This window comes from Aeribacillus sp. FSL K6-2848 (assembly GCF_038004325.1).
Lineage (GTDB): Bacteria > Bacillota > Bacilli > Bacillales > Aeribacillaceae > Aeribacillus > Aeribacillus composti.
In genome coordinates, this window is record NZ_JBBOQQ010000001.1 from 3,249,009 (window position 1) to 3,364,351 (window position 115,343).

The 115,343-nt window shown below is 38.4% G+C and carries 103 protein-coding genes, 6 pseudogenes and 1 other annotated feature (2 of these 110 cut by a window edge); of the genes and pseudogenes, 44 read left to right on the plus strand and 65 right to left on the minus strand.

The features are described from left to right. From NSS70_RS15685 to NSS70_RS15710, 6 genes and pseudogenes are all read left to right on the plus strand, one after another. A pseudogene (locus tag NSS70_RS15685) lies at positions 1-428 on the plus strand (IS21 family transposase) (its annotated part extends 36 nt beyond the left edge of the window); the annotation flags it as partial. Positions 429-688: 260 nt separating this feature from the next. Then, on the plus strand, positions 689-2,062 hold the full coding sequence (locus NSS70_RS15690) for an IS1380-like element ISGsp2 family transposase (protein WP_340882445.1): 1,374 nt from the start codon (positions 689-691) through the stop codon (positions 2,060-2,062). Positions 2,063-2,280: 218 nt separating this feature from the next. Then, positions 2,281-3,240, plus strand: coding sequence for a S8 family peptidase (locus NSS70_RS15695; protein ID WP_340854686.1), 960 nt, complete (start codon positions 2,281-2,283; stop codon positions 3,238-3,240). Between the two features lie 18 nt (positions 3,241-3,258). Then, on the plus strand, positions 3,259-4,074 hold the full coding sequence (locus tag NSS70_RS15700; RefSeq protein ID WP_157727991.1) for an SAR2788 family putative toxin: 816 nt from the start codon (positions 3,259-3,261) through the stop codon (positions 4,072-4,074). Next, positions 4,074-4,520, plus strand: coding sequence for a hypothetical protein (locus tag NSS70_RS15705; RefSeq protein ID WP_094245995.1), 447 nt, complete (start codon positions 4,074-4,076; stop codon positions 4,518-4,520). Before NSS70_RS15700 ends, NSS70_RS15705 begins: the two co-directional genes overlap by 1 nt. Positions 4,521-4,809: 289 nt before the next feature. Continuing rightward, complete coding sequence (locus tag NSS70_RS15710) at positions 4,810-5,760, plus strand: IS110 family transposase (protein ID WP_340881926.1); 951 nt, start codon at positions 4,810-4,812, stop codon at positions 5,758-5,760. A gap of 73 nt (positions 5,761-5,833) precedes the next feature. Here the strand turns inward: NSS70_RS15710 and NSS70_RS15715 are convergent, their stop codons facing one another. After that, positions 5,834-7,444 (minus strand): IS1634 family transposase, encoded by a 1,611-nt coding sequence (locus NSS70_RS15715; protein ID WP_339192846.1) that lies wholly within the window; start codon positions 7,442-7,444, stop codon positions 5,834-5,836. Between the two features lie 151 nt (positions 7,445-7,595). On the opposite strand from NSS70_RS15715, the pseudogene NSS70_RS15720 reads away from it, so the two are divergent. Further along, positions 7,596-8,012 (plus strand): annotated as a pseudogene (locus NSS70_RS15720) (IS3 family transposase); the annotation flags it as partial. Positions 8,013-8,264: 252 nt separating this feature from the next. On the opposite strand, the gene NSS70_RS15725 reads toward NSS70_RS15720, so the two are convergent. Beyond that, on the minus strand, positions 8,265-8,546 hold the full coding sequence (locus tag NSS70_RS15725; protein WP_339193224.1) for a transposase: 282 nt from the start codon (positions 8,544-8,546) through the stop codon (positions 8,265-8,267). Between the two features lie 140 nt (positions 8,547-8,686). Here NSS70_RS15725 and NSS70_RS15730 point away from each other — a divergent pair, with 140 nt between their 5' ends. Beyond that, a complete protein-coding gene (locus NSS70_RS15730) occupies positions 8,687-9,427 on the plus strand; it encodes a hypothetical protein (protein ID WP_339197072.1) in 741 nt (246 codons plus the stop codon). Beyond that, positions 9,424-10,176, plus strand: coding sequence for an IS21-like element helper ATPase IstB (istB, locus tag NSS70_RS15735; protein WP_339197075.1), 753 nt, complete (start codon positions 9,424-9,426; stop codon positions 10,174-10,176). The genes NSS70_RS15730 and istB overlap by 4 nt, the downstream gene beginning before the upstream one ends. A 37-nt stretch (positions 10,177-10,213) precedes the next feature. Here istB and NSS70_RS15740 read toward each other — a convergent pair. From NSS70_RS15740 to NSS70_RS15770, 7 genes and pseudogenes are all read right to left on the minus strand, one after another. Next, positions 10,214-11,020 (minus strand): annotated as a pseudogene (locus NSS70_RS15740) (RHS repeat domain-containing protein); the annotation flags it as partial. Positions 11,021-11,067: 47 nt separating this feature from the next. Further along, complete coding sequence (locus tag NSS70_RS15745) at positions 11,068-11,436, minus strand: hypothetical protein (RefSeq protein ID WP_340881929.1); 369 nt, start codon at positions 11,434-11,436, stop codon at positions 11,068-11,070. 126 nt (positions 11,437-11,562) lie between these two features. Next, positions 11,563-11,799, minus strand: coding sequence for a hypothetical protein (locus NSS70_RS15750; RefSeq protein WP_066246758.1), 237 nt, complete (start codon positions 11,797-11,799; stop codon positions 11,563-11,565). 105 nt (positions 11,800-11,904) lie between these two features. Beyond that, a complete protein-coding gene (locus NSS70_RS15755) occupies positions 11,905-13,266 on the minus strand; it encodes an IS4 family transposase (protein ID WP_087960047.1) in 1,362 nt (453 codons plus the stop codon). A 448-nt stretch (positions 13,267-13,714) separates the two neighbouring features. Further along, positions 13,715-14,991, minus strand: a pseudogene (locus NSS70_RS15760) (IS110 family transposase). Positions 14,992-15,180: 189 nt separating this feature from the next. Continuing rightward, positions 15,181-15,474, minus strand: a complete 294-nt coding sequence (locus tag NSS70_RS15765; protein ID WP_339197078.1) for a hypothetical protein — start codon at positions 15,472-15,474, stop codon at positions 15,181-15,183. Positions 15,475-16,007: 533 nt separating this feature from the next. Then, positions 16,008-16,403, minus strand: coding sequence for a stage II sporulation protein M (locus NSS70_RS15770; protein ID WP_340881932.1), 396 nt, complete (start codon positions 16,401-16,403; stop codon positions 16,008-16,010). 15 nt (positions 16,404-16,418) lie between these two features. On the opposite strand from NSS70_RS15770, the gene NSS70_RS15775 reads away from it, so the two are divergent. Then, positions 16,419-17,792: an IS1380-like element ISGsp2 family transposase gene (locus NSS70_RS15775; RefSeq protein WP_044899598.1), complete on the plus strand. Its 1,374-nt coding sequence runs from the start codon at positions 16,419-16,421 to the stop codon at positions 17,790-17,792. Positions 17,793-18,224: 432 nt separating this feature from the next. On the opposite strand, the gene NSS70_RS15780 is transcribed toward NSS70_RS15775, so the two are convergent. Beyond that, positions 18,225-18,896, minus strand: coding sequence for an ABC transporter ATP-binding protein (locus NSS70_RS15780; protein WP_327856387.1), 672 nt, complete (start codon positions 18,894-18,896; stop codon positions 18,225-18,227). Between the two features lie 3 nt (positions 18,897-18,899). Beyond that, the gene (locus tag NSS70_RS15785; RefSeq protein ID WP_327856388.1) at positions 18,900-20,189 is read right to left on the minus strand and encodes a sugar transporter; all 1,290 of its coding nucleotides are present in this window, start codon (positions 20,187-20,189) and stop codon (positions 18,900-18,902) included. A 382-nt stretch (positions 20,190-20,571) separates the two neighbouring features. Between NSS70_RS15785 and NSS70_RS15790 the strand changes: the two genes are divergently transcribed. Beyond that, a complete protein-coding gene (locus NSS70_RS15790; RefSeq protein WP_339196453.1) occupies positions 20,572-21,450 on the plus strand; it encodes an IS982 family transposase in 879 nt (292 codons plus the stop codon). Here the strand turns inward: NSS70_RS15790 and NSS70_RS15795 are convergent. The 4 genes and pseudogenes from NSS70_RS15795 to NSS70_RS15810 all read right to left on the minus strand — a co-directional run bounded on the left by NSS70_RS15795 (position 21,414) and on the right by NSS70_RS15810 (position 25,640). After that, on the minus strand, positions 21,414-21,902 hold the full coding sequence (locus tag NSS70_RS15795) for a hypothetical protein (protein ID WP_340881934.1): 489 nt from the start codon (positions 21,900-21,902) through the stop codon (positions 21,414-21,416). The genes NSS70_RS15790 and NSS70_RS15795 overlap by 37 nt on opposite strands. A 62-nt stretch (positions 21,903-21,964) precedes the next feature. Continuing rightward, entirely contained in the window at positions 21,965-22,192 is a 228-nt protein-coding gene (locus tag NSS70_RS15800; protein ID WP_339197087.1) for a hypothetical protein, read from the minus strand. Positions 22,193-22,515: 323 nt separating this feature from the next. After that, positions 22,516-23,709: pseudogene (locus NSS70_RS15805) on the minus strand (ISL3 family transposase). Positions 23,710-24,389: 680 nt separating this feature from the next. Then, positions 24,390-25,640, minus strand: coding sequence for an IS4 family transposase (locus tag NSS70_RS15810; protein WP_339192832.1), 1,251 nt, complete (start codon positions 25,638-25,640; stop codon positions 24,390-24,392). Between the two features lie 198 nt (positions 25,641-25,838). On the opposite strand from NSS70_RS15810, the gene NSS70_RS15815 reads away from it, so the two are divergent. Further along, entirely contained in the window at positions 25,839-27,008 is a 1,170-nt protein-coding gene (locus NSS70_RS15815) for an ISL3 family transposase (RefSeq protein WP_021292746.1), read from the plus strand. A gap of 703 nt (positions 27,009-27,711) precedes the next feature. Here NSS70_RS15815 and tyrS read toward each other — a convergent pair. After that, entirely contained in the window at positions 27,712-28,974 is a 1,263-nt protein-coding gene (gene tyrS, locus NSS70_RS15820) for a tyrosine--tRNA ligase (RefSeq protein WP_066248876.1), read from the minus strand. A gap of 48 nt (positions 28,975-29,022) precedes the next feature. Next, positions 29,023-29,239: a binding site (T-box leader), on the minus strand. Positions 29,240-29,367: 128 nt separating this feature from the next. Between tyrS and NSS70_RS15825 the strand changes: the two genes are divergently transcribed. Continuing rightward, positions 29,368-32,157, plus strand: coding sequence for a transglycosylase domain-containing protein (locus tag NSS70_RS15825; protein ID WP_340881937.1), 2,790 nt, complete (start codon positions 29,368-29,370; stop codon positions 32,155-32,157). A 128-nt stretch (positions 32,158-32,285) separates the two neighbouring features. Here the strand turns inward: NSS70_RS15825 and NSS70_RS15830 are convergent, their stop codons facing one another. Both NSS70_RS15830 and acsA read right to left on the minus strand, forming a co-directional pair. After that, entirely contained in the window at positions 32,286-32,732 is a 447-nt protein-coding gene (locus NSS70_RS15830; protein ID WP_339197097.1) for a GNAT family N-acetyltransferase, read from the minus strand. A gap of 746 nt (positions 32,733-33,478) precedes the next feature. After that, entirely contained in the window at positions 33,479-35,194 is a 1,716-nt protein-coding gene (gene acsA, locus NSS70_RS15835; protein WP_339197100.1) for an acetate--CoA ligase, read from the minus strand. Positions 35,195-35,353: 159 nt separating this feature from the next. Between acsA and NSS70_RS15840 the strand changes: the two genes are divergently transcribed. The 3 genes from NSS70_RS15840 to NSS70_RS15850 are packed head-to-tail and all read left to right on the plus strand — an operon-like array spanning position 35,354 to position 37,860. Then, the gene (locus NSS70_RS15840; RefSeq protein ID WP_066248879.1) at positions 35,354-35,986 is read left to right on the plus strand and encodes a GNAT family N-acetyltransferase; all 633 of its coding nucleotides are present in this window, start codon (positions 35,354-35,356) and stop codon (positions 35,984-35,986) included. Positions 35,987-36,020: 34 nt separating this feature from the next. Beyond that, positions 36,021-36,662: an acetoin utilization AcuB family protein gene (locus NSS70_RS15845; RefSeq protein ID WP_063387339.1), complete on the plus strand. Its 642-nt coding sequence runs from the start codon at positions 36,021-36,023 to the stop codon at positions 36,660-36,662. A gap of 1 nt (position 36,663) precedes the next feature. After that, positions 36,664-37,860 carry an acetoin utilization protein AcuC gene (locus NSS70_RS15850; protein ID WP_063387338.1) on the plus strand — a complete coding sequence of 399 codons (1,197 nt, stop codon included), beginning with the start codon at positions 36,664-36,666 and terminating at the stop codon, positions 37,858-37,860. A 35-nt stretch (positions 37,861-37,895) separates the two neighbouring features. On the opposite strand, the gene ccpA is transcribed toward NSS70_RS15850, so the two are convergent. From ccpA to NSS70_RS15865, 3 genes are all read right to left on the minus strand, one after another. Further along, entirely contained in the window at positions 37,896-38,900 is a 1,005-nt protein-coding gene (gene ccpA, locus NSS70_RS15855; RefSeq protein WP_339197105.1) for a catabolite control protein A, read from the minus strand. Positions 38,901-39,140: 240 nt separating this feature from the next. Then, the gene (locus NSS70_RS15860) at positions 39,141-40,217 is read right to left on the minus strand and encodes a bifunctional 3-deoxy-7-phosphoheptulonate synthase/chorismate mutase (protein ID WP_063387336.1); all 1,077 of its coding nucleotides are present in this window, start codon (positions 40,215-40,217) and stop codon (positions 39,141-39,143) included. A gap of 439 nt (positions 40,218-40,656) precedes the next feature. Next, a complete protein-coding gene (locus NSS70_RS15865; protein ID WP_339211605.1) occupies positions 40,657-42,030 on the minus strand; it encodes an IS1380 family transposase in 1,374 nt (457 codons plus the stop codon). Positions 42,031-42,045: 15 nt separating this feature from the next. Between NSS70_RS15865 and NSS70_RS15870 the strand changes: the two genes are divergently transcribed. The 3 genes from NSS70_RS15870 to NSS70_RS15880 all read left to right on the plus strand — a co-directional run bounded on the left by NSS70_RS15870 (position 42,046) and on the right by NSS70_RS15880 (position 45,076). Beyond that, positions 42,046-42,978, plus strand: a complete 933-nt coding sequence (locus tag NSS70_RS15870) for a S8 family peptidase (protein WP_339197107.1) — start codon at positions 42,046-42,048, stop codon at positions 42,976-42,978. A gap of 30 nt (positions 42,979-43,008) precedes the next feature. Continuing rightward, positions 43,009-44,541, plus strand: coding sequence for a hypothetical protein (locus NSS70_RS15875; protein ID WP_339197109.1), 1,533 nt, complete (start codon positions 43,009-43,011; stop codon positions 44,539-44,541). Positions 44,542-44,662: 121 nt separating this feature from the next. Continuing rightward, the gene (locus tag NSS70_RS15880; protein ID WP_339197112.1) at positions 44,663-45,076 is read left to right on the plus strand and encodes a DUF4304 domain-containing protein; all 414 of its coding nucleotides are present in this window, start codon (positions 44,663-44,665) and stop codon (positions 45,074-45,076) included. Between the two features lie 45 nt (positions 45,077-45,121). Here the strand turns inward: NSS70_RS15880 and NSS70_RS15885 are convergent. Next, positions 45,122-45,673 (minus strand): annotated as a pseudogene (locus tag NSS70_RS15885) (DDE-type integrase/transposase/recombinase); the annotation flags it as partial. A gap of 40 nt (positions 45,674-45,713) precedes the next feature. Then, positions 45,714-46,879 (minus strand): IS3 family transposase gene (locus NSS70_RS15890; protein WP_339197115.1). Its coding sequence is split into 2 segments (ribosomal slippage): positions 45,714-46,603 and positions 46,603-46,879, totalling 1,167 coding nucleotides; the frame shifts between segments, so codons are not numbered across the junction. A gap of 327 nt (positions 46,880-47,206) precedes the next feature. On the opposite strand from NSS70_RS15890, the gene NSS70_RS15895 reads away from it, so the two are divergent. Continuing rightward, a protein-coding gene (locus tag NSS70_RS15895; protein ID WP_445290586.1) for an IS3 family transposase occupies positions 47,207-48,353 on the plus strand; the annotation gives its coding sequence in 2 pieces (ribosomal slippage) (positions 47,207-47,478 and positions 47,477-48,353; 1,149 coding nt in all). A gap of 173 nt (positions 48,354-48,526) precedes the next feature. Here the strand turns inward: NSS70_RS15895 and NSS70_RS15900 are convergent. Then, positions 48,527-49,141 (minus strand): hypothetical protein, encoded by a 615-nt coding sequence (locus NSS70_RS15900; protein WP_339197122.1) that lies wholly within the window; start codon positions 49,139-49,141, stop codon positions 48,527-48,529. A gap of 150 nt (positions 49,142-49,291) precedes the next feature. Here NSS70_RS15900 and NSS70_RS20905 point away from each other — a divergent pair, with 150 nt between their 5' ends. Both NSS70_RS20905 and NSS70_RS15905 read left to right on the plus strand, forming a co-directional pair. Continuing rightward, positions 49,292-49,540: a transposase gene (locus NSS70_RS20905; protein ID WP_445290587.1), complete on the plus strand. Its 249-nt coding sequence runs from the start codon at positions 49,292-49,294 to the stop codon at positions 49,538-49,540. Then, positions 49,536-49,649 (plus strand): transposase, encoded by a 114-nt coding sequence (locus NSS70_RS15905; protein ID WP_445290601.1) that lies wholly within the window; start codon positions 49,536-49,538, stop codon positions 49,647-49,649. The genes NSS70_RS20905 and NSS70_RS15905 overlap by 5 nt, the downstream gene beginning before the upstream one ends. A gap of 272 nt (positions 49,650-49,921) precedes the next feature. Here the strand turns inward: NSS70_RS15905 and NSS70_RS15910 are convergent, their stop codons facing one another. From NSS70_RS15910 to NSS70_RS15920, 3 genes are all read right to left on the minus strand, one after another. After that, positions 49,922-51,295, minus strand: a complete 1,374-nt coding sequence (locus tag NSS70_RS15910) for an IS1380-like element ISGsp2 family transposase (RefSeq protein WP_339195758.1) — start codon at positions 51,293-51,295, stop codon at positions 49,922-49,924. A 346-nt stretch (positions 51,296-51,641) separates the two neighbouring features. Further along, positions 51,642-52,085 (minus strand): YtxH domain-containing protein, encoded by a 444-nt coding sequence (locus tag NSS70_RS15915; RefSeq protein WP_063387335.1) that lies wholly within the window; start codon positions 52,083-52,085, stop codon positions 51,642-51,644. A gap of 32 nt (positions 52,086-52,117) precedes the next feature. Beyond that, positions 52,118-52,549: a DUF948 domain-containing protein gene (locus tag NSS70_RS15920; protein ID WP_063387334.1), complete on the minus strand. Its 432-nt coding sequence runs from the start codon at positions 52,547-52,549 to the stop codon at positions 52,118-52,120. A 197-nt stretch (positions 52,550-52,746) separates the two neighbouring features. On the opposite strand from NSS70_RS15920, the gene NSS70_RS15925 reads away from it, so the two are divergent. Beyond that, on the plus strand, positions 52,747-53,862 hold the full coding sequence (locus NSS70_RS15925) for an aminopeptidase (RefSeq protein ID WP_066248885.1): 1,116 nt from the start codon (positions 52,747-52,749) through the stop codon (positions 53,860-53,862). A 699-nt stretch (positions 53,863-54,561) separates the two neighbouring features. Here NSS70_RS15925 and murC read toward each other — a convergent pair. The 10 genes from murC to NSS70_RS15975 all read right to left on the minus strand — a co-directional run bounded on the left by murC (position 54,562) and on the right by NSS70_RS15975 (position 65,356). Continuing rightward, entirely contained in the window at positions 54,562-55,860 is a 1,299-nt protein-coding gene (gene murC, locus NSS70_RS15930; RefSeq protein ID WP_063387332.1) for a UDP-N-acetylmuramate--L-alanine ligase, read from the minus strand. A 203-nt stretch (positions 55,861-56,063) separates the two neighbouring features. After that, entirely contained in the window at positions 56,064-58,448 is a 2,385-nt protein-coding gene (locus NSS70_RS15935) for a DNA translocase FtsK (protein WP_339197129.1), read from the minus strand. 153 nt (positions 58,449-58,601) lie between these two features. After that, complete coding sequence (locus NSS70_RS15940) at positions 58,602-59,861, minus strand: M48 family metallopeptidase (protein WP_066248889.1); 1,260 nt, start codon at positions 59,859-59,861, stop codon at positions 58,602-58,604. A gap of 83 nt (positions 59,862-59,944) precedes the next feature. Further along, positions 59,945-60,250, minus strand: a complete 306-nt coding sequence (locus NSS70_RS15945; protein WP_066248892.1) for an AzlD domain-containing protein — start codon at positions 60,248-60,250, stop codon at positions 59,945-59,947. Beyond that, positions 60,243-60,962: an AzlC family ABC transporter permease gene (locus tag NSS70_RS15950; protein ID WP_094244637.1), complete on the minus strand. Its 720-nt coding sequence runs from the start codon at positions 60,960-60,962 to the stop codon at positions 60,243-60,245. Before NSS70_RS15950 ends, NSS70_RS15945 begins: the two co-directional genes overlap by 8 nt. Before the next feature lie 18 nt (positions 60,963-60,980). Then, complete coding sequence (locus NSS70_RS15955; RefSeq protein ID WP_339197133.1) at positions 60,981-61,538, minus strand: helix-turn-helix domain-containing protein; 558 nt, start codon at positions 61,536-61,538, stop codon at positions 60,981-60,983. A gap of 105 nt (positions 61,539-61,643) precedes the next feature. Continuing rightward, complete coding sequence (locus NSS70_RS15960) at positions 61,644-62,432, minus strand: ABC transporter ATP-binding protein (protein ID WP_063387326.1); 789 nt, start codon at positions 62,430-62,432, stop codon at positions 61,644-61,646. After that, entirely contained in the window at positions 62,407-63,375 is a 969-nt protein-coding gene (locus NSS70_RS15965; protein ID WP_094244634.1) for an ABC transporter permease, read from the minus strand. The genes NSS70_RS15960 and NSS70_RS15965 overlap by 26 nt, the downstream gene beginning before the upstream one ends. A gap of 17 nt (positions 63,376-63,392) precedes the next feature. Then, positions 63,393-64,355 (minus strand): ABC transporter substrate-binding protein, encoded by a 963-nt coding sequence (locus tag NSS70_RS15970; RefSeq protein ID WP_063387481.1) that lies wholly within the window; start codon positions 64,353-64,355, stop codon positions 63,393-63,395. Between the two features lie 263 nt (positions 64,356-64,618). Next, the gene (locus tag NSS70_RS15975) at positions 64,619-65,356 is read right to left on the minus strand and encodes an MBL fold metallo-hydrolase (RefSeq protein ID WP_063387324.1); all 738 of its coding nucleotides are present in this window, start codon (positions 65,354-65,356) and stop codon (positions 64,619-64,621) included. Between the two features lie 103 nt (positions 65,357-65,459). Between NSS70_RS15975 and yhfH the strand changes: the two genes are divergently transcribed. After that, complete coding sequence (yhfH, locus tag NSS70_RS15980) at positions 65,460-65,591, plus strand: protein YhfH (RefSeq protein WP_065095529.1); 132 nt, start codon at positions 65,460-65,462, stop codon at positions 65,589-65,591. Between the two features lie 61 nt (positions 65,592-65,652). Here the strand turns inward: yhfH and NSS70_RS15985 are convergent, their stop codons facing one another. From NSS70_RS15985 to NSS70_RS16005, 5 genes are all read right to left on the minus strand, one after another. Next, positions 65,653-66,666, minus strand: a complete 1,014-nt coding sequence (locus NSS70_RS15985) for a LacI family DNA-binding transcriptional regulator (RefSeq protein ID WP_063387323.1) — start codon at positions 66,664-66,666, stop codon at positions 65,653-65,655. A 277-nt stretch (positions 66,667-66,943) separates the two neighbouring features. Further along, on the minus strand, positions 66,944-68,362 hold the full coding sequence (gene hemY / locus NSS70_RS15990) for a protoporphyrinogen oxidase (RefSeq protein ID WP_094244633.1): 1,419 nt from the start codon (positions 68,360-68,362) through the stop codon (positions 66,944-66,946). A 12-nt stretch (positions 68,363-68,374) separates the two neighbouring features. Next, positions 68,375-69,313, minus strand: coding sequence for a ferrochelatase (gene hemH, locus NSS70_RS15995; protein ID WP_340881945.1), 939 nt, complete (start codon positions 69,311-69,313; stop codon positions 68,375-68,377). Between the two features lie 41 nt (positions 69,314-69,354). After that, positions 69,355-70,395: a uroporphyrinogen decarboxylase gene (gene hemE, locus NSS70_RS16000; RefSeq protein ID WP_340881947.1), complete on the minus strand. Its 1,041-nt coding sequence runs from the start codon at positions 70,393-70,395 to the stop codon at positions 69,355-69,357. A 127-nt stretch (positions 70,396-70,522) separates the two neighbouring features. Then, complete coding sequence (locus tag NSS70_RS16005; protein WP_340882551.1) at positions 70,523-72,631, minus strand: transglycosylase domain-containing protein; 2,109 nt, start codon at positions 72,629-72,631, stop codon at positions 70,523-70,525. Between the two features lie 133 nt (positions 72,632-72,764). On the opposite strand from NSS70_RS16005, the gene NSS70_RS16010 reads away from it, so the two are divergent. From NSS70_RS16010 to NSS70_RS16045, 8 genes are all read left to right on the plus strand, one after another. Continuing rightward, the gene (locus NSS70_RS16010) at positions 72,765-73,271 is read left to right on the plus strand and encodes an antibiotic biosynthesis monooxygenase family protein (protein WP_339197141.1); all 507 of its coding nucleotides are present in this window, start codon (positions 72,765-72,767) and stop codon (positions 73,269-73,271) included. A gap of 111 nt (positions 73,272-73,382) precedes the next feature. After that, on the plus strand, positions 73,383-74,132 hold the full coding sequence (locus NSS70_RS16015; protein ID WP_339197144.1) for an ABC transporter ATP-binding protein: 750 nt from the start codon (positions 73,383-73,385) through the stop codon (positions 74,130-74,132). After that, entirely contained in the window at positions 74,116-75,327 is a 1,212-nt protein-coding gene (locus NSS70_RS16020; RefSeq protein WP_066248913.1) for an ABC transporter permease, read from the plus strand. Before NSS70_RS16015 ends, NSS70_RS16020 begins: the two co-directional genes overlap by 17 nt. Before the next feature lie 665 nt (positions 75,328-75,992). Further along, on the plus strand, positions 75,993-76,415 hold the full coding sequence (locus tag NSS70_RS16025; RefSeq protein ID WP_063387316.1) for an HIT family protein: 423 nt from the start codon (positions 75,993-75,995) through the stop codon (positions 76,413-76,415). A gap of 130 nt (positions 76,416-76,545) precedes the next feature. Continuing rightward, the gene (gene serC, locus NSS70_RS16030; protein ID WP_063387315.1) at positions 76,546-77,625 is read left to right on the plus strand and encodes a 3-phosphoserine/phosphohydroxythreonine transaminase; all 1,080 of its coding nucleotides are present in this window, start codon (positions 76,546-76,548) and stop codon (positions 77,623-77,625) included. Between the two features lie 82 nt (positions 77,626-77,707). Beyond that, complete coding sequence (locus NSS70_RS16035) at positions 77,708-78,235, plus strand: tryptophan transporter (RefSeq protein WP_063387314.1); 528 nt, start codon at positions 77,708-77,710, stop codon at positions 78,233-78,235. A gap of 319 nt (positions 78,236-78,554) precedes the next feature. After that, on the plus strand, positions 78,555-78,920 hold the full coding sequence (locus NSS70_RS16040) for a hypothetical protein (protein WP_063387312.1): 366 nt from the start codon (positions 78,555-78,557) through the stop codon (positions 78,918-78,920). A 295-nt stretch (positions 78,921-79,215) separates the two neighbouring features. Continuing rightward, entirely contained in the window at positions 79,216-79,818 is a 603-nt protein-coding gene (locus tag NSS70_RS16045) for an HTH-type transcriptional regulator Hpr (protein ID WP_066248920.1), read from the plus strand. Here NSS70_RS16045 and NSS70_RS16050 read toward each other — a convergent pair. Further along, on the minus strand, positions 79,802-80,140 hold the full coding sequence (locus NSS70_RS16050) for a DUF1878 family protein (protein ID WP_063387310.1): 339 nt from the start codon (positions 80,138-80,140) through the stop codon (positions 79,802-79,804). The genes NSS70_RS16045 and NSS70_RS16050 overlap by 17 nt on opposite strands. 123 nt (positions 80,141-80,263) lie before the next feature. Here NSS70_RS16050 and NSS70_RS16055 point away from each other — a divergent pair, with 123 nt between their 5' ends. Then, positions 80,264-80,443 carry a hypothetical protein gene (locus NSS70_RS16055; RefSeq protein ID WP_066248923.1) on the plus strand — a complete coding sequence of 60 codons (180 nt, stop codon included), beginning with the start codon at positions 80,264-80,266 and terminating at the stop codon, positions 80,441-80,443. A gap of 63 nt (positions 80,444-80,506) precedes the next feature. Here the strand turns inward: NSS70_RS16055 and NSS70_RS16060 are convergent, their stop codons facing one another. Then, positions 80,507-80,593: a YjcZ family sporulation protein gene (locus NSS70_RS16060; RefSeq protein WP_063387309.1), complete on the minus strand. Its 87-nt coding sequence runs from the start codon at positions 80,591-80,593 to the stop codon at positions 80,507-80,509. 209 nt (positions 80,594-80,802) lie between these two features. Here NSS70_RS16060 and NSS70_RS16065 point away from each other — a divergent pair, with 209 nt between their 5' ends. Then, positions 80,803-81,639 carry a peptidylprolyl isomerase gene (locus NSS70_RS16065; protein WP_066248925.1) on the plus strand — a complete coding sequence of 279 codons (837 nt, stop codon included), beginning with the start codon at positions 80,803-80,805 and terminating at the stop codon, positions 81,637-81,639. Positions 81,640-81,911: 272 nt separating this feature from the next. Here NSS70_RS16065 and NSS70_RS16070 read toward each other — a convergent pair whose 3' ends face one another. From NSS70_RS16070 to NSS70_RS16085, 4 genes are all read right to left on the minus strand, one after another. Next, complete coding sequence (locus NSS70_RS16070; RefSeq protein WP_063387307.1) at positions 81,912-82,106, minus strand: sporulation YhaL family protein; 195 nt, start codon at positions 82,104-82,106, stop codon at positions 81,912-81,914. 69 nt (positions 82,107-82,175) lie between these two features. Beyond that, complete coding sequence (yhaM, locus tag NSS70_RS16075) at positions 82,176-83,120, minus strand: 3'-5' exoribonuclease YhaM (RefSeq protein ID WP_066248928.1); 945 nt, start codon at positions 83,118-83,120, stop codon at positions 82,176-82,178. An 80-nt stretch (positions 83,121-83,200) separates the two neighbouring features. Further along, a complete protein-coding gene (locus NSS70_RS16080) occupies positions 83,201-86,179 on the minus strand; it encodes an ATP-binding protein (protein WP_339197151.1) in 2,979 nt (992 codons plus the stop codon). A gap of 13 nt (positions 86,180-86,192) precedes the next feature. Then, positions 86,193-87,431 (minus strand): metallophosphoesterase family protein, encoded by a 1,239-nt coding sequence (locus tag NSS70_RS16085; RefSeq protein ID WP_339197153.1) that lies wholly within the window; start codon positions 87,429-87,431, stop codon positions 86,193-86,195. Positions 87,432-87,610: 179 nt separating this feature from the next. Here NSS70_RS16085 and NSS70_RS16090 point away from each other — a divergent pair, with 179 nt between their 5' ends. Further along, complete coding sequence (locus NSS70_RS16090) at positions 87,611-87,796, plus strand: YhzD family protein (RefSeq protein ID WP_339193242.1); 186 nt, start codon at positions 87,611-87,613, stop codon at positions 87,794-87,796. A 760-nt stretch (positions 87,797-88,556) separates the two neighbouring features. Here the strand turns inward: NSS70_RS16090 and NSS70_RS16095 are convergent. The 10 genes from NSS70_RS16095 to NSS70_RS16140 all read right to left on the minus strand — a co-directional run bounded on the left by NSS70_RS16095 (position 88,557) and on the right by NSS70_RS16140 (position 99,025). Continuing rightward, positions 88,557-90,050: a coproporphyrinogen III oxidase gene (locus tag NSS70_RS16095; protein ID WP_130158840.1), complete on the minus strand. Its 1,494-nt coding sequence runs from the start codon at positions 90,048-90,050 to the stop codon at positions 88,557-88,559. Between the two features lie 97 nt (positions 90,051-90,147). Next, complete coding sequence (locus tag NSS70_RS16100) at positions 90,148-91,011, minus strand: Cof-type HAD-IIB family hydrolase (protein ID WP_094244621.1); 864 nt, start codon at positions 91,009-91,011, stop codon at positions 90,148-90,150. Positions 91,012-91,106: 95 nt separating this feature from the next. After that, positions 91,107-92,336, minus strand: a complete 1,230-nt coding sequence (locus NSS70_RS16105; RefSeq protein ID WP_340881952.1) for an ROK family transcriptional regulator — start codon at positions 92,334-92,336, stop codon at positions 91,107-91,109. 176 nt (positions 92,337-92,512) lie between these two features. After that, a complete protein-coding gene (locus tag NSS70_RS16110; protein WP_063387297.1) occupies positions 92,513-92,929 on the minus strand; it encodes a GreA/GreB family elongation factor in 417 nt (138 codons plus the stop codon). 183 nt (positions 92,930-93,112) lie between these two features. Next, entirely contained in the window at positions 93,113-93,460 is a 348-nt protein-coding gene (locus tag NSS70_RS16115) for a YlbF family regulator (protein WP_094244619.1), read from the minus strand. Between the two features lie 122 nt (positions 93,461-93,582). Further along, a complete protein-coding gene (locus tag NSS70_RS16120) occupies positions 93,583-94,785 on the minus strand; it encodes a Ger(x)C family spore germination protein (protein WP_340881955.1) in 1,203 nt (400 codons plus the stop codon). Next, positions 94,782-95,891 (minus strand): GerAB/ArcD/ProY family transporter, encoded by a 1,110-nt coding sequence (locus NSS70_RS16125; protein ID WP_339193246.1) that lies wholly within the window; start codon positions 95,889-95,891, stop codon positions 94,782-94,784. The genes NSS70_RS16120 and NSS70_RS16125 overlap by 4 nt, the downstream gene beginning before the upstream one ends. A gap of 15 nt (positions 95,892-95,906) precedes the next feature. Next, positions 95,907-96,140: a hypothetical protein gene (locus tag NSS70_RS16130; protein ID WP_066248956.1), complete on the minus strand. Its 234-nt coding sequence runs from the start codon at positions 96,138-96,140 to the stop codon at positions 95,907-95,909. Positions 96,141-96,164: 24 nt separating this feature from the next. Further along, on the minus strand, positions 96,165-97,790 hold the full coding sequence (locus tag NSS70_RS16135; RefSeq protein WP_340881958.1) for a spore germination protein: 1,626 nt from the start codon (positions 97,788-97,790) through the stop codon (positions 96,165-96,167). Between the two features lie 107 nt (positions 97,791-97,897). Then, positions 97,898-99,025: a DUF445 domain-containing protein gene (locus NSS70_RS16140; protein WP_340881960.1), complete on the minus strand. Its 1,128-nt coding sequence runs from the start codon at positions 99,023-99,025 to the stop codon at positions 97,898-97,900. A gap of 120 nt (positions 99,026-99,145) precedes the next feature. On the opposite strand from NSS70_RS16140, the gene NSS70_RS16145 reads away from it, so the two are divergent. The 5 genes from NSS70_RS16145 (at position 99,146) to NSS70_RS16165 (ending at position 104,363) form a co-directional block, all read left to right on the plus strand. Further along, a complete protein-coding gene (locus NSS70_RS16145; protein WP_082829491.1) occupies positions 99,146-100,507 on the plus strand; it encodes a YheC/YheD family endospore coat-associated protein in 1,362 nt (453 codons plus the stop codon). 53 nt (positions 100,508-100,560) lie between these two features. Continuing rightward, positions 100,561-101,670, plus strand: coding sequence for a YheC/YheD family endospore coat-associated protein (locus NSS70_RS16150; protein WP_094244613.1), 1,110 nt, complete (start codon positions 100,561-100,563; stop codon positions 101,668-101,670). Continuing rightward, the gene (locus NSS70_RS16155; RefSeq protein WP_339193250.1) at positions 101,654-103,006 is read left to right on the plus strand and encodes a YheC/YheD family endospore coat-associated protein; all 1,353 of its coding nucleotides are present in this window, start codon (positions 101,654-101,656) and stop codon (positions 103,004-103,006) included. Before NSS70_RS16150 ends, NSS70_RS16155 begins: the two co-directional genes overlap by 17 nt. Beyond that, positions 102,996-104,039: a YheC/YheD family endospore coat-associated protein gene (locus tag NSS70_RS16160; protein ID WP_340881962.1), complete on the plus strand. Its 1,044-nt coding sequence runs from the start codon at positions 102,996-102,998 to the stop codon at positions 104,037-104,039. Before NSS70_RS16155 ends, NSS70_RS16160 begins: the two co-directional genes overlap by 11 nt. 126 nt (positions 104,040-104,165) lie before the next feature. Beyond that, a complete protein-coding gene (locus NSS70_RS16165; RefSeq protein WP_063387287.1) occupies positions 104,166-104,363 on the plus strand; it encodes a hypothetical protein in 198 nt (65 codons plus the stop codon). Between the two features lie 84 nt (positions 104,364-104,447). On the opposite strand, the gene NSS70_RS16170 is transcribed toward NSS70_RS16165, so the two are convergent. Beyond that, positions 104,448-104,693, minus strand: coding sequence for a hypothetical protein (locus tag NSS70_RS16170; protein ID WP_144597080.1), 246 nt, complete (start codon positions 104,691-104,693; stop codon positions 104,448-104,450). A 250-nt stretch (positions 104,694-104,943) separates the two neighbouring features. Between NSS70_RS16170 and NSS70_RS16175 the strand changes: the two genes are divergently transcribed. Continuing rightward, positions 104,944-105,159: an alpha/beta-type small acid-soluble spore protein gene (locus NSS70_RS16175; protein ID WP_063387285.1), complete on the plus strand. Its 216-nt coding sequence runs from the start codon at positions 104,944-104,946 to the stop codon at positions 105,157-105,159. 75 nt (positions 105,160-105,234) lie between these two features. Further along, positions 105,235-105,441 (plus strand): DUF1657 domain-containing protein, encoded by a 207-nt coding sequence (locus NSS70_RS16180; RefSeq protein WP_063387284.1) that lies wholly within the window; start codon positions 105,235-105,237, stop codon positions 105,439-105,441. Between the two features lie 614 nt (positions 105,442-106,055). Here NSS70_RS16180 and NSS70_RS16185 read toward each other — a convergent pair. Then, positions 106,056-107,417 (minus strand): IS4 family transposase, encoded by a 1,362-nt coding sequence (locus NSS70_RS16185; protein ID WP_094245809.1) that lies wholly within the window; start codon positions 107,415-107,417, stop codon positions 106,056-106,058. A 257-nt stretch (positions 107,418-107,674) separates the two neighbouring features. Between NSS70_RS16185 and NSS70_RS16190 the strand changes: the two genes are divergently transcribed. Further along, the gene (locus NSS70_RS16190) at positions 107,675-108,964 is read left to right on the plus strand and encodes a globin-coupled sensor protein (protein ID WP_130158449.1); all 1,290 of its coding nucleotides are present in this window, start codon (positions 107,675-107,677) and stop codon (positions 108,962-108,964) included. A gap of 373 nt (positions 108,965-109,337) precedes the next feature. Here the strand turns inward: NSS70_RS16190 and NSS70_RS16195 are convergent, their stop codons facing one another. From NSS70_RS16195 to NSS70_RS16215, 5 genes are all read right to left on the minus strand, one after another. Then, positions 109,338-110,042 carry an ABC transporter ATP-binding protein gene (locus NSS70_RS16195; RefSeq protein ID WP_094244608.1) on the minus strand — a complete coding sequence of 235 codons (705 nt, stop codon included), beginning with the start codon at positions 110,040-110,042 and terminating at the stop codon, positions 109,338-109,340. Beyond that, a complete protein-coding gene (locus NSS70_RS16200; protein WP_339193252.1) occupies positions 110,035-110,790 on the minus strand; it encodes an ABC transporter ATP-binding protein in 756 nt (251 codons plus the stop codon). Before NSS70_RS16200 ends, NSS70_RS16195 begins: the two co-directional genes overlap by 8 nt. Next, on the minus strand, positions 110,787-111,779 hold the full coding sequence (locus NSS70_RS16205; protein WP_339193253.1) for a branched-chain amino acid ABC transporter permease: 993 nt from the start codon (positions 111,777-111,779) through the stop codon (positions 110,787-110,789). The genes NSS70_RS16200 and NSS70_RS16205 overlap by 4 nt, the downstream gene beginning before the upstream one ends. Next, positions 111,780-112,640: a branched-chain amino acid ABC transporter permease gene (locus NSS70_RS16210; protein WP_063387478.1), complete on the minus strand. Its 861-nt coding sequence runs from the start codon at positions 112,638-112,640 to the stop codon at positions 111,780-111,782. It lies immediately after the preceding gene. 89 nt (positions 112,641-112,729) lie between these two features. Beyond that, positions 112,730-113,941 carry an ABC transporter substrate-binding protein gene (locus tag NSS70_RS16215; protein WP_339193254.1) on the minus strand — a complete coding sequence of 404 codons (1,212 nt, stop codon included), beginning with the start codon at positions 113,939-113,941 and terminating at the stop codon, positions 112,730-112,732. A gap of 560 nt (positions 113,942-114,501) precedes the next feature. On the opposite strand from NSS70_RS16215, the gene NSS70_RS16220 reads away from it, so the two are divergent. After that, positions 114,502-115,343, plus strand: partial view of an IS701 family transposase gene (locus tag NSS70_RS16220; RefSeq protein WP_063388773.1) — the 5' portion only. It continues 340 nt past the right edge of the window; only the first 842 of its 1,182 coding nucleotides appear in the window; the start codon lies at positions 114,502-114,504; its stop codon lies beyond the right edge, outside the window.

A 115,343-nucleotide genomic window follows, 5' to 3' on the forward strand; every position in this document is an offset into this window, starting at 1 on the left:
ATTAAGAGTCTTGAAGACTTACCAAAATGAAAACAACTAATGGAGCATTTGAAGATGAAAATGAATAAAAGTCAATTAGCTAGAGATCTAGGTGTAGATCGTAGAACCGTTGATAAATATTTAAATGGATTTTTTCCGAAACGTACACGAAAGAAGCCTTCCAAAATTTATGAATATTGTGAAATCATTGCGGCACTACTTTCGGAAGATGCGAAGCAGAAGTTTTATTATCGTCGTGTACTATGGCAGTATTTAAAGGATCATCATGGACTGGATTGTGCAGCATCGATGTTCCGAGCGTATATTGCGAAAACGCCCGAATTAATGCTTACTTTCAAGAGGATAAACAGATTCCTTCTCCTAAAGGCACAGCACGTTTTGAAATGCCTATAGGAAAACAAGCACAATTGGATTGGAAAGAGAGTATTCCTTGCTTTCGCTTGGTGGCCTCTTCATCCAGATAATGGTTCCACCATTATCTGGATGAAGAGGTTGTTTTTTCTCCCACAATAATTTACTCATACTATAATAATACCTTTCAAGATAAGAGGATATTAAATTTTACTACTAAAATAGTATTTACTTTTTATTACCTGAATCCGTGACAAAACATCTTTACAATGGTCGCAAACCGTTGATACGATAAGGGAAAACGACGTTGACGATTCTTCATCAAGTAGGTGATGTGATGAAAGATTTCCCGATTCGGTTTGTATTGACAGATGAAGCGATTACCCCAAGTGCTGGGCTTGCTCTCGTTGGCTACTTACTCCATCGAACGAAACTGGATAAACGGGTAAACGCACTTCGGCTTCCAACGGTTCGTCGAGAAGTGCACATTTCCCATAGCGATGTCATTCGCTCGATGATTGGCTTGCTTGCCACAGGAAAAACGGATTTCGATCATATCGAAGCGTATCGTCAGGACGATATCTTTTCGGCATCGATGGGGATTCAGCACGTGCCTTCCTCTCCAACCTTGCGACAACGACTCGATCAGCTCGCTTGTCTTCCGATGACCGAAACGATTCTTTGGGAGGAGTCCATACGTCTGTTGATTCAACGACATGCCACTTTGTCCCCTTGTTGGACCAAAGGAAAGACGACATGGCTTCCCCTTGATATAGATGGTTCCCCATTTGACAACTCCGATACGAAAAAAGAAGGAGTCAGTCGAACGTATAAAGGATTTGACGGTTTTACACCGTTGTTTGCGTATGCAGGGAAGGAAGGGTATCTCGTTCATGCCGAGTTGCGTCCAGGGAAACAACATGTGCAAGACAACATGCCCTCGTTTTTAGTCACCGCTATCCGTCGAGCTCGTCAACTGACTTCATCTCGTCTGCTTGTTCGCATGGATGCAGGAAACGATGCAGAAGCGAATGTGCACGTATGCCTAAAGGAAGACGTGGACTTTGTCATCAAGCGAAACTTACGCCGAGAATCGAAAGCGCTTTGGTTCCGGATCGCTTCGCAAAAGGGCAAACGTGTCGATGATGGACAAAGCGAAGGAGTACAAACCTATGAGCTATGCCTTCCACAGAAGGCAGCGATCGATGGAAACACGTATACGTACGTTCAAGTCACCCAAGTGACGGAACGGACGATGGAACGCAATGGACAGCTGATGCTCGTTCCTGATTATGAAGTGGAAAGCTATTGGGTGCGGCTCAAAGGATACGAGCATGTTCGAATGAGCGATGTGCTCGCGTTGTATCATGACCATGCGACATGCGAACAGTTTCATAGCGAACTGAAGAGCGACTTAGATTTAGAGCGGCTTCCATCTGGGAAGATGAAAACGAATGCGCTCGTGTTGGTCATGGGAGCCTTCGTTTACAATCTTCTTCGTCTGATTGGACAAGATCTATTAAGCGATCCGAGACATCCGTTGCACCACAAAGTGAAACGCCGCCGCATCAAGACGATTATTCAGACGGTGATCACGATGGCAGGGCGACTCGTCCGTCGATCACGACAGATCTGGATGAAACTGACGCGAAGGAGTGGCTATAGCGAGCCCCTACTGAACGTCTATCAGAAATGGAGAGAGGCAAGATAACGAACGAATGTTCGGGCACTGATGTCCAACGTCACTCCCTGTGCTTTTTTGTCTATTTTTTTGGTTCGTATACCTAAAAAAGAGATTTGTTCCATTTTCGGAAATAGAGATGACATAGGTCATAAGCATAAAAGGGGTTTTATGGATTATCAATCCATCAAAATTACAACAAAATCAAAGTCGATTTCAATTCATCACGGATTCAGGTATTACTTATATTGTATTATTTTTCTATCAATGGAGGTGATAATATTTGTAATATAATTAAATGTTTACCTATTTTTTTAATTATTTCCATACTCTTAAGCTGTTCAAATCAATCAGTTAATTCTAATATTGAAAATTATTCAAAAGAGGACGATGGTACATGGGGTTTTAGAACTGTTTTCTCAAAAAATATTACTAAAACAAAATTTAAACAAAACAATGTAAAAGTTGCAGTTTTAGATAGTGGGATAAATAAAAGCCATCCTGCTCTAAAAGGAAGAATTGTTGAGTCATACAATGCTTTAAATCCAAATGAAGATGTAATAGATGACTATGGTGATCTTGGACATGGTACTGCAATTGCAGGAATATTAGTTGCAAAGGAAATAAAAGATGGTATTACAGGAATTTCTCCGACTATTAAATTGTATGATGTTAAGGTTTTAAATGAAGAAGGAAAAAGTGATGTAGAAACAGTAGTTCGTGGTATTGAATGGTGTATAAAGAAGGAAGTAGATATAATTAACATCAGCTTTGGATTTGAAGTTAACCACGAAGAATTAGAACAAATAATTCAAAAAGCATTAAATAAAGGTATTATTATTGTCGCTTCATCTGGTAACACTTTAGGGTTACGGGTAGATTATCCAGCGAAATATGATGGAGTAATATCGGTAACTGCTTTAAAACCTAATCTTCAACGATCTAGTATTTCAGGTAAGGGAAAAATCGAATATGCAGCACCAGGAATTAATATTTTAACTACAGATTCAAAAGGAGGATATAGTGAATTTAAAGGAACTTCTTTTGCAACAGCTTTTGTAAGTGGAACTATTGCGACTCTAATTAGTAATACAGAAGAAAAAATTACTAACAAAAATTTAAAAACTTTTCTGAAGCCTTATGTAAAAGATTTAGGTAAAAAAGGGTTTGATGAAGAGTATGGATACGGTTTAGTTCAAATAAAATAAAGAAAGAGGGTAATGTTTTTGAAAAAACACATTATTAGGTTAATAATATTAACGATGTTTTGTTCTATATTACCAAATTTTAATAACATTTATGCAGAATCAAACTATCAATCTAATATTACTGAAATAAATACTGAAGAAATAGAACAAGAATTAGCAGAAGATTTTGGAACAGATGTTGCTGAACAGCTAGATATGGAAGCTGAAATTATTAATAATGAATCAATAATAGTTAATACAGAGATTGAAACAGAAGATATTTCTGTTTCAACAAATGTTGAATATAGTACTGATGATGAAGTTATTACTGTAGATGGAACTTATGAGGAAAATGGAGAAACTATTGTTCAAAGCTTTGATGTAGTAGTACATCACGTAGAGGGTGAAGAGTTTACTGCTACTTTTATTGATCAAGAAACTGGTGAAATATATGATATGAATACTATAGAAGCGCAAGCGTCTGCTTGGCCAGTGGTAATAATAGCTGCTGTTGCAAGATATGGAGTTAACTATGCCATAAAAAAATTCGGAAAAAAAGCAGTAACCAATGTGGTAAAGAGACATAGTTACGGAAAAGTATTGTCTTCTGTCTCAAAATTAGATAAAAATAAAATTAATCACATTATGCAACCAAAACACAACTGGCATAAGGTAACGAAAAACAACTGGAATGAGGTTTCAAAAGTAATTTCACATGTGATGCGCTATGGGAAAGAATCTTCGTATAAGTCTGTAAGAAAGAAAACTTTAAAAATGAATGGCCATACTGTTACTGTTACCTTTACACGAATTCGTGGGCAAATAAAAATAAGTGATGCGTGGGTGAATAAGTAATGATAAAAAATTTAGATAGTCTTATACTTTCGAATAATTTTGAAGATGCCAAAAGATTAGTTGAATCAATAGATTTTAAGACATTTTCTGAAGAAATTCTTTATAATGCGTATAATAATTGTAGTATTATTTATTATAGTTTCTTAAATTACTTATTAATTGAAAATGAGACTAGTAAAATACATGACCTTGCATTCTCCCTATTAGTAAATCCATTAAGCCATTTGGAAGGTGCATATAATTCAGCACTATATCATGCATTGAGATCTGTTGAGTTAACAAATAGAAAAGATGTGGGAAGTTTAGAAAATTTACTATTTTTAAATACCATACCAGATAAACTTATTAGTGACGAAGAAGCAATTAAAATTTGTAAGGAAATTTTAAAGCTCGATAATAAAAATGAATTGGCTAAAGAATCCCTAAGTGAATTATTACAAAATTAAGGAATATTTTTAAAAATTTATTTTATGGACTTCTACTTTTAAAACATACTAACATTAGTAGTACAGACCTAGGCCAAGGTTTGTGCTACTATTTTTTTATAGTAGAAGTGAAGGAAGGTCGAACAGCCCCTGGGACCAAATAGAGTCCGTATTAAAAACAGACCAACTTCACATCCTTATTTGAATCAGTTTAGTATGTTGGGTCCGAAGAGACCGTGTATAAGAAAATGGAATCAATAAGGCAATGTGAAGAACTTCTATGTTTGGCTAAAAAGGAGAGGCAGAAAATATGAAACACGTAGTGGCATTTGATGTCAGTATGGGGAAAAGTACAATGGTCATTTATGACCGTTATCGTCAATGCGAATATGAGGGTGAAATAACCCATAACCGCTACTCTTTCGAGAAATTAAACGAAACCCTTATATCTTTAACACAAAAAGATGCACAGGCACCTGATATTGTCTTTGAAGCAACAGGCGTATATTCAAAACCACTAGAACGATTCTTAGGTGATCAAGGTTATATGTATTATCGAGTTAACCCACTCGAAGCGAATATTCAAATGGCTTCAATGAGGAGACAAAAAACAGATAAAAGCGACGCTCATGAACTTGCGAAAACTCACTTTAGAGTTGAACGTGAACAAACTTATCAAGAAGGGGAATATTATAAACAAATGCGTGCAATGACGAGATATTATGATGAATTAAGTAGTGAAATGACGCATTTATATAGTCGTTTACATGCGATTCTACAATTGAGTTTTCCCGAGTTAGAAAAGCTATTCAGTAAACGTTCTGCTTTATTTTTGAATGTCGTTCAATTATACCCTCATCCGGATCATGTGTTAGTTTGTTCAAAAACAGTGATTCGTAATCGTTTAAAAGCCAACACAAGAAAAAACTTATCATTGGCACGTGCTGAAGAAAAAGGGATCGCTTTAATCGAAGCAGCAAAAGAAGCGTATCCAGCAATTTCAAAAGATGATATTCGCTGTGAACAAGTGCGGGATTATGCCAAACGGATTGCAGACTTGAAGGAGAAAAGAGATCAACTTGTCCAAAAGATGGTTAAATTATCGAAAGATAAACAAGAGTATCAGATTTTAATTTCATTTCCAGGAATCGGAGAAACGACTGCAGTTCGTTTAATTGGAGAACTAGGAGATATTCAACGATTCAAAAACCATAAACAACTGAATGCTTACGTCGGTATTGATATCATGACTCAAGTTTGACAGAGTACACTAAAGAAAAGCCCGAAAATACTGGTGTTTTGGACTTTACCCACAACACGTACCACTACACTTGTTAGTGGCACGTGTTTTTTTCTAATACTCTAGGAGGCGCTTGTGTGACAAGTGCTTCAAATGCTAGATTTGCTTGACCTTGTAATTCTGTACGAACGATTTGCTCTTCACCATTCACGCGTATTTTCGAGGCCTTCATCTGGCTTACATCATGCAAAATATCCTTTACACTTGTTTGGCATCCTATTTCTTTTAGCTTATAGGCCAAAAAGGATTCCATGACAAGCGCAAGGAAACAAACCATGATATGGCCTCGAATACGAGATTCCACTCGATGGTACATCGGGCGAAGTTCTAGATTCGACTTCAGGTTACGAAAGGCTTGTTCCACTCTCCACAACTCTTTATAGGCAAGTGCTGCCTCTTCATCCGTTAATGACGAGTTGGTCCGAATGGCGTACTTTCCGTCAAACTTTTCGTCATTGGATACCTTCTCTTCATCAATTTTGGCCGATGCTTTTTCTATCGTTAAAAACTTGGAATACGCACGGTTTTTGACGAGTCCAGATGGACCGAGTTCATCAAGCTTCGATTGAAGGTTTTCTAACACGACTTGACGACTCGCTCGATCACGTTCTTCAGCGTCCGGATTGTAACAGAGTACATACGTTTCGCCATCGATTTTCTTTGACTTCACTTTTAGATTCGGGAGAACCTTCTTATATGGCCCACGGATGGATAATAGCTCTTGGGCTTTCTTCGACTTTCGTAATTTGACACCCACAATATATTCCATGCCCAGTTCACGAATTTGATCTAAGTTGGCTTCACTAACCATTCCGCGGTCTCCCACTAGAATGACTTTCTGAATAGGATAGCGCTTCTTCAGGTCTCCAACCACCATGCCAAATGTCTTCGTATCATGCATGTTTCCAGGGAAGACTTGATGCCCAATCGGAATCCCTGTTTTGGTCATTAATAAGCCAATCACGACTTGTTTTCGATCTCCACGATGATCTTTGGAGTAACCATAGTGAGCCAGCAGTTCGTCTGCTTCCTCTCCTTCGAAATAGGTGCTTGTCGTGTCGTAAAACACGATATCTACTTCTAATGAGGTTAAATCGGTTAAATGTCCATAAAGTTGTTCCTCAATTTTTTCTTTTTGTTCACTTAAGAAGTCTAATGCACGATAGTAGTGATGGAGTTGAATGTCTGAAAGACCTTCTGCATAAATCGTGTCGATCCATTGTTTGAAGATATAATGCTTACTATTGGGATCCATGAGACGGTTTAACACCATGGCAAAAATGGCTTCGTCATACTGAGAAGCAGCCTCGGAATCATCCATGATTTTACGTAATAGCCGACCAAGCCCTAACTTTTCCCATACCTTTCGGAACAGATAAACCGGCCCAAACTCTTTTGTCCAAAGCACGGAGACAGAAGAGGAAGAGCCTTGCCCGTGAATTCGGTCAAAGTAACGCTCTGAAAATTTGGCTAATCCCTCGATTATGTTATCGACAGAGCCATTCTCTAATAAATGTTCTAACCTCCCTAGATTACAAAGCGTTTGTTGCCGAACTTTATTGTCTACACGAAATGTACGACATATTTGTAGATATTGACGAACAGAACCATTTTTATTTTTTTGCTTATTAATTCGAATATACATAGCACTAATAGTATAACATATATTACATATTATTGGATATACAAAAGTTATCCACATAACACTACATAATGATTATATTTTCGATAAAAAAAGTGGATAACTATTGGTATAATCACCTTTAGTTATCCACATGTAGTGAAATGGTGTCAAACTTGAGTCAAGGAAAATAGTCGGCTGGCATATAGACTGTTCCATGAAAAAGGAGCTAGTGTTAAGTGCTTTAAAGCAAGCCTATCAGCGTCAACAACCACAGGGTTCTATCCTCCATCATTCTGATCGAGGGAGTCAATATGCTTCAAATGACTATCAAGCTAAGCTAATGGAATACGGAATGAAATGTAGCATGAGCCGCAAAGGAAATTGTTATGACAACGCTTGTATTGAATCATTTCATGGGGTTATAAAAAAAGAACTAATCTATCAGACTCGTTATAAAACAAGGGAGGAAGCAAAAAAGAGCATATTTGAGTATATAGAAATATTTTACAATAATAAACGTATTCACTCCGCAACAGAGTATTTTTCGCCATCTGAATACGAACGTATGTACTATAAAAAGGGAGCTTAATGAACATATTAATAGAATAGTTAGACCCGAAAATTTACCTTTTAAAAATAATTAGGACAACGTCGTAATTATTTTTAAAAGGCCACCAAGCGATAGCGCGGTAGCTGCGAAAAAAATCTATAAATTTTTGTGTCTACTTTATTGACCTAATATCAGTACTTCTCGGCACGCCAAGGACCGTACACATGGTTTTAAGGTCATAATGGTGTTTGGCTCTTATCTCGTCAATCATGGATATAACAGTGGTTTGATCTACTTCTTTGCGAATATGGCCATAGCTTTTTTTAAGATTTCGTTTTCCTCTTTCAGCCGGTGCAATTCTTTTTGCAGGTTCAGAAATTCTTCCGGGGTAAAAGAGCCCCCGTCATCCAGCTTAACCGGTTTTTGTTTTCTGATCCATTTGTAGATTGTCGTTTCAGACAGGCCATATTCGCTGCAGATCTGTTTTACTGGTGTTCCAGTTTGATAAAGCTCAACCACCATTTCCTTAAATTCAGCATGATAACTTTTACGTTTTTCGCTTGTGTTACCCATATCAGGACACATCCCTTCGTTAATATTATATTTCACTAAAGGGTGTCCATGAAACTATACTAGCATCAAAAAGGACAAAAAATGAAGAAGCACAATTAACTGATGAATTTGTTCAATTTCAGAATTATTATGGCTTTGATGTGCAGGTATGCAATCCAAGAAGTGGCCATGAAAAAGGAAATGTTGAGAATAAAGTTGGATATATACGCTATAACTTTTTTACTTCAGCTCCAATAATGGACAGCTATGAGGGTTTAACTGATCAATTATTTCATAAATTAGAGGCGGACAGAAATAGAATTCATTATGCCAAAAACGTACGTATTGAGGACTTATGGCAGGAAGAACAGGATTATCTTCTAGCCTTACCAGAAAAACCCTATCCTGTATTTAAAGAGCATCTTGTGAAAGTAAACAAATATAATGAAGTGAAAGTGGATCAGACGTTGGTTCATGTTCCTAAGGGTGGCAACTATAGTCCATTACAAATGATAGTAACATGGGATCAATTAAAGATTGTTTCACCTAATGGGGAGATATTATTGGATGACTATCGGCCATATATGAAAAAGCGAAAAGCATTACCATGGCTTTCAATAATTAAAACATGGATTCATAAACCAAGGGTTGTAGAATATTCGCGCTATAATAAGTATTTACCGGGAAGAATTAAAGAATTTTTGTTGGTAGATAATTTAATTATTCGACGAAAACGATTAGAAGCTCTAGCTAGTTTATTAGTTTCTCATGACATGAAGAAGATTAATGAAGAGTTCTATGAATTAATTGCACAGGATAAGCTACCTAGTGATAATAATCCTTATGAAGTGGACTGGAGTAAATACGATTCATTAGCTCCTAGAGAGGAGGCTGTCAATTGAAACAGGACATTAAAGAATTGTGTAAGTCATTGAGGTTAGCTTATGTTGCGGATGTATACGAGCAAATACCGTTTGAAACTCCGAAACAATTCTTATATGGGCTACTTAAGGAGGAAATAAGATTAAGAGAAAAAGCGAGAGCAATCCGCTTGATAAAAAAGGCGAAGTTCTTAGATAAAAAGAGTTTACATGATTACGAGTGGACCGAACAACATCGGTTCCCTCCTCACTTAACCAAAGAGGATTTGTGTAGCCTACAATTTATTGAGAATCGAGAAAATGTAGTTTTAGTTGGTTCACCCGGGACAGGGAAGACTCATTTAGCCACAGGACTAGGGAAAAAAGCTTGTGAACTAGGTTATGAGGTTCGTTTTTACCGTGTTGCCCACCTAGTTGAGGAATTAGAGCAAGCTTTACGTAACAACCGTTTATCAGCATTTAGAAAACGGATGGAGAAGGTTGATTTGGTCATTTTAGATGAAATGGGATACTTACCATTTAGTAAAGAAGGAGCTGAATTATTATTCCAAATCATATCGGAGTTTTATGAACAGAAAAGCGTAATTATTACATCTAACTTAGAATTTAGTCAATGGAACCGGATCTTTACAGATTCTCGATTAACAGCAGCGTTAGTGGACAGGCTAATTCATCACGCCCATATCATCTCTTTTCATGGCGAGAGCTATAGACTGTCCCACGCATTGTCGAAAAGGAATGAAATGGGTGGCAAACCTCTGCATTTTTAATTGCATTTCTCTGCACTTTTCTATTGCAAAATACATTCTATAGATCTATATTTCCTTTTACCTTTATTATTTTTAGTAGAATAAAGAACTCCCCAATATCCTTTACCCGAATCGTTTGCCCCTTTATCCGTCCTATTTTGTGAATTTTAAAGCCTGTTTTCTTTATCTTTTGAAATATGTCTTTAAATAATTTAGCCCTGTGCCCATCCGGATCGACCAGCATCACCGGGTTGTTATTTGCGTACGTATAACCGTTTTGTATGAGGATATCATCGTCATCCCCCGGGTCGGGATCTAAAGATAAGAACACGCCATGCGTTGGGTGGTAGTATCGGGCGATCAAGTAGTATAGACCCGTTTCTCGGTCATATTGGTATCCCGCATATCGGTATGGGTTTTCGTCGGCCAAGGAGCCGGATTGGGAAAGAATATTTCCCCATGTATCGTATTGATAGCGCACGGCAATGTTTCCTTGCGCATTGGTTAAAGTGATGACATCGCCATGCGCGTTGTAGTGGTAGAAGTAGGTGGCACTACCTTTTTTCATCGCCAACAGCTGGCCGTTTTCTCCGTATATATACGATCTTACCACATTTCCGCTCGCGTCGGTTTCATATAAGACGTTGAGGCTGTCGCCTTGGTAGTGGTAGTTCGTCACAACGCCACCCACGGTCTTTTGAATGCGGCGGCCGTCTTCGTCGTATTTGTAGGTAACAAACGGCGTGCTTTCGCCTTTTCGAGTGATAGCGACAAGCTGATCGGCTTCGTTCCATTCATATTGGTACTCACCGTCTTTGGTCCGGTTGCCCTTCGCATCGTACGTGATCGTTTCCCGGTCGGTGAAATAAAAACCTTGAAAGGCGCATAGCCAATCAAGTTTTTTTAACATTTTTAATCGCTATACTTGGTTATCCAATCCATAATGTCTTGATCTACATGTAGGTATTCATCCGGATCATCTTTTAAATCAACTCCGGAAACAATTTGTAAAAGTTCCCAAACAGTTTCATCTGATATATTTGGCTCATCCTGCATGACATATTCTGAAACCCAATCTGCTGTTTCCTCTCTTGTTAGCTTTCCTTGTAAAATCATTTTCAGTTTATCAACCACTTCCTCTTTTGTTGGTTGTCTCATTTTTTCACCACTTTCCAATATAGTTCCCATTCTTATCAAAACGATAGTGAACCTTGGCACCACCAGTAAATTTAGTATCAGGTCTAACCTGTCTAATTCTACCATTATGATCCACAGTCTCATGCCACGTTCTCTTTCGACACATACCTATTACCCTAATTGAAAAACCTCAAGAGAATTTGTCTTCTAAGGATTATTCACGATTATAAATCGTAAATCTGAGAAATTTCACCTTTTAAACAGACATACTTACATAAAACACCTTCCAATTTCGTCTATTAATCTCTCTAATTTTATCCCCAGCTCATTTGGTTCATCATCATTTAATCCTTTTTCCAAAAACTCTTCATTTACAATATCTCTCAATTCGTTACCTAAAGTTTCATTTATATTAATTTCATTATTTAAAACCCACAGAAGGTCGGGTCTACGGGATTCCAAGCATTCTCTTAATAAAAGTAACATATCTGCGCTTAGCTTTAACATTTACTTCCTCCCTCTATAAATGTTGATATATCAACGGTTGTAGCCGTTTCAGGGGTGTCAAAAAAATATTTTTCGACAAAGTTTCTAACATTATTTCTTAAATACTCAACTTTCGCACACAGAAATATTTAAGCATTGCTTGATATAATTAGGTATAGTGGCCAACCATTTATTCATTTGATTTTTAAAGATGTCCATGTTCAAAGAAACCTCGGCTTCCGCCAAAGTTTGGAAAAGGTCAATAAGTGATTGAAGGGCAGTAATAAAATCTATGTCTTTTACATCTTCGCAAAGGATGTAAAAAAGGTTGCCAATCGTCTTAGGATCCTCCTCTTTTCGCATTTGCCAAGCAATGAGAATATATCGTGTAAAAACAATGGTTGTATGGCTAATTAACATGTCGTAGGAACGTCCCTGGAATTCTTTCTCTAAATTTAAAAGGGATTTATTGCATTTGAAGAAGACTTCAATGTCCCAACGCATGCCGTAAATACGAATGATCTCTTCATTTTCTAATGTTGTATCTGTGCTGAGAATGGCAAGCCATTCGCTCCGTTTATTACGGTTTCGTACAAATAGAATTTTTACTGGAATTCCATTGTCTAAAGTAGCATAAACGGATCCGCGAATGTCTTTTTTACCCATGTGAGGTTTTGCCAATTTGTAAAGTTGATTCAGTGTGAAACGTTCACCATTGTAAACGTATCGCTGCTTTAATTGCTTCACCAAGCCAATGACAAATAACCCTTTGTTCGTAATCTTCTCAATTAAAGGCGCTTGTGTAAACCAGGAATCCATGAGAACATAGTCAGCTATAATCCCTTTTTCAAGCGCATGATCAAGTAAAGCTGAAGCCACGTCCGGTTTTGATTTCAGAGCTTCCTGGCGACGCTTATAGCCAGATGTTCGTTTATCAATATTGGTATTGATTTCTTGCAGGCGATTTTCCTTTTTCGGTGAACTTAGAAGAGCAAAATCAACGGGAATAAAAGTAAAACTATCGGTCCAGCCAAGGGTAAGCATTTGAAACCCTTTCAAGTACTGATGGGTAGAGTGATCAAAAACCTTAGCCAACAGTTCAACCGACTTACTACGGTTTCTTGAAAAGACAGAATCATCAATCACAAAAGCTGTGACACGATCTTTTGAAGTTAATGGTTGAAGCAGACGGATCATTTCACTGCTTAATGAAAGCAGAAACTTTCTCCAATGATAGGTTGGTGTATTTAAAAAGCGATAGACTGTATCCTTTCCGGGCAGATCCTGAGATCGTTTACTCATAAAAGCACGAAACCAGTTCTTATATTGGAAGACTAAAAGAAAAATCAGTTTGAAAACAGTAAGACAAGAATACCCGGAAAGTTTCGTAATATTCGCTTTTCTTAAATGATATCCAATATTTAATTCGGAAAATCCTTGTTTAATTTCTTTTGGTAATTGCGCAAAGTAGTCTTTATTCGTTATCATAGTGGTGACACCTTTCTTTTGGATTTGGTTTCGTCACCAATATTTTACCAAAAGAATAGGTGTCTTTCTTTATGTTTTAAAAAATGTCAAATGATAATTTTGTACTTCCCAAAACCATTTACATCAAGCATTTAAACAAGATTTTGGACTGCGAAAGCTGAGTTAAATATGTGTATATCTTACATTGACTGGGTACGCTTCGCGGCCACTACTGGTTAAATTTGGTTGTAGTGGGGGAAGCGTATGGGATGCACCGTGGATCTCTGCATCGCTGATGATGACGAACCCTCCCATGTCTCTGGGCATCCTTGTGCCTACATTCCTTCGTTCGGTCTAGTCATCAGGCAGAGGCTGGCGAAGCTCCTTTAGGGACTCAAGGTCGAATGGATGATATCGCGCCAGCTTCTCCGTGTCATCCTTGTTGTCTAGAGAATCGAGACTATAGGCATCAAGCAGCCGTTTCGAGGCCAAAGATGTCCTGCATCATTCGCTTCGCATCGAACGCTTGGTGCTTCGTACATACAGCGTGCAATACCTTCAATAATTTTCCGCATAACACCACAATCGATTGCTTCTTCCGCAACGGATTATCAGGACGTGTCGTGTAATAGTCGTGCAGCTGCCGAAACGCTTCGTTGTGGCGGATCATCGGCATCATCACGCGGAGAGGAGGGCGCGCAACCGCCTTCTTCCACGCTTGGAGATCCGTTTTTGCCCTTTGTGTTGGCCGGAGGAATGTTCCCGCAGCGTCAGGCCCGCTAATTTGATAAGCTGCCGCGGATCCTGATAATGGGAGAAACTCCCGATCTCTGATAACAATTCTACGATGGTCGCATCGCCTAAGCCCGGAACGGTCTTCAACCATTCGTACTCGACCGATGTCTGTACGAGTTCGATCAGCTGCTCTGTCAGTGCCTCGATTTCTTCTTCCAGTTGGCGGTACCGGCGGACAAGCGTGGCAATTTCGATACGGGCCATCTGTTGTCCTTCCGTTACGCCAATGGAGTGTTGGGCCAATTCCATCAACTTCTTCGCTTTCGGCTTTTGTGGCGATTGTAATCCCTCACTTTGCCGGTAAAGGGCCAGCACCTCTTCCAGCTCTTTTCCTGCCAGATCACTCGGAAATGGCGTATATTCCAGCACCGCGAGCGCCATTTTCCCAAATGACGGGAAGACTTGGGAAAACTCCGGAAAATATCGATCAAGCCAGCGAATCATTTGATTTCGAATCGCTCCCTGTTCTTCCACCAATTTGGAGCGAAATGTCGCTCCCACGCGCAGCTCCGCCTCCATCCCTTTCAGAATACGCGGATAGCTGAATCGGCCGTCTTTCACTAACCGGGCAATGACGAGCGCGTCTTTCGCATCATGCTTGGTTGGAAGGTTATCGTCCAGCTCTTTGGATCGCTTCACGTGCATCGGGTTTGTCATGACGAGAGGGATGCCTTTCTCATCAAGAAAATAGGCGAGATTCAGCCAATAATGTCCTGTTGGCTCGATGCCAACGATCACCTCGGTTTTTCCAAATTCCTTCATGGCTTCCACGATGCACTGGTACAACCATTCCAATCCTTCTCTCGATTGCAGAACGGGAAACGGCTTTTTTAACACCCTCCCTCGCTCATCCACAAAGCAGGCATAATGTTTTTTCTTTGCGATATCCATCCCAACAACCAGCGTTTGATCGGTGACTTGATTAATCTTCTTGTTTGAGATAGAATTCATGTATAGTCCTCCTTGGTATCCAAATTAGGGGTCAATTCGGTTGATTGACACCCCCGAATCATACCAAGAGGGCTTTTTTTATTCAAGTCCCCGAAAAAACTTCTAACAGGAATGCTCCTTATACCTTTTGAACCCTTTGCGTAAGTAGTAATTATTTTTCCGTTCTTATTTAGAACTACAACCGCATTCTTACCCACATATTTCGTTCTTCCTCCTGACTGTTGAACCACTTTTTTTTGGGTTTCTAGTTGCATCTAGAATAGCTTTAGGAGCCACTCCTCTACCACCATCTCTTTGCATAGCCTGTTCTAAACCATGTTTAGTATATCCTGTTATTTTTCCAGCTACAGCCTTTCTAGTAACTTTAGCAAAATTTAGAGCCCGTCTAGCTTTATACACCCTATACGCAATTTTGGCACCTTTAAACGCCGCACCGCCAACCAGTCCCACGCCAACGGCAAAGGAACAATATTTGGTTAACAATAACGTTCTTCAAACATTCGTTGAAGGGCTTCATGCGCTTCGGCAAATCCTCGTAACTTTTTTGGCAATCGCTGTTTGAGTCCAGCCTTTCTGATACAACTCTCGAATCATAAAAAACTCCCCAATCTTCAGCATCGTTTCTCCCCTCATCCAAGATGTCGTTTTGAAACGATTATCTGTCATTTTTGGGGAATTTTAAACCGCTGTTATTGGGGATTTTATCACCGTTGATGACATACTACAAATGCAAAGGTTCAAAAGATATAAGGAAGTTAATGTTAAAACTGGGTGCAGACATGTTGCTAAATGGGTTTTCCCTGTGCCGAGGAGCAGGCAGGATGACATTCTCGCAATTGCCAATGAAGCACAGGCTGCACAGTTCCCTAGCATCCAACTGAGGAGCCAGATGGATCTTCTCATTCCACTAAAATATTCTTGGTTTAGGAAAGTCGCGCCACCTTTGCCTCTTCCCTCAATACCAGTTGCTTGCATATGAAGGTTCATACGAAATCTTTGATGTTACCAATGCCAATTTAATGATGGTAAAGATGATTTATATTACTTTTATCGACTAATAACGGAGATAAATATGTTTCCAACAGTGCGGCAATTAATAAAAGCAATACATCTATGATCAAAAGTATAAAAAGATTTTTTCCCAAACTGATAAATGACTTCCTACCAAATTCCTTTTTTTTTATCATATTAAAAATGTTTACAGTAACATATAAACCTATTGATGCCGTAAAAAACATATTTATAACTTCGATTATTCCATGCCCGGCGAAAAAGGAATATGCTGTTTTTAAGCTAGTTTTTTCTACCAAGCTATGGAAAATAAATCCTAACCTGAATCCGTGACAAAACATCTTTACAATGGTCGCAAACCGTTGATACGATAAGGGAAAACGACGTTGACGATTCTTCATCAAGTAGGTGATGTGATGAAAGATTTCCCGATTCGGTTTGTATTGACAGATGAAGCGATTACCCCAAGTGCTGGGCTTGCTCTCGTTGGCTACTTACTCCATCGAACGAAACTGGATAAACGGGTAAACGCACTTCGGCTTCCAACGGTTCGTCGAGAAGTGCACATTTCCCATAGCGATGTCATTCGCTCGATGATTGGCTTGCTTGCCACAGGAAAAACGGATTTCGATCATATCGAAGCGTATCGTCAGGACGATATCTTTTCGGCATCGATGGGGATTCAGCACGTGCCTTCCTCTCCAACCTTGCGACAACGACTCGATCAGCTCGCTTGTCTTCCGATGACCGAAACGATTCTTTGGGAGGAGTCCATACGTCTGTTGATTCAACGACATGCCACTTTGTCCCCTTGTTGGACCAAAGGAAAGACGACATGGCTTCCCCTTGATATAGATGGTTCCCCATTTGACAACTCCGATACGAAAAAAGAAGGAGTCAGTCGAACGTATAAAGGATTTGACGGTTTTACACCGTTGTTTGCGTATGCAGGGAAGGAAGGGTATCTCGTTCATGCCGAGTTGCGTCCAGGGAAACAACATGTGCAAGACAACATGCCCTCGTTTTTAGTCACCGCTATCCGTCGAGCTCGTCAACTGACTTCATCTCGTCTGCTTGTTCGCATGGATGCAGGAAACGATGCAGAAGCGAATGTGCACGTATGCCTAAAGGAAGACGTGGACTTTGTCATCAAGCGAAACTTACGCCGAGAATCGAAAGCGCTTTGGTTCCAGATCGCTTCGCAAAAGGGCAAACGTGTCGATGATGGACAAAGCGAAGGAGTACAAACCTATGAGCTATGCCTTCCACAGAAGGCAGCGATCGATGGAAACACGTATACGTACGTTCAAGTCACCCAAGTGACGGAACGGACGATGGAACGCAATGGACAGCTGATGCTCGTTCCTGATTATGAAGTGGAAAGCTATTGGGTGCGGCTCAAAGGATACGAGCATGTTCGAATGAGCGATGTGCTCGCGTTGTATCATGACCATGCGACATGCGAACAGTTTCATAGCGAACTGAAGAGCGACTTAGATTTAGAGCGGCTTCCATCTGGGAAGATGAAAACGAATGCGCTCGTGTTGGTCATGGGAGCCTTCGTTTACAATCTTCTTCGTCTGATTGGACAAGATCTATTAAGCGATCCGAGACATCCGTTGCACCACAAAGTGAAACGCCGCCGCATCAAGACGATTATTCAGACGGTGATCACGATGGCAGGGCGACTCGTCCGTCGATCACGACAGATCTGGATGAAACTGACGCGAAGGAGTGGCTATAGCGAGCCCCTACTGAACGTCTATCAGAAATGGAGAGAGGCAAGATAACGAACGAATGTTCGGGCACTGATGTCCAACGTCACTCCCTGTGCTTTTTTGTCTATTTTTTTGGTTCGTATACCTAAAAAAGAGATTTGTTCCATTTTCGGAAATAGAGATGACATAGGTCATAAGCATAAAAAGGGTTTTATGGATTATCAATCCATCAAAATTACAACAAAATCAAAGTCGATTTCAATTCATCACGGATTCAGGCCTAAATAAAAAAACTGCTGGAAGAGAAAAATCAAAGAAAACAATCCGAAACTAATGATTGAGAAAAAAATGGTATGAATATGTATTTCAAAGTTCGTAAAAAAAATCGTTTTAAAAGAAGGATGCAAGTCCGGGTTAAACTGCTCATTAGGTAATAACAAAAAACCTAAAAAGAAAAATATGATTCCCGTTAACGAACTAACTAAAAAACAAATACTAAATATTTTAAATTTCACGGGTACCACTCTCTAATACCACCTTATCAAACAGATCATCTCTTCTTAACCTTATCGTTTTATTTGAAAAATCAGATAAATATATGTCTGTTGAATGAGTTGCATAAATTAAAATTGCTTTGTTTTGAACGACGTAATTCTTCAAAAAATCGAGAATGACTTTTCTAGAACGAACATCTAAATTTACAAAAGGTTCATCAAGCAGAATCAAATCAGGCGAAGAAAGAAGTGCAAGTATTAATGACAGTTTTTGTCTTGTACCCAATGATAGTTCCCGTGTTAGTGTATCTTTATATTTATGGAGCCCAATTTCTTCCATGAGAGCACCAAGAGTCTCGTCTAATCTTTTTTTATTCAAGAAGGACAAGATCATATCTATAGTTTCGGAAGGAGTTAAATATTCATATAAAAAAGGTGTATTACCAATTAATGAAACTCCTTCCATATACTTTTTGAAATTGTCCTTTAATGAAATTCCATTTAACTTGATGTCACCCTCGAATTTGGTCATTCCGCCAATGGTATTCAGTAAAGTTGATTTACCGATACCATTTTCACCCAGTAATTCCACAATACTTTTTTTATCAATTTTCAAATTTATACCATCAAAAATATAAGCTGAATCTCCATATCTTTTCTTAATGTTTATTAACTCAAGCATTTTTTACCTCTCTTTAAGAAAGTTATAAAATAATAAAAAAATAGAGTATATAAAAAAGCAAATGATTATATGATAGACACTTCCTGATTTTATCGAATAAATAGCGACAGCACTGCTAATAATTAAAGGAAATCCAATTATAAACAGATCTTCTATTGGATTGAAAAAATAAATAAAAAAATTGTCTTTGATTTCTTCTAATGATAATTTTTTAAATCGAAAGACTCTTTTTGTAATGATCTGTATTGTGCTGAAGTAGATAACGGTTGAACATAATCCAATGATGGCAGTAACGGACGAAAATCCGTAAAGTACGAGTAAACCAAGATAATAGCTGAGCAGGATAACAAAGAGTTTTCTGGAAAGAAATTTAGAAAGTAAATTCTCATAGTATTTTTTCTTATCAAACTTCTTTATATAATAGTAATCACTTAAATTTGAGTTATTTAACATCTTTGAACTATTTATGATTCCCTGGGATATAAAACTGATCATCACGCTTTCAACTGCTAAATAAACAGTTAGGATAATAAACTTATGAACACCAAAATGATAAGTTATAAACCATATTATAAATGGTAAAATTGCTGCGAATAGATAAATATAAAATATATATAAATAGTAGGTTCTATTTTGAACGGACCGGGACAAAGCAATCAGGTACTTATCTAATTGCGAATCATATTGATATCTTATGAAATGTTCTTTCCGCTTCATATCGTTTGGACCGTGAAAAAATAAAAATAAAATCTGATGATTACTCCAATAGAATTTTAAAAGAATTGTAAGAATGGCAGCAATGATTCCGAAAACCTCATATAAAAAGATTATTACGTAGCTAACATTCATTTTTTCCATATAAATAAAGATAAAAATGCAGTAAAAAAGAATGCTTGTTCCAAATGTTAATGCCAATCTTTCCAGGATTAGCAACTTGAATTTATTTTTTCGGGCTTTATACATCCATTCGGAAACATTTTCCATTTCCTGAGGATCATAATCATCATTATTGATATCTGTGGACCAAAGGCTAAAAATTAAATAGATTGTTGCGACATACAAAGGATTTATAAAAGGTTCTAAATAGGAATGAAAATAATAAATGAGCGAGTAAACAAAAATTGGTGCTATTTTTGAAATAAAATTAATAACCTGATTTATTTTGTATAATACAGACAGCAATATTTTTTTATCTGCTTCAGAAAACTCATTGAAAATAGATCTGTAGAAAATCTCTATATTGGAAATTGCTTTTCTTTTTTTTATTAAACGTTTATATTTGAAATACTTCATCTGTCCTCAATTCCCTAACATTTTCCCGATGATTCTTATCAATGTGATAACGCCTACCAATAAAAAAATAACTGAAATGGCGAATACGACCATCATCTTCAACTTAAAATATTTTTCCATATTCTTTTACACCTTTCCCAAATTATTGAAAAAATGTAGCATTTATCAATGTATGTATAATAAGTGGCACACCATACAATACCGAAAATATAAGAACCCCTAATTTGATTTTTACGATGTTCGATATAGACTTATCAATAATCGAAAAATATATATATATACCTGTGGTGCTAGATAAAGATCACAGGATATAAAAATAGCCCTTGCATGGAAAATTCCTTTAAAATGAAAGTGCTACCAAACATTTAAAAGGAGAAGTCCCATGCAAGAGCACTTTCATTTTACAACAGACGAAGCGAAAATTCAAAAACAATATGCAGCGATTTTGTTCTTTGTATCTGGACAATTGTCTTTGATTCAGATGTATTTACAACGCCGAAATCACCATTTGTTGAAGCAAGAAGATGAAGTCATCATCGCCGTCCATGTTCTTGGAAAGTTGTTAGGTTTTACATCCGAACGAGCTTGGCACCGATTTGTGATCGGAAACTTATTTTCGAAAGATTTATTTCCTGAACGTTCTCGATATAACCGCCGTTGTCGAAATCTTGGCTTTGCCGTCAAATGGATACGATATCAACTAGCCAAACGTGGGCAACATCACGCTTATGCGGTAGTGGATAGCTTACCTATTGAACTCTGCCACCACGCACGAATGTATCGCGTCAAACGGTTTCAAGGAATCGCAGATATCGGGTATTGTGCATCCAAAAAGATGGCTTACTATGGGTTTAAGCTTCATCTCCAGATCACTGACCAAGCGCTTCCGATGGGATATGTCGTCACCGAAGCATCCTGTCACGACCGGACAGCTGCGGAAACCGTGATGGCCCAACTTCCTCATCCGTATACACTTGGTGACAAAGGATATGTGAGCCAAGACTTGCAAAAGAAGCTGTATGATGAATACAAGATCACTTTTTGGACGCCCGTTCGGAAAAACCAGAAAATCCATCAATCGAAAGCATGGAAACGATGGATGAAACGAAAACGCAAAATCGTCGAAACCGCGTTCTCGGTTTTAGTGGATTCATTTCGGATCACGAAAATTCGCGCCAATTCGATCTCTGGATTTGAAACGGCGCTTGATGCCATTTTGTTGGCCTATTCGCTCGTTGTTCTTGGGCTAGTTGAGCGTTGACGCTCAACTAGCACCATGGGTATATATATATAAACTGCCAACAATATTTGTGAGACTGGCGACCAGATCAGCCATGGAATGTTTTGCATATCATTAAGACCGATAGCCTTAATAATAGTCATATTTAATAGTGTTGAAAAGATATTCGCTAAAAGGATTGGAAACATATAGTTGCTAAATTTTAATTTCTTTTTAGTCATGAAATTTGCTACAAAAGTAACAAATAGTGTTTCCATTATTACAACTGTTATACCCGCTATCAATTGCACCGAAGTTATAAAGACAATAACAAATGATTCGGTAAATAAAGGTAAGTTTTTTTGGATGTCGTTAAATTGTTCAATGATCCCAAATTGCCTGATTGAAAAAAAAGTATTGGCAACCAATATCAGAGACAATAGAAAAAAAGAAAGCGTATTGATTAATCCTTGACGTTTTAATATAAGCAACATATTTATCCCCTTCATATAAAGAAGTTAGTGCCCCACACACTACCTTCTTTACTATATTTCTATTAAAGTGCTTTTGCTGCTGCTCTTTTACCCGATCTGGATAGTGCCAAAATTGTAGCACGATAAGACCAAACTGCTGCTGATGCAGCAGCTCCAAGTCCAGTTAGAGTCAGTAATAATGATGCGTAAGAAATCCAATCCAAATAATCCAGAATAACCCCTGCAGTGCTTAAACTAACACCTGTAAGTTGTCTAATCAAAACTTTTTCCATTATATTCAATTCATTCATTATTCATTAATCTATAAATTATGTGGAGGCACTCAAAAATAAGATTCGGATCCGCTCAATTATATAAAATAGTTGAGCAGACCTAACGCAAATATAATGACATAAAGCAAGTCAGATTAATTACATTAATAAAATGTCTCATCACCATATTCTGTGATGTTCACACAATTCCGGAAATAAGTTAGCGAGATTGATACTCAATCTAGAGTAGCTCCTTCGTCAGCTTGCAGACCACTAAGTGGGTAGAATGGAAGAGGTCAAGCGCTTTCCTTGACGGATTCCATTCTACCAACTACAATGCGGAAAGCTGATGAAGGGCATGGTTAAGCAACCTGATTTTTATAAGTTTTACCTGTACATTCCAAAAATACACGTAGCCGAAATCTTTCAAGGTTTCTGAAGCCAAAAGCACGTCTTTTGATGTTCTTACTCTTATGGTTTGTACCTTCAATCCGGCCATTCGTAAAAGGGATAAGAAAATATTGTAAAATTTGTGCCTTCCAATTTTCTATCGTCTTGGCTACTTGATGAAATGAAGGAAATGGGCTGCTCCATGCGAGTTGAATCTATTCTTCTAAGAGTGAATCAGCTGTATCATAGTCATTCACTTGGTATATTTTTCTAAATAGTTCTTTTAGAAAATAGGCATATGACAATTCTGAATGCTCTTTGAGCATCTCGTCTAATTGTTGTTTTTCATTAGCCGTTAACTTTTCAGAACCTTTCAAGAGTTTAAACCGTCCCTTTTTTAGTCCAGGAGTTTTCTTTCTAACTTGGTCAAGTGCATGTGTCACCTTTTGCACCACATGATATTTATCAATGACGATACAGGCCTCTGGGAATATAGATTTAACAGCTTTATGGAAGGGATCCCACATATCCATAACAACGGTATGAACGCATTTATCAGACAGAATCTTCTTGGCAAGTAAGATCTGAGTTGAACGATAACTCCGTTGATGTTCCATACCAAGCACACTCCCGGATTGGGTATCCATAAGAACTGTTTCATATCGGTGACCCTTTCGGACAGCGATCTCATCAAGGCTAAGGATTAATTCATTGTCTTCTAAAACACTTTCAAGAGTTTCTAAATGCTCCTTCTCTTTTTCTTTAGCAACGGAATAAAATATTCTCTCAACGGTTGTATAAGGTATTTTTTCCTTTCGACTCACTTCTTGGATAGTAGAGCCAATGCACATTTCGTACAGATATTCTCTGTACCGATTGGTCTGATGCTTATTAGGACGGATACATTCAAATGTTTGTGAAAATCCCTCATTACAGTTGTGACAACGGTATCTATACACTCTGACAAATAAGAAAAGGGGCTTACCTAATACGGACAAGTCACGAACCTTTCTTGTCCGCCAGTCATGGGCATGACTAGAAAAAAAACCGCAGTAAGAACAGCGTTCTTCTGTAGTATTTTTCTCAACATGTAACAAACTGCAATCTTCAAGAAACACTTGTTTAACAACTTCAAATTCTGGCAAATCTAGTGATACGGAAAACACTTTAGAACCTCCTGTTATGTTAAGTGACGCTAACATTATTGCCAGGAATTCGTGAGTGTTTTCCTTATTTTTTGGGTTAAATCACAAAATGTGGTGATGAATCAATAAAATTAACTTATACAGTTGTTTGCTAGAATGCTATAGTATTACACTTACAAATCAGAATTACACAATTTATTTATTAAATATTCCATCATAGCACTTTCAAAAATAATTATAATTGTTTTTCCAAATATGTCAATATTTTTATTAAATAGCAGATAATGTATAAAGGTTTGTGTAAAGCATTTTGCTAGACCAAAAGAAAAAGATAGGTATTCTCTGATTTGGCCAAAACACATTCCAAAATTAAATATGGACACAAAATCATAAGGTGACATTTACAGATCGTTTACATCATTTCGGATGGATTGTAACTTTATTTTGAAAAAGAAAACGAAACACTGTTTATGTTTATATGGAAAGTAAATAAAGTTTCGTATCTTCTTCATAAATGTTGATGAAATAGAAATTTATCGATTTTCAGTAGCGTTGCATAAAAAAATTTAATGTTTGTCAAGCTCAATAAAAATTCCAGTTATTTCATGTAACTGAATATTCAGACATACAATCTTTCTAAGCAAGCTTAAAAGGACAATGACGTCTTAATCGGCAGTCCATTTCCACAATTTGGTAATATATTACAGAAACATTGGATCATAAACTAAATCGTCTAGGTGTTCCACCTCCCCTTCTTCAAATTGGTACACGATGGTTTCAAAATCTTTTTCCCAATGGTATTTTTTCCGACCGTTGGACGTTCGAATTGGCTTTTTAAAAAGGGAGCGAACAAAACAGTCAAAACCTTTAAAAAGCAGATTCTGTAAAGTTCGCTTGATCTCTAATAAAGGACCATCGTGATTCACTTTTAATTGGAGCATGGCCTGTAAGCAATAGGTGATTAGGGCGATCCAAATTTGATTGTAAACGGCATTTTGACTTTTTCCATAAAATCTTTTTATCTTAAGGTGCTGTTTCATCCATTTAAAGAAGGTCTCTATCTTCCAGCGATATCGGTATAAATCTGCAATCTCTTCCGCAGAAAGATCAAAGCAATTGGTTATGATGATCACGGGATTCCCTTCGCTGTCGACCGTTTCGATCAATCGGAGAGGATGAGTCATTTTGGTATGATTACGGTCATTTCCTAAAATGACAATCTGATCCCTATAAATCAAACGTTCTGGATTGGGAATCCGTTCCGATAAAACTTCAATCTCTGCGTTCTTTTTAAGCCGGGTAATGAATCGCACCCCTTCTCGGCATAAGCGGTCGAACTGTTTGTAATCGACATACCCTCGATCAAACAAGTAAATCGCATTTGGATCGATTTCAATGAGTTCGTCCATCTGTGTGCGATCGGCATGTTTCGCGGGTAAGATAATCCCTTGATCCGGAACAGTGATATCCTTCGTTACAACAACCTTTAAATGGAGTCGAACACCAGCCTTTGTCTTACGAAAAGTTGCCCATGGATATTGGCTCAAACTCATGCTCATCGTGGTAGAATCAATGACCAGAAGACGACCAATGTTTCGGATGATCGGGGCATTTTTCATTTGCCCTTGGATCTTTAAGACCAGATATTTAAATACTTTTTCAAACAGTTGAGGGGATAATTGGCCTAATTTGCGAGAAAGTTGCGAAGTACTAATTGCATCAAATTCCAGATATGTCTGCAACTCTTCCTTGTCTTTCAAATGTTTGGCCAATTTTGTTAAGCTTTCCAATTCGTTTAACTGAGCGATGATACAAAGTTGTAAAAACTTATACGCCGTTAATTTTTTAATGTATTTGTCAACGTCAATCACATTAATTAGTTTTGAAAAAGTTATTGGATCGATCTCTTTAAATAGTTCATTTATTGTGGATTCTGTGGTATTCTTATCCATAATGGTTTCTCCTTATTCTTAGGATTTGGATAGGACTGCCAATCCTAATTATAAGGAGTTTTTTTATATCCAAAAAGATGGCTCTTCACCACAAAATGTACTTGACAATCAGGTTGTTTTCTGATCAAGGGTACAAAAAATGCGAAATTTCCTGTATGGTAAAGGTGACCAAACCATCAACCATGGAGGAAATTTCGCATGCAATCTCAGTTTATCAAAGATTTGATCACTTTACCAGGCTTTCTTATTCATGGAGAACGAAAAGAGGGAGAACGATGGATTTTTGAACTTTCCCTCCCTCCTCATTGTCCGATCTGCCCGACTTGCTTCGGACGGACAACCAAAATATCATCGAAACGAAAACAATGGATTCATGGCTATACCAATACGGTCGGTTTATTTTGGATTGAACTTCCCATAGAAAGACGGCGTTGCCAAGCCTGTTTTCTGACGTTCACCGTTTCTTATCCGGGACTTCCGTCTCACAGTATCGCGACGGAATCGTTTCAACATTGGGTCGCCCAGTTATGCATCGGAAAAACGATTCAAGAAGTCGCTCGCTTGTTACAACTCGCCTATACGACAGTAGAACGCTGGTTTTATCAATATGCCCCGGCTCTTTTACCAACATCGAATCCTACAGTAGTATGTGTGGATGAATTCGCTTTCCGAAAGGGACATGATTACGGAGTAGCGGTGATGGATACACAGACTCGGAATGTCCTTTCCATTGCTTCTGGAAAAAATGAAGAAGCCATTGTGGAGGCGCTTCAACCCGTCGCCTCCAAAGTGAAGTATGTTGTCAGCGACTTGGCTCCTGCCATGAGAAAAGCCATTGAAAAGGTATGTCCAAAAGCCATCCATGTTCTTGACCACTTCCATGTGATTCAGTTATTCACCGATGCACTGGAACGTTGTCGCAAATACCTTGCCAAAGGCGGAACCAAACATGGAAGCGTTCGCCGCGTGTGCCGATTGTTAAGCCAACGTCCAGAAAAATTAACAGAAGAAGAGAGACAGGAAGTTCGACAATGGTGCCAAGAAAGTGCTTATTTACGTGATGTCTATCAAGCACTTCAACATTTCCGTTACGTATCCAAAAGCCAAACAAGAAAGCAAGCCGAAACTCGTTTGACCCAATGGTTTGACCGGTACCTTTTTAGCGACTGTGCCGCCGTACGCAGTATTGCCAAGGCACTCATCACCCGAAGAGACGCAGTGCTTTCTTGCATCGTTTTTTCTTACTCAAATGGTCCAATGGAAGGAATCAACAACAAAATAAAATTGATCAAAAGGCGAGGATATGGGTATCGAAATATCCAGCGTTTTACTTTGCGTGTCCGTCTAGAGACCTCTATCACATTTTAACGTAAAAATCAAGTACATCTTTTGGTGATGAACCAAAAAGATGAAATTTAACATAAAATTGGGCTTGACAAATTAAAATTAACTTAATGCAATGCTACTGATCGATTTTAGATTTAGAGAAATTTCCTCAAATGGCTTCCCCTTCTTTTTCCTTATATGGATCGGCTCAAAATAAATCTTTTTGGTAAATGTGCCATCACCATTGTAAAAAACTTTTGTATTCTCTGTCCGTTCCTCAATGATTTCCCCTCGTTTAAGGTTAATTTTAGGGGTCGGGACTTTTGACGGTAAATGACTTTCAGTAGAGTTGTTGTCTTTAGAATGAATGGTTTCTGCGAAAACGTCTAAAGGAACGGATGAGAAAAATAACAGATTCACAATTGCCCATATCAACCATTTTTAAACGACTAATTTTCATATAATTCCTCCTTTTCAATAATTTGTTAAATTGATTGTACTTTATAAAAGCTAGATTTAGGTACATTTTTTGACATACAAAATTCTGTATTTTTCGACAAATTTCGCTTCTTTTGTACGAAAAACCCCCCTTCAATGAATAAATTAATCCATTCAATTGAAGGGGGGATGCTTTTGACCTATTTAATAGAATACGGGTATGAGCGGTGGTCGTTTAGAATCACTCGCCCGTATATTTTCCAATTGATTTTAATAGGCCCCTGAAAGTGTGAGCAGAGGCTTATGATTATTTGAAATGAATTAAGAAATATTTCTTTTTGCCCCGGCGGATCACAGCAAATTGACCTTCGATGGTGTCTTTTTCAGACACAATATAATCAAGCTCCTGCACCCGTTCGCCGTTAATGTAAATCGCACCGTTTCCGATGTCTTCTCTTGCCTGCCGTTTCGATGGAGAAATTTTCGCCTGAACCAATAAATCGACTAATCCGATTTCATTTTCGGTCGTTTCATACGAAGGCACATCTTTAAAGCCTTGTTTTATTTCTTCTGCTGTTAAAGCTTTTATATTGCCGCTGAACAGCGCTTCGGAAATTTTGACTGCCTGTTTGAGTGCTTCTTCGCCATGGACAAGTTTTGTCACTTCTTCCGCTAACGCTTTTTGCGCAGACCGTTTTTCAGGAGCATTTTTCACTTCTTCTGCCAATTGTTCAATTTCTTCTTTTGATAAGAAAGTAAAATATTTTAAATATTTGATGACATCCCGGTCATCGGTATTGATCCAAAATTGATAAAATTCGTAAGGCGATGTTTTTTCTTTATCGAGCCAGATGGCTCCTCCTTCCGTTTTGCCGAATTTTGTGCCGTCGGCTTTCGTGACGAGCTGGAGTGTAAGACCGTATGCTTTCGCATTTTCTTCCGTTTTTCGAATTAGTTCAAGTCCTGACGTAATATTTCCCCATTGGTCGCTTCCGCCGATTTGCAAGCGGCAATCATAGGTTTGGTACAGCTTTAAAAAATCGTACGATTGCAAAATCATGTAGCTGAATTCCGTAAAGGAAATGCCCGTTTCAATTCTTGACTGCACGGTTTCTTTCGCCAGCATATAGTTTATGCCAAAGCTTTTGCCGATATCGCGCAAAAATGTGATGACATCCAATGGCCCGATCCAATCGTAGTTGTTGGCCAAAATGGCCGGATTCCCTTCTTTTTCAAAATCCAAAAAACGGGAAAGCTGTTCCTTAATGCGTTCTGACCACTGCTTCACCGTTTCTTTTTCATTTAATGTTCTTTCCTGTTTTTTTCCGCTTGGATCGCCGATCAAGCCTGTTGCGCCGCCAACAAGAGCAATCGGTTGATGACCTGCCTCTTGAAATCTTTTTAACGTTAAAATCGGCAGCAAATGCCCGATATGAAGGCTGTCTGCCGTCGGGTCAAAACCGCAGTACAGCTTCACCTGTTCCTCTGACAACAATTTATCTAACCCTTCTTCATCCGTTACTTGATTAATGAGTCCGCGATATTTTAAATCTTCTAGCAAAGCATTCATCAAACCCACTCCTTTTCAAATTTTATCCAAATAAAAAACGCCCCTTCATGAAGGGACGTATAATTACGCGGTACCACCCTGCTTAAGAACATTTGCATGTTCTTCACTCATTCTGATAACGGCTAAAAACCGTCCTTTGCTACTTCACTTTCACAAAGAATGCTCATGGAGGTAATTCACAAAGCATTTATGTGCTGATTCGCACCGGCCATCAGCTCTCTGAAACAGGGAAATGCCTGCTACTTTCTCCAATCAACGCTCAAGTATTTTTTTCATTAATAAACATTTTTAGCATAATTGACATCCTTTGTCAACTAAGATTAGAACAGAGGGCGTCAACCGGAGAAAAAAATATGCTATAATAAACTAGATTTTGTAGAGGGATGATGAAAAATGGAGAAATGGTACGAATTTTTTAGGAAGGTAAGCTCCTTTTATCATAAGCACCAGCAAAAAATGGTCATTGCCTATAACGTAACATGGAACTTATTTCTTTTACTATTGGTTATCGGTTTAATAGGCTTCTCCTTTATCGGAGGATTAGGAGCTGGTTATTTTGCATCGCTTGTAAAAGATGAGCCGATCCGTTCCGAAAAAGAATTGGAAAAAGACATTTACGATTATTCTGAAACAACGAAAGTGTACTTTGCAGACAATGTCTATTTAGGGAAAATTCGCACAGATCTTGAACGTGAAAAAATCAAAATTGATCAAATTTCCGAGCATTTAAAACATGCAATTGTTGCAGTGGAGGACGAATATTTTTACGAGCATAAAGGGATTGTCCCAAAGGCGATCATGCGGGCGATTTTCCAGGAGTTCTCAAACTCTTCTGTCAGAACCGGCGGAAGCACCCTCACACAGCAATTAATTAAAAACCAAATATTGACCAACGAAGTGTCATTTGAAAGAAAAGCAAAAGAAATCCTGCTAGCATTGAGATTAGAAAAATATTTTACGAAAGATCAAATATTAGAAGCCTATTTAAATGTATCATCATTTGGACGAAACAGCTCCGGAAGAAACATTGCAGGCGTGCAGGCTGCGGCGCAGGGGATTTTTGGCATAGATGCGAAAGACTTATCGATACCGCAGGCAGCTTTTATCGCTGGTCTCCCTCAAAATCCTTTTGCTTATACACCGTTCACAAAGGACGGAGAAGTAAAAGAAGATTTACAGCCTGGTATAAACCGAATGAAAACCGTCCTAAGAAAAATGTTTGCAGAAGGATATATTACAAAAAAAGAATATGAAGAAGCACTTAAGTTTGATTTAAAGGCTCATTTAGCCAAAAAGAAAAAACCTGATATTGAGCAATATCCTTGGATTATATACGAAGTTGAAAAAAGAGTGAAGGATATACTGGCTGAGCAGCTGGCGAAAAAAGACGGTCACAAGCTGGAGGATCTCCGAAAAAATAATAAAGAGCTGTTTAATCGATACATGGCGCTGGCCGATCAAGACATGAGACAAAACGGCTACAACATTCATACGACCATTAACAAGAAAATTTATGACAAAATGCAAGAGGTTGTCAAAAACTACGAGTATTACGGAAGTCCAAAGCTTGAAAAGAAAAAAGATCCTGAAACAGGCAAGACCGTAACCATCGAGGAACCGGTTGAAGTCGGCGCTGTTTTAATCGAAAACAAAACTGGAAAAATAATCTCCTTTGTTGGCGGCCGTGATCATAACAGGGAGCAGACAAACCATGCTACAAGAGCATTAAGACCAAACGGTTCAACAATGAAACCGCTCGCTGTCTATGCACCCGCGATGGAAATGGGCATCGTCCAGCCGGGAACTGTTGTGGCAGATCTTCCATTTTCAATCGGGAAATATCAGCCGAAAAACTATGGAGGCGGCTATCACGGATTAACAAGTATTCGAACAGCATTGAAACATTCATATAACATTCCGGCGGTAAAAACCTATGCAAAAATTATTTCGCAAAATCCGGTATCCTATTTAGAAAAAATGGGATTTAGTTCACTTGCTCAAGAAGATTACAGTTCATTCTCCCTCGCTCTTGGGGCAATGACTTACGGAGTAACCGTGGAGGAAAACGTAAACGCCTTCGCAACATTTGCCAATAACGGTGAATTTGTCGACGCCTACATGATTGAAAAAATTGAAACACAAGACGGAAAAGTTATATATCAACATAACAGCAAGAAAGAGAAGGTCTTTTCCCCTCAAACAGCCTATTTAATGATTGATATGATGCGGGATGTCATTCAAAGCGGAACGGCTTCCTCTTTAAAAAGGTATCTATCATTTCAATCTGATTGGGCTGGAAAAACAGGAACTGGGCAGGATTATCGGGATGCATGGTTTGTTGCTGTAAATCCTAATGTATCCTTCGGCACATGGATCGGTTATGACACGCCGAAAAGGCTGGAAACGACCTACAAAGGTTTGACCTACAGCAATAGAAATATATTGCTTTGGGCAAAATTAATGAACGCCGCATACAGCGTCAAACCTGACTTAATAGATCCTAACACTTCCTTTAAAATGCCTAAAGGAATTGTTTCAAGATCGTATTGCGCCCTCTCTGGGGATCTGCCTTCTGAATTATGTAAGAAAGCTGGACTCGTTCAAACTGACTTGTATAACGCTAAATTTCTGCCGAATAAAGTGGATAAAAGCTTGGCGTACGGCAAATTTGTTTTAGTAGACAACGTAGCCTATCAAGTGCCGGCAAATGCACCGGCTGAATTCGTCCAGGAAGGGCCTCTGCTGAAAAAAGAAGTATTGAATAATCTTGGGATTTCAGACGTGTCCCAATTGACTAAACTTCTTCCTAGCGGAGCTAATTTAGAGGCTTTGACGTTGACCGGCAATAGGGTTCTTCAGGATAATGGCAAAGCTCCTTCTAAAGTGCCCGCTGTAAAGCTTAGCGGAACAACATTATCCTGGAGCAAAAGCGGTGAATATGATGTTATCGGGTACAGGGTTTATGCAGCTCCATCTAATTCAAATAGTTTCAAAAAAATTGCCAGTATACCTGCAAAAAATAACTTAAGCATCTCAGTCGGAAAATCTCCTGCCTCCTATTACGTCGTTGCAGTTGATGTGGCAGGAAAAGCGTCTCCTCCTTCAGCCATTGTAAAAACGGCGCAATCTGGAAAAACAGAGCCGCAGCAAAAACCGAAGCAGACGGCAAATGCAAGACAATAGGCGAATGGAAAAGATGCATTAAACGATCAATAAAGTAGACGAAACAGAAAAAACAGCCCAGCAAAACTTGCTTTCACCCAATAAATATTTAAAAAGGACCGCACGTGGTCCTTTTTATCTTTTACTGGCTAGTGTGACGGCAGCTTTTTTAAGAAAACATAGCTTACTTTATTGTATCGCATTTTTTCTTCATAGAAGCGGTGTGCGTCAACGCGCTGCAAGCCGGAAGATAAAGAAACAATATTATAGCCATTTTCTACAGCATATTGATGAACATACGTTAAAAGCTTTTCACCGTATCCTTTTGATCGTTCTTCAGGCAATGTCACTAAATCACAAACCCAAATGAAACGCCCGTAGTATAAAGTGATCATTGGCATAAATCCGATGATGGCAACCATTTTATTATGATCGTAAAGAGCAACTAATTGATATCCTTTCTTTTGTTTAGCTTCAAGCACCAATTCAAGAAATGATTGTTCATCAAGATGAGTCCGCAAATGTTTCATCACTGAAAATCCTTCTAAAATTTCCTCTTTCGTTCGCAATTCTTTCAATAAAAGGGATGATTCCATAAGCTTCTCTCCTATTTCCAATTTTAGCGTTTATTTTATCAATCTATTATTAATGCCAATCGAGTAGGAGGGAGCGATTAACTCCCGTCCTCTCACACCACCGTACGTACGGTTCCGTATACGGCGGTTCAATTAAGATAATTGACGCAAGTCTTTATAACTTCCGTGAATAGCTGTTCTCTTTATGCCAGTGGTCACTCCTCCCTCCAAGGGGTCTCCCACGGGATTCACCGCTTCCTCCCTCAAGTGAGGTACTACGTTTTCTGTGTTCATCATGACTCACTGAATGCCAAGGGCTATTCTCTCTTAATTGTTCGGTCCTTCTTAGTTGTTCTAGACCAACTAATACTATGACCTCTGCTGACTTCTGACGGTTCAGCTACTTATCACTAAGTAGGTTATGAAGAGTACTTCACATATCCGCCAGACCTCCCCGGGTAAGTACATGCACTTTCACACCATCTATCCGCCTCATTTACTCGATATGACCTTCGACAGAAAGAGCTTTGTTTTGTTATGCAAACTCACTCAATCATACCTAGCCTTATATGAGGTTCGTGTTCCTCGGACCGGTGTTTTGCCTCCAGCTTCCTTCAGATTCCGCGTCACCACGGACACCCTTGCTCTTGGCTAACCTCTACTTCTGTCTTCGGGGTTCGGGACTTACACCCTATAGTTCATGTACATGCCGGGCGCACATAACAAAGCCGCAAGCCTATTTACTAGACTTACGGCTTCTATTATTTTTAATCTTCCAACGTCGACAAGTCACCTGTTGGCAAGTTAAGCTCCCATGCTTTCAACACGCGGCGCATAATTTTCCCGCTTCGAGTTTTCGGCAGTTTTTCGCAAAATTCTATTTCCCGTGGCGCTGCATGTGCTGCCAGCCCTTTTTTAACAAACTGGCGAATATCCTCTTTCAAATCTTCTGATGCTTCATAGCCGCTGCGCAATGCAACGAACGCTTTAATAATTTCTCCTCGAACAGGGTCCGGCTTGCCGATAACTCCAGCTTCCGCTACGGCAGGATGTTCAACAAGCTTGCTTTCTACTTCGAACGGTCCGACCCGTTCGCCGGAAGTCATAATGACGTCATCAACCCGTCCCTGGAACCAAAAATATCCATCTTCATCCATATAAGCGGAGTCTCCAGATACATACCAGTCGCCGATAAAATAAGATTCATATTTTTCAGGATTATTCCAAATTGCTTGCATCATGGAAGGCCAGCCTTTTTTAATTGCTAGATTCCCCATTCGGTTTGGAGGCAATTCATTTCCATGATCGTCAATAATTGCTGCTTTTACGCCGGGGATCGGCTTGCCCATTGATCCAGGCCGTATATCCATACACGGATAGTTGCAAATAAGATGCCCGCCTGTTTCCGTCATCCACCAAGTATCATGAATGCGCTTATTAAATACTTTCATTCCCCAGCGAATAACTTCAGGATTTAAAGGTTCTCCGACACTTAAAATATGGCGCAGAGAGCTTAAATTATATTTTTTCACCAATTCGTCTCCTGCACTCATCAGCATCCGAAACGCTGTTGGAGCGCTGTACCAGACAGTGACACCGTATTTTTCGATTGTTTCATACCAATAATCAGGGCTGAATCTGCCTCCAACAATAACATTTGTAACACCTAGGAGCCACGGACCAAAAATACCGTAAACTGTTCCGGTCACCCATCCAGGGTCTGCCGTACACCAATAAATATCTTCTTCCTTCAAGTCAAGAACCCATTTTGCTGTTTGATAATGCTGAATCATCGCATTATGGACATGGAGAACGCCTTTCGGTTTTCCTGTTGATCCGGAAGTATAATGCAAAAGAAGTCCGTCTCTCCGATCCACCCATTCAATTTCCAAATTTTTGCTTGCATTTTCAAAATGAGCAAAGAAATCGATTATTTTTCCTTCTTCTTTTACATCTTCTCCAACAACCACCACATGTTTGAGCGCAGGCAATTCATCAATTGGAACTCTTGGCAGCAGCTCTTTTGTTGTTACAATCACTTTTGCTTCACTATCTTCCAAACGATCCTTTACCGCGCTCTCCATAAACGCTTCAAATAAAGGACCTACAATAGCTCCCAGTTTAATTGCGCCCAAAATGACAAAATAAAGCTCTGGACTTCTAGGCATAAATACGAAAACCCGATCACCTTTTTGAAGGTCGGTATGCTGTTTTAAAACATTCGCAGCTTTATTGGAGAGCTCTTTCATCTCTTCAAACGTATACTTTTCGTCACGATTCGCATCGCGATAATAAAGTGCGACTTTATTTTTTTTGGCCCCATCTGCATGACGGTCAATCGCCTCATAAGCCGCATTGATTTTCCCAGTTTTACTCCATGAAAAATTCTCCTCTACTTCTTTCCAGTCAAAGCTTGCATATGCTTCCTCATAGTTTGCTAAGTTGTGGTTTCCTTTTATTGCTGGTAGCGCTTCCACTTTCATCGAAGTACCCCCCTAAAAATTAGTATATTTGTTTATCATTATATAACTTTTTATTCCATTTCGCAATTTTGTAAAAATTTTTTACAAAACAAATCCGATTATGTTCGACAATTCCTGTATAATATGAATAGGTTATTAGATTGGTAGGCGGTGTAATGAATGGAACATAAAAAAACATATCATGCCAAAGAAATTGAAACTCCAAATGGAACGGTGATTGTCGAAGGGCCAATTCCCCCCGATAAACTGGCAGGCTATAAATTTCATGAGGATTTAACAGCTTTCCGTCCTGCACCAAGGCAGCACAAAGCGCTTGTAGAAATTGCCAAGCTTCCTGAAGGACGGATTATTATTGCCAGAAAAGACGAAACAATCATCGGGTATGTTACATTTTTATACCCTGATCCTCTAGAACGATGGTCTGAAGGAAAGATGGAAAATTTAATTGAGCTAGGAGCCATTGAAGTGATTCCAGAATTTCGCGGATGTGAAATTGGAAAAAATTTATTGATTGTTTCGATGATGGATGATGCAATGGAAGATTACATCATTATTACAACGGAATATTATTGGCATTGGGATTTAAAGGGAACTGGCTTAAATGTTTGGGAGTATAGAAAAATGATGGAAAAAATGATGAATGCAGGCGGTCTTGAATGGTATGCAACAGATGATCCAGAAATTTGCTCTCATCCCGCAAACTGTTTAATGGTTCGTATTGGAAAAAGAGTAGATAACGAATCGATTCAGAAATTCGACCAATTAAGGTTTACAAACAGATTTTTGTATTAATCGCCATGCTATTCTTGGAAAGGGGATGGATAACATGATTATTGAAAAAATCATGCAAAAAAACGTACTCACGCTTTCTCCGGATCACTCGATCCAAGATGCTTTAAACTTAATTAAAAAAGCTAGAATCAAGCATATTCCGATCATCAGCGAAGAGAATACCCTTATTGGCATTATATCAGACAGAGATATTCGCGATGCTGCTCCCTCTATATTAAGTAAAAATGAAAAATTGGATGCGCTTTTAAACAAGCCAGTTAAAAACATTATGAAAACCGATGTCATAACCGGACACCCTCTTGATTTTGTTGAAGATGCTGCTACGATTTTTTATGAGCATAAAATCAGCTGCCTCCCCATTACTACAAATGGCAAGCTTGTCGGAATTATTACCAAAACAGATGTTTTGAATACGTTTGTAAAGTTGACTGGAGCCCATCAGCCCAGCTCCCGAATTGAAGTAAGAGTTCCCAATATAACCGGAATGCTTTCAGAAGTCGCAACAGTATTTCATAAAGGAAAAGTAAACATTTCCAGCGTTTTTGTGTATCCGGAAGAAAACGAAAAATTCAAAACACTAGTTTTTCGGGTGCAGACGATGAATCCAATGGGGCTTATTACTGAGCTTGAGAAAAAAGGTTATACCGTTGTATGGCCTCATATGATGGGGGAATAACATGAAAGACAGCGTGTTTATTTATTCCCCTTTATTTTTAAATTATAAATTTAGTAATAAGCACCCATTCAACCAGCTGCGAGTAGAATTAACAGTTGATTTGCTAAAAAAATTGAAAGCGCTTGAAGATGATGAAATAGTTGAACCAAGATTTGCAACAGATGAGGAGCTGGAGCTTATTCATGATGCCGGCTATATTCGTGCAGTAAAACAGGCAGGGGAAGGAAAGCTGTCTGAGCATGAAGCTTTAAACTACGGACTTGGTACGGAAGATACACCTATTTTTCAAAACATGCATCAGGCCAGTTCTCTTATTGTTGGCGCGACATTAACAGCAGTTGATCATGTCATGATGGAAAAATCGAAGCATGCTTTAAATTTAGGCGGAGGTCTTCATCACGGCTTCAGGGGGAAAGCGTCTGGATTTTGTATATATAATGACAGCGCAGTGGCGATTAAATATATTATCGAAAAATATGGGGCAAGGGTGCTGTACATTGACACGGATGCGCATCACGGAGATGGTGTTCAATGGTCGTTTTATGATGAGCCAAACGTTTGCACACTATCTATTCATGAAACTGGGCGATATTTATTTCCTGGGACAGGAACAGTTCATGAGCGGGGACAAGGTTCTGGATACGGTTTTGCCTTTAATATTCCGTTAGATGCATTTACCGAAGATGAATCATGGCTAAAAGTTTACAAAGAGGCCGTTACAGAAGTTGCAGAGTACTTTAAGCCTGATGTCATCGTCACTCAAAACGGAGCTGATGCCCACTATTTTGATCCACTAACTCATCTTCACGCCAGCATCAATATTTACCGGGAAATTCCGAAGCTTGCACATGAAATTGCCCATAGCTACTGCGATGGAAAATGGATAGCTGTCGGCGGAGGAGGCTACGATATTTGGCGGGTTGTTCCAAGAGCTTGGTCGCTCATTTGGCTGGAGATGAAAAATTTAAGCTGCAAAGCACAAGGGGCTCTTCCGAAAGAATGGCTGGAAAAATGGCAGGAGAAATCTCCCGTTGAATTAATCCCAACATGGGAAGATCCCGATCCGTTATATCAACCGATTCCAAGGAAAAAAGAAATTGAAGAAAAAAACAATCACACTCTTGAATTGGCTCTGCAATTCATCCGGCAGCAAAGGGAATATAATGCAAAAAAAAATGTTAACGGCCAAACTTTTTAAAAAAGCTTGGCCGTTTTTTCTTCAGCTTAAAAAGATTATGATTTTGTCGATTGCCGAATTTCAATACGATGCGGGAGTTCAACAATATGATTATCTACTTCCTCTTTGTTTATCAATTTTGTTAACAGGCGCATCGCAACCGCACCGATATCGTAAGACGGTTGGACAACGGTTGTTAATCGCGGACGAACCATAGTCGCCAAACGAGTATTGTCAAAGCCGATGACATCAAAATCTTTCGGAATTTCATAGCCTTTATCTTGAGCGGCATGAATCACGCCCAATGCCATTTCGTCCGTTCCAACAAAGATTGCAGTCGGTTTTGGCGACAGCTCCAACACTTTGTCAAATGCTTCAATCCCGGATTCGTAGGAATAATCTCCTTCTACTACAAATTGTTCATCGTATTTGATCCCTGCCTCTTCAAGTGCACGTATGTATCCTTTAAGTTTTTTCACTTTATTCACAGGCTCTTCCATCGGCCCGGATACATAGGCAATATGTTTGTGTCCTTTATCGATTAAAAACTTAACCGCATCATAGGCTGCCTGTTCATAATTGATATTAACAGAAGGCAGTTCATTGTTCTCATCAAAAGTTGATGCAAGCACAATAGGAACCGGTGAACGTTTAAATTCTTCCACATGCTCCTCTGTAATATTGCCGCTCATAAATACAATTCCATCCACTTGTTTCCCTAAAAGGGTGTTAAGCAAATGCAATTCTTTTTCTTTATTTTGGTCAGAATTGCTTAAAATAATATTATATTTATACATCGTTGCGATGTCTTCAATCCCGCGAGCCAATTCTGAATAAAATGTGCTTGATACATCCGGTATAACAACACCTACAGTCGTCGTTTTTTTGCTAGCCAGCCCTCTTGCGACAGCATTTGGCCGATAGCCGAGACGCTCAATCGCTTCCAATACTTTCTTTCTAGTTGTCGGCTTTACATTCGGGTTGCCGTTTACAACTCGTGAAACTGTCGCCATTGAAACGTTCGCTTCACGTGCAACATCATATATCGTCACATTATTCATGATCAACACTCCTCATCTAAATGATCTATATCAAATAAATAACAGTCTCTTCCGTATAACTCTTATCATACGATACAAAGCATTCGTCCGCAATGTGCTTGGCGTGTTTTCTTATATTTTTACCTTTTTCGTTAAAAAAATATGTTCATTAAAGTATATCCTTCATTAAATAATGTAAACGATCTACGCAAAAAAAGGAACCTTAAAAGGCTCCTTTTTTAAAAAATAGACGATATTCAATTAGGCATTTACTTTCGCTAATGGTCTTAATTCAGAAATAAACTGATTGAATTGCTCAATATTCATTTGCTGCGCAGAATCTGACAAAGCTACTTCCGGATCCGGATGAACTTCAGCCATAATACCGTCTGCCCCAATAGCAAGAGCAGCTTTTGCAGCAGGAATTAGAAGGTCTTTCCGGCCTGTTGAATGAGTGACATCAACTAATACAGGCAAATGTGTTTCCTGTTTTAAAATCGGAACTGCTGTAATGTCCAGCGTGTTTCTTGTAGCGCGTTCATACGTGCGAATTCCGCGTTCACAAAGAATGATTTGATCGTTACCTCGAGAAATAATGTATTCCGCAGCATTCATAAATTCTGATAACGTTGCAGAAAGACCGCGTTTTAACAATACAGGCTTGCGAACAGATCCTGCTGCTTTTAACAATTCAAAGTTTTGCATGTTCCGTGCCCCGATTTGGATGACATCGATGTAATCAAGGGCCACATCAATATCTTGAGGCGACACAATTTCACTAATAACTGCCATATCAAACTCATCAGCAATTCTTTTTAAAATTTTTAAGCCTTCAATGCCTAAACCTTGGAAATCATATGGTGATGTTCTAGGTTTAAATGCACCGCCTCTTAGCAGCTTCAAGCCTTGTTTCTTCGCTGCTTCCGCAACAGCAGCTACTTGCTCATAGCTTTCTACCGCACAAGGACCGACAACAAAGTATTGGCTGCCATCCCCGATTTTTTCGCCTTTGACGTCAACGATTGTATTCTCTTTCTTTTTCTTTCTTGATACTAACAATGCTTTTCGATGATCGTCCTCTTGAAGCTCTAATGCCGCTTTAAATATTTCCTTAAAAATATGCTGTAAAGTGGAATCTTCAAATGGACCATTATTATGTTCTTTTATTAAATCGAGCATTTTTCGTTCACGGACAGGATCATATCGGTTAACTCCTTGCGCTTCTTTCGCTTTCCCAATTTCTTGAACAAGCTTGCCTCGCTCGTTAATTAATTTTAAAATTTGCAAATTGATTTCATCAACCCGTTCCCTAAGCGCTTCTAATTCTGTATTGCTCATTTTTTCCACCCTTTCACATCCGTCAAAATTTTAAGCATTTGATTTTAATTAGGGTTTATTATAAACCATATTCCTTGAAATGTCACTAAAAATTTCTTTATCGATTAAACGCTTTTAAGCGGTAAAGTGTTTATTTTTTTCAAAATATTTTCTTTAGTTCTTCACAAGTCATTTCCCAAAGATCATCATGCCAGATAAAATTATTATACAATATTTGGGGGATTTATGTTTACCTGAATCCGTGATGAATTGAAATCGACTTTGATTTTGTTGTAATTTTGATGGATTGATAATCCATAAAACCCCTTTTATGCTTATGACCTATGTCATCTCTATTTCCGAAAATGGAACAAATCTCTTTTTTAGGTATACGAACCAAAAAAATAGACAAAAAAGCACAGGGAGTGACGTTGGACATCAGTTCCCGAACATTCGTTCGTTATCTTACCTCTCTCCATTTCTGATAGACGTTCAGTAGGGGCTCGCTATAGCCACTCCTTCGCGTCAGTTTCATCCAGATCTGTCGTGATCGACGGACGAGTCGCCCTGCCATCGTGATCACCGTCTGAATAATCGTCTTGATGCGGCGGCGTTTCACTTTGTGGTGCAACGGATGTCTCGGATCGCTTAATAGATCTTGTCCAATCAGACGAAGAAGATTGTAAACGAAGGCTCCCATGACCAACACGAGCGCATTCGTTTTCATCTTCCCAGATGGAAGCCGCTCTAAATCTAAGTCGCTCTTCAGTTCGCTATGAAACTGTTCGCATGTCGCATGGTCATGATACAACGCGAGCACATCGCTCATTCGAACATGCTCGTATCCTTTGAGCCGCACCCAATAGCTTTCCACTTCATAATCAGGAACGAGCATCAGCTGTCCATTGCGTTCCATCGTCCGTTCCGTCACTTGGGTGACTTGAACGTACGTATACGTGTTTCCATCGATCGCTGCCTTCTGTGGAAGGCATAGCTCATAGGTTTGTACTCCTTCGCTTTGTCCATCATCGACACGTTTGCCCTTTTGCGAAGCGATCTGGAACCAAAGCGCTGTCGATTCTCGGCGTAAGTTTCGCTTGATGACAAAGTCCACGTCTTCCTTTAGGCATACGTGCACATTCGCTTCTGCATCGTTTCCTGCATCCATGCGAACAAGCAGACGAGATGAAGTCAGTTGACGAGCTCGACGGATAGCGGTGACTAAAAACGAGGGCATGTTGTCTTGCACATGTTGTTTCCCTGGACGCAACTCGGCATGAACGAGATACCCTTCCTTCCCTGCATACGCAAACAACGGTGTAAAACCGTCAAATCCTTTATACGTTCGACTGACTCCTTCTTTTTTCGTATCGGAGTTGTCAAATGGGGAACCATCTATATCAAGGGGAAGCCATGTCGTCTTTCCTTTGGTCCAACAAGGGGACAAAGTGGCATGTCGTTGAATCAACAGACGTATGGACTCCTCCCAAAGAATCGTTTCGGTCATCGGAAGACAAGCGAGCTGATCGAGTCGTTGTCGCAAGGTTGGAGAGGAAGGCACGTGCTGAATCCCCATCGATGCCGAAAAGATATCGTCCTGACGATACGCTTCGATATGATCGAAATCCGTTTTTCCTGTGGCAAGCAAGCCAATCATCGAGCGAATGACATCGCTATGGGAAATGTGCACTTCTCGACGAACCGTTGGAAGCCGAAGTGCGTTTACCCGTTTATCCAGTTTCGTTCGATGGAGTAAGTAGCCAACGAGAGCAAGCCCAGCACTTGGGGTAATCGCTTCATCTGTCAATACAAACCGAATCGGGAAATCTTTCATCACATCACCTACTTGATGAAGAATCGTCAACGTCGTTTTCCCTTATCGTATCAACGGTTTGCGACCATTGTAAAGATGTTTTGTCACGGATTCAGGTATTTATTTATAATTATTCTTACCACCTTTGTATTTTTTCCGATATTTAGTTCTGAAAAAAGTAAAAATTATTACCAAGTTGATGAAATCATTAAAAGTACTAATAAAGAAATAAATCGCATAATAAAGATTGCTATTATCGACTCTGGTATAAATTTAAATGATGAACTAAAAGATAAAGTAGTTAAAAGTTACAATACAATTAATGAATCTAGTATTACTAATGATGAATTTAATCACGGAACACCTGTTGCAGGTATTATTGCTGGAAATAAAATTGGCGTAAATCCAAATGTCCATTTATATGACATCCAATTTATAGGAGTGGATGGGACCGGACAGTTGGAGCATCTAGTTAAAGGGATTGAGTGGGCAATCGAGGAAGATGTAGACATTATAAATTTAAGTTTTGGTTTTCAGAAATCAAGTGCTGCTTTAGAAGACGTTATAAAAAAGGCGAATAGAAACAACATCATTGTTATAGCTGCTGCAGGTAATACATATGGATTTGGTGTTGATTATCCTGCAAAATATTCAAATGTTTTATCTATTGGATCATTAAATGAAGATTTATCAAAAGCATATTTTTCTGGAGAGGGAAAAATAGACTTCGTCACTTTAGGTACTGATTTAAAATCAATAAATAATAAAGGAGCCTATGATTATTTTGACGGAACATCATTTTCTGCAGCCTATTTTACCGGTATGATTTCTCTAATTATTTCTAAATTATCCGATAAGGAAGCCGCTTATCAATTTATAAATGATGAATTAAAAAAATATGCATATGATTTAGGGGCCGATGGAAGAGACAATAAATATGGGTATGGCTTAATCCTAATAAAAAATTAAGTACGATAAAAAATACGAGGGGATTTGAAAATGAAAAAGTTTTTAAGTCTACTAATTATAATTGTTTTACTAATATCTAACTTCTCTGGTGTAGCTAATATCGTTTACGCTGAATCAGCAAACAACTATAATGAGTCTCAAGGTACTGAACTACAAAATCAACTACTAGATTTTTTTACATCTGAAGAGTTTAAAGATTCAATTGCTAATACTACTGATTTATCCAAGGAAATTTTGGATAATAGCGATGTTCTAAATGTAATAAGTGAAGATTCTAATCTAGTTGAAGAAGTCTTATCAAATGAAACTATTATTGATACAATTGTAGAGGAACCTAGCTTAATAAATAAGATCCTTGAAAACGAAAACGTTGTAAATACAATTGTGAACGATTCTAATTTAGTAAACGAAGTATTACAAAATGATGAAAGCATCAATAATATCCTCACTGAAGACGAGTCAAGCTTAAGCGTTATTACCGAGGACATTGCAATTGGCAAAGAAGTTTTAAAAGCTGAAGAAGTTTCTAGTACAATTGCCGAAGATCCTATTTTAGTAAACGAAATATTTGATAATGAGAGTATAGTAAATACTATTGCAGAAGAACCATATCTAGTTACCGAAGTTTTAACAAACGATAGTGTTGTACAAAATATCTTAGAAGACGATAAGTTAATAGATACAATTTCTTCTAATGAAAATACTGTAAATACATTGCTTGATAACAAAGAATTAGTAGATAGTCTTTTAAATGAGAGAGAAATCGTAGAAGAAATAAAATCAGACTTGATTAATGGTTACACTAGTGTATTAGAAGACACATTAGGAAGTAATGCTAGTAATATAAATCCTACGATCCAAGATCTAAATAGTGATGGAATTGAACTTCAATTAAATATTGATACCGATGAATATGATGCAGAATTAATACTTGATTCATCTTTAAACGGTAATAATATTACAGTTAGTTCTAAATTGGATTATGGAAACGGAATAGAAGAAACATATTATGATGTAAGAATACTTAAAAATACAGAGGAAGAATTTAAAGTTCTTTTAGTAGATAAACAGACTGGTGAAGAAATAACTATTTCTGAAGATGATGCCCAGGCTTCAGTAGTAGCTGTAATTGTAAGAATAATTGGTGGGGGAATTAAATTTTTCTCTAAACAAACAGGGAAACAAGTAACTAAATCCGCTGCAAAAAGTGCTAAGAAATCATTTAGTAGTGGTAAAGCTGGAGAAAAGTATTTAGAAACTTTAGTAAAAGTCAAAGGTACTCAAGTTTATAAAAAAACTAGTCTAGGTGGTAGATACATAGACGTACTCGATACTTCCGGTATTGCTCATGAATCCAAGGTAGGTTATGTTACATTAACTAAAACAATTAAAAAACAGATTGATAAAGACTACTTATTAATTAAAGATAAATCCGTAAAGGATGTTAAGGGAGCTCAATGGCATTTCTTTAGAAGTGATAAGACAGGGAAAATAGGTGCTAGTAAGGCTGTAAAAGATTATTTGAAATCTAAAGGAATTTCCTATAAAATTCATGATAAATAATTATAAATTTTTTTGTTAATAAAAAAGGGATTCCTAAAAACAACTTTTACCAACTACTAAGGAATCCCTCTATTAAAAAGACATTTGAATAATATAATGAAAATGGAGGGAAATCATTAACATGACTACAAACGCCCGTCAAAATATGACTAATTCAATAAAAAATATTGTTGTTCCATATTTACGAGAACATGGCTTTAAAGGGTCGTTTCCTCACTTTAGAAGGCAAAATGAAGATAATATTGACCTCATTACTTTTCAATTTAATCGTCATGGTGGATCTTTTGTAGTAGAATTAGCTGTTTGTCCAGCTGATGGAGTTACAACCAGTTGGGGAGAAAAAATACCTCCTAATAAAGTAACGGCACATGATGTAAATGACCGATATAGGCTTAGTGAAAATTTAAATGACCCAGATGCCCAATGGTTTGACTATGAAACTGCAAAGAATCAAGAAGATTACGATATAGTCGCAACAAAAGTCAAAAACTTACTACATGTCTCAGATCCTAATTGGATAAAAAGTCTATTTTAGATTCCCCTATTACTGTAAATTAGCACACTATTTTAGAACCACTTTCAGCTCTTGAAGCGACGTAGCCGGTTTCATCTCCAACAACGGGGAAAACCGAGTTTGCACCGTCTAAAAAATCACTCGATTTTCCCCTTTGCTCTGTGGATCATATGGCTTCGTATGAATGAGCGTGATCCCTAATTCTGCGCAAGCATATTGTAGTGTCTCCGATCGATAAATTTTGCCGTTGTCCGAATAAATTCGTTTCGGCTTCCCGTACCGAAGCAGCGCTTCTTTGGTCACGATCCGCAACCCGTCAAATTTTTCGGAAGAGAAAAACTGGGCGTACGGTACGACCCACGAGCAGTCATCGATGTAGGCAATCAAAAATGTTTTTTGCGCTTTTCCGTTCTCTCGTATCATTGGACCATGGGACAAATCCCCTTGCCATAACTCATTGACTCGATCGTACGCAAACCGTTTTCGTTCAGGAATCGGTAAAATTTCTTTCCCCACGAGGTTGTATTTTTTGCACAATCGATATATAGTAAACTAAGATACAAGTTGTTTTTCGATTTCCCCCTGCTCAATAAGGTGTTGGTAAAACACCGTCACGGGGCATGGACTGACCCACCTATTTGAGACACAGAAAAAACACTTATGCTGCCTGTTTCCTGAACTCAATAGGAGACAGGTAGTTTAATTTGGCCTGAATTCGAATTTGATTATAATAATAGATGTCATTCTGAACCATTTGTTTTACAATAGAGTTAGTGAGATTTTGTTTTTCTTGTGAATAGAATGTTTCAGCCTTTAATGAAGAATGAAACGATTCTATTACGGCATGATCATGGCAGTTTCCTTTACGGGACATGCTCGTGGTAATGCCTTTTTCTTTGGCTAAATGTTGAAAAGCATAAGACGTATAGACCGCCCCTTGATCGCTATGGAATAACACTTGTTTTGGTTGTCGCTCGTTTACGGCCATTTCTAGTGTCTTTAACACTAGCTGAACATCCTGTCGGTCGCTGATTTGATAGGCAATAATCTCATGATTGTATAAATCCATAATGGTTGACAAGTAAAGCATCGAAGTACCAAACGGCAAATAAGTGATATCCGTTACCCACTTTTCATTTGGTTGAGAAGCCGTAAAATCACGGTTTAAACGATTCGGTACGATGATTTTACTTTCTCCATTGATCCAATTTTGACGTTTTTTCTTCACACGGCATTGAAGATTCCGTTTTTGCATGATTTTTTGTACGGTTTTGCGATTCAACTTGATTCCATATTTAAGCCGTAGGACTTCTCTTACCTTGCGATGACCATAACGATAATGATTCTTTACACAAATTTCTTGAATCAACCGTTCTAACTCTGATTCCATCATGAACTCTTCCCATTTCTTTTCCCATCGATAATATGTCGATCTTGGAATTCCTAAACAAGAACAGATAAGGGTAACAGGATATCTGTCTTTTAACTCTCTTACAACTTGGACCACTACTTCTGGCACCATCTTCTCTCGAGTTCCTTGTACTTTTTTAGGATTTCCAATTGTGCTTCTAGCTGACGGTTTTGCATTTTGAGCTGCTCCATTTCATTTAATTCCTGTGCCCCTTTCCCCCATACATATTGCTTCCCTACAGGCTGAGAAAACCGATGAGTTTCACCATGTTTATACCATCTCATCCATGTCTTGATCTGCGTCTTATTTTTAATCCCTAACGTCTCCATAATTTCTCGGTTGGTATACCTTGCTCGTTTCATCTCGATAGCTTTCCACTTGATCTCCTCTGGATAATGAACTCTTGTCCCCATAAGACAAACACCTCCACAAATCGAAGTAAGTTACATTCGATTCAGGAGGTATTTTTTCCTTGTCCCATTTTACTGGGTCACTTCAGTATCGTGCCAGGTTTCTATATTCGCTACTCATGGTTCCATTGGCTTTTTGCTCTGCGCCTCTTTATCAATGTTGCGACTTGATGCTTGATACTCTGCTTTCCTTTTTATGATCTCGCATGTATACAAGGAATAACGAACTTGCAAACCATGTAATTAAACCAAAAATAAAACTTCCCCACCAATTATAATGCTCCCATAAGGTGAGACACATGAGCGTGATAAATAAGTTATAATGATACCATGAAAAAAAGAAACCGATATACCGCAGAATTTAAAGCTAAGGTGGTTCTTGAGGTGTTGCGTGAAGAGCAAACCGTCAATGAAATAGCCGCCAAATATGAATTAAGCCCAGTCATGGTCAGTCGTTGGAAAGCAGAATTTCTAGAACGATCCTCGATGGTCTTTGAAAAAGGCTCAAGCGAAGTGGATAAAATCCGTAAAGAATATGAGGCCAAACAAGAAAATTTAGAGAAATTGGTAGGTCAGTTAACGGTTGAAGTTGACTGGCTGAAAAAAAAATCTGGGCTCAAATAAGTCTGTTGACGAACGAAAGGCTATGGTCGAATTCAATCACCCATCGATCAGCATCAAGCGTCAGGCACAGTTATTAGGTATTCATCGTACTAGCGTGTATCGCCAATCAAAGGGGCAAACAGAAAGCTCAGAAAACATCATGCTCATGCACGAAATGGATATGCTTTATACAGCTCATCCCTACTTTGGCTACAGGCGCATGACTGCGAAACTTCGTGAGAAAGGATTTGATGTGAATCGTAAACGCGTACGCCGTCTCATGCGCCTTATGGGTATACAAGCTATTTACCCAAAACCCAACCTTAGTAAGAGGCTACATGCCAAGTACTGCCGACCTTACCTGCTCCGTGGATTGGAGATCACCCATCCGAACCATGTGTGGGGAGTGGATATCACCTACCTTCGTATGGGACGGGGCTTTATGTATCTGTTTACCATCATCGACTGGTTCAGCCGCAAAGTGATCGATTACGAGTTATCTAGTACGCTGGAGAAAGGATTTGTCATCAACTGTCTTAAACGGGCATTGCGTCATGGTAAGCCGGCCATCATCAATAGTGACCAGGGCAGCCATTTTACAAACGCTGACTATCTCGGGCTGTTGAAAGAGTATGGCATCCAGGTATCAATGGATGGCAAAGGACGAGCAACAGACAATAGTCGTACGGAACGATTCTTTAGAGCTTTAAAGTATGAATGTATCTATCTCAATGAATTCGAGAATCCTAAAGAGTTGCGAAAAGGCATTCGACGCTATGTTACGTTCTATAATACAGACCGACCTCACCAATCCTTGGACTATTTGACGCCAGCAACAGTGTACAAGCAACCTAAGATGGTTCAAGCATCCTAACCATCGAACGTGATGAGAGGCTTTATATGGAGAGACGGGCATGATAGGCTGTTTTAGCCATGCGATGTTATCTGTCCATCGCTCCAGCGCAAAAAATTGTGCCCGTAGAGGCTCCATGTCAAGCCTTTATCGCACACGCACCACATTCATAGCGAAAGGAGAGAATGGATAACTTAAATATTATCAATTTGTGTCTTGACAAAGGGGTGCATTACACTTATCCTTTTAGGTACTCCCCCAACCTGTTTAAAAAGAAGATTGAGACCATGTAAGAAGCATTCTTGATTTTCAGCTGGTAACGGTACTGCAAATCCAGCATTACTATGAGGAAACGTCATAACTAAAGCATGAATATCCACAATTTCTCCATCTTGTACAGCTTCCATTACTCCAAAGTCTACTTGAGCTTCACCCGGAGGGTGTTCTAATCTTTCATACCCTTTATCCTTTTCTTCTTGGTGAGTATTCATCCATTCAGAGATAAAGTAACAAACAGTACGATAAGAACCTTGGAAACCCATTTCCTTTAGTTCTTCAAATATTTGTTTCTTTGTTCTTCTTAATTTTTTCCTTAACTTTAAATCCTCAAACAGCCAATCTGAAACAATTACTCCCCACTTTTCCTCATACATCATCCCTTTCTTTTTAAATGATTTCTGTTTAGGGAGTTGATCTTCATCCGCATACTTCTTAGCTGTTCGCCAATTAATTCCCATTGTTCTTTGTATTTCTGAAATAGATAAACCTTTGTTATTTCTTAAATGTTTGATACAATTAATATCAGACATTGCTAGCATCCTTTCTTACCTCCACTACCAATTGCTTGACACAATTACTGTAGTGGGACTTGGGGTGACTGGCAAGTCTTTTTTTGTTTATGCACAAAAATTTAGTGCAGGACTCTGCATTTTTCCTTTGCAAAGCTCTGCACTTTTATTTTGCCATACACACTCCACTATCTCATTGATTTAGATTCTGAATTAAAAGCGTCCTATGAGCTATATCAATACGTGCAACATTGCATCAAAACCAAAGACTTTGAGCTCCTAAAGAAAACATTAGAGAATAAACAAAATATCGTTTCCAGCTATATGAAAATCGCCATCAAGACAATCAACAAATACATCAATTACGTCGAGAATACGCTAAAGTACGATTATAACAACGGCATTTTAGAAGGGGATTAATAACAAAATCAAAGTGATTAAACGCATTTCTTTCGGTTATCGATCCTTCTATCACTTTAGAAACCGAATATTCATTACCCAAAACTTAGCGAAAATAAAAACAGCTTAGGGGAACCTCGAATTTCCCCTAAGCCATCCGATTACATATTACCAAATAATGTCACTAAAATTTATTCCCTGAATCCGTGATGAATTGAAATCGACTTTGATTTTGTTGTAATTTTGATGGATTGATAATCCATAAACCCCTTTTATGCTTATGACCTATGTCATCTCTATTTCCGAAAATGGAACAAATCTCTGTTTTAGGTATACGAACCAAAAAATAGACAAAAAAGCACAGGGAGTGACGTTGGACATCAGTTCCCGAACATTCGTTCGTTATCTTACCTCTCTCCATTTCTGATAGACGTTCAGTAGGGGCTCGCTATAGCCACTCCTTCGCGTCAGTTTCATCCAGATCTGTCGTGATCGACGGACGAGTCGCCCTGCCATCGTGATCACCGTCTGAATAATCGTCTTGATGCGGCGGCGTTTCACTTTGTGGTGCAACGGATGTCTCGGATCGCTTAATAGATCTTGTCCAATCAGACGAAGAAGATTGTAAACGAAGGCTCCCATGACCAACACGAGCGCATTCGTTTTCATCTTCCCAGATGGAAGCCGCTCTAAATCTAAGTCGCTCTTCAGTTCGCTATGAAACTGTTCGCATGTCGCATGGTCATGATACAACGCGAGCACATCGCTCATTCGAACATGCTCGTATCCTTTGAGCCGCACCCAATAGCTTTCCACTTCATAATCAGGAACGAGCATCAGCTGTCCATTGCGTTCCATCGTCCGTTCCGTCACTTGGGTGACTTGAACGTACGTATACGTGTTTCCATCGATCGCTGCCTTCTGTGGAAGGCATAGCTCATAGGTTTGTACTCCTTCGCTTTGTCCATCATCGACACGTTTGCCCTTTTGCGAAGCGATCTGGAACCAAAGCGCTTTCGATTCTCGGCGTAAGTTTCGCTTGATGACAAAGTCCACGTCTTCCTTTAGGCATACGTGCACATTCGCTTCTGCATCGTTTCCTGCATCCATGCGAACAAGCAGACGAGATGAAGTCAGTTGACGAGCTCGACGGATAGCGGTGACTAAAAACGAGGGCATGTTGTCTTGCACATGTTGTTTCCCTGGACGCAACTCGGCATGAACGAGATACCCTTCCTTCCCTGCATACGCAAACAACGGTGTAAAACCGTCAAATCCTTTATACGTTCGACTGACTCCTTCTTTTTTCGTATCGGAGTTGTCAAATGGGGAACCATCTATATCAAGGGGAAGCCATGTCGTCTTTCCTTTGGTCCAACAAGGGGACAAAGTGGCATGTCGTTGAATCAACAGACGTATGGACTCCTCCCAAAGAATCGTTTCGGTCATCGGAAGACAAGCGAGCTGATCGAGTCGTTGTCGCAAGGTTGGAGAGGAAGGCACGTGCTGAATCCCCATCGATGCCGAAAAGATATCGTCCTGACGATACGCTTCGATATGATCGAAATCCGTTTTTCCTGTGGCAAGCAAGCCAATCATCGAGCGAATGACATCGCTATGGGAAATGTGCACTTCTCGACGAACCGTTGGAAGCCGAAGTGCGTTTACCCGTTTATCCAGTTTCGTTCGATGGAGTAAGTAGCCAACGAGAGCAAGCCCAGCACTTGGGGTAATCGCTTCATCTGTCAATACAAACCGAATCGGGAAATCTTTCATCACATCACCTACTTGATGAAGAATCGTCAACGTCGTTTTCCCTTATCGTATCAACGGTTTGCGACCATTGTAAAGATGTTTTGTCACGGATTCAGGGTTTATTTTATGTTATGTTTCAGTTATGGAATCGGACAATTCTTGTACATGTAAACTAAATGATTAGGGCTTTGGCAATCAGCAGCAAAAGCTTAAAATTCTTGAAAACCTTGCCGGCTGATGGACTTGTAACACTGTTTGAAAAATATTCCCCATGAAAATTTTCACGCTCTTTTCCTCTATTCGCTGCCTATTTTCCTGTAAACGAAAATCATCGGCTTGTTTGCCGATGATGATTGTCTTGCCAAACCTATGACTTTGTTTCTTTATTGTTTTCGCTTTGAAGCTCTTCATCTGAGGCTTGTGAAGTGTCAGTCAAATTTTCTGTTTTCTGACTTTGTTCGTCGTCAAGCTCGGTGTCAGCGGAATCTGAAGGATTTTCTTTTTCAGAAATTTCATTTTCATTGCTTCGTTCCTTTATTTTTTTTACCAAGCCCTCAGACTGCTCTTGGATTTTCTGTTGAATATTTTGTGATTTTTCTTTTGCCAAGCTGATAAACTGTACTCCTTTTTCATATGCTTCGCTTGTAATTTTTGATGTTTTTTCCTTCACTTTTCCCGCCTGATCATTAAAATTTTCGCGAAGCTCTTTTCCTGACTTTGGCGTAAGCAATAATGCGGAAGCTGCCCCAACAACAGCGCCTATAATAGAACCTATTATGAACCCTTTTTTATTCGTGCTTTTTTTTGACATGTTTGCGCCTCCTGTTTTTTAAGTAAAATTAATTAATCAGTTTGCTTCTTTGATCGTTTTCTCTGCTTTACTTTATCAATCAATTCCATCACAGCATTTGTCCACTGGATGGCTTGAGCAACTTTTTCTTCATTTTTTTCCAATTGTCCAGTTACACTCGCTGAAACTTTTTTCATAGACCGATTAAATTGTTGAATGGATGTTCCAATCTCTTTTACGGCATCCACCACTGAGTTGACCTTCTCAGATTTTTTCTGAATGTCTTCCGCCAATTGGTTTGTTTTATGAAGCAAATCTGTTGTTTCTTTTGTAATGCCCTCCACCTGCTTTTCAAGGCCCGCAAGCGTCCCGGCTACTTGATCGAGTGTAATGCGCAGAGATTTTAATGTTTTGGCTAAATAAACAACTAACACTGTAAAAGCTACAGCTATTAGCGCAATGCTTGCATATAATATGAATTCCAACTGCTGCACCTCCAAGTAAAACCAATAATACAATTCCCTAATTTTTCGGAATGCAAACATAAAATCTGCAATCATTTATCTATTCGACATTTTGTCAATTGAATCCTTTCGATCATATCAAAAATAGAACAAGTTTTAAATCCAATCAGGAAACGCTACAATATTATTGTATAACGAAAAAAAAGGAGGCCGGCAAGTTGAAAGATCCAAGAATCGAAAAATTGGCAAAAATTTTAATTCATTATTCATGCCAACTGCAAAAAGGCGAAAAAGTGCTTATTGAAAACTTTGGTCTTGAGAAGGAGCTTGTGATTGCTCTCATCCGCGAGGCTTACAAAGCTGGCGGGCATCCGTTTGTTTCCATTAAAGATCATCAAATAAACCGAGCTTTATTGCTTGGAGGACAAGAAGAACAATTCGAAATGATGGCTGATTTCGAAGCAAATGTCATGAAAGAAATGGACGCATACATAGGCCTCAGATCAGGCAAAAACATTAATGAATTTGCTGACGTTCCAGAAGAAAAAATGAAGCTGGAAGGCAGAACAATCGGGCAAAAGGTGCATCGTGAAATCCGCGTTCCGAAAACAAAATGGGTGGTTCTCAGATACCCGAATGAATCCATGGCACAGCTTGCAAAAATGAGCACAGAAGCGTTTGAAGACTTTTATTTTAATGTCTGCACTCTTGATTACGAAAAAATGGATAAAGCGATGGATGCGCTTGTTGAACTGATGAACAAAACTGACAAAGTACATATTAAAGGTCCTGGCACTGATTTGACTTTTTCAATCAAAGATATTCCTGCGATTAAATGTGCAGGACGCATGAATATTCCTGACGGTGAAGTATTTACAGCGCCTGTTAAAAATTCTGTGAACGGCACCATTACGTTTAATACGCCTTCTCCGTACCAAGGATTTACATTTGAAAATGTTCGGTTAACATTTAAAGACGGAAAAATCATTGATGCGTCAGCTAATGATACAAAACGATTAAACAGCATTTTGGATACAGATGAAGGAGCAAGATATATCGGTGAATTCGCAATCGGTGTCAATCCATACATCCTTCACCCGATGCAGGACATTCTGTTTGACGAAAAAATCGCTGGAAGCTTCCACTTTACGCCAGGGCAATGCTACGATGAAGCGTATAATGGCAACCATTCCAATATCCACTGGGATTTGGTCGTCATTCAGCGTCCGGAATATGGAGGCGGAGAAATTTATTTTGACGACGTATTGATCCGAAAAGACGGGCTGTTTGTCATTCCGGAATTGGAGCAGCTAAATCCTGAGAATTTAAAATAGTGCATTCTTCGCTATAAATCGAGTAGGAGGGAGCGATTAACTCCCGTCCTCTCACACCACCGTACGTACGGTTCCGTATACGGCGGTTCAATTAAGATAATTGACGCAAGTCTTTATAACTTCCGTGAATAGCTGTTCTCTTTATGCCAGTGGTCACTCCACCCTCCAAGAGATCTCCCACGGGATTCACCGCTTCCTCCCTCAAGTGAGGTACTACGTTTTCTGTGTTCATCATGACTCACTGAATGCCAAGGGCTATTCTCTCTTAATTGTTCGGTCCTTCTTAGTTGTTCTAGACCAACTAATACTATGACCTCTGCTGACTTCTGACTGTTCAGCTATCTATCACTAGATAGGTTACCAAGGTTACTTGGCGTGCCAGCCAGACCTCCCCGGGTAAGAGTGTAATCTTTCCTTCCATCCATCTGCTTCATTTACTCTGTATCACCTTCGGCAGAAAGGGCTTTGTTTTGTCTTGCAAACTCACCCAGTGATACCTAGCCTCATATGAAGTTCGTGTTCCTCAGACCGGAAGTTTGCCGCTCGCTTCCTTCAGATTCCGCGTCACCACGGACACCCTTGCGTTAAGCTAACTGCTACTTCTGCCTTCGCAGCTCGGGACTTTCACCCTATAGATTACACCCATGCCGGGCGCACAAACAAAACGACTGTAACATTTTTTGTTACAGTCGTTCTTTTTTAAACACACAGCTTTTCATAGGCATCTTGATATTTTTGAATATCTCCTGCACCCATGAATAAAATAACGCTGCTTTCATGCTTTTTCAAAACTTTAATGTTCGTCTCATCGATTAACTCTGAATGTTCAATTTGCGCCTGCAAATCTTTAATCGTGAGGTTCCCTATGTTTTCACGGGCAGAGCCAAAAATTTCGCATAAGTATACTTTGTCGGCGCTTTTTAAACTATCCGCAAACTCATTAAGAAATGACTGTGTTCTTGAAAAGGTATGAGGCTGAAAAACAGCAACAATTTCCCGGTCAGGATATTTTTGCCGCGCAGCTTCAATTGTTGCTTTTATTTCCGTAGGATGATGGGCGTAATCGTCAATCAGCACTTGTCCTCCGAAATTTTTGGCGCTGAATCTTCTTTTTACGCCTTTAAACGTTTTGACGCGCTCCTGAATAACATCAATTCCAATATTTTCGTATTGGCATAACGTAATAACCGCCAGCGCATTTAGAACGTTGTGATCCCCGAATGCAGGAATTTCAAACGTGCCGTAAAACGTATTCCGAATATATACATCAAATACAGTTCCCGTTGTGCTTTTCACCACATTTCTCGCTTGAAAATCGTTTTCCTCATGAAAACCGTAATATAATACCGGAACTTTCGCTTGTATTTCCTGTAAACGCTCATCATCTCCGCAAGCGATAATTCCTTTTTTCACTTGTAAAGCCATTTGCTGAAAGGCTGAAAAAACATCATCCAGATCACGATAATAATCAGGGTGGTCAAAATCAATGTTCGTCATAATCGCATAATCCGGATGATAGGATAGAAAATGGCGCCGGTATTCACATGCTTCAAAGACAAAATATTTGCTGTTTTGAACTCCTTTTCCCGTTCCGTCTCCAATCAAGTATGAGGTAGGAAAAGCACCTTGCATAACATGAGACAGTAAACCGGTTGTAGATGTTTTACCGTGCACGCCAGTTACTGCTATGCTTGTGAATTTGTTCATCAATTCCCCTAAAAATTTGTGATAGCGGTAAACCGGCAATTGAAGTCTCTTTGCTTCTTCAATCTCCTCGTGTGTATCTGGAAAAGCATTACCAGCTATTACAGTTAAACCAGGGTGAATGTTATTTTTCGAAAAAGGAAATATTTGAATTCCCCGTTCCTCCAAGCCTTTTTGTGTAAAAATATATTTTTCAATATCAGATCCTTGTACATTTTCATTCATATCATGAAGGATTTGAGCTAAAGCACTCATCCCTGTTCCTTTTATGCCAACAAAATGATAAGCAGTCATATAAGAACCTCCAACAATCGTCTATCTGTAAAATAATATATGACGAATGACTAGTTTTGCAACTATAATATTTATTTCCTGCAAGCTTCATAACGCAATATTGTATACTTTTAGTGTTTCCTAATTGAAAGCAACGTATATCGTTTTAAATCGGCATTGCCAAAATCAGCCCAACATTTTAATAATATCATGTTCAGTACATCTCAACTACTCTCTTTTATTGTTTTCAATTGTTCTTCTGACACTAGCACGTCTCGCGGCTTGCTTCCTTTCGGCGGGGAAATGATCCCCTGCTCCTCCATTAAATCAATCAATCTGGCCGCTCTATTATAACCGATTCGAAAACGGCGTTGAAGACTTGAAGCCGAAGCATGCCCCTGCTCTACAACAAACTCGCAGGCTTCATAAAAAAGATCATCTTCTTCTGCTTGGAAATTTGTTTTCGCAAGCAATTCCTCTTGTTTAAACAAATAATTGGGCGCCATCTGGTTTTTTACATGGTGAACGACGCGATCAATTTCATCATCAGAAACAAAAGTTCCTTGAACTCTTACCGGTTTTGCAGAACCGTTTTCTAAAAACAGCATGTCTCCTCTTCCTAGGAGTCTTTCTGCACCGGAAGTATCAAGAATCGTTCTTGAATCTATTTGCGATGATACGGAAAATGCTATTCTTGTAGGAATATTCGCCTTTATTAAACCGGTTATAACATCAACAGACGGTCTTTGTGTGGCAATTAATAAATGGATGCCGCAAGCTCTCGCTTTTTGGGCAATCCGGCAAATCGCCTCCTCCACATCGTTCGGCGAAACCATCATTAAATCAGCGAGCTCGTCAATCACAATCACGATGTACGGCAATCGTTTCTCCTTTTCCTTGTCGCCGACTCGTTCATTAAATTTCTCGATATCTCGAACGCCTACATGGGCAAATAATTCATACCTTCTTTCCATTTCATCTACCGCCCATTTCAGTGCAGCAGTAGCTGCTTTTACATCCGTAATAACAGGGCTGACGAGATGAGGTATGCGGTTATACGGTGCAAGCTCCACCATTTTTGGATCAATGAGGAGCATTTTCACATCATTTGGAGTTGCTTTATAGAGCAGGCTGACTAAAATCGTATTGATACAAACGCTTTTTCCTGACCCTGTAGCTCCCGCAATCAAACCATGCGGCATTTTTTTCAAATCCGTCACAATCGGCTCCCCTGAAATGCTGAGGCCCAGAGCAACCGTTAACGGAGAGCGGTTGGCTTGAAAAGCTTTCGACCGTAAAATCTCTCTTAAAAAAACCGTTTTGCTTTTCCGGTTTGGCACCTCAATCCCTATTGTGTTTTTCCCCGGTATCGGAGCCTCAATCCGGATGTCTTTTGCAGACAAGCTTAATTTAATATCGTCTATCAAGTTAGTTATCTTGCTCACTTTTACGCCGGGTTCAGGGTGAACCTCAAACCTCGTGACGGAAGGTCCTTGTGACACATTGACCACTTTTGCATTGACATGAAAATTTTGCAGCGTAAGATCGAGCAAATTCTTTTGCTTTTCTATCCACTGATCATCCGCTTCTTCCTCAAACGGCTGAACGTTCAGGAGGGTGAGCGGCGGAAACAAATAATTTTGCCGTTTTTCCTTTACTTCAAGCTTTCGTTTATCTTGCCCAAACATAATGACATTATATGGAATAATTGTCTTTTCGTTTTGATTTGATGAAAGCTTTCCTCTGGAAACAGGCTTTCGTCTGTCATCAGACTTTTTCTCTAAATGCTTTGGATCCGCTTCCTGTTTTAGGCTCGTCTCCTGTTTTGGACCCTCCTCCTGATTTAGATCTGTTCCTTGTTTTAGATCTGTCTCCTGTTTTAGATTCGTCCCTTGTTTTAGAATTGTCTCTTGTTTTAGATGCGTCTCTTGCTTTGATTCCATCTCCAGCTTTGAAGCCTCGACCGATTGAGCTTTCTCAGCTTCCCGCTGTTTATCCTCCGAAGGCGGTGCTGTTATTTCAAAATATGAATCCTCAGCTTCGTGATCTTGTGTTTTTGATATTTCTTTTTCATAATCGTTTTCATATTTTATCATTTCATTTATTTCTATTTCTTCTGCTGCAGCAAACTCCCTTTGCACTTCTTTTTGTTTTTCCAGATCATTGATGAAAATATCATGTACGTCTATGTCCGTCTGTTGCTGATATTGCTCTTCAATTTTTTTGAAAAATAAATCATCTCTATTCCTTGGTCCAAATCCAAAAATCGGTGAAGGGATTTCCGTTGGCTGAAAAGATTTTCTTTCCTTTTGTGCGCCTTGTGCACTATTCAGTCGAGACTGCTTGCGTTCAGAAGATGTTTTTGCTTTTGATTTTGCCGCATCCGCTGGGCGTCTCGTTTCTCGCAATGTTTCTTCATCGGATATTAGCGGAAACCGAAAGTTTCCTTTCGGATATTGATATGTAACTCTAGCTTGCATCTCTAATCTATCGTCAGTTAATGATTGATCTTTTATTTTTTCAGTAGAATTGTTTTTATCTATCTTTCTTTCATATTCTTCTTCCTGATTATCGAAAAACAACCGCAACAGTTTTGACAACCAGCTCATCTATGATCACTCTTTCATTCATACTAATCTCATCCTATATTTTATCAATAAAAATACTTTTTGGAAGTTTAAAAAGCAATGACAAACATTAATATTATATTGCTAAAATCACAGATTTAAAAATAAATAAGACTCCCTGTATAAACAAGGAGTTTATTCTTTATTTTTTATATTTTCGATATACATTATTCGTTCAATCAGAGGCGGATGATCGTAACGTAAAAATTTCACTATTTTCGGCGGATTTATTTCGCTGCGGCTAAATTTCGCCAAATGTTGAAATGTTTTTACAGCTGCTTCCTCGTTTTTTGTCATTTCAATTGCATATAAATCCGCCTGTTTCTCTTGATACCTTGATACTATGCCGGATATAGGGCTTGAAGCGAACGATAACATCCCCAGCAGCAAAAGAAATAGAGGAAGCGACGACAATTCACGTATAGATTGAATGTTCAGCCTTTTTCCCCATCGATTTGTACAAAAAATCATTAACCGATGAATGATATATAAACCTGCCAAGGAAAGAAGCAAATACCCGGCTATTCCGATATAGATGTGCTTCATCACATAATGTCCCATCTCATGAGCCATAATGAATAATATTTCATCTTCGCTTAATTTATTTAACGTCGTATCCCACAAAACGATTCTCGAATTTGATCCTATTCCTGTCACATAGGCGTTCAACGCATTTGTTTTGGAGGACATATCCACTTCATACACATGCTCCGCGGGAATATCTGCTTTGGAAGCTAGCTGTAAAATTTCTTCCTCCAGCTTTTTATTTTTCAACGGGTAAAAATCGTTGTACAGCGGATCAATGATTACCGGCTGAATAAACATTATAAACAATGTGAATGGTATCGATGCAAACCATGCCCAAAGCCACCAGCGCTTTTCAAATTTTCGAATAATGATGTATAGAAACGTGACGACAACCGCCATTAAAACATAATTCACAAGAAAATCGGTCACTTCATCCTTCAGCCACGAGTTCAACGTCTGGGTCGAGATTTGAAAATCCTTTGACAGTTTATAGTTCAGCCAGCTGACAGGTAATGTTAGTAAAGTGACAAGCAATGACAGCCAAAAATAGTATAAAGCTGTTTGGACTATAAAGAAACGGGATGCTGTTTCCGCCCATTGCTGAAATGTTTTTGAAATCCCAAAGCTTAGCACAATAAAAAAGATGATCCACTCTAACGGAATGGATATGAAAAATAACAAATTTTTCAATTGTGAATAATTTTCTGACATCTGCAGCTCCTCTGTCGTTAAAAACGTTTTCGGATCAGCAGCAGTACCTTCAATTCCCTTCGGCAGCTCATAACCCGTCCAGAAGAATAAATAGAAGTATAAAACCAAACCGTAAACTGCATATAATAAAATGATCGTTAGAAGACTCTTTTTCAAGCCGAATACCCCCTTGAGCTTAACTCCCTCCTTTAGTAGTTTAGATAAAAAAACATCGTAATAGAACTGCTTTTCCAAAATATTTAGAAAAAGAAGCTGTAAAAAGATAAAACGGCAATTGAACACATAACTACAAAAAAGACGTTGGCTCCGAAATAAGCAGCAATGAACGCTGTAAATGCACCGACTGCTCCAAACAGGAAATCCTCGTGAATAAAAAAGACCGAGGGCACGATCAATGCACCTAATGTTGCATATGGTACATTTTTTAATACATTTTGCCAAAATGGAGGGAGATGTAATTGACTGAAGATAACAAAAGGAAGCATTCGCGGTATGTATGTCACAACGCCCATTCCGATAATCAACCAAAATATTTGGCTATTCATCTTGCTGCACCTCTAATTTTCTAAAGATACATTCCACAACAACGGAGGAAAATAAGGACGACAATGCAATAGACCAGCCTATAGACAGCCGTCCGGTCGTCAATAAAACGGAATTTATCACTGCAGATAATAAAGCTAGTACGATAATTTTCCGATGTTTTTTTAATGAAGGAACCAATAAGCCGATGAATAGGGCATATAGAGCAATTCCCATGCTTTCCTGTAAGAAAGCGGGCAAATTTTCTCCAACTATATAACCGATTCCAGAATTGATCACCCAGCTGCTATATGCCATCAAGCATAGTCCAAACATATATGGTGCTGTGACCATTTCCTGTCTGACAGCCGCAACTGCATATGTTTCATCTGTTACACCAAAGCCGTACAGAGCTTTTATCCATATGGAGTCTTTCTCCACTTTCTCATTTAATGATGCTGACATAAGGAAATGGCGGATGTTTACAATGAAAGTTGTCATAATAATTTCCCAAGCACCAACATGCGCAGCAATTAGGCTTAATGACATATATTGAGCCGCTCCTGCAAAAACGATTGCACTCATCATCACCGTTTCCGCAATCGAAAGTCCCGTTCTTTCAGCAAGAAGGCCGAAAGCGATGGCAACGGGGAAATAGCCGATGGCAATGCTGATTCCTGCTTGAATGCCTTGGATTAATTCCGATTTATATTTTGCCAATGCTGTCGAATGCAATCGGAATCACCTCCATTTCTAGTTTTCCGGATAATAAATGATCACATAATATTTAACTTTTTGATCCGTTATATTTTTATAATCATGCTTTTTGTCCGCTGCAAATCGGATCGCTTCCCCTTCGCGAACAACATAAGAACATCCATCAATTACAATTTCTAAAGCTCCCTTTTGAATGAACAAAATTTCTTGCACCCCATACGCATGTTCATCCGATTGATGGACATGTCCAGGCTCTAAATGTGCTTCAAACACCTCAAACGGCTTGCCGATTTCAAACGTAAACATCGGGTATACTTTATACTTTTCATCATCATCAGATATAGCCGGTATGTTTGATAAAGATATTTTTTGAACGCTTGGCGCCTCCTCCTTCATCAAAGCGGAAAATGATACATGAAGTCCGTTCGCTATTTTCCACAGTGTGGAGACAGTCGGATTCGCTTCCCCCCTTTCAATTTGTGCAAGGATCGCTTTGGAAACGCCTGTCTTTTCAGACACCTTGTCGAGGCTTAGCGCCATCCTTTTTCGGATTTTACAAAAATTTTCCCCAATAATTTGCTGAATCGGCTTCATGTTTTCCTCCTTTTTTATGTTTTGTTTATTATATCATACATTTGTTTTATATATTGAACAAAATTGCATTTAAAAACCTCTCCCCTGAATGGAAAGAGGTAAATATCAGCTTAAGAGCACCCGGTCAGATACTGCATCTTGAATTTTGGCAAATTCGTCCATTAATTTCGGAATGGTCAGTTTTACTTTTTCTTCAGCAGATGCCTCAAAAATGATTTTTCCGCGATTCATCATCAGCAATCTGTTTCCTAGATCAATCGCCTGCTGCATATTATGTGTAATCATAATCGTTGTTAAATTATATTCTTCAATAAATTTTTTCGTAAGCGACAGGACGACCTCTGCGCGTGCGGGATCTAATGCGGCTGTATGCTCATCAAGCAATAATATTTTCGGTTTCGTAAATGTTGCCATCAAAAGCGACAACGCCTGTCTTTCCCCGCCTGACAGCAATCCTACTTTCGCATTTAAACGGTTTTCTAATCCAAGCCCTAAAAGCGACAGCTGCTCCTTAAAATAATTTTTCCGCTTATTCGTTACACCTCTGGCCAAAGTTCGTTTATGAACACGGCCGTAAGCGATCGCCAAATTTTCTTCAATGGTCAACGTCGGCGATGTGCCTGACAACGGATTTTGAAACACTCTGCCGATATATTTTGATCGTTTATGCTCAGGAAGTGTTGTTATATTTACGCCGTCAAGCCAGACTTCCCCCTCATCGGGAAACAGCTTTCCAGCTATGATGTTCAGCAAAGTCGATTTCCCTGCGCCGTTGCTGCCAATAATCGTAATAAAATCGCCTTTTTCGACCTCTAAATGAATTCCATCTAAGGCGATTTTTTCATCCAATGACCCTTCGTTAAACACTTTATGAATGTGTTTTAGCTGAAGCAACTTGTTCCCCCCGCTTTCTTGCCAATTTTCTTTTTTTCTCACGCCGTTTTTCAAAATATCGCGGGATGATTAACGCCAAAATGACGATACAAGCTGTAATTAATTTTATATCGCCTGTTTCAAAAAAGTTAAATCTAAATGCAAAGGCGACTATGAAACGATAAATGACAGCACCGATTATAACAGCTAAGGTAGCCCGAACAATCGTCTTGCTGCCGACAATTGCCTCTCCAATAATAACGGAAGCAAGCCCGATCACAATCATTCCAATTCCCATATTGGCATCGCTGAAGCCATTATATTGGGCGACAAGCGCACCTGACAAAGCAACCAAACCATTTGACAATCCTAATCCTAATACTTTAAGAAAGTTTGTATTCGCCGAAAAACTTTTAATCATTTCTTCGTTATCTCCGACAGCTCTTATAGCAAGTCCGATTTCCGTTTTTAAGAAGTAATCAAGGATGAGCTTTAAAAAAGCGACCAATAACACCATTGAAATGATGACTGACCATGTGGTCGGGGAAAAAGAAATGACGCTCTTAACGGCTTGATCGATCGGTGCCAGCGCATCGGCCAGCTTTGAGAAAAGCGTTTCCTCCTGTAAAAGCGAAACATTCGATTTTCCCATAATTCGCAAATTAATGGAATAAAGAGCGATCATCATTAATATACCGGATAACAACGGATTAATTTTCCCATACGAATGCAAAATTCCCGTTAAGATCCCAGCTAGAAAGCCGACAATCATTCCGGCAATCGTCGCCATAACAGGATGAGCTCCGTCTATGATCATGACGGCTGCGACGGCAGCTCCAGTAACGAAGCTACCGTCAACCGTTAAATCTGGAAAATCTAATATTCTAAAAGATAAATAGACTCCGAGAGCCATTATTGCGTAAATAAGTCCCGCCTCAAGTGAGCCATATACTGCTGTCAGCATGTAAACACCCTTCCAAATTACTCAATAAACTCTGCTTCTTTGCTCCACTCGTCTAAAATCTTAACGTTCATCTCAGCTGCTGCTTTTTTATTAATGAGAAGCTTTAAGTTTTGCGGATATTGAACAGGCAGTTCAGACGGCTTTTTCCCTTCTGTTAAAATTTTTGCAGCCATTTCTCCTGCTTCATAGCCAATATCATAATATTCAAATCCGTACGCAGCAAAACCGCCTTTTTTGACTGAATCTAATTCACCGACAAACAGCGGGATATCGTTTTCATTTGCAACGGAAATAACCGAATCAAGCGCAGAAACAACGGTATTGTCAGTGATAATGTAAAAACAATCGACTTTGCCAACAAGAGATTCAGCAGCTTGTTTCACTTCAGCTGAAGTAGAAACAGAAGCTTCGACAATTTTCAAATCCGTTCCTTCTGTCGCTTTTTTAACAAGGTCAATTTGCGCAACAGAGTTTTGTTCGCCTGAATTATAGATCATTCCTATTCTTTTGCCATCTAAATATTGATCAATAAATTTCACCGTTTTCGGTATGGCATCAGGATGGGTATCAGTTGTTCCTGTTACATTCCCTCCTGGATTTTCCATCTCTTTCACAAGCCCGGCGCCGACAGGATCTGTTACGGATGTAAATACAATTGGAATATCCTTTGTAGCATTTGCTGCAGCAAGTGCACTAGGCGTTGCATTCGCAAAAATTAAATCGACGTTATCTCCGACGAAGTTATTCGCAATCGTTTGGGTATTCGATTGATCCCCTTGAGCGTTTTGAATATCATAATCTACATTTAACCCTTTATCTTTAATTGCTTGTTGAAATCCCTTCAATGCCTCATCCAGCGACGGGTGCGCTACAAATTGAGTGATACCAATTTTAAATGTTTCTTTCTTTCCTTCTTCACTATTGCTTTCGCTGCTGGACCCTTTGCTGCTTCCACAACCTGACAGCACGAGGAGCGCCATCAAAAAAATTCCTCCGATTGCTCCTATCCTAGTTTTCAAAATTTTCTTCCCCCTTTTTTACTTTTATGCTTTAAATTATAACAATATATTTTTGATTTTCAATTATTTTCTGACGAATTTTCCAAAAAAATAAGGATGCCAACATACTGCATCCTTACAGAAAATGGAACACTATTCTGTCAAAATGAAGTTTGCAAGTAGCTTTAAGTTTATGAAATGTTCGGCAAAAGGCTGTCCCATAATTTTGCTAATATAATTTCTCTTTAATCAATATGTAACGACAACCCTGTTTTCGCCAGCTTGATCGATCCATTAAAAATCGTTTTAGCTTCTTCTATCAATTCTTCATGATTGCCTTTATGAGGCAAATGAGTCAGCAAAAGTTCTTTTACATTTGCTTCCTTAGCAATTGTCGCAGCTTCGTGGGAATTCATATGCCCAAACTTTTTGCCGTCTTCATTCGCATACATATTGCATTCGCATATAAGCAAGTCCGCATTTTGGCTGAATGGAATGAATTCATTTTTAAAGCTTGAATCTGCCGTGTATACAACCGTTTTATGTCCTGAAGTAAATCTCATGGCAAAACAGTCAACAGGATGATCTGTTTTTAAAAATGTAATCGTAAACGGACCGATCGAAATCGATTGATCAGGATCGTATGAAATTCCTTTTGTCACATTCAAATGTGTGAGTCTGTCAAATTCTTTTGTATCAAGGCTATGTCCGTAAATGGGCAAAATTTTGTTTGATTTTTGCAACATGCCGGTAATTTGTCTTGCATATTGCAGCGGTCCAATATCTGCAATATGATCATGATGATAATGAGAAAGGATCACAGCATCTAAATCTGAAAGTGATACAAAATTTTGCAGCTGTGATAATACAGCACTTCCGCAATCAACTAACAGGTTAAACCCCTTTTCCTGAAATAAATAGCCTGATGTAGCCTCATTCGCTTCTGGATAGCCTCCCCAGAACCCTACAACTGTTACTTTCATCACCCTTATCCTCCTCAATAAGAAAAAATGTTTTAAAACAGTATTGACATTTTTCATTCTGTTATAATACAATGTTAATAACAACAGCACGGGGGGATAATAAATGTTAGGACAAAAAATCACTGAATTTTTTAGAAACTTGCCAAGAAAAAAATGTATTGAATGCGGAAAAGAAATTGAAGAACAGCACGAATGCTACGGGAACAAATGCAATCATTGCTTACATGTAAAATAAATTTATTCAGGCAATTCTAAAAAGAATTGCCTGAATATTTTTTCTCTTCTCTTAACCTGTACTAATACACATTGTAATTGGCTAGCTTTGAAGAATCCCTTACAATTAATGTAAGAGGCAAAAGATGCACCTCTCTCTCTTTATACCGTCTCGTTTTTATTTTTTCCATCATCACTTCCATTGCTAAATGACCCATTTCTTTCACCGGCTGATTAACCGTCGTAATCATAGGCTCCATCAGTTCAGTTATAGCCTGATTGTCAAACCCGACGACCGCTAATTCTTCCGGGACACGGACGCCAAGTCTCTTTGACTCAGAAATCATCCCGGCTGCCACTTCATCAGAACCTGTGAAGACCGCCGTTGGAGCTTCAACCATCTCCATCATTTTCCTCAAGACATTTTTTCCGTCTTCAAATGTAAATACATTTCGGAAAATATATTGCTCAGGAAGGTACAATCCCGCTTCACGAAGTGCTTTTCGAAAACCTTCTTCCCTAGCTCTCGAAACATTACTGTTTACATTTCCACAGCAAAAAGCAATTTTATTGTATCCTTGATCGATTAAATGCTTAGTTGCAACATACCCTCCGTAGTTTTGATCCATATGAATCATCGGGACATTTGCCTGTTCATCGAATTCGTTGCATAAAATAATCGGACCGTATTCTAAAAACGGCTCAACAGCCTCCCAGCCATTTAGCAATGTCGTCATAATCACTCCATCTACTTGTTTCGTTTTTAACAAGTTTAAATAGTCTAATTCTTTTTTTGCTGAATATAACGTTTGACAAACAATCAATTGATAATGGTATTGAGACGCAACGATTTCCAGCGATTCAACAAATTGTCCAAAAAACGGGTTCATAACCCTAGGAATAATGACAGCAATAATTTCAGTTTTTTGATTTCTTAAACTTCTAGCTGAAGAATTAGGTACATACCCTAATTGCTTCATTGCTTCTAGCACTAATTGTTTTTTTTCCTCCGATACGTAAGGCTGATTATTTATCACCCTTGAAACTGTCGTTTTCGATAAACCAGCCAGTTTTGCCACATCTTCAATTGTAGCCACTTTCATTCCTCCAAAAACTTTGGGATCCCTTGATTTTCTTTTGATTATAGATCAATGGTCAACAGATGTGCAATGAATTTTTTATATCTTTCCAGATCGCTTTTTCTAAAAAACAGAAATGCTAACTTGTTCAACAAATATATATTTTCTTCAATTTGAATTGTCGGACTTTAAACAATGGGAACCAACCAAGGCGTTTTAAAGATCAGAAGTCGGAAGCGTCAAAACTTGCTAAAATGGATGCCTCCTCTGAAAAAATAAGAGACAAGCCTGCCTTTTAAGCTTGTCCCAAATGTAAAAATTGAAGAACATCTTTCACCGCTTTTTTACCTTGATCAATGCAGTCCGGGATCCCCAATCCTTCAAAAGAAGCACCCGTTAAATATATTCCGGGGTATTTTTGCCCCATAATACTTTTTATATTTCTTATGTTGTCAAGGTGTCCGACAATGTATTGTGGCATTGCTTCCCTCAATCTTGTAACAATAGAAAAAATCGGTTCTCCTTTTACCGGCATCAATCGATTTAAGTCATCCAAAACGGTTTGAATGATCACATCATCCGGCTGGTCAACAACCGCTTCATCTCCTGCTTTTCCAACATACGCTCTTAGCAGCGTTTTGCCCTTCGGAGCAGTATGCGGCCATTTTTTGTTGGTCCATGTACAAGCAGTAATCGTATAGCCGCTGTTTCTCGAAACAACAAACCCCGTTCCATCTGCGGGCAGCTGAACAGCTTCTTCCGGAAAAGCCATTGCAACGGTTGCAACAGATGTTGAAGGCATTTTTTTGAAATAAGCGAGTGTTTGCTGCTCATTCGGAAACATAGATGGAATAGCATCATGCTGAGCGGTAATGACTATCGCATCCGCCTTGTCAACAGTTCCGTCAGATAATTCCAAATGGTAGAGATCATCTTCCTTTTTAATCTCCGAAACTTTTATTCCTTTTTTCACTACCGTATGATCCAATTGGCGTTCTATAGCTTCAACAATCGATTGCAAACCAGTTGAAACGGTTTGAAAAATCCCTTTATGTTGCTCCTGTTGTTGTTTTTGTTTAGACTTTTGCGCCTGCTTGGCCATTCCTAAAATTAAACTGCGATGCTTTTGTTCAATTTCATAAAAGTGCGGAAAGATTGCTAATAAACTTAAATTATAAATATCTCCTGCATAAATCCCGGAAAGAAGCGGTTCAATCAAATTTTCAACCACTTCGCTGCCGAGCCTGCGTCCAAAAAATCCGCCTAATGACTGATCTCCGTCCACTTTTTTCTTCGGCAGGAAAAGGTCAAACGAAGCCCGCAGCTTGCCAGTTAACGAAAACAAACCGGAGGTGGCGAAAGAAGCAATATTTGTTGGCACGCCCATAACCGCTCCTTTCGGGATCGGATGGAGCTTGTCGCCGACAAGGACAAAAGATTGCCCCACGTCATTGTTCACCAAATAATCTCCGAGCCCTACGTCCTTTGCAAGCTGCGTAGCGCTTTTTTTTCGCTCCAAAAAGGAATCCGGACCTCTTTCAATGATAAATCCGTCCCTTTTTATCGTTTCTATTTTTCCTCCTAATCGCGGCTTCGCTTCAATCAGCACAACATCTATTGGAAGATGATTTTTTTTAATTTCTGACTGCAAGTAGAACGCAACTGAAAGCCCAGTTATTCCCCCGCCAACAATTGCTACTTTTTTTCTTCCCATAAAATCTCCTTCTTATTTTGACATTCCTAAGTGTTTTAACACGACTGTAGCTAAACAATCGATGAATTCAGGTTTTGCATTCGGCATTTCTGGACGATAATAAGCTGCTCCAAGCTCGTCTGTTACTGCCTTGCACTCGATATCGTTATCGTATAGAACTTCCAAGTGATCAGCCACAAAACCTACTGGAGCATAAACAAACGTCCGGTATCCTTTTTGTTCAAACAGATCTCTTGTTAAATCTTGAACATCTGGTCCGAGCCACGGCTCCGGCGTATTGCCTTCACTTTGCCAGCCAACAGCAAAATGCTGCACTCCGGCTTCTTTTGCAATTAATTCAGCTGTTTCTTGTAATTGATCTGGGTAAGGATCCCCTAATTGAACAATTTTTTCCGGCAAACTGTGTGCTGAAACAATTAATACAGCTTTTTCCCGTTCTTCTTCAGTCATTTTCGCGTACGTTTCTTTTATTTGTTTAGCCCAATATTCAATAAATTTCGGTTCTTTATACCAGCTTTCGATAGAAGTGATGGAAGGCCCTCCGAGTTTTTTTGCAATTTCCTTTGCCCTGCCGTTGTACGACTTAATGCTGAAGGTCGAATAGTGCGGAGCTAAAACGATGCTGACCGCCTCAGTGATTCCATCTTTATTCATTTGTTCAACTGCATCTTCAATAAACGGCTCAATATGTTTTAATCCTAAATACATATGGAATTCTATTTCATTTTGAATGTGATTTAAATGTTTTTCTAAGCCTTTCGCTTGTTCTTCTGTTATTTTAGCAAGAGGAGAAATGCCTCCAATCGCCTTATATCGTTCTTTTAAATCTTCCAGACTTTCTGGATCAGGCTTTCTTCCATGGCGAATGTGGGTGTAATAGCGTTCAATATCCTCTTCTTTATATGGTGTACCATATGCCATCACTAACAAACCCATTTTTTTCTTCGACATTACGTGCACCTCCAAAATTCAAGTTGATCATTTTTTTCGATCTATTTTTGCGTATAATCATGAATAAATTCCGTTAATTTTTTTAAGGTTTCCGGTTTTACTTGTGGAAAGACGCCATGTCCAAGATTAAAAATAAAACCTGACTGTTTCATTCCTTCTTCTAAAATAGCCTTTACCCGTTCTTTCACAAAATCCCACGGCGCAAGCAAAACTGCCGGATCAAGATTTCCCTGCAATGTTTTGGAAATCCCCATTTCTCTGGCAGCAGAAATCGACAGACGCCAATCTAAACCGATCACGTCTAAAGGCAAATCATTCCATTCTTTTACTAAATGTCCTGCTCCCACTCCAAACATAATAAGCGGCGCCTCTTTTTCCTTTAATTCCGAAAAAATGCGGTTCATCACCGGCTTAATATAATATCGATAATCAGAAGCATTTAATGCTCCGACCCATGAATCAAAAATTTGCACCGCTTTAACCCCTGCGTCAATTTGCGCTTTCACGTATGTAATGGTCATATCGGCAAGCTTTTCCATTAAAAGAAACCAAGCTTCTGGTTCAGCATACATGAATGCCTTTGTTTTGTTATAATTTTTGGAAGGGCCTCCCTCAATCATGTAGCTGGCAAGAGTAAATGGTGCTCCGGCAAATCCAATCAACGGAACATTCAGCTGCTCATTGACTAAAAGCTTAATCGTATCTAAAACATATGGAACATCTTCCTCAGGATGAATTTCACCAAGTTTTTTTACATCCTCCAGCGACCTGATCGGATTTTCAATAACAGGCCCTGTTCCCGCTTTAATTTCAACTTGAACTCCAAGGGCAGGCAGCGGCGTCATAATATCTTTATATAAAATTGCGGCATCAACCCCGTACTGCTCGACAGGAAGTCTAGTGACATATGCACAAAGCTCTGGTTGATGTGTAATTTCAACTAAGCTGTATTTTTCTTTTAACGCCCGGTATTCAGGCTGGGATCTCCCGGCTTGCCTCATATACCAAACAGGAACATAGTCCGCCGCTTCGCCTCTGCACGCTTTTAAAAAAGTATCATTAAAGCTTTTCTTCCTATCCATGTAAATCCCCCTTTAAAAACGATTCCTTTCTAATACTCTTTTTAAACTATACCTCTTCCCGTGCCCGATTGTATAGGAATATAAGGGAAATGTCATAAAATCGACGAAAGATCTTTCCAGCATTTTGTTATTCCCAGCGCGGGCTGACAAAATCAGTACCTTCCCCTTCCTGATGGGTTTGCGGATTATAAGGGACAACTTGATAAAAATGCTCTGAAAAAATGTTAATATACGGTATTTCATATTCTCCTTTTCCCTTTACAGATCCGACCAATTTCTTGCTTTCTCCGCTTCGTTCATAAATTCGGTATACGACCCGGTCATCATCTTGAGCAGGCCATTTTAATGTCACTTTAAATAATTGAAGTGCGTGAAATTGATATGTGGCGGAAAGCGAAGGGATTCGTGAAAGCCTGATTGGTTTTTCTAAATCTTTCACTTTTTTCGGAATCGTAAAGGATGTTTTTTCCTCAAATTTCAAACCGCTTAAAATATTTTTAAACATTTTCGTTGGATAATCGCTCCCACCCTTTAAAAAATGTTCTTCATCTGTCTGGTCATATCCGATCCACACTGCCCCCGTCACGTCAGGAGTATATCCGACAAACCATGCATCCATCACGGCGCCCTTTTTTCCAGGAAATGATGTCGTACCCGTTTTTCCAGCTAAAGCTCCTTCATATTGTCCCGCTTTGGCAGTTCCTTCTTTAACAACCTGCTCCAGCATCCTCGTCATATTCCACGAGGTTTGCGGAGAAAAAACTTGATATTTTTGTTTTTTTACTTCTGCCACTACATCGCCGTTGGCATTCACAATTTTTTGTATGAAATACGGCTTGCTGTATTGACCATTATTGGCAAAAGTTCTGTATGCATTTGCCAAATCAAACGGCGACACGCCGTACTTTAGTCCTCCTAAAGCAATCGCCAGTCCTTTATCCTCAATATAAATCCCGTTTTTCTCTAAATACTCTTTGCTTTTATCGATTCCAAGCTTATCGAGCACCCATACAGAAGGAGCATTTTTTGAATGAATGAGCGCATCAAACATGGTTACATGTCCATCATAACGTCCATCGTAATTGCTTGGAGAGTATCCTTTATAATCCAATTTCTCATCTTTTAGAAGAGAATAAGGCTGAAAAAGTCCTTCCTCCATTGCCGGAGCATATACAGCTATCGGCTTAAACGTTGACCCCGGCTGGCGCTTCGCTGTCAATCGATTAAATCCTTTGGAAACATAATTTCGCCCGCCGATCGCAGCAAGCACACCGCCTGTTTTATTATCTAATAAAATAAAAGCGCCTTGAGCATCATCTTTCGTACCTTGAAAATAAGCCTTTTCTTTAAAAACTTTGAATGCTTTTTCCTGAACATCGATATTGATCGGAACGGTAATTTTATATCCGCCTTTTAGGAGTTCTTCATTTGAAAGATGATACTTATTTGCTTCCTCAAATACCATGTCAATATAGGCGGACAGCCAAGGCTTATCTTCCGTTTTATGAATATTCAGACCTAATGTTTTCCCCTGGCTTCTGACAGCTTGCTCCGGAGAAATATAGTTTTCGCGCTCCATTAAGGTTAATATCGCATTTCTTCTTTCTAAGCTTTTTTCTGGGTGCAAAATCGGAGAATAGGCTGCTGGAGCCTTCGGCAGGCCGGCTAGCAGCGCCCCTTCTTCAATAGTCAGTTCAGAGGCATCTTTATTGAAAAAAAATTTTGATGCAGACTGGATGCCGTATACGCCATGTCCAAAATAGATTTGATTCAAATACATCTCTAAAATTTTTCTTTTGCTATATTTCTGTTCAAGATAAATGGCAATGATAGCTTCTGTCATTTTTCTCAAAACCGTTTTATCGTTTGTTAAAAAAACATTTTTGGCGAGCTGTTGGGTGATTGTACTGCCGCCCTCTACTTTTTTGAAAGCAGCAATGTCCTTGAACAGCGCCCTTGAAATTGCCCGAAAATCAATGCCGTGATGCTCATAAAACCTTTTATCTTCAACAGCGATGAAAGCATTTTGTACATGCTTCGGAACTTTATCAATATCGATGATCTCTCTGTTTTCTAAATATAATTTCGTAATGGGCCGTCCTTCTTGATCGATCAAAGAGGTCGCAGAATGCAAAACAAGCTTTTTTTCATCCACAACGATAGCGCCTATCCAAATCATGGCAAAGTATGCGATAATACTTAACACAGCAGCAGATAAAACGATTCCCGAGATCATCTTTATTTTTTTCAACAATGTTTTCACCTCTGTTTAACTCCCATAATTAGTATTGTATAATTTTGGATACAGTATGTAACATGTTTAACTTTTTTCGCAAATTGTCAAGTGATTTTCGTGCGAGGTGACTGTTATGAATGTTTATATAGCTTTCGGCACTATTGAATATTTAAGCAAAATCAAAAAAAATAATCTAGCAGAATGCATGTTATTCATGCATGACGGTGAAAGCGCCGTCCTTATGCATGAAACAAAAGGAACAACAATTTTTAAAGAACCCAAAAAATATGAAATTATTGATAAAAGAGGAAGCATCTGCAGCGATGAAGGGTTTGCCGTGTTTACCTATATATCTGTTACAGATGAAGGAAAACCTCTATTTGAACAGCAATTTAAAGAGCTATCTCGATTCATTGAAAGCCATTCGGGCTTTGTTGCCTTAAGAGTTCTCCGCCCTCTTTTCAAAAACACTTATATCATTTTCACTTTATGGGAGACAGAACAAGATTTTAACAAATGGGATCAAAACGAAGCTTTTGCTAACCACTTTAAAAAAGCTTTAGGGATGAGCGATAAACTCATTTTTCCTTCTCCACCCCGAGTAAAGAAATATTATATTGTAAAAGATGAGAAGGAATGATTTAAAATGGAAAGAGAGAAGAATGGATCAAAACATGCAAAAATCGTTGAAACGGCTAAATACATCAAGCCTCATTTAATTTTAAAAAAATAAAGGGGAGAGGCGGAAAATATGACTTTATTATCAGTAGATCAGATTACCGGCGGGTACACAAATAAGTCTGTTTTAAAAAATGTTTCATTCACTGTAAACGAAAATGAAATGGTCGGTTTAATTGGATTAAACGGTGCGGGGAAAAGCACAACGATCAAGCATATCATCGGTTTGATGGAGCCAAGTGACGGGACTATTAAAATTAACGGCAAAACATTTCAGGAAGATCCGGTGCAATATCGAAAGCAATTTAGTTTTGTTCCTGAAACCCCTATTTTATACGAAGAAATGACGTTATTTGAGCATTTGCAATTGATGGCTATGGCGCACGGGATCAGTGAAGAGACATTTAACGAGCGGCTCGATCCTCTTTTAAAAACATTTCGAATGGAAAAGCAGTTGAAATGGTTTCCGGCACATTTTTCTAAAGGGATGAAACAAAAGGTCATGATTATGTGCGCTTTTTTAGTTCAGCCATCCCTTTACATAATTGATGAACCGTTTGTCGGGCTGGATCCGTTAGCCATTCACGCCCTGCTTGATCTCATGAATCAGGCGAAAAAACAAGGTGCTGGCATTTTAATGTCAACCCACATTTTAGCAAATGCAGAACGGTTTTGTGACACTTTTGTGATTTTGCACAACGGAACCGTCCGGGCTCAAGGAACTAAACTTGAGCTGCAGGAGCAATTCAATATGCCTGGTGCAACATTGGACGATCTTTATATTCGGCTGACAAAGGAGCAAGACGATGAGATCAATCAATGATATTTGGCCTGCCCGTTTGGCAGCACATATAAAAGAAACACAAACATACTTGCGTTATATGCTGAACGATCATCTGCTTTTAGTGATTATGTTTTTATTAGGCGGAGGAGCCTATGCGTATCAGCAATGGCTTGATCAACTCCCACCTCATTTTCCATCAGCATTCTTAATGGCACTCTTGTTAGCATTAACGGTAACTTTTTCGCAAGTACGCACGTTGTTAAAAGAACCTGACATCATCTTTTTACTGCCTATGGAAAAAGGATTAAACCATTATTTTCAGCGTGCTTTTATATACAGCTATATCCTTCAGACTGTCCAAATGATCGTATGCCTAATCATTCTTGCACCTTTATATTTTCAAAGCGGTGAAGGTGAAGGCATCAACTATTTATTCCTTATCTTCCAGCTTACGGTTATTAAATATTGGAATTTGTGGATTCAATGGAAAATGACGCATTTTCCAGAGCGGTTATCCCAGATAATGGATAAGTTTGTCCGATATGCTGTCAATTTCACGGTAATTTATTTGGCTGTTAAGGAAAGCATGCTGTCCCTGTTTATTTACGGCATGATGGCATTGGTAACCATTTATTTCTTCAAGATAACGAGGAACAAAACGCTGCAGTGGGAATTTTTAATTTTGCAGGAAAATCGCAAATTGCAATCATTTTATAGATTGGCCAATATGTTTACTGATGTGCCGAAACTGAAGGCTGAAGCAAAAAGACGGAAATGGATGGACTGGATTTTGTCTTTCATCCCTTACAAGCAATCAAATGTATTTTTATATATGTTTTCCAGATCCTTCATTCGTTCAGGAGATTATTTCGGATTGTTTATCCGCTTATTGATGATCGGCGTTATTGTCAGCATCTTTTTGCCTTTGTCACTTGTATCTTGCATCATTTTGCCGGCAGCTGTTCTCTTCCTAACCGGAATTCAATTAACGAGCTTATACAAGCATTATGATGCTCTTTTTATCGCTGACTTATATCCAGTTCCACAAAATGTAAAGAAAAAAAGCTTTTTACGCCTTCTTTTTACCATTCTTTTCATTGAGCTAGCCGTTCTTACCATTGTTTTATTAACGCAAACGAATATTTTATTTGTCGGCGTCCAGCTGGCAGTCAATGCGTTATTTGCATATATTTTTGTTTATATGTACTTTTCGGGAAAGTTTTTGGCACGATAAAGGAATGGATCGGAACGGAAGAACCTTCTTGGACATCTGTTTTTTATCGTTTTTCATGGACGGTTTGAATAAACTTTATGACATTTAAGGAAGCGTCCTAATTTATTTTCAACAGGAAGCTCTTTTTCATTTGGACCGTGAGGAAAAGCGTTCATTTTCCAAGCAACCTGTTTTGGCAGATGGCTGCGAATGCTAAAAACATTTCACAAAGCCAAATTTCTCTTACGGCGCCGGATTGTTTTTTTTAAGAGCGAGCGGTTTTTTGGACTTAACGCTTTTTGCTTATGTCGCCAATTTTTTTCCCGAGGCGTTAAACGCCTTTTGATATTTATCATCAAAAAACGCTCAATTTTTTTATTTTACACAACATAAAAAATAAATTAGTGGGTATGCTATTGACTGAAGAGGGTGACAACACACTTAAACAGATGTTTGTCATTAAAATTTTTTCATGTCGTGTTCTAACAAAAGTTTAAAGTGTCAAAAAGGAATACCATTCATTATTTGAAAATGGGGTGTTGACGAAAGACACTTTTAAATCGCTTTTTTAACATGTGCATTGAAACCCCTCTTCAAAGGAACGGACTTATGTTCGTTCCTTTTTATGTTTTCTTTCATTTTCAACACGTGGTAAAATAAAGAAAAAAATTGCGGGGAGTGTCATTATGAGCGATTGCATTTTTTGTAAAATTATTAACGGAGAAATTCCTTGTGCAAAAGTATACGAGGATGAACACGTTTTAGCTTTTATGGATATTATGCAGGTAACGAAAGGACATACACTCGTCATCCCAAAAGTACATAAAGAAAACGTTTTCGAGCTCACACCTGACATCTCAAGAAACTTTTTTGAAGCTGTTACGAAGGTTGCAAAGGCGGTAAAAAAACAATTGAATCCAAAAGGATTAAATTTAATCAATAACAATGGCGAAGAAGCCGGTCAAACAGTGTTTCATTACCATATGCACATAATTCCTCGACACGGAAAAGAAGATGGTTTAGGCATAGTATGGAAATCCCATCAAAATGATTATACTCCAGAAGATCTTGCACAGCTTGCTGAAACAATAAAAGGCGGATTGCAATAAAAAATAAACGGCTAAAGGATCCTAACAACAGGATCCTTACTGTTTTCTAACCGACACAAAATTTTTTATTTCCCCTCTCCTTTTTTCATGATAGGATGTTTTTATAAATGTGTTAAAAGGAGGACGAATCGTGGATCGAGTATACAATTTTAATGCAGGACCAGCAGCTATACCAGTCGAAGTATTACAAAAAGCTCAAGGCGAGCTGTTGAATTTCAATCATACAGGCATGTCCGTCATGGAGCTGAGCCATCGGAGCCAGGCGTATGATGAGGTTCACAATAATGCCAAAAGCTTATTGAAAGAATTGCTTAATATCCCTGATTCGTATGATGTGTTATTTTTACAAGGCGGGGCAAGTCTGCAATTTGCCATGATCCCGATGAATTTTTTGAATAATGAAAATATCGCCTATTATATTTTAAGCGGAGCATGGTCTGAAAAAGCGTTAAGCGAAGCAAAAAAATTTGGTGAAACAAATGTGTTGGCATCAAGCAAAGAGTCAAATTACACACACATCCCAAAACAATTCGAGGCAAATTCGCTCCAAAATGCTGCGTATTTGCATATTACGTCAAACAACACAATTTTTGGGACGCAATGGCATGAGTTCCCAAGCACGAATGCACCGCTGATTGCGGATATGTCCAGCGATATTTTGAGCAGAGAGCTGAATATCGAACAGTTCGATCTCATTTACGCAGGGGCGCAAAAAAATCTAGGACCTTCCGGAGTCACTGTTGTCATCATTAAAAAAGATCTAATTGAAAAAGCAAATAAAAATGTACCAACTATTTTGAGCTATCAAACACATGCAAGCAAAAACTCTTTATATAACACTCCACCGACCTTTGCCATTTACATGCTTTCACTAGTGTTGGAATGGGTAAAAGAACAAGGCGGAGTAGCTGAAATTGAACGCAGAAACAAACAAAAAGCTCAAATATTATATAACGCTATAGACGAAAGCGATGGCTTTTACAAAGGACATGCAGAAAAAGAAAGCCGCTCATTCATGAACGTAACATTTACGCTGCCGTCTGATGAATTGACAAAAGCGTTTGTTCAAGAGGCAAAAGAAAATCGATTAATAGGTCTATCCGGTCATCGTTCTGTCGGTGGCTGCCGTGCATCCATTTATAATGCGGTAACGATTGAAGCATGTGAAAAGCTCGCCCAGTTTATGAAAGAATTCAGAAAAAAACATTAAAAGCCTATCCTAACTTTAACGATCATACGCTATAATAGTGGAAAGTTTATTAAAGATGAGAACAGAAGAGGAGAGTTTAGAGATGAGAACGAAAGAATTAGTCATTTTATCTTTATTTGTCGCCATCGGCGTTGCTCTTCATGCGATTGTGCCGCCCATATTTAACGGGATGAAGCCGGATATGATGCTGTTGATGATGTTTTTAGGAATTTTCTTGTTTCCTGGGATGACAAACGCCGGTCTGCTGGGCATTGCAACTGGCATATTATCCGGATTGACAACCAGTTTTCCCGGCGGACTCGTTCCGAATATTATTGATAAAATTTTGACGGCATTTTTAATATATTTTCTATTTCTAGCCTTAAAACCACTCAAACAAGCAATAGCAAGGGCGGGAATTTTAACAGTCATAGGAACATTAATTTCCGGCACAGTGTTTCTTTTAGCAGCGCTCTTACTTGTAGGTCTCCCAGGAGGCGCCGGATTTACTGCATTGTTCCTTGCGGTTGTATTGCCGGCAACAGTTATCAATACAATTGCAATGGTGATTATTTATCCCATTGTTGAAAGCATTCTTAAACGTTCTAACGTTCTATCAGAAAATAAATAAAACAGATTGACCCGATCTATGATCGGGTTTTATTATTGTATATAATAAAGAAGAAAAGCTATTAAAAGTGACGTTAATCCGCCAATCGCTAAAACTGACGCCCTCTTTTTCAGAAGATGTTTTGGAGGATATGAACTCGCAGAATTGGCTAACTTCAAATTATAAAAAGCTCCTACAAGAAACAACATGCTAATGATAAAAAATAAAAAAATAACACCCGCCATAATTTCCCTCCCTTACTTTTAGTTTATGCATCTTCAACTAAGGCTATGTTTTTATTGACGGATTTTGAAAACAAGGAACTATAGGAGTGGTAAAAATGTCAAAAGGCAAATCTTTTCTATATGGATTTTTCGTCGGCGGTGTTGTTGCCGGAGCAGCTGCACTGATTACGGCTCAAGCGAGGAACGGCAATGTTTTAAAAAAGACCAGATGCAATTTGCATAAGCTTGAAAACATATTTGGAGACTTGAAATCTGATGGGAAATCGTTAAAAAAGCAAATCGCACAATCAGCGAAAGAAGGCTTGCAAATTGCTAAAGAAGTCGCTGCAGATGTCAATCGGTCCATTCAAGCATGGCAGATGGAAATTGATCCGAATAAAAAAAATTTGGAGCTGCATGTAAAAGAGATTAAAGATAAATTAACAGAGCTAGAAGATCAAATCAAAAAAGAAAGAAACTGACGCTTCAAGTTTGCGGAAGCCTTTTACAATTAAAAATATTAAGCATGTCAAAGAATTGGCAGGGTGTCAATTCTTTTTTGCTATAATTTATAATCATGAAAAATTGTTACAGTATAGAAAATCTTGATCGTTCTCATCATTCTTCGCAAAATTTATTACCGCTTCTATGTGTACTATTTTTAGTGTTTCACTATTTATTTAAAAATTTCGTAAATTACATCTTTATAAATCTTTATTTTATTGGCATAATAGAAGATATTAAAAATGTTAGTATTATACAAAGTAGGTGGAAAAATTGAAGAGATCGCTCGACAGCTATACGATAAAAGATGCACTTCTGTTCAGCCAGCGTGTCGCTCAGCTAAGCAAAGCGCTTTGGAAATCCATTGAAAAGGATTGGCAGCGCTGGATTAAACCATATGATTTAAACATCAATGAACATCATATATTATGGATCGCCTATCATTTAAAAGGAGCCTCGATCTCAGAAATCGCAAAATTTGGGGTCATGCACGTATCGACGGCATTCAACTTTTCGAAAAAATTAGAAGAACGCGGTTATTTAAAATTTTCCAAAAAAGAAAATGATAAAAGAAATACTTACATACAATTAACAGAAAAAGGAGAGGAAGTGCTGCTTAAGCTTCTTGAAGATTATGATCCATCCAAAAACACCGTTCTGAAAGGCGCGCTTCCGCTGCAAAATCTATACGGAAAATTTCCTGAAATGATCGAAATTACAGCAATTATCCGAAACATTTACGGAGACGATTTCATGACAATTTTTGAACGCTCATTCAATAATATCGAAAATGACTTTGTCATTGAAGACGGAAAAATCAAGAAAAAGAAAGATGTGGAGGAACATTCTTATTTAAAAACTACAGTGAATCAATAGTTCGTTTTAAGTCTTTCATTAATTCAGTATACAGCCCTTGTAAATAAAGGGCATCGATCGTTTCATTGACATCCAGCTTTGGCGTCAGCTGTCCGGCAAAAAGCGTAAGGAGATTTTCAAAATATACAAATCCTTGCGCTTTTTGCTCCTTATGCTCCTTTGCTAATTCATCGCATATGCGAAAAACCTCTTCTATTTCCTCCTTCATAAGCCCTTTTTCCATCACGAGCTTGTAGAAAGGATACATTTCAATATTCATCATTTTCATAAACAAAGACATATAATATTCTAGAGTTTCCAGTCTTCTTTCTAAATCTTTCATTCCATCACATCTTTCTTCGGTTCATAATGGGGGCTGAAAACTCCCCAAAAATTTCCCATAACCCTATCTTTTTTGTCATTATTTTGATATTGTAATAGGTATGAATGGAAGGGGGGATTTCAAATGCTATTATATTTTATCATTTTTGCCGTCTTCATTCTATTTTATATAAACAAACTGACAACTGCTCTTTGTTCCATTCGTGAACTCCCTGAAGAAAAACAGTCAAACGTATTCCGCACCATTAATGTCTTAATTACCATTTTACTAATTTCATCATACATAGAAATTTCCTTTACTTAAAAGTTTTTTTACTTCATTAAAAAAGCCGGCAGAAAACCTCTTCTGCCGACTTTTTTGAAACCATTAATAGATCCAAGCAGCACCAACAATAATTAGTAAGATGAACAATACAACGATTAACGCAAAGCCTCCACCATATCCTCCGCTCATCACGACACCCCCTTTTTGTGTCTTTACGTTATCGTATGCACTGTTCTTTTTTTCGCATAGGCATTTGTCCTTCTTACTGGAATTTTCTTAACCCAAATTCGAAACGATTTTTCCATTACTTGGACAAACAGTTGCAAATCATATAGTTTCATGTCAAAATGTGAGTATATTTGTTTTAGATAGACAAAAAAAGGTAGGAGTTGTAAAGTATGAAAAAATTTGCATTAGCGGTTATCGCAACGGCCAGCTTATTCGCTTTGAATGCATGTTCAAACGGTGCAAATGATGCGGTCGTTGAAACAAAAGCCGGAGATATTACGAAGGACGAATTTTATGAAGCATTGAAAAACCGTTTTGGTAAAGATGTTTTACAAGAACTTGTGCATGAAAAAGTATTAAGCGAAAAATTTAAAGTCTCCGACAAAGAAATTGATGAAGAGCTCGAAAAAATGAAACAGCAGTACGGCTCCCAGTACGATTTAATTGCTCAGCAATACGGAGACAAGGTTTTGAGACAAATCGTGAAGGTCGACTTGCTACGTAAGAAGGCAACAGAAGCGAATATTAAAATTACAGATAAAGATTTAAAAGAATATTATGATTCATTGAAAGGAAAAGTACGCGCCAGCCACATTTTAGTGGAAGATGAAAAAACAGCGAAAGAAGTAAAAGAAAAACTTAATAAAGGCGAAAAATTTGAGGATTTGGCAAAAGAATATTCGATCGACGGATCTGCCTCCAACGGCGGAGATCTTGGATGGTTTGGCAAAGGCCAGATGGTGAAAGAATTTGAAAATGTGGCATTTAAATTAAAAGAAGGAGAAATCAGCGATCCTGTTAAAACAGAATACGGTTACCACATTATTAAAATCACTCAGACGGTAAAACCATTCGAAGAAATGAAAGACAGCCTGAAAGAAGATGTCAAAAAACAGAAAATATCTGATCCGTCATTGATGCAGGAAGCTATTGACAAAGCAATTAAAAACGCAGATGTAAAAGTAAACGACAAAGATCTAAAAGATTTGTTTGAAACCCAAAATTAACATATGACATATAGAAGAAAGGGGGACTAAAAGCAAAGCTTCGTCCCCTCTTTTTAGCATTCAAAACATGACAGCGTATATAAATGTTTTTTTATCAACCTGCACCAGCTTTGCCGGGTTGACAATGGATCTTTTTATCCGGATTAAAGCAGCTCACGTTTTGTCTGATGTCTTTTGACTGTTTGATGATGTTTTTCCGAAAATCGTCGCGCTCCCGCTGGTCGGATAGAGGAAATTGAAAGCATAGTAGAAAAGCTGACACAATTTTGTTTCTAATTTGCAGATGTCATCTTTTCTTTCGCTCGCTTTTCTTTTTCTTTTTTCATTCTTTCGATATATACATTTCCTTCCCGCTCAATAAAAATTTCTTCTATTTCTTTGTCTTTTTTAGCTGTTTTATATGCCATATATGCACTAAAAATAATTCCAACAATACATAAATATACCCACCACGGCAGAAACGTCATTCCATCTCCTCCTTGCATAGACAAGCTTTTTTATTTCATTTTATGCAAGGGGCTCTATATTATGATTCTCTATCGATGAAATGACGGTTTATAGAATGAGCGATTGTCCAGAGCGAAAATCCGTTCCGTAAATTCTCCCGGCTTGACTCGTTCAAGCGCCCGGTCCAGCATGTTCATTTTTGCATCGATATTATCAATATGATGGAGAATTTCCGCTTCCTTAACCATCGGCATTTTCGGACTTCCCCATTCCGGTTTCCCGTGATGGCTCAATACCATATGCTGCAAAATGACGACCTCTTCGCCGGAAATCCCAAGTTCCTTCGCTGCTTCTCCAATTTCGTTTACCATGATGGAAATATGCCCAAGCAAATTCCCTTCAACTGTATAAGAAGTGGAAATGGGGCCCGACAGCTCAATTACTTTGCCAAGATCATGAAGTATGACCCCGGCATATAATAAATCCTTGTCTAAACTCGGATAAAAGTCAGCAATCGCTTTGGCAAGATCAAGCATGGAAACAACATGATAGGCAAGGCCTGATACATATTCATGATGGTTTTTCGTCGCCGCCGGATATAAGAGAAAAGCGCTTTGATGCTTGTTCATCAAGAATCTTGTTATCCGTTGAATGTTTGGATTTTTCATTTCAAATATGTATTTCGTAATTTTTTCAACCATTTCTTCTTGAGATAATGGCGCTCTTTCTACAAAATCCTGTACATTTAAATTTTCATGCGGCTCTGCCAATCGGATGTTGCGGATTTTCAGTTGATTTCTTCCCCTGTAATGATGGATATCGCCAAATATTTTAACAATCTGTTGAGGCAGATAATTTTCTTCATCTTCTTTGCTCACATCCCATAGTTTTGCTTCAATTTCCCCGGAACGGTCTTGCAAAATTAACGTTAAAAAAGGTTTTCCATTGCTTGCAATACCTTTTGTTACTGATTTTATCAGCAAAAAAAGATCTACCTGCTCCCCAACATTGTAATGAATAATTCCTTTAGCCATCGTATTCTCCTTCCACTTTCCGCCTCGTAACTTATAGTATAGCATACGAACCAAATGTGCGACGGTCTGACAAATATATTTTATAAGTAAATGATTTCTTCGTCTTGAAAGTAAGATAATATATGCTGATGGCAAGTAAACAGCAGCATTTGATGATGATCCGACAGCTGTCTCATGATACTCACAATATTTTTTATGCGCAAATGATCAAAATTCACAAAGCTGTCATCGATCATTAATGGAAGATGAATTCTCTTTTGCATGCTTTCTGCCAGCGCAAACCGGATCGCCGTGTACAGTTGTTCAGCTGTTCCTTGACTCAGTTCTTCAGCCGTAAAAACAAGCCCGTCTTTCCTTTTCACTGAGAAAGAAGGCGAACCCTCCGCCAGATAAATGTTTTCGTATTCCCCAGACGTTGCTATTCGGAAAAAATATTCCATTTTATGCAACAACTTCGGCATTTTTTCATTTCGAACATAATTCGTCGTATGTTTCAGCATCTCTCTTGCCACTGCCATTGCCGCCCATTTTTTCGCAAGCTTTTTTGCTACAGAACGCTTCATTTCAAACGAATATTTCAACTCAGAATATAGACCTGATAGTTCTATTTTTCTAATCTCTATTTCTGTTTCCGCTAATTTCTTCCGGATAGAATCCTCCATTTTTTCGAGTTCTTCTTCTTTTTCCTCAAGAAATGTTTCTCGCTCTTTCAAAGCCCTCTCATTTTGATAATCGTTCATATCGCTTGATGTCAATAATCCTTTCGTTCGCAGCTGCCCTTCAATCCAGTTTAATTCGGTTTCGATTTTTTCTCTCTCTTTTTTGAGCATTCCTATTTTTCTATATTCTTCCTCGCTTGCTGCTCCGACTGACTGAAACAGCTTCTCTAATTCTCTTTCAATGCTTTGAAAGGTCAAACGAAATTTTGTTTTTTCCTCTTGAACCTCTTTTAGCTGCTTCATCAATGCCTCTTTTTGCGATCGTTTCTTTATATTTTCTTCCATTATTCTTCTCAGTTCTGAATAGCGTTTCTCAATTGAGTCGGCACGAATGTTATAATATTCACACAAAGGATCAAACTTTTTTCTAAACTGATTTAAGTTTTCTTCATACAAACGAACTTTTTCCTCTAACATTCTTTTTTCTCTTATCAGCTTTTGACAGCTTGCGATGCGTTCAAACTGCTCAAGCAATTGTGATCCTTCGGCTTCTTTCGGAAGATGAAAATGTTCATAAAACGGGAAAATTAAATGTTGCAATTGATACTTTTCATGTTCCCATTCGTCATATAACGAAAGAATCCGTTCATAAGCTTGTTCTTTACCTTTATAATTCATCTTCTCGATCTCAATTTTTTGGCGGACTTGCTGATCCTTCCATAATATTTCCTTAATATGCTTCAAACGCGACGTTCTTTCCAAGATTCGGGAATCATTTTGTTTATCAAGTTTTTTCACAAGCTGTTCATGCTCATTTTGTAAATGCTTTAACAGCTCATCATCCTGTGGACGGAAGAAAAAGAAAACAATGATGAATGGAAGAAACGCTGTTAAAAACAGCCAATTCTTATAAACAAACGAAAGAACAATGGCAAACGCAAAAACAGATAGCAAAGATACAGTGAGAATTTTCCATTTTTTTAATTTTTCCCGATTCTTTTTTTCTCTTTCATTGATTTTTGCTTTTAACTGGGCAATCTGCTCTTTTAAATAATGTTTGTCGGCCGTTTGCGCCATTTCTTGTTCTATGGCTGACTGCTCCTCTATTAATCTTTCCCTTTCAGATGGATCAAGCAGAAAAGATTCGTATTCTTTTATGCGGCGCTCACATTCTTCCAGCGAATATTGGGCACGCTCATATTGTTCATCGAGAAGCTTTTTTCTTTGAAATAATTGTTCATATTTCTTCGCAGCATCCTTTATTTTTTCCTTCATGCGAACAGATGTGTCGATTTTTTTTATAGCATTTTCATCTTGATGGCCGAAAATATAGATGAGCTCCTCATGAATCTGTCCTTCCAGCATTTGTTGTTGAACAATGAAAAGTTTTTGTTCTTCTAATTGTTTTTGGATGAGGGGAAATTGACTTTTTAATTCCTCAAATATTGTCTCGTCAGCTGGACGGCCGTCGATCTTCAAGGCTGATAAGGAATCCTCGATCCCCTTTTCTTTTTCCTGCACCCTTCCCAGCTGTTCTAAAACTTCGTCTCTTCTTGCCGAAAGCTTTTCCAGCCGAACAAACCCGTCCTCCGGGAATTGAATGCCGTCAGGAAAATCTTTTAGCAGCTGCAAGCATTCTTTCCGTCTTTCCAAAAGGGGAAGAACTGCTATTTGTTTTTCCACTTTTTTCCGTTCTGTTTTCAGCATCACCTTCTCGTTCTGGCAGTCCTTCAGCTGCTTCTCTAAGCTGTCCCTTTCTTTGATCAAAAAATTGTAAGCGCGCTGCTGTTCTTTTGCATGTTGCAGTTCTGCAAAGTCCTCCTTCAGTTCATTTAACGATCTGTTCAGCAACGGTTTTCGTCCGTTCGGTTTATACAAATCCTCCTGCTCTCTCTGCAGTTTCTCCTCTAAACGATATAACTGATCAGATCCGAATACACTTGTTAAAAATAAATATTTTCCCAGCTTCTCACGATTCAGCTCATACACTTTTTGCAGCCCGAATAAATCAAAGGAAAAAATCGCTTGATATGTTGGTCTGTCGGTTCCTTTTAAAATTTCAGCCAGCTCTTTATCCCCTCCTGTCCGTCCATCCTGGAAATAAAGAGTTACATCCCCCGCTGCGGCTCTCCCTTTTACGCGCTCCACTTTTACTGTTCCGAAATTTTCACATTCGATGATTAATGCCCCGCCGTATTTTCCGCCCGCTTTCGGTTCGAACCGTTTATCCGGATGCTGTTTAACGGGAAATCCGAACAGCATGCTATGGATAAAAGACATCAGCGTCGATTTTCCGGCTTCATTTAAACCGTAAATGACTTGTATGCCATGATCCGAAAATGAAATTTTTTTATCTGCAAATTTTCCGTAGCCATAAATATGCAGTTCTTTTATTTTCATCTTATCACCTTTTTTACGACCGCTTCCATTCTTGCTTAAACAGCTCATAATAAATCATTGTTTTCGCTTCTTTTATCAATTCTTCTTTTTCATTTTCTGTGAAAGATTGAAAGAAACGCCGAAATAAACGATTTTTATACAAAGGCTCCATCGCTTCGTCAAATTGATGAAAATGATCCAAAATTTGTTCAAAATCTTTCGAAATGTAAGAGGAGGAGAAAAAGTCGTCGCTCGGCACGATTTGATGCTGAATGGAAACAATCCAAACGAATTCGTTCTTTCCTTCTTCCTCTTCATTCAATATTTGCGCAAGCTCATCCAAATGATCCTGATCCATAAGATCCCAAAACAATGATGAAGCTCCATCTAGCATAATTGTCAAAAGAGCCGAGCCATTTCGTCTCTGCTGTTCCTTTACCGCTCGAATATGATCATATAGCTCGCCAACAGCAGCTATTTCATTTACAGAGAGCTTGATTTCATTCCAAAGTATGTCAAATACCGGCACAAATCGGTACGAGCTTTTCCCGCCTTCTGCTAATTCTACAAGATACACTCCCTTTTCTCCCGTTTCTTTTTTATGGCGGCCTTGGATATTTCCCGGATAAATAATCGGAGGGTCGGAATGATGTAAAATTTGCCGTTTATGTATATGTCCTAAAGCCCAATAATCAAAATCTTTTTCCAATAAATTTTGAATCGTAAAAGGACAATACGGCTCATGTCCTTCCGTCCCTGACGCGGTGCCGTGAAGAAGACCGATATGAAGCGGCGCTTCGTTTCTTTTTTGAAATTTATAGACAATATTTTCTGTAACCGAACGAGTCGGATAGCTGTAGCCGTAAATGTTGGCTAAAACCTTTCCGTCGCGGACAAACGGTATACATTCTACATCACGATCGGAAAAAATATGAACGTTTTCAGGCCATTGAATATGAACCCAATTACCTCCTGTATGATCATGATTTCCAAAAATAATAAAAACTTGGATGCCTTCTTCATTGAGCCGTTCAAACTGTTTCTTTAATCTCAACTGGGCTTTCAAACTGCGGTCTTCGTCATCATACAAATCTCCTGCGATCAGTATAAAATCGACTTTTTCTTTTGCCGCCAGTTCAATTACACGTTCAAATGCCGTAAAAGTACTTTCTTGAATTCTTTTAAAGATGCTTTCCGGCAAATGCTCAAGCCCTGTGAACGGACTATCTAAATGCAAATCTGCCGTATGTATAAATGTTATGCGGCGAGTCATAGTCTCCCTCTTTTCACTCGTTTCCGGAACGTACGTTTGCTTTTCCATATTATATCATTTTAAAGTGAAAAAATACATCCCGGTACCCGGGCCCCTGCCAAAAAATTTTTAAAAAAAAGCTGAAAGGATTTTTTTTCAGGAAAAAGAAATATATTTTTTAAAAAAGGAGGATGTTTGAAATGCCGACATATTTTTTAACTGCGTTTACAAACAAAGGAGAACTGCTTTTAAATGAAAAGTTTGAAGCAAATTCAGAACAAGAGGCAAAAGAAATCGGTTCAAAAATATTGAAGGAGCATCAATGTTTAAATACCGCGCATCGCTTAGTTACTTCTTCTGGCCGGCTTGTTTTATTTCATCGCTAAAACTTATCAGGATTGACAGTCCACAAAACAATGACAGGGGAAGTCTTTCACAACAAAAATACTGCGCGGCATAAGCCGCCCGCTATATTCATCCTGCTCCCAAAATTTTATGAGGCTAATTTAAAATATCTAAATAGATATGACTTTACCCGTGTGGAAAAATTGTAGTGGGCATCTAAAATCAGTTTTTTCCTAGTCCCCAGCATTTTGTGGGGGGCATTTTTCTTTCCAAAACTGACTCCCAAAAATTAGGATGATTTTGGTTCTGGAGCTTACTAAAATCCCGATCACAACAATGCTAATAATGGTCGCGACGACATCATGTTTAAGAACTAAATTTGAAAAAGTAATAGCTAAAAGACCGACTATTCCAATTATGATGAACATCTTATTATCTCCCATTTTGTTCACAGAGCCCCCTTCAATATCATCCCATTAATTTAAAGCTAACATGATGAAACAGATTTATCAGAGGCTGTCCAAGAAGTCCTAAAAATAAAAGCAAGTAGAGAATAGCTCGTATTTCTCTACTTGCTTTTGTATGTTTTGTCTGAAGTCTGCCGGCTACGTTTGTTGCAGGCTAATGGCGCAATCGCTTTTATGATTAGATTAAGTCTCGCGATCTCATCTATTAAAATTTGTTCTAAAGTGTTTTTAGGGAAATACGGAAATCGTTCTCCATTTTCGACGTTCCCAAGCTCTTGTTTTCTATCGGGCCCTCCTTTCAACACGACCCGATACGTTGTGGAGCGTAAAATTATCAATTTTCGCCATAAAGAGCGTTTAGCAATTTGATTTTTTCATTTGTATAATGTTTAAAGCCATCGTTATACGATTTCGGATCTTTCGGATTGGCGAAATGAGTGATTTCCCGGGAAACCGGGTCGATCAATTTGCTTGATGCCCCGCAGCCTAATCCGATAATCGTTTGCATTTCTTCCATGATGATTATATTGTATATACTCTCATAACCCTTCCGGGAATATCCGACATTTTCTAAATTTCCTAAAATATTTTTTTGCCGGTACAAATAATAAGGCTCATAATGATTTGCCTTTGTCCATTCAACCGCTTTATTCATCATTTTTTCTACTTCGCTTCGTTCAGCTACTTTATATTTTTCTTTGTTTTTTGTCATTTCCGATGCCCGCTTAAAGGAAAGCGTGTGGACAGTCAATGATTCAGGCATCAATTTGGCTGTCTCCTCAAGGGTGAACTCAAATTCTTTTAACCCTTCCCCCGGCAGTCCAATAATTAAATCCATGTTGATGTTGTTGATGCCCATTTCCCTAGCTAAATGAAATTTTTCAATCGTCTCCTCAACTGTATGATGTCTTCCGATTGCTTTCAATGTTTCCTGTATATATGATTGAGGATTAATGCTGATTCTGTCTATGTTCCATTTTTTTAAAACATTCAGCTTCTCTCTTGTAATTGTATCCGGCCTGCCGGCTTCTACTGTGATTTCCCGAATGCGATCAACATTTGGAAAAGATGTATACATTTCTTCATAAAGCATATCCATTTCTTCTGCCGTAATGCTTGTCGGTGTCCCTCCGCCGTAATAAACGGTCGTAATATTGATGCCTCGTTCTTTTAGCCATTCGCCGATCATTCTCATTTCATAATGCAGACCGCCGAGAAAAGAATCAACTTTTCCTTGCTTGCCGCCAATAGCATAGGCAGGAAAGGTACAATATGCACATTTTGTCGGGCAAAAAGGAATGCCGATATAAATGCTTACTTCTTTTGTCAAATTGTAAAGATCAGGAACAACAGTTAATTGTTTTTCTACAATTTGTTCCATGATGCGAATTTTTTCATTTGATACGAGCAAATCTTCTTTTAATTGTTTATAAATTTCTTCATTTTTTCTTCCTTCAAGCTTCTTTTTATGAAAAAGCTTAGTGGGTCGGACACCTGTTAAAATCCCCCATTTTTGCGTAATTCCCGTATACTGTTGAAGAGCTGTTACATAAACATTCAATACCGCCTGCTTCATTTGTTTGAATTGTTCTTTTTCATCTGTTGCGGTAAAGCTTTTTTCTAAAAAAGCTTCATACGTTTTTCCTTCTGCTTTTAGCTCGCAAGCCAACCGAAAATCACTTTGTCTGAATTCGAAATTGAATAATGCTTCGATATCATGTTCAGAAGGTTTTAAAAAAATTTCGGCTTCTTCAAAAAACAAATTAGATATTAACTGAAGAGGCCGCATAAAACGTTCATCATTTATGCCGCTGATTTGAATGCGCATGTGATCACCTTGTCGAATAGAATAAAACTCCTTATAGTGTACTAAAGGGGATTTTTTCAGTCAATACGAAAAAAACATCCTAAGAAGCGGATGTTTTTTATCTGTTTTTAATTTTATTTAAAAATTTAATTGGGTATTGTTTTCGGAAATGCTCTTTTACCATATATGAAACGCCTTGTTCATCATTCGACCTCGTGATCCAGTCTGCTGCCCGTTTTACTTCAAACGGAGCATTCCCCATCGCAACCCCCAAACCTGCCTGCTGGATCATATCCAAGTCGTCAAGGCCGTCGCCGATTGCGACCATTTCATCCAGCTTAATGCCTAAATGATTGCCAAGTACCTGCAAGCCATTCAGTTTAGATATTCCCTTTGGAACAATTTCAATTTTTCCGTCATGAATCTCGATCACATCTACATCATAAAAAGAATCAAGTATCGTTTTTTCCGCCTCTTTCAATTCCTCCTTCGTATCAAAATATACATCAATTTTTGGGGCAGCTACTGGCTCATCAATTAACGCATCAGCAAGAGATTCTACAAATTGAATTGGATAAAAAAGCGGATCTGACGAATTCAATAGCATTTTGCTTACAAGATTTGAAGAGATTTTTTTCCGGTTGCCGATCGAAAAACGCTCATGAATGATTCGAATATTACAATTAAAATATTCGAGCACTTGCACAATATTAAATGTTTTTTCTTCTGAAATTCGCTTCACATAAAGAGGTTCATCTAAACGGTTTCCGATGAACGCTCCCCCATGAGTAATTAAGTGGCTGTCTATTTTGAGCGCCTTTGCAACTTTTTTTGCCGATTGAAAATGGCGGTTCGTCACCAAAGTAATATATACATCCTTTTTTTGAACAAATTCTATCGCATCCTTCGTAGAATGCTGAAGGCGTCCATTTGAACGGAGGAGCGTTCCGTCGATATTTAAGGCAAGCAAGCGGTAGAGCATGTGTTGTCCCCCTTCTCTTGTTGTTAAATTCTATTATGAAAATATGTCCTTGTGAGACAAATTAGAACTTTTGTGTACTAAAGGAAGGGGAAACATTATGACACCGATTCATATTGAACAGAAAACATTTCATTTAGCACTAGGGCAACAGCGCCAATGACCGTCGCTTGATCTCCCAGCTTTGACAACACAATTTCTGTTTTTTTCGCTTGCTCTGTCAAAGCTCTTTGTTCAACCACTTCTTGAATCGGAGTTAAAATAAAATTCTTTGCCTTTGCTAATCCGCCCCCAATAATAATACGCTCTGGATTGAATAAATGGATAATGTTCATGATGGCAATTCCTAAATACCTGCCAGTCTCCTCTAAAATGTCTTTAGCAAGCAGGTCTCCTTCTAATGCAGCCTCATAAATCAGTTCTCCGTTCACATTTTCTATCATTCCGTTTGTCCGTTCTATTAATTTCGTTTTATACCCAAGGGATATTTTGTTTAATGTACGCTGTTTAATCCCTTCAGACCCAACAAGCGCCTCTAAACATCCTTCATTCCCACACGAACATTTCAAACCGCTGCTTTCTATAAACATATGGCCGATTTCACCCGCTAGTCCGTTCGTTCCATGAAACAGCTTCTTATTTAAAATAAAACCTGCCCCAACTCCATGACTGATCTTAATGCATACAAGATTGCTAATTCCCACCCCGCTGCCAAACCAGTTTTCGCCTATTGCCATGGCACGAACATCATTTTCAATTTTGACAGGAAGACGAAATTCTTTTTCAAGCTCTTTTTTTAACGGTACATTTCGATGCTGCAATTGGAGAGCAAAACCGCTTGAACCTTCATCTGCGTCAATCCTGCCATGAATACCGATGCCAATTCCTACAAATTTTTTTAATTCTATACAAGCTTCATCCATCATAATGTAAAGCTGTTTGGCAATCATTTGGAACAAACGTGAACTCGTCATCTCTTCTTTCATCGTGATTGTTTTATATAAAAGTGTTTGAGCGTTTAAATCCGTGATGGCAAATCGGATTTCCCTCGGGCTAATATCAATACCGAAAACATAAAAATTTGATGAGTTGATTTTCAGCAAAATGGGTTTTCTTCCCCCGCTGGAAGATCCGGTCTGCCACTCTTTTACCAATCCTTCTTCCAACAATTCATTTACAATATTTGTGACTGTCGGAGGTGTTAATTTTGTTTCTTTCGCAATGTCAGATCTTGAAATCGATCCGTGTGTCCGAATTGTATTAAGAATTAAAGATTTATTCAATGATTTCATTAATTGGAAACTGCCGACAATTTTTTCATCTTTCATGACAACCACCCCGAAATATACAGAGGCTCGTAATGTAAACCCTTACATTTTAGTATCTCAATGAATCAAGGTTTTCGCAAGTAATATTTTATTAGAAATTCCTACAGCTCGATGCTGAAAGAGGAAATGAATTAAGAGTATGAAAGGGGATTTTTCCCCTTTCATTTTTTCATAATTTATTTTTCTAAATAATGGATTTCAGAAATTTTAACAGCTGTTTTTCCTCCAGGTATGTCTAAATCAATCGAATTTCCTCTCATTTCAAGCAGCAGCTGATTACCGATGGGAGATAAAAATGAAATTTTCCCTTGGTCAGGATCAGCTTCTTCAGGAAAACAGATTGTATATGTTTCTTCATCCTCTTCTTCCAAATATACAATTTTCACTGTCGCCCCAATAAAAACTTTTGTGAAAATATCTTCATCTTCTTGATTAAAAAGCTGTTCCAATTCCCTTACATATTGCAAAAACTTTTTTTGATTATTCATATAAAATCGGCCGATTGGAGAAGTTCTGTCATTTTGTTGTTTCTGAAAAAGCGTTAATTGTTCTCGCAATGCCGTTTTTAAGCTGGATAGTGTACTATGGCTCATAAAATATGCCACCTCCTTTTTCTTTAATAAAAAAATGGAAAATGAGTCTTTGGTTCATGATCTGTTCCCTCCAATTTTGAAAATGAAAAAAGAGATGCACAAAAAGTACATCTCACTCTAGACTACCAAATATTTTATTTTTTTCAATAAAATCCTTGATTTGATATTCTTTTCTTTTACTACTCACTTTGTTTTATAAAGCTCATCAAGCGGCTCCAAAATAATGCTGGTTATCCTCTGTAAAAGCATATTCATGCTTTCCTCTGCTTTCAACAATGCAGCAATCTTGCCGTTTTGCTGTACTAATTGAACGCATTTTTCTGCATGAATAATTTCTTCTTCAGTAATTTCTTTTCCGGTTACTTGTTTTTCATGCAGGTTTAATTGAGTGCTGCGAAAGTTGTGGAAAATGTTTTTCGCTGATTCATCGTGTTGGACATCATCATACAATTTTTTTAATTGAATATATTCCTTGCTTTGTTCTAATGCTTTTTTCAAATCGTACGCGGAATTATATAAAATATTAGACACTCCTAATCCCTCCTCGCTCCGCGAGCCCTTTTAGCTAATATAAAGGATGACAAGGCCGCCTGTCAAAAAAGTTTTAAAATTCCCTTACACCCTGAGGAATTTTTTTTTGGAAGTTCGGGAAGCTACGGTTTCATTTCATGAAGAGGAGAGTTATTAATTGTGCCGATTCTCCTTAGCTTTACGTCAACATCCACATGAACCGGTATATCTTTAAAATGAGCATGCCAATCTTTTTTAACTTTATGCCAAATCGACGGATGGCTGCGATGAAGGGCTTCTCCAAATCCAAAAATATCTACTTCATATTTTTTCTGGGAAGCTTGAATAGCTGTCAGAATATCTTTTTTAACCTTTTCCTCAGCTTTTTTCTGCAAAAGGTTTATCGTTTCTATTTTCTCCAAATCCATTCGTTCGCATTGAACTTCGGCTACCGACCCATCTATATGCAACTGAATGGTGCCTTTAAACTGATGACCGTCAACTTTTGTTTGAATCTTGCTGTTTGTTCGGATCGTTTCAATTGCCACCTTCTTCTCTTTGCATGGCACATTAATGACTGCTCTTTGCACTTTTCCTAATCCATAATGGAGACCATTGCTTTCCTTCTCCGTTAACCAGTCAACTAACTTATCTTTCCTCATGATAGCTACACTACCAAATTTGAGATACGCATCAGCTTTTGTTTTTTCAACATTTTCTATTTTTTCTCCAGCTTCAGGATTGCCTATTATTTCTACACCTATCACATGAGGTTCAATGCCTTTATAAACTAACTCGTTGACAAATTGATTGATTTCTATTGTTTCGATAGGCCCCCATGATTTTTCAGATAACTTTAATGAAGAACTTAATTTATGTGCGGGAATTGTCTCCAGCTGGCTAAGTACTTTTAAAATGTTTTCAGCTCTAGTGTTTTTAGCGATAGAGAGATAAAAATCTGTCCGAAATTCTTTCCCCCTTACTACATAATCAATAATTTCCCCCATTCCTTCTTTTGCTAAATCCTCTCCAATAATCAGCATGCGGAGATGACTTGAATAAACGGCTCTTGGCGAGAAAGTTGTCACTTTTCTCATCGCTTCAGACAATGTACGCGCTTTCGACTGGAATGTTCTAACAGGAGCTTTTGTTATTCCCCCTTGTTTTACAGTTGCTACCTGTCCCGGGTTGATCACTTGTATCGTTACAAGTAATTCATCATCTACTTTGTCTATTCCTAATGCTGAAACGATTGCGATGTCATTTAACTCCCTCCGATCCCAGCAGCCTGCCAGCAACATGATGGACGCCAATATGAATAAAAGACTTGTCAACCGCTTATTCATCTATTTCCCCTCACATGACGCTGACGTTTTTTCATTAGAGCTGTACCCAACAGGATGAGAGGAAAAAGAAACCCGATCGTTAAAGAGTACAAAGGCCAAATATTATGTACAAACTCAAAAAAGTGAACGATGTTCGGATGGAAGGCGATCGCATACACAATCAGCATCATAGAAATAGGAAGAGTAATCGAACGATAATCTTTTATTTTAAATAGTTGAGAGAGACCTAAAACAAAAGCATAAAAACTGATGGTTAGCTTATAAAAAATAGATAAAAACCAAATTCCCGCCATAATAACCTCTACGCGCTGAAAAAATTTTCCAATTTCAATTTTTCTTGCCAGGGCGTAGCTCGGATATATTTGTCTGGCTGTATTTTCGACACCTAAAACAAGAATGGAAAACATGACAACAAATGTAAGCAGGATTCCTCCAATTATAACGCCTACTAAAAATCCTTTTTTTGCTCCTTTTTGATGATTGACAAAGGGAGCAATCATTAAAAAAACGATTAATTCTAAATACGACAGACTAATAAAATGATAAAACCCAAATAAAATCGGTTTCATTCCTTCTCCCAATATCGGTTGCAGGTTTCCTATTTTGATTTGAGGCAAAATCGCGATGAAATAGATTGCTAAAAGGATGAATAGCCATAATGAAATGATTTCTGAAGAACGTCCAATCACTTCTAATCCTAAAAGGGTTGCCATAACAACGACTCCCATAAAAACAATATGGATAGCATCGATCGGTGTATCAGGCATCATTTGAGTAGTTGTAAAGTCGCCGATTTCCCTGAGCAATGCACCCGATAAAATAAAAGCATACATGAGAAATAATGCAACCGCGAATTTTCCAATCCATTTTCCGAGCAAAAGCTCGCATATTTCTACAAGAGTCATATTTGGAAAAATTGAATATATTTTAATGTACATAAGCACTAAAAGAATGGAGATGATGACCGTAAAAATGGTTGCTATCCAAGCATCCTGTTTCGCATCATTCACTAATGCAGTAGGAGCAACGAGAATTGAACTTCCAATCGTAAATAATAAAACTAACATTTTATATTGATTTGCTGTTATTTTCCCGTTGTCTAACATACCTTCACCAACCTCTTATTGAAATATTTTGTTCACTGCTTCGCTTAGCGGCTGGTAGATCCATGTGAGCAATTCAATCGGATTTGGAATAGGAAAATTAATGCATCTGGCAATACTTAATCCTGTTCCTAAAAAAAGAAAAATGATAAACACAATAAAATCCTTCCAGAGCTTATGTTTTAATAGCAGCAGAGCTTCGATTATAAAAATACATGCAGAAACGAAAAGAATGCCGATTATGTTCCACATTCATTTAATACCCCTTTAGGTAATCTATTTCTTCTTTCGTTGATTTTCGTTTTGAAAAAGTGATTTCTCTCTTTTCGTATTTTGCTGTGAACTAAAAACTCGTGGTCGAAAAATAAGCAGACGGCGGGGCAGACGAACGAAAACATCCTTCTGATCTGCCAGCGCAAACGGAGCCATTGGACTTAAATAAGGGACGCCAAATGAACGAAGACTGCTCAAATGAAGAACTAGCGCCACCAATCCAAGGATAATTCCGAACAAACCGAAAGATGCGGCAAGCCCCATAAAAACAAATCGTAACATCCGCACGGTGATCGCTAGGTCATACGAGCTGACCATAAAACTTGAGATAGCTGTAAATGCTACAACAATTACCATTGCGGCGGAAACAATTCCCGCGTCTACTGCTGCCGTCCCGACAACTAATGTTCCAACAATTGAAACGGCTTGTCCGATAGCTCTTGGCATTCGAAGTCCTGCTTCCCTTAAAATTTCAAGCATAATTTCCATTAGAAATGCTTCAATAAATGCGGGAAACGGAACGCCTTCCCTTTGGGCGGCAAGACTGATCAAAAGCTGTGTCGGCAGCATTTCCTGATGAAAAGTTGTAATAGCAACATAAAGAGACGGTGCAAGGAGCGCAGTGAAAAAACCGAAAAAACGGAGCAAACGAATTAATGAACTTATATCTGCGCGTTGATAATAATCTTCAGGGGATTGCAGAAATTGCACAAAAATTGACGGTACAGTTAAAACGAAAGGAGTGCCGTCCACTAAAATGGCTACGCGGCCTTCGAGAAGATGTCCTGCCACGATATCAGGACGTTCCGTATTATAAATAGTTGGAAATGGCGTGTATGAGTCATCTTGAATCAGCTCTTCGATATAACCGCTCTCTAATATTCCATCAATATCAATTTGTTCAATTCTGCTTCTGACCTCCTGCACCACTTCTTCTCTCACAATCCCTTTAATATACATAATGCTGACTTCCGTTTTTGTTACTTTTCCGACTTTTTTTGATTCAATCCATAAACGATGGTCTTTTATCTTTCTGCGAATAAGGGAAGTATTGACACGCAAATTTTCCGTAAATCCTTCCCGAGGACCGCGAATAGTTGTTTCAGTTGTTGTCTCTTGGACTCCCCTCTCCTTTCCGCCTTTCATTTCAACGGCAAAGCCTTGTTCGTATCCATCGAATAATAAAACAACTTTTCCAGACAGAACAGCATTCGTGATAACGTTGAAATCATGCACATCTTCAATCGAACCGACGGTCAAGACCATTTCTTTTATATAATTGAGCAGCGTCAAACCTGCCAGATCTTTCAGATCCACTTCATTTCTTCTCAATTCAAACATTAACGATTCCATAACAAAATTATGATTCGCTTCACTGTTAATCAAACCGTCCGTATAAATAATCCCGACGCGGATTTCCCCTTGTCTTCCTATTCTTATTTCCCTTGTAACAATGTCGCTGCTGTTGCCAAATGCTTCTCTAATTTTTTTTAAGTTTTCATGCAAGCTGCGTTTGATCGTTTCTTTGCTTTGCGGTTGCTCGCTGCTATCTTGCTTTTCCTTGTCTGCTAATAGCTGTTCAAATGACTTTTTATCGATCGATTTCTTAAAAAATTTTAAAAAGCTCATGCCGAATCCCCCTAACGTTTTTGAACCTTTTACTTGTAAAGTGCCCAATTGTTCTTTTAATATGTAAAAAATCCCATGAAGCAGGCGGTTTGCCTGTTTTCATGGGATTAAATAAACAGAATGATAATCGATTGTACGAACCCGATTATACCACCAAGGAGAGCGCCTAAGTAGGTAATCATTTTAAATTCCCTTTTGGAAATAGTCAGTACAACTTCTTCGAGACGTTCAACCGAGAAGGATTCTACCTGTGCCGTCACAATTTCATCGATATCGAAAGCTTTCATAATCTGTTCCACACTGTTTTGCAAATAAAGAACAGAGCTGGAAATGACGGCTGGCAGCATTTTTTCCGTAATTGCTTGTTTATACGGCTGGATAAGCTCTGAAATTGGTTTATCCAATGTTTCGTAGATACGTATTTTTTCCGAAATAAGTTTTGCAATGGACAAGCTTGTCTTTTCTTTGTCCATCCTGCTTGTAAACTCAGAAACCGGCATATCAAGCAATCGGCTCCATTCTTTAAAAAGAATGGAAGAAATCAGATCAATCGTCCCTTGATGACGAAAAAACTTTGCTGCTTCTAATTGAATTTTATCTGCGATATTCAAGTTTCCTAAAAACATTTGAATCATGCCGCCAAACGTTCCTTTTTGTTGAAGAAAGTCATCGATCATTCTTTGCAGCGCTTGTTTCCCTTCATCACTTTCAACATATTGAACGCCTTTCATTGCAATCCATTCTGCAAGACTAGGAATTTGCAATTCGATGTTCTTCTTCCATTCTTGCGGCAAAAAATGACTGACTTTTTGATCTGTATTGAAAAAATGAAGTATGCTTTTTTCAATCGCTCGTTCAAGTCGGGTGGCAATCATTTCCTTGCTGTTGGATACTCCATACTCTTCCAGTAATTCCGTTAAAGTTTTTTGTTTGGCAAGCCAAGCATCTATCGATTGAAGCAGGAATGATTGTATTTTCTGCTGGAAGGAGACCTCCTCCATTTTCTTTTTGATTCCTTCTGGTGTAACTAAATGCTCGATCACCATTTTTCCTAGCTGCCTAGCCAGCTCATCCCGGCGTTTCGGAATAAGGCCTGGCGTAAAGGGAAGCTTTTTTCCAAACAAATAGATTGGTCTATATGGGCGAAAAAGCATTTTAATGGCAATGTAATTCGTAACACCGCCAATAAATGCACTAATTACGACCATCATAGCTGATGTTAATATAAATTCCATTTGCATCTTCCTCACTGTTTATTCACAAGATCAACTGCCAGACATACGATATCATAGCATGATTTACCTAAGTTAATATTATAAATCGGTTAACATTTGTAAGCAAACGGGGTAATTCAAATGGCAGAAACAAAAATTTTAATGATTCCACTCGAAGAAAAAAACGGTTTCTATATGGAAATAAGCGATTCTTTGCAAAAAGCTTTGACCCTTCCACTGATCCAAACGTTTTCCTTACATTGCGGCCAAGAAACAGTTAAAACAAAAGCCTCCTTCATCCGAAACGAAAAAATCGTTCTTTATGCCAGTGAAGAGATTTACAACGCTCTTCATCTTCCTATAAAATCTTTAACGCTTCGTCTTCAGTATGATAAATTCACCAACACCTTCAAACTCGGACCGGTCATTTGTGTATTGATTGATTCTATTCAGGACGATGAAAAAATCCAGTTTGGAAATATTGATGATTTTTGTAAAGAGATGGCGAATTACTGTGCGGAAATTGGCGCATTTTTTTGTATTTCAACATTAACTGATCTGCAGCAAAATCAGAAGAAAGGGTTTCATTTATCTCATCAAAATTGGAAAAAGGAAACCATTCCTTGTCCTGACGTGATTTATAATCGGATTCGATCAAGAAAATTAGAGTATTCTCAAAAATATTTGAAGTTTTTGCAATTTGCAGCTGCAAACGATATACCGGTGTTTAACCACCGCTACTTAAACAAATGGGAAATTCATAAAATTTTTGCGTCCAACCAGCATCTTCTTCCCTACCTTCCAAAAACGATGCTTTTAACAAAAAAATCAGATTTGCAAGTGTTTGTAAATGATTTTCAAGACGTATTTATTAAACCGATTAACGGCAGTCAAGGGAGAAGAATTATTCGCTTGAAAAATAAAAACGATCTTTTCGAAATATACTTTACCCATCCCGGTAAAAGCGAGCAGCCAATTATTTTTCATTCCTTTCAGGAAATGTATAAACATCTCTTTCCATATCTCAAAAGAGAACCGCATATTATTCAGCAGACAATCGACACAATCAAATTGGATAATCGACCGCTTGATTTCAGGTTTCTATGCCATAAAATCAATCATCAGGGCTGGAAAATAACCTCTTCTGTCGCCCGCCTTTCCGCTAAAGATCAATTTGTTAGCAATTTAGCTAAAGGCGGTGAGCTGTATAAAATAAAAAAAATCTTATCTGACATTTTTGACAAAAGCACTTGTTTACATCTTTGCAGCATTCTTTCTGAAATAGCACTGGAAGCCGCCAAAACAGTTGAAATGAACGTGGAGGGAGAATACGGGGAATTTGGAATTGATATGGCTGTAAGTGAGGATCAGAAACCATGGATTTTAGAAGTCAATACAAAGCCATCCAAAAATATTGAATACTCTCTCAATCCTTCCATTCGTCCGTCTGCCAAAGCAATCATCCGTTATTGTTTCTTGATAAGCGGTTATGATGTTTCATAACGATTCATATAATAATTGGGTAAATATAGATAAACGGAGGCAGGCGGATATTTGTGGCAGAACCTCTTTTGTCTTTCGGATTTTTAGTCAATAAATATTTTCATGAAGCAGCCTATTTTAAAAATATTTCAAAAGCGGCAAAAAAATTGAATATGAAATGTATTATGTTTCGCCCGTTGGACGTACAATTCGCAAATGGTACGTTAACGGGATTTACATTCAATTTAACATCTAATAAATGGGAGCGAAGTACTTTTCAACTTCCACATTATATTTATGACCGCTGTTTTTATGGCAAAGATGCTGCTTCCATTCAAAACAAAAAAGCCGTTCAAAAATTAAAAATACAACAAAATGTTTCTTTTCTAGGCTACGGATTCCCAGATAAATGGAAACAATATAAAACATTAAAAACTGATCCATTCATTTATCAATATCTTCCTGAAACAGAATATTTCCAACATCCCGATCAAGTTTATACATTTTTGCAATCATATGAGGAATGTATCTTAAAACCAATTCACGGCAGTTCAGGAAAAGGAGTGCTTGTAATTAAAAAAGAAAAGGAAACGCTATTTCTATACTTTTTCATTGGAGCGAATCAAAGGATCGTCCGTTTGAAACATTTCAATCAATTAAAACCATTTCTTGCGAAGAGACAAGTTGACTCATACATTCTTCAACGATTGCTCCCTTTAAAGGACAAACAGCAGCGTCCATTTGACTTGCGCATTTTATTTCAAAAAAACGAGTTCGGTCAATGGATTATGCAAGGAAAAGGAATTCGAATCGGTCAAAAACATACGTATGTATCCAACTTGTCAAAAGGCGGTTCTGTCGTTTCCCTTGAACAATGGGAAAAAGATATTCCAAGGCAGCGATTGAACCATATTTATAACCAAATCGAACAGCTTGCTCACCATCTTCCGCAAAAAATTGAAAAAAATTTTGCTCCTTTATTTGAGCTTGGTGTGGACATCGGCATTGATTTGCAAAATGAAACGATATGGATTCTAGATATTAATTCTAAACCAGGGAGAAATGTCGTTTTAAAAACAGATCCTGCGAGAAAAACAGTTCTGTACGAAGCTCCTGTCCGCTATGCCCGCTACTTGCAACACTCTCTACAAACCGGGGTGGAAATAAATGATTTATCAAATTAAACAGGCAGACCACCTAAACCAAACCGTTTTGCTTCCTAGCTCTTTTTCCCATGTAACGATCGAATCGATCTCTTTCGGCAAACGGAAAATAGCGTGCCGTTCTATTCTCCATCACGAAGACAGCCAAAGCATTTATATTTCAAAAGATATTGCCGAATCTCTGCTTTTACCTAAAAATATTAGGATCAAAGCTTTAGTCCATAGTGAAACGCTATTTTTAGGCCCCGTTGTCGGCATTTTCACAGCAGGTTTTTATAAATCCCTTTTACGCCCATTAGGCGACAGATCGATATTTTTTTCAAAATTAGTGGTCAACGGCTGTTCAACAGGCGCTTTTTGTTTTGTATTTGGGATACATCAAATTCATTGGGATTTAGAGATGATTGAAGGCTATTCATTCAATGAATCCGGATGGGTAAAAATAACCGTTCCATTTCCAAATGTCATCTATGATCGTCTTCCAAATCGGAAGGTAGAAAACTCAGACTACTTTCAGTCTGCGAAAAAAAACTTATTTATGCGCTCAATTCCGCTTTTCAACTCAGGCTTTTTCAACAAATGGGATGTCCATCATATTTTATCCAAAGATGGGACAGTAAGGCATTACTTGCCGGAGACATATCATGCTCCGTCTATAAAAACAATTGAACAGCTGATTAACCGCTTTCAAACGATTTATTTAAAACCTGAAAACGGAAGCCTTGGCCTAGGAATATTTAAGCTGGTGAAAAATCGGAAAAATGGATCAATTCTTTGCTGCTATTATGATGAGAACGGAAAAGGCCAGTTGAAGCTGTTCTCTTCTATTGAAGGCTTTTTGCAGCGTTTTTTTGCACAGCGATCATTAGATCAATATATTGCTCAACAAGGCATTTCCCTTCTTCAATCGAGTGGAAATCCTGTCGATTTCCGCGTGCACACAAACAAGAACGAAAACGGAATCTGGCTTGTCAGTGCAATCGCTGCGAAATTGGCCGGAAAGGGAAATCCTACAACACACGTAAAAAACGGAGGAACAATAAAATCTTTGCATGAATTATCATTGCCGCTGAATAAAGAGGACATTTACCGTTCACTTTCCACCGCGGCTCTTTCTATTAGCAAGGCAATTGATCGCAAAATGGACGGTGAAATCGGAGAAATCGGTTTTGATTTCGGCATCGACAATAACGGGAACATATGGCTATTTGAAGCGAACTCGAAGCCTGGCCGCTCCATTTTTATGCATAAAGATTTGCAGCAAGAAGACCGGCTAACATTGCGCTTTCCATTCCAATATGCCGAATATTTAATGAAAAAAACAATTTCAACTGAGGAGATCTATGATGCCCCATGAAATGCTCGTCGGAATTTTAGCTGGTGATAACGATCGAAGCGGTTCTTTTTATGGAAACATTTCGTTATTTAAAGCTATACAAAGACATTTGGCTGAGCAGAACAGTTCAAGCTTTGTTTTTACACCTTCTGGCATGAAAGAAAAATCGATCGTCGGCTATATATATGAACCGAACGAAAATCGCTGGTTGAAAAAAAAGTTTCTATATCCAGATGTTGTCTATAATCGCTATCCGTTTCGCGATACAGTTCAAAAAACAGATTTCGTTTTCCGCTCTTTAAACAAAAAAAACATCCCATATTTCAACAGACATTTTTTTAATAAATGGGATGTCATTACTTGTTTGCAAAAAAATAAGCACCTTCTTCCTGTCATACCTGAATCGCAATTAGTAACATCGAAACAAGATTTTTATACATTTTTTGAAAAATACCCCTCCGTTTATTTAAAGCCTGTTGGACAAAGCCAAGGGAAAGGAATCATTAAAATAACAGCCGAATCCAAACATAACTACATTATCAAAACGGTAAATTCTATAAAAAATGAATCTTCATTGGAAAATATTTGGAAAGAAATAAAACATTTCATTTTAAACGAGCCGTATATGATGCAGCAGGAGATCGTCTCCGATCAGATTAACAATCAGAAATACGACTTGCGCATTCTCGTTCATTACAGTCAAAACCAATATGTTATTTCGGGAATTGGCGTGCGCGCATCTAAAAACATTACAACACATGTAGTACATGGTGGCACTATCCTTCCCTTCTCCTTTGTCAAAAACCGTGTCGATACAAAAAAACTGGAAATTATTTGCCACGAAATTGGCAGCACACTCTCTCAATGTTTTCAATTCATTGGGGAATTTTCTATTGATGCTGGAATTGATACAAAAGGAAATATTTTTATTTATGAGGTTAATTCGAAACCGATGGTGTTCGATGAAAAAGACATATTCCAAAACGGAATTGTCCAACTAAGCAAATTGTTCCATCATTTAGCAAAAAATCGAATCGATTTCAAAAAAACTTGATAAAAACGGATGCACAAGCCACAAATTTTTGTAATCATCCATGATATCATACATTCTTTTTATAATTTTACCTTTTCCTGAGCAACCTAATGAATAATTCCAGTGAATAAGGAGGGTAATACGGTTATGGATAAGGATAAGGAAGTAAAAGATTCGCTATATGAAGGTCGTGATCAATCGTTTATGGACATTGACAGAATGATTAATGAAGGTCTTTCAGGAGGATCTGTTCACTACCGTTACAATGCGACCAATATTGAAGAAGCAAGGGACCTCGAGGAAGAAGAACCGCCTTTTGACATAGAGAAAAATAACGGAAAGTAAGCCTGATGTTTGAAAAACACATCAGGCTTTTTAAATTTTAGCTGTAAAAGAATTCAGAGCTTAAAGCTTAAAAGGCCCCTTTCTTTATGTTTCCTGAATGATTGCATGCTCTTCTTCATGGCATTGGCTGCAATATAAAAGATGTATGCATTGATGATTTTTTAGTGAATCTCTTTTTCCATCTAAAAGCTTCATCAAGTCCATTTCCATATAAGCACTGTAGTCATCTAAATAGTCAGTAATTTTCCCTGCATCTAATAAAATGCCTCCGCATTTGGAACAATACTTATGAAGTTGCTGAAATCCATTGCATAACGGACAGGCTCGCATGTGAAAACTCCTTTATTTGTTATTGATTTATGTATAATGTTCCCTTTCTAGTCTGATTTACAGAGTAACGACACAAAACAGAAATTACCATTTCTCATTTCGAATAGATTTTTACATCCTACTCATACTACTTAATGAACAGCATACATCCCGGTGGGTTAAGCCGAGTTTGGCAGTGAATCTTTTGATTCACGCTGGTGCAACTCCAGCTAACCCAGCCAAAAAAAAAATTCACAAGGAGTTGAAAATTATGGCTCAACAAAACCGCAGCAACAACTCTAACCAACTTTTAGTTCCTGGTGCACAACAAGCGCTTGAACAAATGAAATACGAAATCGCAACAGAATTCGGTGTAAATCTCGGACCAGACACAACTTCCCGTGCCAATGGATCTGTTGGTGGAGAAATCACAAAGCGTTTAGTTGCACTTGCTCAACAACAAATTGGCGGTTTCCAACAACAATAACTAAAAAATTTATATTCATGGCTATGGAGGCACTACCCGTGTCTCCTTTTATTTGAGAATAAGGAGGTTTTTCAAATGACAGTTGGCACAAAATTGATGGAAACTATTTCAAGCTGTGAAAGTGCGGTTGCGAACTTACATAGCTTCGCACTGGAAACAGAAGATCAACAAGCTAAGCAGTTATACCAAAACCTTGCAAAACAACAACAGGAAGTGCTTGACCATTTAAAAGCGAGGCTAAATTACATTCAAAACGAAGAGCCGCAATTTAAACAGCTATAAATCAGGAGGGGACCATTCACTCTCCTGATATTTCCCATTTTGTTCTTGAACCCTTCCAATTCAGCTTCCTTAATTCTAATCCTTCCAAGCTTCATTCCATTACAGGAAAATCGCACCTCTCTTCAACTTTCAAATCCACTCACGAAGTGTCGTGTTTCCCCCTTTCGTTCGAGCAGTTGTTATAAGCATTTAAAATCTGATCTTTCTAAAAACAATTGCAGTAATAAATCGTCTATAAAAACCTTAGATATCCGTTAGATCATCACACTGTGATAGACTGCCAAACAATCGAATTAATATTCAAAAAACAAAAAAATTATGGTAGATATTCCATCTTTTTGCTAAAATATCTAAATATTGGGGGGAAGGGAATAAAAACTGAAGATCATTTTGTTAAAGAAAGCGTCATCATGGAAGTCTTGACTGCACGCGCATTTTGTCGATTATAAAAAAATTCTTGATTCATGCCGCCAGCTGCAACATCATCTACAGGTTATTTGCTCGGAATGTGCTTTTCGGCGAATATGAGTTTTACACCATACTAAAATCTTCGCCTTTATAAAACATCATTCATTTTTGAATATAAAATTTAACAAATTAGAATAAAAATTAACTCAACTTTCGCAGCTCAATTTTGGTAAATAAGCCTTGATATAATTAGGCAAAACTACAATCCATTTACGTAATTGACTTTCGATGAATTTTTTAATCTTTTGATTTACATTTTGAAGTGCATCTTCAAGAATTTCAATGAGTAGTTGAAGTGCAAAGGCCCAATCTAGTTCATCGATTTCATCACAAAGTTCATAAAAAATGCCGCCTAATGTTCGATAATCTGTACTTACTCGGTTTTGCCAAGACAAAACAATGTACCTTGTAAACACAATAGTGGTATGGCTGATCATGGAATCATAAGATCTTCCTTGGAACTCTTTTTGGAGTTTCAATAAGGATTTGACTGTTTTGAAGAATACTTCAATATCCCAACGTATCCCATAAATACGAATGATTTCTTGATCCGATAAAGTACAGTCTGTACTCAAAATAGCTAGCCACTGTCTCTTTTTATTACGATTACGGACAAATACCACTTTAACAGGTACGCCATTTGCCATCGTTGTGTGAATAGAGCGCAAAATACCCTTTTGATGTTGTGATGGTTTAGCTGTTTGGTATAGTTTTTTTAGGCTCACCCATTCACCGTTCACTTGATATCTTTGTTTTGTATCCTTCACCATTCCAATAACATCCAACCCTTGATCCACAATGGACTTGATCAAAGGCTGTTGGGTAAACCATGTATCCATTAAAACGTATGAGGCATCGATTCCTTGAGAAAGTGCCCGTTTAATCATATTGGGAATAACTTCCGGCGCTTTTTGTAAAGCTTCGACACGCCGCTTATAACCGGATGTACGCTTATCGATTCGGTTATCAATCCCATTGATTTGGGAATTCGTAGAGCTTAATAAAGCAAAATCAATAGGCAAAAATGTAGCACCATCTGACCAGCCGAGTGTAAGCATACGAAATCCTTTGTAATAACGCATTTTTTGAGAAGAATGATCGAAACAGCGAGCAAGCAGTTCAACCTTTTTACTGCGATTTCGTTCATAAGATGAGTCGTCCACGATCAGCACTTTCGGACGGTCGTGTCTCGTTAAACTACTTACCTTCATAATGGTGAAAGTACTCAAAACAAGTAAAAACCTGCGCCAATTGTATTGAGGGTTATTTAAGAAGCGATAAATAGCGTTTTTTTCCGGCAAATCTTTAGCTTTTTTACTTTGAAGAAGTCGAAACAAATTTTTGCCTTCAAAAACTAAACTAAAAACTAGCTGGAATAAATAGGCGCAGGAATAACCGAAACCCTTGTTAATTCCCACTTTCCTTAAATATTTTAAGATTTCAAGTTCATCAAATATAGCTTTTACTTCTTTTGGTAGTTGATTGTTCAGTCTGTTATTCGTTATCATAATAAGAGACACCTCACCTGCTTTTGGTAATGTTTTTTCTGGACAATTAAACTATACCAAAAGTTGAGGTGTTTTTTTTGCAAATTTTTATGTCAAGAAGTATTCGAAACAACCAACAAACCCATTAACCGTAAGGCTTAGAAATCCAATTTACTGTGAGAAAGTTGAGAAATTAAAAAATAATCGAAAAAATTATTATTTAGCTGCCGATATATACAGTGGACACTAATAATGAATTTTGAAGGGGAAATCAACCAATGTTTAAAAAAAGAAAACAAGTTCCATCACTTTTTGAAAAACAAGTAGATCTTCAACAAGTAAAACTTGAAGTGACTGATGAAAAATATCAAAGACAATTAGCGATGGTTGGCCTAACAAAGGATGATCTTATTTGTACTCTTATATTAAAAGATGCGATTGAAGAAAACATAAAGTTTATTATCGATGCATTTTATGATGCTCTCCATCAAGAACAATTTTTGATTGACTTAATTAATAAATACAGCTCGATCGAAAAACAGAAGGAAAGATTGAAAAAACATGTGCTGCTTATGTTTAGCGGATCCTTAACAGATGAAGATATAACAAGAATGAAGCGGATTGCTGTAGCCCACGTCCGCATTGGATTAGATACGATCTGGTACATGAGTTCATTCCAGCAATTACAGAAATCAATTTTTTCCGTTGTTGCGAAAGCGTGTCCATCGAAGGAAGATTATCATAAAGCGGTGGTCACCATTGCAAAAATGTTAAACTTTGAACAGCAAATTGTGTTGGAAGCATATAATGAAGAGTATTTAAAAAGACGGCAAAAAATCGAAAAGGAAAAACAGGAGCTTCATGAAAACATCGCCCAAACCTCCATTCGTCTTGCTGATCTTATTGAATCAGCCAATTCAGCTATACAAAAAATTAACGAACGATCCAAACAATTTGCCTTAATTGCAGTTGATCGTTTTGAAACAGCGGCATCAACCGAAGCAGAAGTCAGTTCAAGGAGAGAAGACTTGAATTTTCACTCCGGTTTAATGGTCAATATAAAAGAACGGACAGATGATATTGCTTTAAAAATAAAGTCGCTTGAACAAACTTCTGAAAAAATTAATCATGTCGTCTCGATTGTTACTTCTATTGCTGAACAAACTAACTTGCTGGCTCTAAATGCCGCAATTGAATCAGCGCGTGCAGGGGAATACGGGAAAGGATTCGCTGTTGTTGCTAGTGAAGTGAGAAAGCTGGCGGAAGAAACAAAAAATTCCGTGCTTGGCGTTTCCAATTTAATTGAGGAAATCAGAGCGAAAATTAACGATATCGCTTCATCTATTGTGGAAGTAACAGAGCTTACAGGCAATGGTTCGCAAAGAATGAAAGAGATGAACCAATTCTTCGACAATATTTTGTATGCCTTCGACAAAAATAAAGAACAAACTGAAAAGACGAAAAATGAACTCGAAAACTTTGCTGAAATCATTGATGATATAACAAATTTCATTGCGCAAATCAATGAGACTTCAGAACATTTAAAAAAGCTGGCCAATCATATATAAATTCTTTTTCAGACGCTTGAGCCCCATCATTCCGAACTTAGGAGAGATGGGGTTTTTATTGGTACTGAACCATAAAATAGATAGATGAAAAGGAGGGCGGCCGGGAGATGTTTGTTTCATAAATCACCATACCGCCTGTACCGTCGGCAAATCCGCTTGTTGCAAATGTTTTTCCTTCTTTTTCTGGATGAATCACAAAAAGCTGAACAAGTACTTTGGTTCTGTACAAATTTAATAGTACGAGGATCTATAAAAATTGTTTGCGCAGTTCTAACATCGTTATCGTTTTGCTTGGAGATTAAAAAAATAAGGATATATGCTCGTATATTGAACATATATCCTCATATTCTTCCAAATGTTATGTGGTGTTTTTCTATACCCCAAGATATTTATGTTGTATTTCATTATTTTTCATTAATTCATCTGGGCTGCCCTGCCATACAATAGTACCTTTGTTCATAATTAAAATTTCATCTGCTACTTTGCATGCGAGTGATATATTTTGCTCAACCATTAAGATCGAAAGTCCTTCCTGCTTCAGTTTTACAACTATATCGCCGACCTGATCGATAATGACAGGGGCTAATCCTTCCGATGGTTCATCCATTAATAAAAAGCTGGGATTTGTCATCAAAGCTCTTCCGATTGCAAGCATCTGCTGTTGTCCGCCTGAAAGCTCAGTACCCATATTTTTTTCTCTTTCTTTTAAAACAGGAAATAATTCATATACCCTTTCCAAATCCCAATTATTATTTCGGTCTATTAAATTTTTACGGGCAGCCATTGTCAAGTTTTCACGAATGGTAAGAGAAGGGAAAATCCGCCTTCCTTGTGGAACGAATCCAATTCCAAGGCACGAAATTTGATGAGGCAACAGGTTATTCAGCTGCCGTTCCTTAAATTGAATTTTTCCCCTCCGCGGTTTAAGCAGCCCGGCAATCGTATGAATCGTTGTTGATTTACCTGCTCCATTTCTCCCAAGAAGAGCAACACATTTCTTGCTTGGAACTGAAAATGAAACGCCTTGAAGAATATGACTCGTTCCGTAGTAAGAATGGACATTTTGAAGCTCAAGCATGAGCTTTTGCACCTCCCCCAAAGTAAATTTTCCTTACTTCTTCATTGTTTCGAACTTCTTCGGGAGTGCCGCTTAATATCACTTCTCCGTGATGAAGAACAGTAATTCTGTCAGCAATGGAAAATACAACATCCATATCATGTTCAATAATTAGTATAGATACTGTCCGAGGAAGCTTTTGAATCATTTCAGCTGTCTGTGCAGTTTCTGCTGGAGACATTCCTGATGTCGGTTCATCCAAAAGCAAGATCTTCGGTTTAGACGCCATCGCTAGCAGAATCTCAAGAAGCCGCTGCTCTCCATAGGAAAGATTGTTCACCTTGACATTTCTGCGTGTAGAAATCTCCCATTGTGCAAGGATTTCATCTGTTTCTTTTTTGAGGTCGATATGCTTTGTCAACGCATGAAACATTTGGTAGCGATATCGTTTCGTTGCTGTTAAAGCAAGATGAAGATTTTCTTCGACTGTCAAATTTCCGAACAAGTTGTTTTTTTGAAACGTTCGCGACATTCCTAAATGAACCAATTTACTGGAAGGCATATTGCTTATTTCTTGCCCTTCCAAAAATATTTTTCCTGAGTCAATTAGCAGGACATTTGTAATACAATTAAAAAGAGTTGTTTTCCCCGCACCGTTAGGGCCGATGATAACATGGCGTTCTCCTGGCTGAACTTCCAATGATACGTTTTGAAGAACTTGTAATGTTTTGAATGATTTGTTTATATTTTCTACTTTTAATATACTCAATTGACTACCTCCTCTTTTTCAACATGCTGCGGAGCGTAATCATCGCTATTTTTTCGTTTTTTATAAAAAATCTTAGATTTCAATAAAGCAAACCAATGGATAATTCCACCTTTGCCAACCAGCACAAGAATCACTAACAGGGCTCCCATTATAATTGGCCACCGTTCTGTGTACGTGCTGATAAAGTTCTGTAAAAAAATGAATAGACCAGCTCCGATTGCCGGACCAATCAGTGTACCAACTCCTCCAATTATTACCATCATCATAACTTGACCCGAAAACATCCAACTCGATACATCTGGGCTTACAAAAAGGTTGTAAAATCCGTATAAAGATCCTGCAAATCCTGCTAGGGCTCCGGAAAATGTATATGTTAAAAGCTTATAAATGCGTACATCGTACCCCAATGCACTCATTCGTGCTTCGTTTTCCATTATTCCTTTGACAACTTTACCGACTGGAGATTCAACAAAAAATCTAAGCAGTAAATAAACAATAATAAAAGCTGCTGCCATTACGGAATAAATCCCTATAGGACTGACAATTTCGCCAAAACCGAGATTCAAAGGAGCGGAAACTTTCATGCCGTCTGCTCCGCCAGTCCATTGCTTTAATTGCCAAGCCAGAGCAAACAGCAATTGTCCGAAAGCAAGAGTAATCATTAAAAAGTAAAATTTCGAAGTGCGTATAAATATCGCGCCAGTAACTAATGCAAGAAGACCAGATATGCAGATAGAAAAAAATAGTAACAAGTAGGAATTTGGAATATGCGGTCCGAGAAGTGCCACGGTATAGGCTCCAATTCCGAAAAATCCTGCATGACCTAGTGAAACCATTCCTGCATACCCCATTATTAAACCAAGACTCATGGCAAAAATAGCCATAATGAAGATTTCGGAAACAAGATCGATCCCATACACACTTAAAACGAAGGGCAGAACGAAAGCAATAAGCAGAAATACAATGAAAATTAGAATATTCTTTTTCAACTATGCCACCTCCCTTCCAAATAGCCCTTGAGGACGGATAATTAATACTACAACCATGAGAAGAAATACGATTAGCATTGATAATGAAGGAAACCAAATCTTGCCGAAGGTCTCAATCAATCCGATGAGAATTGCACCAATGAAAGAGCCTTTCCACGAACCTAAGCCGCCGATCACTACAACAATTAATGATGTAACGAGAATGTCTGATTCCATACCTGTATACATCCCGATTAACGGTCCTCCTAATACTCCGCTCAACGCAGCTAATCCTGCACCGAAAGCAAAAACTCCAGTAAATACAGCCCCAACGTTTATTCCAAGAGCTGAAACCATTGCCCTGTCATCCACACCTGCACGAATAATCGCACCGATTCTAGTTTTGCTCTCAAAATACCAAAGAAGCAGCGCTAGCAGACAGCCAATTAAAACAACAAACAACCGATAAAAAGGGAAAACCATCGGTCCAATGGAGATCGACGAATCGAGCAAAGCAGGGACAGCCATCGTTTGAGGCTCTGTACCCCAAATCCACTTTGCGGTATCCGCAATAACGAAGGCTAAACCAAATGTGAGCAGCACCTGCTCAAGCTCTTTCCCATAAATTTGCCGAATAAATAATTTTTCAATAATAATCCCGATCACAGCCGTAACAGCAACTGATAGCAATAAAGCAATCCAAAAACTGAATTGTTGATTCATAAAGGTAAAGGCCATATAGGATCCAAGTAAAAATAATGTACCGTGCGCCAAGTTAACAATATTCATAACTCCTAAAATAATCGTCAACCCTGCTGCTATCATAAAATACAGCATCCCATACGCTAATCCCGTTAATAGCTGTACAGAAAATATAGACAATGACAAAACGATCCCCCACTTTCTCAATTTATGAAACGACAAATTGGGACTGGAGAACTTTGCCCCAGATCCCAATCCTGTTACATGGACTAATTTGCAGGAGCTTTTTCAGGCATCGTTACTTTTTCGGCTGTCTCCAGTACTTCAGGGACAATTTGATTATCCTTTTTTGTGTTCTTTGCGATGTAGAAATTCTGTATTGGGTTGTTCGTTTTTGGATCAATCGTAATTGGTCCGCGTGGGCTGTCAAAGGAAATCCCTTTAAGGACTTTTATTAAATCCTCTGCATTTGTGCTTCCTGCTTCTTTAATCGCTATATCTATGACTTTTGCGGAGTCATAGCCTCCCACTGAAAAAGTGTTTGGCAGCTTTCCGTATTTTTCCTGATATGCCTCTACAAACTTTTTGTTTTCTTCATTTTCTAGCCAAGGCGAGTACAGGATGCCAGAAATGATTCCTTCTGCTGCTTCACCAGTAGGTTCGAGGATCAGTTGATCGCCAAATTCCATTGGACCTGACAGCGGAATTTTTCCCTTTAAGCCAAAATCATTGTATTGCTGAACAAACCGAATTCCATCGCTGCCTGCCATGAATGTAAAAACTAGTTCAGGCTTTACTTGGGCTACATCAGTAAGATACGTTGCGAAATCATTCGTTCCTAATTTAGGGTATATTTCTTTTACTACCTTACCGCCAGCAGCTTCAAAAGCTTCTTTAAAAGCGGAAACAACTTCCTTTCCTGCAGGGTAGTCGGGTGCAATCGCTACCGCTGTTTTTCCAACATTTTTTGCTAAATATTCTCCAGCACTGCTGCCATTTTGCCAGTTGGAAAATGACAGGCGGTAAATGTAATCGCTTTTTTTGCTCCAGGAAAGATCGTTTCCGGCAGCATTGGCATCAATTAATATAATTTTGTCTTTCTCCACCTCGTCTCTCAATGCGTAAGCGACTGCTGAAGAAATTGGTCCAACAAGTATATCTACTTTTTCATTCTTGACTAATTGGCGATATTTCCTTAAAGCAACTTGCGGGTTTGCTTCATCATCTTCAAATTTTATTTCCACCTTTTTTCCGCCCAACTTGTTATCATTTTCTTCAAGATAAAGGTTAAATCCGTTTTTAATGCTTTCCGCAAGCGGAGCGAATGTTCCAGTTGAAGAAAGGATGACGCCAATTTTGATTGTATCTTTTTCACCGCTGGAATTAGACTTGCTATTGCTTACAGCCGATCCTGAACAACCTGATAAAATCAACATTATAGTAATAAAAAGAACACTCCAAAATTTACCTTTTCCCACCATTTTATACCCCCCTAAAAGCATTAGTTAAACGCTTTCATTTTTTGAATTGCAAGGTTAAAAAGCTTTTCACTCCCTTCTTTATATTTTTTAATATTCCAAATTTTTTTATTATTGTTTTTTATATTATTGCCTGCAGATTGGCTTCACAACATCGTTGTTTCAGAATGTGCAACGAATGAATAATTTTTAAATTTATAAAGTTGTCCACAGCGGTTTCCAATCATTGTGAATTTATCCAGCTTGATCTGTTAATTCCCAGCATGGCTGCAATTAAGCAGCTTACTTAATTTTCTTCGTATGTAAACTCTTGTTTAATAACAACAATATGCTATCCATTCGTTCACCAAGTTTTGCTAGGTTGTGCTTTTAAAAGCAACAAACACGAAACGATTTGGACGCAGCGGACTTATTTATATTTTTATGATTAAAAACAGTAATTTACTGTAGATGAGCAAATTCACTAACATAAATTTACATCCGAACAAAAAAGGAGACATGAACCCGATTCCTTGATTAGAATAGATGTGTCACCAAACCATTCTCAAGGAGGTTCATGTCTCATGAATAGACTACCACATCACCAAGGAATCGACAAGTTTTTCGCAATGTTGGGGCTGGCCCTTTATTTCTCTAAGCCGGTCATGAAGCATCTCGTTCATATTATCGATGCGCTGACAACGAAAGGATTTGTGGGAACCTTGACCGATCTGCATCATGAGAGCTTTCATCCCAACCATCGAACGACACTGAGCCATTTTTTCACGAAAAGCCCTTGGGATGAAGAAATCTTGCTTCGCAAACTCCAGCAGTGGATGCTTCGTCATGTGGAACGAACGGCCAAGCGAAAGAATCACCCCATTTTTGTTTCGATCGATGATACGATCTGCCGAAAAACGAAGCCTTCGTCACAGGCGAAACACGCTATTGAAGGGTGTAATTGGCATTATTCTCACGCGGACAAAAAGTCGATTTGGGGACACTCTCTCGTCTGGCTCATGGTTCATACGATGACGCAAGCCTTTCCCTTTGCGTTTCGCCTCTACGACAAGGCGGATGGGAAAAGCAAGGGTCAATGGGCCATCGAGATGCTTTCTTCTTTGGATGTGCACGGTTCTGTTTATGTGCTGATGGATTCTTGGTACCCATCGAAAACACTCGTGGAAGCCTGCCTGAAAAAAGGATTCCACGTCATTGCGATGCTCAAGACGAATCGGGTTCTTTATCCAAAAGGCATCGCCATCCAAGCCAAACAGTTTGCCCGCTATATCGAACCGAACGACACCCATCTCGTCACGGTGGGAGAAGAGCGTTATCGCGTGTATCGCTACGAGGGAGCGCTGAAAGGTCTCGATGATGCCGTTGTGTTGTTGGCTTGGAAAGCCGATCAGCCGATGACACCTGA

Coding starts and splice junctions, on each gene's coding strand:
- NSS70_RS15690 (WP_340882445.1), top strand. CDS start 689: ATGAAAGATTTCCCGATTCGGTTTGTATTGACAGATGAAGCGATTACC.
- NSS70_RS15945 (WP_066248892.1), bottom strand. CDS start 60,250: ATGAATAGCCAAATATTTTGGTTGATTATCGGAATGGGCGTTGTGACA.
- NSS70_RS15825 (WP_340881937.1), top strand. CDS start 29,368: ATGGAGAAATGGTACGAATTTTTTAGGAAGGTAAGCTCCTTTTATCAT.
- ccpA (WP_339197105.1), bottom strand. CDS start 38,900: ATGAATAATGTGACGATATATGATGTTGCACGTGAAGCGAACGTTTCA.
- NSS70_RS15880 (WP_339197112.1), top strand. CDS start 44,663: ATGACTACAAACGCCCGTCAAAATATGACTAATTCAATAAAAAATATT.
- NSS70_RS15745 (WP_340881929.1), bottom strand. CDS start 11,436: ATGAGACTGTGGATCATAATGGTAGAATTAGACAGGTTAGACCTGATA.
- NSS70_RS15725 (WP_339193224.1), bottom strand. CDS start 8,546: ATGGGTAACACAAGCGAAAAACGTAAAAGTTATCATGCTGAATTTAAG.
- NSS70_RS16110 (WP_063387297.1), bottom strand. CDS start 92,929: ATGAGCCATAGTACACTATCCAGCTTAAAAACGGCATTGCGAGAACAA.
- NSS70_RS15915 (WP_063387335.1), bottom strand. CDS start 52,085: ATGTCAAAAAAAAGCACGAATAAAAAAGGGTTCATAATAGGTTCTATT.
- tyrS (WP_066248876.1), bottom strand. CDS start 28,974: ATGAATGCTTTGCTAGAAGATTTAAAATATCGCGGACTCATTAATCAA.
- NSS70_RS16090 (WP_339193242.1), top strand. CDS start 87,611: ATGCCGACATATTTTTTAACTGCGTTTACAAACAAAGGAGAACTGCTT.
- NSS70_RS16070 (WP_063387307.1), bottom strand. CDS start 82,106: ATGACGTTTCTGCCGTGGTGGGTATATTTATGTATTGTTGGAATTATT.
- NSS70_RS16180 (WP_063387284.1), top strand. CDS start 105,235: ATGACAGTTGGCACAAAATTGATGGAAACTATTTCAAGCTGTGAAAGT.
- NSS70_RS16005 (WP_340882551.1), bottom strand. CDS start 72,631: ATGATCTCGGGAATCGTTTTATCTGCTGCTGTGTTAAGTATTATCGCA.
- NSS70_RS16040 (WP_063387312.1), top strand. CDS start 78,555: ATGTCAAAAGGCAAATCTTTTCTATATGGATTTTTCGTCGGCGGTGTT.
- NSS70_RS16155 (WP_339193250.1), top strand. CDS start 101,654: ATGATTTATCAAATTAAACAGGCAGACCACCTAAACCAAACCGTTTTG.
- NSS70_RS15705 (WP_094245995.1), top strand. CDS start 4,074: ATGATAAAAAATTTAGATAGTCTTATACTTTCGAATAATTTTGAAGAT.
- NSS70_RS15900 (WP_339197122.1), bottom strand. CDS start 49,141: ATGTCTGATATTAATTGTATCAAACATTTAAGAAATAACAAAGGTTTA.
- NSS70_RS15785 (WP_327856388.1), bottom strand. CDS start 20,189: ATGAAGTATTTCAAATATAAACGTTTAATAAAAAAAAGAAAAGCAATT.
- NSS70_RS16065 (WP_066248925.1), top strand. CDS start 80,803: ATGAAAAAATTTGCATTAGCGGTTATCGCAACGGCCAGCTTATTCGCT.
- NSS70_RS16055 (WP_066248923.1), top strand. CDS start 80,264: ATGCTATTATATTTTATCATTTTTGCCGTCTTCATTCTATTTTATATA.
- NSS70_RS16195 (WP_094244608.1), bottom strand. CDS start 110,042: ATGCTTGAGCTTCAAAATGTCCATTCTTACTACGGAACGAGTCATATT.
- NSS70_RS15770 (WP_340881932.1), bottom strand. CDS start 16,403: ATGAAGAATCGTCAACGTCGTTTTCCCTTATCGTATCAACGGTTTGCG.
- NSS70_RS16025 (WP_063387316.1), top strand. CDS start 75,993: ATGAGCGATTGCATTTTTTGTAAAATTATTAACGGAGAAATTCCTTGT.
- NSS70_RS15715 (WP_339192846.1), bottom strand. CDS start 7,444: ATGTATATTCGAATTAATAAGCAAAAAAATAAAAATGGTTCTGTTCGT.
- NSS70_RS16175 (WP_063387285.1), top strand. CDS start 104,944: ATGGCTCAACAAAACCGCAGCAACAACTCTAACCAACTTTTAGTTCCT.
- NSS70_RS15965 (WP_094244634.1), bottom strand. CDS start 63,375: ATGCTGACAGCAGTATATGGCTCACTTGAGGCGGGACTTATTTACGCA.
- NSS70_RS15795 (WP_340881934.1), bottom strand. CDS start 21,902: ATGTTGCTTATATTAAAACGTCAAGGATTAATCAATACGCTTTCTTTT.
- NSS70_RS16100 (WP_094244621.1), bottom strand. CDS start 91,011: ATGCTCTACCGCTTGCTTGCCTTAAATATCGACGGAACGCTCCTCCGT.
- yhfH (WP_065095529.1), top strand. CDS start 65,460: ATGTTAGGACAAAAAATCACTGAATTTTTTAGAAACTTGCCAAGAAAA.
- NSS70_RS15955 (WP_339197133.1), bottom strand. CDS start 61,538: ATGAAGCCGATTCAGCAAATTATTGGGGAAAATTTTTGTAAAATCCGA.
- NSS70_RS16125 (WP_339193246.1), bottom strand. CDS start 95,891: ATGTTAGACAACGGGAAAATAACAGCAAATCAATATAAAATGTTAGTT.
- NSS70_RS16130 (WP_066248956.1), bottom strand. CDS start 96,140: ATGTGGAACATAATCGGCATTCTTTTCGTTTCTGCATGTATTTTTATA.
- NSS70_RS16035 (WP_063387314.1), top strand. CDS start 77,708: ATGAGAACGAAAGAATTAGTCATTTTATCTTTATTTGTCGCCATCGGC.
- hemE (WP_340881947.1), bottom strand. CDS start 70,395: ATGGATAGGAAGAAAAGCTTTAATGATACTTTTTTAAAAGCGTGCAGA.
- yhaM (WP_066248928.1), bottom strand. CDS start 83,120: ATGGCTAAAGGAATTATTCATTACAATGTTGGGGAGCAGGTAGATCTT.
- NSS70_RS16135 (WP_340881958.1), bottom strand. CDS start 97,790: ATGAGCTTTTTAAAATTTTTTAAGAAATCGATCGATAAAAAGTCATTT.
- NSS70_RS15815 (WP_021292746.1), top strand. CDS start 25,839: ATGCAATCTCAGTTTATCAAAGATTTGATCACTTTACCAGGCTTTCTT.
- acsA (WP_339197100.1), bottom strand. CDS start 35,194: ATGAAAGTGGAAGCGCTACCAGCAATAAAAGGAAACCACAACTTAGCA.
- NSS70_RS15755 (WP_087960047.1), bottom strand. CDS start 13,266: ATGATAACGAATAAAGACTACTTTGCGCAATTACCAAAAGAAATTAAA.
- NSS70_RS15750 (WP_066246758.1), bottom strand. CDS start 11,799: ATGTTAAAGCTAAGCGCAGATATGTTACTTTTATTAAGAGAATGCTTG.
- NSS70_RS15970 (WP_063387481.1), bottom strand. CDS start 64,355: ATGGCGCTCCTCGTGCTGTCAGGTTGTGGAAGCAGCAAAGGGTCCAGC.
- NSS70_RS16020 (WP_066248913.1), top strand. CDS start 74,116: ATGAGATCAATCAATGATATTTGGCCTGCCCGTTTGGCAGCACATATA.
- NSS70_RS16190 (WP_130158449.1), top strand. CDS start 107,675: ATGTTTAAAAAAAGAAAACAAGTTCCATCACTTTTTGAAAAACAAGTA.
- NSS70_RS16080 (WP_339197151.1), bottom strand. CDS start 86,179: ATGAAAATAAAAGAACTGCATATTTATGGCTACGGAAAATTTGCAGAT.
- hemH (WP_340881945.1), bottom strand. CDS start 69,313: ATGTCGAAGAAAAAAATGGGTTTGTTAGTGATGGCATATGGTACACCA.
- NSS70_RS15775 (WP_044899598.1), top strand. CDS start 16,419: ATGAAAGATTTCCCGATTCGGTTTGTATTGACAGATGAAGCGATTACC.
- NSS70_RS15935 (WP_339197129.1), bottom strand. CDS start 58,448: ATGAGCTGGTTGTCAAAACTGTTGCGGTTGTTTTTCGATAATCAGGAA.
- NSS70_RS15910 (WP_339195758.1), bottom strand. CDS start 51,295: ATGAAAGATTTCCCGATTCGGTTTGTATTGACAGATGAAGCGATTACC.
- NSS70_RS15840 (WP_066248879.1), top strand. CDS start 35,354: ATGGAACATAAAAAAACATATCATGCCAAAGAAATTGAAACTCCAAAT.
- NSS70_RS15710 (WP_340881926.1), top strand. CDS start 4,810: ATGAAACACGTAGTGGCATTTGATGTCAGTATGGGGAAAAGTACAATG.
- NSS70_RS16120 (WP_340881955.1), bottom strand. CDS start 94,785: ATGAATAAGCGGTTGACAAGTCTTTTATTCATATTGGCGTCCATCATG.
- NSS70_RS15975 (WP_063387324.1), bottom strand. CDS start 65,356: ATGAAAGTAACAGTTGTAGGGTTCTGGGGAGGCTATCCAGAAGCGAAT.
- NSS70_RS15850 (WP_063387338.1), top strand. CDS start 36,664: ATGAAAGACAGCGTGTTTATTTATTCCCCTTTATTTTTAAATTATAAA.
- NSS70_RS15810 (WP_339192832.1), bottom strand. CDS start 25,640: ATGGATAAGAATACCACAGAATCCACAATAAATGAACTATTTAAAGAG.
- NSS70_RS15875 (WP_339197109.1), top strand. CDS start 43,009: ATGAAAAAGTTTTTAAGTCTACTAATTATAATTGTTTTACTAATATCT.
- NSS70_RS16085 (WP_339197153.1), bottom strand. CDS start 87,431: ATGACTCGCCGCATAACATTTATACATACGGCAGATTTGCATTTAGAT.
- NSS70_RS15830 (WP_339197097.1), bottom strand. CDS start 32,732: ATGGAATCATCCCTTTTATTGAAAGAATTGCGAACGAAAGAGGAAATT.
- NSS70_RS16165 (WP_063387287.1), top strand. CDS start 104,166: ATGGATAAGGATAAGGAAGTAAAAGATTCGCTATATGAAGGTCGTGAT.
- NSS70_RS15865 (WP_339211605.1), bottom strand. CDS start 42,030: ATGAAAGATTTCCCGATTCGGTTTGTATTGACAGATGAAGCGATTACC.
- NSS70_RS16140 (WP_340881960.1), bottom strand. CDS start 99,025: ATGGAATTTATATTAACATCAGCTATGATGGTCGTAATTAGTGCATTT.
- NSS70_RS16185 (WP_094245809.1), bottom strand. CDS start 107,417: ATGATAACGAATAACAGACTGAACAATCAACTACCAAAAGAAGTAAAA.
- NSS70_RS16060 (WP_063387309.1), bottom strand. CDS start 80,593: ATGAGCGGAGGATATGGTGGAGGCTTTGCGTTAATCGTTGTATTGTTC.
- NSS70_RS15860 (WP_063387336.1), bottom strand. CDS start 40,217: ATGAGCAATACAGAATTAGAAGCGCTTAGGGAACGGGTTGATGAAATC.
- NSS70_RS15780 (WP_327856387.1), bottom strand. CDS start 18,896: ATGCTTGAGTTAATAAACATTAAGAAAAGATATGGAGATTCAGCTTAT.
- NSS70_RS16050 (WP_063387310.1), bottom strand. CDS start 80,140: ATGAAAGATTTAGAAAGAAGACTGGAAACTCTAGAATATTATATGTCT.
- NSS70_RS16160 (WP_340881962.1), top strand. CDS start 102,996: ATGCCCCATGAAATGCTCGTCGGAATTTTAGCTGGTGATAACGATCGA.
- NSS70_RS16170 (WP_144597080.1), bottom strand. CDS start 104,693: ATGCGAGCCTGTCCGTTATGCAATGGATTTCAGCAACTTCATAAGTAT.
- NSS70_RS15845 (WP_063387339.1), top strand. CDS start 36,021: ATGATTATTGAAAAAATCATGCAAAAAAACGTACTCACGCTTTCTCCG.
- NSS70_RS16010 (WP_339197141.1), top strand. CDS start 72,765: ATGAATGTTTATATAGCTTTCGGCACTATTGAATATTTAAGCAAAATC.
- NSS70_RS16015 (WP_339197144.1), top strand. CDS start 73,383: ATGACTTTATTATCAGTAGATCAGATTACCGGCGGGTACACAAATAAG.
- NSS70_RS15870 (WP_339197107.1), top strand. CDS start 42,046: ATGAAGAATCGTCAACGTCGTTTTCCCTTATCGTATCAACGGTTTGCG.
- NSS70_RS15800 (WP_339197087.1), bottom strand. CDS start 22,192: ATGAATGAATTGAATATAATGGAAAAAGTTTTGATTAGACAACTTACA.
- NSS70_RS16105 (WP_340881952.1), bottom strand. CDS start 92,336: ATGAAAGATGAAAAAATTGTCGGCAGTTTCCAATTAATGAAATCATTG.
- NSS70_RS16145 (WP_082829491.1), top strand. CDS start 99,146: ATGGCAGAAACAAAAATTTTAATGATTCCACTCGAAGAAAAAAACGGT.
- NSS70_RS16215 (WP_339193254.1), bottom strand. CDS start 113,941: ATGGTGGGAAAAGGTAAATTTTGGAGTGTTCTTTTTATTACTATAATG.
- NSS70_RS15790 (WP_339196453.1), top strand. CDS start 20,572: ATGCAAGAGCACTTTCATTTTACAACAGACGAAGCGAAAATTCAAAAA.
- murC (WP_063387332.1), bottom strand. CDS start 55,860: ATGACTGCTTATCATTTTGTTGGCATAAAAGGAACAGGGATGAGTGCT.
- NSS70_RS16095 (WP_130158840.1), bottom strand. CDS start 90,050: ATGCGCATTCAAATCAGCGGCATAAATGATGAACGTTTTATGCGGCCT.
- hemY (WP_094244633.1), bottom strand. CDS start 68,362: ATGGGAAGAAAAAAAGTAGCAATTGTTGGCGGGGGAATAACTGGGCTT.